Origin of the sequence: Nesterenkonia sandarakina, assembly GCF_014138825.1 — a bacterium.
Classification (GTDB): Bacteria; Actinomycetota; Actinomycetes; order Actinomycetales; family Micrococcaceae; genus Nesterenkonia; species Nesterenkonia sandarakina.
The window spans coordinates 1-112,398 of the sequence record NZ_JACJIH010000001.1; the positions used below are offsets into that span (position 1 = coordinate 1).

The 112,398-nt window shown below is 67.7% G+C and carries 108 protein-coding genes and 2 tRNA genes; 68 read left to right on the plus strand and 42 right to left on the minus strand.

The window, feature by feature from the left end:
* Positions 1–741 precede the first annotated feature (741 nt).
* From HNR24_RS00005 to HNR24_RS14335, 9 genes are all read right to left on the minus strand, one after another.
* Positions 742–1,557 (minus strand): phage major capsid protein, encoded by an 816-nt coding sequence (locus HNR24_RS00005; protein ID WP_182494628.1) that lies wholly within the window; start codon positions 1,555–1,557, stop codon positions 742–744.
* A gap of 186 nt (positions 1,558–1,743) precedes the next feature.
* A complete protein-coding gene (locus tag HNR24_RS00010) occupies positions 1,744–2,313 on the minus strand; it encodes an RAD23 family protein (RefSeq protein ID WP_182494629.1) in 570 nt (189 codons plus the stop codon).
* 167 nt (positions 2,314–2,480) lie between these two features.
* Complete coding sequence (locus HNR24_RS00015) at positions 2,481–2,762, minus strand: hypothetical protein (RefSeq protein WP_182494630.1); 282 nt, start codon at positions 2,760–2,762, stop codon at positions 2,481–2,483.
* The gene (locus HNR24_RS00020) at positions 2,755–3,117 is read right to left on the minus strand and encodes a hypothetical protein (protein WP_182494631.1); all 363 of its coding nucleotides are present in this window, start codon (positions 3,115–3,117) and stop codon (positions 2,755–2,757) included. Before HNR24_RS00020 ends, HNR24_RS00015 begins: the two co-directional genes overlap by 8 nt.
* The gene (locus tag HNR24_RS00025) at positions 3,117–3,674 is read right to left on the minus strand and encodes a hypothetical protein (protein ID WP_182494632.1); all 558 of its coding nucleotides are present in this window, start codon (positions 3,672–3,674) and stop codon (positions 3,117–3,119) included. Before HNR24_RS00025 ends, HNR24_RS00020 begins: the two co-directional genes overlap by 1 nt.
* 451 nt (positions 3,675–4,125) lie before the next feature.
* On the minus strand, positions 4,126–4,872 hold the full coding sequence (locus tag HNR24_RS00030) for a hypothetical protein (RefSeq protein ID WP_182494633.1): 747 nt from the start codon (positions 4,870–4,872) through the stop codon (positions 4,126–4,128).
* 219 nt (positions 4,873–5,091) lie between these two features.
* Entirely contained in the window at positions 5,092–5,556 is a 465-nt protein-coding gene (locus HNR24_RS00035) for a hypothetical protein (RefSeq protein ID WP_182494634.1), read from the minus strand.
* Positions 5,556–5,870: a hypothetical protein gene (locus tag HNR24_RS00040; RefSeq protein WP_182494635.1), complete on the minus strand. Its 315-nt coding sequence runs from the start codon at positions 5,868–5,870 to the stop codon at positions 5,556–5,558. Before HNR24_RS00040 ends, HNR24_RS00035 begins: the two co-directional genes overlap by 1 nt.
* 402 nt (positions 5,871–6,272) lie before the next feature.
* Positions 6,273–6,485, minus strand: coding sequence for a helix-turn-helix transcriptional regulator (locus HNR24_RS14335; protein ID WP_375139257.1), 213 nt, complete (start codon positions 6,483–6,485; stop codon positions 6,273–6,275).
* A 120-nt stretch (positions 6,486–6,605) separates the two neighbouring features.
* Here HNR24_RS14335 and HNR24_RS00045 point away from each other — a divergent pair, with 120 nt between their 5' ends.
* The gene (locus HNR24_RS00045) at positions 6,606–7,193 is read left to right on the plus strand and encodes a hypothetical protein (RefSeq protein ID WP_182494636.1); all 588 of its coding nucleotides are present in this window, start codon (positions 6,606–6,608) and stop codon (positions 7,191–7,193) included.
* Positions 7,174–8,391 carry a tyrosine-type recombinase/integrase gene (locus tag HNR24_RS14190; RefSeq protein ID WP_182494637.1) on the plus strand — a complete coding sequence of 406 codons (1,218 nt, stop codon included), beginning with the start codon at positions 7,174–7,176 and terminating at the stop codon, positions 8,389–8,391. Before HNR24_RS00045 ends, HNR24_RS14190 begins: the two co-directional genes overlap by 20 nt.
* A gap of 13 nt (positions 8,392–8,404) precedes the next feature.
* On the opposite strand, the gene HNR24_RS00055 is transcribed toward HNR24_RS14190, so the two are convergent.
* From HNR24_RS00055 to tmk, 5 genes are all read right to left on the minus strand, one after another.
* A tRNA-Thr gene (locus HNR24_RS00055) sits at positions 8,405–8,480 on the minus strand.
* Between the two features lie 66 nt (positions 8,481–8,546).
* The gene (locus tag HNR24_RS00060; RefSeq protein ID WP_058887382.1) at positions 8,547–9,581 is read right to left on the minus strand and encodes a universal stress protein; all 1,035 of its coding nucleotides are present in this window, start codon (positions 9,579–9,581) and stop codon (positions 8,547–8,549) included.
* Between the two features lie 119 nt (positions 9,582–9,700).
* Positions 9,701–11,242: an alpha/beta hydrolase gene (locus tag HNR24_RS00065; protein WP_182494638.1), complete on the minus strand. Its 1,542-nt coding sequence runs from the start codon at positions 11,240–11,242 to the stop codon at positions 9,701–9,703.
* A gap of 31 nt (positions 11,243–11,273) precedes the next feature.
* Positions 11,274–12,431, minus strand: a complete 1,158-nt coding sequence (locus HNR24_RS00070; RefSeq protein WP_182494639.1) for a DNA polymerase III subunit delta' — start codon at positions 12,429–12,431, stop codon at positions 11,274–11,276.
* A complete protein-coding gene (gene tmk / locus HNR24_RS00075) occupies positions 12,428–13,081 on the minus strand; it encodes a dTMP kinase (RefSeq protein WP_058887379.1) in 654 nt (217 codons plus the stop codon). Before tmk ends, HNR24_RS00070 begins: the two co-directional genes overlap by 4 nt.
* Before the next feature lie 104 nt (positions 13,082–13,185).
* On the opposite strand from tmk, the gene HNR24_RS00080 reads away from it, so the two are divergent.
* The 3 genes from HNR24_RS00080 (at position 13,186) to HNR24_RS00090 (ending at position 15,663) form a co-directional block, all read left to right on the plus strand.
* Positions 13,186–14,505: a trans-sulfuration enzyme family protein gene (locus tag HNR24_RS00080; RefSeq protein WP_310735353.1), complete on the plus strand. Its 1,320-nt coding sequence runs from the start codon at positions 13,186–13,188 to the stop codon at positions 14,503–14,505.
* A 9-nt stretch (positions 14,506–14,514) separates the two neighbouring features.
* Positions 14,515–14,826 carry a DUF2516 family protein gene (locus HNR24_RS00085; RefSeq protein ID WP_058887377.1) on the plus strand — a complete coding sequence of 104 codons (312 nt, stop codon included), beginning with the start codon at positions 14,515–14,517 and terminating at the stop codon, positions 14,824–14,826.
* Between the two features lie 90 nt (positions 14,827–14,916).
* Positions 14,917–15,663, plus strand: coding sequence for a phosphoglyceromutase (locus HNR24_RS00090; protein WP_179440762.1), 747 nt, complete (start codon positions 14,917–14,919; stop codon positions 15,661–15,663).
* A gap of 156 nt (positions 15,664–15,819) precedes the next feature.
* On the opposite strand, the gene phoU is transcribed toward HNR24_RS00090, so the two are convergent.
* Complete coding sequence (phoU, locus tag HNR24_RS00095; protein WP_058887375.1) at positions 15,820–16,476, minus strand: phosphate signaling complex protein PhoU; 657 nt, start codon at positions 16,474–16,476, stop codon at positions 15,820–15,822.
* A 170-nt stretch (positions 16,477–16,646) separates the two neighbouring features.
* Here phoU and HNR24_RS00100 point away from each other — a divergent pair, with 170 nt between their 5' ends.
* From HNR24_RS00100 to HNR24_RS00155, 12 genes are all read left to right on the plus strand, one after another.
* Positions 16,647–17,933, plus strand: a complete 1,287-nt coding sequence (locus HNR24_RS00100) for an ATP-binding protein (protein ID WP_179440760.1) — start codon at positions 16,647–16,649, stop codon at positions 17,931–17,933.
* Entirely contained in the window at positions 17,905–18,585 is a 681-nt protein-coding gene (locus tag HNR24_RS00105; RefSeq protein ID WP_179440759.1) for a response regulator, read from the plus strand. Before HNR24_RS00100 ends, HNR24_RS00105 begins: the two co-directional genes overlap by 29 nt.
* 58 nt (positions 18,586–18,643) lie before the next feature.
* A complete protein-coding gene (gene purH / locus HNR24_RS00110) occupies positions 18,644–20,335 on the plus strand; it encodes a bifunctional phosphoribosylaminoimidazolecarboxamide formyltransferase/IMP cyclohydrolase (protein WP_182494640.1) in 1,692 nt (563 codons plus the stop codon).
* A gap of 227 nt (positions 20,336–20,562) precedes the next feature.
* Positions 20,563–21,897: a magnesium transporter gene (mgtE, locus tag HNR24_RS00115; protein WP_182494641.1), complete on the plus strand. Its 1,335-nt coding sequence runs from the start codon at positions 20,563–20,565 to the stop codon at positions 21,895–21,897.
* 97 nt (positions 21,898–21,994) lie between these two features.
* Positions 21,995–24,220 carry an NADP-dependent isocitrate dehydrogenase gene (locus HNR24_RS00120; protein WP_182494642.1) on the plus strand — a complete coding sequence of 742 codons (2,226 nt, stop codon included), beginning with the start codon at positions 21,995–21,997 and terminating at the stop codon, positions 24,218–24,220.
* Positions 24,221–24,337: 117 nt separating this feature from the next.
* Positions 24,338–25,255 carry an NAD(P)-dependent oxidoreductase gene (locus HNR24_RS00125; RefSeq protein WP_182494643.1) on the plus strand — a complete coding sequence of 306 codons (918 nt, stop codon included), beginning with the start codon at positions 24,338–24,340 and terminating at the stop codon, positions 25,253–25,255.
* A gap of 55 nt (positions 25,256–25,310) precedes the next feature.
* Positions 25,311–25,841 carry a gamma carbonic anhydrase family protein gene (locus tag HNR24_RS00130; protein ID WP_182494644.1) on the plus strand — a complete coding sequence of 177 codons (531 nt, stop codon included), beginning with the start codon at positions 25,311–25,313 and terminating at the stop codon, positions 25,839–25,841.
* A gap of 80 nt (positions 25,842–25,921) precedes the next feature.
* Positions 25,922–26,887 (plus strand): TIGR03885 family FMN-dependent LLM class oxidoreductase, encoded by a 966-nt coding sequence (locus tag HNR24_RS00135; protein WP_182494645.1) that lies wholly within the window; start codon positions 25,922–25,924, stop codon positions 26,885–26,887.
* Complete coding sequence (locus HNR24_RS00140; protein WP_182494646.1) at positions 26,887–28,578, plus strand: alpha-amylase family protein; 1,692 nt, start codon at positions 26,887–26,889, stop codon at positions 28,576–28,578. The genes HNR24_RS00135 and HNR24_RS00140 overlap by 1 nt, the downstream gene beginning before the upstream one ends.
* 175 nt (positions 28,579–28,753) lie before the next feature.
* Positions 28,754–29,566, plus strand: coding sequence for a hypothetical protein (locus HNR24_RS00145; protein ID WP_182494647.1), 813 nt, complete (start codon positions 28,754–28,756; stop codon positions 29,564–29,566).
* A gap of 92 nt (positions 29,567–29,658) precedes the next feature.
* Positions 29,659–30,591, plus strand: a complete 933-nt coding sequence (locus HNR24_RS00150; RefSeq protein ID WP_182494648.1) for a hypothetical protein — start codon at positions 29,659–29,661, stop codon at positions 30,589–30,591.
* A 272-nt stretch (positions 30,592–30,863) separates the two neighbouring features.
* Entirely contained in the window at positions 30,864–31,106 is a 243-nt protein-coding gene (locus tag HNR24_RS00155) for a hypothetical protein (protein WP_182494649.1), read from the plus strand.
* A gap of 130 nt (positions 31,107–31,236) precedes the next feature.
* On the opposite strand, the gene HNR24_RS00160 is transcribed toward HNR24_RS00155, so the two are convergent.
* Complete coding sequence (locus HNR24_RS00160) at positions 31,237–31,692, minus strand: Fur family transcriptional regulator (RefSeq protein ID WP_179440748.1); 456 nt, start codon at positions 31,690–31,692, stop codon at positions 31,237–31,239.
* 173 nt (positions 31,693–31,865) lie between these two features.
* Here HNR24_RS00160 and glyA point away from each other — a divergent pair, with 173 nt between their 5' ends.
* From glyA to HNR24_RS00180, 4 genes are all read left to right on the plus strand, one after another.
* Positions 31,866–33,143: a serine hydroxymethyltransferase gene (gene glyA / locus HNR24_RS00165; protein ID WP_179440747.1), complete on the plus strand. Its 1,278-nt coding sequence runs from the start codon at positions 31,866–31,868 to the stop codon at positions 33,141–33,143.
* A gap of 8 nt (positions 33,144–33,151) precedes the next feature.
* Positions 33,152–34,084 carry a bifunctional methylenetetrahydrofolate dehydrogenase/methenyltetrahydrofolate cyclohydrolase gene (locus HNR24_RS00170; protein ID WP_179440746.1) on the plus strand — a complete coding sequence of 311 codons (933 nt, stop codon included), beginning with the start codon at positions 33,152–33,154 and terminating at the stop codon, positions 34,082–34,084.
* 28 nt (positions 34,085–34,112) lie between these two features.
* Positions 34,113–35,135, plus strand: a complete 1,023-nt coding sequence (locus tag HNR24_RS00175; RefSeq protein WP_182494650.1) for an LLM class flavin-dependent oxidoreductase — start codon at positions 34,113–34,115, stop codon at positions 35,133–35,135.
* A gap of 275 nt (positions 35,136–35,410) precedes the next feature.
* Entirely contained in the window at positions 35,411–36,091 is a 681-nt protein-coding gene (locus tag HNR24_RS00180) for a PadR family transcriptional regulator (RefSeq protein ID WP_182494651.1), read from the plus strand.
* Here HNR24_RS00180 and HNR24_RS00185 read toward each other — a convergent pair.
* From HNR24_RS00185 to HNR24_RS00195, 3 genes are all read right to left on the minus strand, one after another.
* Positions 36,088–36,369, minus strand: coding sequence for an AMP-binding enzyme (locus HNR24_RS00185; protein WP_310735354.1), 282 nt, complete (start codon positions 36,367–36,369; stop codon positions 36,088–36,090). The genes HNR24_RS00180 and HNR24_RS00185 overlap by 4 nt on opposite strands.
* A gap of 109 nt (positions 36,370–36,478) precedes the next feature.
* On the minus strand, positions 36,479–38,302 hold the full coding sequence (locus HNR24_RS00190) for an ABC transporter permease (protein WP_259392376.1): 1,824 nt from the start codon (positions 38,300–38,302) through the stop codon (positions 36,479–36,481).
* Entirely contained in the window at positions 38,292–39,272 is a 981-nt protein-coding gene (locus tag HNR24_RS00195) for an ABC transporter ATP-binding protein (RefSeq protein ID WP_182494652.1), read from the minus strand. The genes HNR24_RS00190 and HNR24_RS00195 overlap by 11 nt, the downstream gene beginning before the upstream one ends.
* A gap of 205 nt (positions 39,273–39,477) precedes the next feature.
* Here HNR24_RS00195 and HNR24_RS00200 point away from each other — a divergent pair, with 205 nt between their 5' ends.
* The 4 genes from HNR24_RS00200 to HNR24_RS00215 all read left to right on the plus strand — a co-directional run bounded on the left by HNR24_RS00200 (position 39,478) and on the right by HNR24_RS00215 (position 43,923).
* Entirely contained in the window at positions 39,478–40,185 is a 708-nt protein-coding gene (locus HNR24_RS00200) for an ABC transporter ATP-binding protein (RefSeq protein ID WP_058887358.1), read from the plus strand.
* The gene (locus tag HNR24_RS00205) at positions 40,182–41,477 is read left to right on the plus strand and encodes an ABC transporter permease (protein ID WP_182494653.1); all 1,296 of its coding nucleotides are present in this window, start codon (positions 40,182–40,184) and stop codon (positions 41,475–41,477) included. Before HNR24_RS00200 ends, HNR24_RS00205 begins: the two co-directional genes overlap by 4 nt.
* A 58-nt stretch (positions 41,478–41,535) precedes the next feature.
* Positions 41,536–42,204, plus strand: a complete 669-nt coding sequence (locus HNR24_RS00210; RefSeq protein ID WP_182494654.1) for a single stranded DNA-binding domain-containing protein — start codon at positions 41,536–41,538, stop codon at positions 42,202–42,204.
* 150 nt (positions 42,205–42,354) lie between these two features.
* Positions 42,355–43,923: an MFS transporter gene (locus HNR24_RS00215; RefSeq protein ID WP_182494655.1), complete on the plus strand. Its 1,569-nt coding sequence runs from the start codon at positions 42,355–42,357 to the stop codon at positions 43,921–43,923.
* Between the two features lie 115 nt (positions 43,924–44,038).
* Here HNR24_RS00215 and HNR24_RS00220 read toward each other — a convergent pair whose 3' ends face one another.
* Positions 44,039–44,380, minus strand: a complete 342-nt coding sequence (locus HNR24_RS00220; RefSeq protein WP_182494656.1) for a hypothetical protein — start codon at positions 44,378–44,380, stop codon at positions 44,039–44,041.
* A gap of 162 nt (positions 44,381–44,542) precedes the next feature.
* Here HNR24_RS00220 and HNR24_RS00225 point away from each other — a divergent pair, with 162 nt between their 5' ends.
* From HNR24_RS00225 to HNR24_RS00240, 4 genes are all read left to right on the plus strand, one after another.
* Positions 44,543–45,178, plus strand: a complete 636-nt coding sequence (locus tag HNR24_RS00225) for a hypothetical protein (RefSeq protein WP_182494657.1) — start codon at positions 44,543–44,545, stop codon at positions 45,176–45,178.
* Positions 45,179–45,282: 104 nt separating this feature from the next.
* Positions 45,283–46,119, plus strand: coding sequence for an exodeoxyribonuclease III (locus HNR24_RS00230; RefSeq protein ID WP_182496035.1), 837 nt, complete (start codon positions 45,283–45,285; stop codon positions 46,117–46,119).
* Positions 46,120–46,229: 110 nt separating this feature from the next.
* Positions 46,230–47,237 (plus strand): tryptophan--tRNA ligase, encoded by a 1,008-nt coding sequence (gene trpS / locus HNR24_RS00235; RefSeq protein WP_310735355.1) that lies wholly within the window; start codon positions 46,230–46,232, stop codon positions 47,235–47,237.
* An 18-nt stretch (positions 47,238–47,255) separates the two neighbouring features.
* Complete coding sequence (locus tag HNR24_RS00240) at positions 47,256–48,359, plus strand: YihY/virulence factor BrkB family protein (protein ID WP_182494658.1); 1,104 nt, start codon at positions 47,256–47,258, stop codon at positions 48,357–48,359.
* Between the two features lie 64 nt (positions 48,360–48,423).
* Here HNR24_RS00240 and HNR24_RS00245 read toward each other — a convergent pair whose 3' ends face one another.
* The 5 genes from HNR24_RS00245 to sdhC form a co-directional block, all read right to left on the minus strand.
* Complete coding sequence (locus tag HNR24_RS00245; protein WP_058887351.1) at positions 48,424–49,425, minus strand: hypothetical protein; 1,002 nt, start codon at positions 49,423–49,425, stop codon at positions 48,424–48,426.
* A gap of 100 nt (positions 49,426–49,525) precedes the next feature.
* Positions 49,526–50,314, minus strand: a complete 789-nt coding sequence (locus HNR24_RS00250; RefSeq protein ID WP_058887350.1) for a succinate dehydrogenase iron-sulfur subunit — start codon at positions 50,312–50,314, stop codon at positions 49,526–49,528.
* Positions 50,314–52,101: a succinate dehydrogenase flavoprotein subunit gene (sdhA, locus tag HNR24_RS00255; protein WP_058887349.1), complete on the minus strand. Its 1,788-nt coding sequence runs from the start codon at positions 52,099–52,101 to the stop codon at positions 50,314–50,316. Before sdhA ends, HNR24_RS00250 begins: the two co-directional genes overlap by 1 nt.
* A gap of 79 nt (positions 52,102–52,180) precedes the next feature.
* Positions 52,181–52,687: a succinate dehydrogenase hydrophobic membrane anchor subunit gene (locus tag HNR24_RS00260; protein WP_058887348.1), complete on the minus strand. Its 507-nt coding sequence runs from the start codon at positions 52,685–52,687 to the stop codon at positions 52,181–52,183.
* 2 nt (positions 52,688–52,689) lie between these two features.
* Complete coding sequence (gene sdhC / locus HNR24_RS00265) at positions 52,690–53,076, minus strand: succinate dehydrogenase, cytochrome b556 subunit (RefSeq protein WP_083504545.1); 387 nt, start codon at positions 53,074–53,076, stop codon at positions 52,690–52,692.
* A 428-nt stretch (positions 53,077–53,504) separates the two neighbouring features.
* Between sdhC and HNR24_RS00270 the strand changes: the two genes are divergently transcribed.
* From HNR24_RS00270 to HNR24_RS00330, 14 genes are all read left to right on the plus strand, one after another.
* A complete protein-coding gene (locus tag HNR24_RS00270; protein WP_058887346.1) occupies positions 53,505–54,635 on the plus strand; it encodes a mannose-1-phosphate guanylyltransferase in 1,131 nt (376 codons plus the stop codon).
* Positions 54,636–54,654: 19 nt separating this feature from the next.
* Complete coding sequence (locus HNR24_RS00275; RefSeq protein ID WP_182496037.1) at positions 54,655–55,872, plus strand: amidohydrolase; 1,218 nt, start codon at positions 54,655–54,657, stop codon at positions 55,870–55,872.
* A gap of 66 nt (positions 55,873–55,938) precedes the next feature.
* Positions 55,939–56,403, plus strand: coding sequence for a cytidine deaminase (locus HNR24_RS00280; RefSeq protein WP_182494659.1), 465 nt, complete (start codon positions 55,939–55,941; stop codon positions 56,401–56,403).
* On the plus strand, positions 56,400–57,743 hold the full coding sequence (locus tag HNR24_RS00285; RefSeq protein ID WP_182494660.1) for a thymidine phosphorylase: 1,344 nt from the start codon (positions 56,400–56,402) through the stop codon (positions 57,741–57,743). The genes HNR24_RS00280 and HNR24_RS00285 overlap by 4 nt, the downstream gene beginning before the upstream one ends.
* A 10-nt stretch (positions 57,744–57,753) precedes the next feature.
* Positions 57,754–58,542, plus strand: a complete 789-nt coding sequence (locus tag HNR24_RS00290; protein ID WP_058887343.1) for a DedA family protein — start codon at positions 57,754–57,756, stop codon at positions 58,540–58,542.
* Between the two features lie 61 nt (positions 58,543–58,603).
* Positions 58,604–59,755, plus strand: a complete 1,152-nt coding sequence (locus HNR24_RS00295) for an adenosine deaminase (RefSeq protein ID WP_058887342.1) — start codon at positions 58,604–58,606, stop codon at positions 59,753–59,755.
* Positions 59,756–59,775: 20 nt separating this feature from the next.
* Positions 59,776–60,528 (plus strand): MazG nucleotide pyrophosphohydrolase domain-containing protein, encoded by a 753-nt coding sequence (locus HNR24_RS00300; protein WP_058887341.1) that lies wholly within the window; start codon positions 59,776–59,778, stop codon positions 60,526–60,528.
* A 121-nt stretch (positions 60,529–60,649) separates the two neighbouring features.
* Entirely contained in the window at positions 60,650–61,930 is a 1,281-nt protein-coding gene (gene eno / locus HNR24_RS00305) for a phosphopyruvate hydratase (protein WP_182494661.1), read from the plus strand.
* A gap of 237 nt (positions 61,931–62,167) precedes the next feature.
* On the plus strand, positions 62,168–62,737 hold the full coding sequence (locus tag HNR24_RS14195; RefSeq protein ID WP_310735356.1) for an FtsB family cell division protein: 570 nt from the start codon (positions 62,168–62,170) through the stop codon (positions 62,735–62,737).
* A gap of 58 nt (positions 62,738–62,795) precedes the next feature.
* Positions 62,796–63,446: a DUF501 domain-containing protein gene (locus tag HNR24_RS00310; RefSeq protein ID WP_058887338.1), complete on the plus strand. Its 651-nt coding sequence runs from the start codon at positions 62,796–62,798 to the stop codon at positions 63,444–63,446.
* A 75-nt stretch (positions 63,447–63,521) separates the two neighbouring features.
* The gene (locus HNR24_RS00315) at positions 63,522–64,541 is read left to right on the plus strand and encodes a Ppx/GppA phosphatase family protein (protein ID WP_083504543.1); all 1,020 of its coding nucleotides are present in this window, start codon (positions 63,522–63,524) and stop codon (positions 64,539–64,541) included.
* Positions 64,538–65,995, plus strand: coding sequence for a S8 family peptidase (locus HNR24_RS00320; RefSeq protein WP_058887337.1), 1,458 nt, complete (start codon positions 64,538–64,540; stop codon positions 65,993–65,995). Before HNR24_RS00315 ends, HNR24_RS00320 begins: the two co-directional genes overlap by 4 nt.
* Before the next feature lie 74 nt (positions 65,996–66,069).
* The gene (locus HNR24_RS00325; RefSeq protein WP_058887336.1) at positions 66,070–67,461 is read left to right on the plus strand and encodes an NAD(P)/FAD-dependent oxidoreductase; all 1,392 of its coding nucleotides are present in this window, start codon (positions 66,070–66,072) and stop codon (positions 67,459–67,461) included.
* 59 nt (positions 67,462–67,520) lie between these two features.
* Positions 67,521–67,594: transfer RNA gene (locus HNR24_RS00330), tRNA-Leu, on the plus strand.
* A 119-nt stretch (positions 67,595–67,713) separates the two neighbouring features.
* Here HNR24_RS00330 and HNR24_RS00335 read toward each other — a convergent pair.
* Positions 67,714–68,736 (minus strand): LacI family DNA-binding transcriptional regulator, encoded by a 1,023-nt coding sequence (locus HNR24_RS00335; RefSeq protein ID WP_182494662.1) that lies wholly within the window; start codon positions 68,734–68,736, stop codon positions 67,714–67,716.
* Positions 68,737–68,927: 191 nt separating this feature from the next.
* Here HNR24_RS00335 and HNR24_RS00340 point away from each other — a divergent pair, with 191 nt between their 5' ends.
* From HNR24_RS00340 to HNR24_RS00350, 3 genes are read left to right on the plus strand one after another with little or no spacing between them, the layout of a single operon-like run.
* Positions 68,928–70,058 carry a Gfo/Idh/MocA family protein gene (locus HNR24_RS00340; RefSeq protein ID WP_182494663.1) on the plus strand — a complete coding sequence of 377 codons (1,131 nt, stop codon included), beginning with the start codon at positions 68,928–68,930 and terminating at the stop codon, positions 70,056–70,058.
* Positions 70,059–70,062: 4 nt separating this feature from the next.
* Entirely contained in the window at positions 70,063–71,046 is a 984-nt protein-coding gene (locus tag HNR24_RS00345) for a DUF6807 domain-containing protein (protein ID WP_182494664.1), read from the plus strand.
* A complete protein-coding gene (locus HNR24_RS00350; RefSeq protein WP_182494665.1) occupies positions 71,046–71,873 on the plus strand; it encodes a cupin domain-containing protein in 828 nt (275 codons plus the stop codon). Before HNR24_RS00345 ends, HNR24_RS00350 begins: the two co-directional genes overlap by 1 nt.
* 49 nt (positions 71,874–71,922) lie before the next feature.
* On the opposite strand, the gene HNR24_RS00355 is transcribed toward HNR24_RS00350, so the two are convergent.
* Complete coding sequence (locus HNR24_RS00355) at positions 71,923–72,531, minus strand: energy-coupling factor transporter transmembrane component T family protein (RefSeq protein WP_182494666.1); 609 nt, start codon at positions 72,529–72,531, stop codon at positions 71,923–71,925.
* On the minus strand, positions 72,528–73,154 hold the full coding sequence (locus HNR24_RS00360; RefSeq protein ID WP_310735357.1) for a biotin transporter BioY: 627 nt from the start codon (positions 73,152–73,154) through the stop codon (positions 72,528–72,530). The genes HNR24_RS00355 and HNR24_RS00360 overlap by 4 nt, the downstream gene beginning before the upstream one ends.
* A gap of 191 nt (positions 73,155–73,345) precedes the next feature.
* Here HNR24_RS00360 and HNR24_RS00365 point away from each other — a divergent pair, with 191 nt between their 5' ends.
* The 3 genes from HNR24_RS00365 (at position 73,346) to ilvA (ending at position 77,175) form a co-directional block, all read left to right on the plus strand.
* Positions 73,346–74,260 (plus strand): Bax inhibitor-1/YccA family protein, encoded by a 915-nt coding sequence (locus HNR24_RS00365; RefSeq protein ID WP_179440711.1) that lies wholly within the window; start codon positions 73,346–73,348, stop codon positions 74,258–74,260.
* Positions 74,261–74,407: 147 nt separating this feature from the next.
* Positions 74,408–75,898: an AI-2E family transporter gene (locus tag HNR24_RS00370; RefSeq protein WP_182494667.1), complete on the plus strand. Its 1,491-nt coding sequence runs from the start codon at positions 74,408–74,410 to the stop codon at positions 75,896–75,898.
* Positions 75,895–77,175, plus strand: coding sequence for a threonine ammonia-lyase (ilvA, locus tag HNR24_RS00375; RefSeq protein ID WP_179440709.1), 1,281 nt, complete (start codon positions 75,895–75,897; stop codon positions 77,173–77,175). Before HNR24_RS00370 ends, ilvA begins: the two co-directional genes overlap by 4 nt.
* Before the next feature lie 174 nt (positions 77,176–77,349).
* Here the strand turns inward: ilvA and greA are convergent, their stop codons facing one another.
* The 3 genes from greA to HNR24_RS00390 form a co-directional block, all read right to left on the minus strand.
* Complete coding sequence (gene greA / locus HNR24_RS00380) at positions 77,350–77,850, minus strand: transcription elongation factor GreA (RefSeq protein WP_058887329.1); 501 nt, start codon at positions 77,848–77,850, stop codon at positions 77,350–77,352.
* A 144-nt stretch (positions 77,851–77,994) separates the two neighbouring features.
* Positions 77,995–78,852, minus strand: coding sequence for a molybdate ABC transporter substrate-binding protein (locus HNR24_RS00385; protein WP_182494668.1), 858 nt, complete (start codon positions 78,850–78,852; stop codon positions 77,995–77,997).
* 69 nt (positions 78,853–78,921) lie between these two features.
* Entirely contained in the window at positions 78,922–79,359 is a 438-nt protein-coding gene (locus HNR24_RS00390; protein ID WP_083504540.1) for a DUF4307 domain-containing protein, read from the minus strand.
* Positions 79,360–79,564: 205 nt separating this feature from the next.
* Between HNR24_RS00390 and mca the strand changes: the two genes are divergently transcribed.
* The 4 genes from mca to HNR24_RS00410 all read left to right on the plus strand — a co-directional run bounded on the left by mca (position 79,565) and on the right by HNR24_RS00410 (position 85,867).
* Positions 79,565–80,497: a mycothiol conjugate amidase Mca gene (mca, locus tag HNR24_RS00395; protein ID WP_179442788.1), complete on the plus strand. Its 933-nt coding sequence runs from the start codon at positions 79,565–79,567 to the stop codon at positions 80,495–80,497.
* A gap of 118 nt (positions 80,498–80,615) precedes the next feature.
* A complete protein-coding gene (locus HNR24_RS00400) occupies positions 80,616–80,993 on the plus strand; it encodes a hypothetical protein (protein WP_058887327.1) in 378 nt (125 codons plus the stop codon).
* Positions 80,994–81,116: 123 nt separating this feature from the next.
* Positions 81,117–83,375 (plus strand): S9 family peptidase, encoded by a 2,259-nt coding sequence (locus HNR24_RS00405; RefSeq protein WP_182494669.1) that lies wholly within the window; start codon positions 81,117–81,119, stop codon positions 83,373–83,375.
* Positions 83,376–83,533: 158 nt separating this feature from the next.
* Positions 83,534–85,867 carry a thioredoxin domain-containing protein gene (locus HNR24_RS00410; protein WP_182494670.1) on the plus strand — a complete coding sequence of 778 codons (2,334 nt, stop codon included), beginning with the start codon at positions 83,534–83,536 and terminating at the stop codon, positions 85,865–85,867.
* A 4-nt stretch (positions 85,868–85,871) separates the two neighbouring features.
* On the opposite strand, the gene trhA is transcribed toward HNR24_RS00410, so the two are convergent.
* The gene (gene trhA, locus HNR24_RS00415) at positions 85,872–86,483 is read right to left on the minus strand and encodes a PAQR family membrane homeostasis protein TrhA (protein ID WP_259392468.1); all 612 of its coding nucleotides are present in this window, start codon (positions 86,481–86,483) and stop codon (positions 85,872–85,874) included.
* Between the two features lie 231 nt (positions 86,484–86,714).
* Here trhA and HNR24_RS00420 point away from each other — a divergent pair, with 231 nt between their 5' ends.
* Together HNR24_RS00420 and phoH2 are read left to right on the plus strand one after the other, a co-directional pair.
* On the plus strand, positions 86,715–87,497 hold the full coding sequence (locus tag HNR24_RS00420; RefSeq protein WP_179440703.1) for an isoprenyl transferase: 783 nt from the start codon (positions 86,715–86,717) through the stop codon (positions 87,495–87,497).
* A gap of 377 nt (positions 87,498–87,874) precedes the next feature.
* The gene (gene phoH2, locus HNR24_RS00425) at positions 87,875–89,173 is read left to right on the plus strand and encodes an RNA 5'-3' helicase PhoH2 (RefSeq protein ID WP_375139283.1); all 1,299 of its coding nucleotides are present in this window, start codon (positions 87,875–87,877) and stop codon (positions 89,171–89,173) included.
* A gap of 70 nt (positions 89,174–89,243) precedes the next feature.
* On the opposite strand, the gene HNR24_RS00430 is transcribed toward phoH2, so the two are convergent.
* Positions 89,244–89,954 carry a rhomboid family intramembrane serine protease gene (locus HNR24_RS00430; protein ID WP_182494672.1) on the minus strand — a complete coding sequence of 237 codons (711 nt, stop codon included), beginning with the start codon at positions 89,952–89,954 and terminating at the stop codon, positions 89,244–89,246.
* Between the two features lie 145 nt (positions 89,955–90,099).
* Between HNR24_RS00430 and HNR24_RS00435 the strand changes: the two genes are divergently transcribed.
* Positions 90,100–90,771: a MarR family winged helix-turn-helix transcriptional regulator gene (locus HNR24_RS00435; protein ID WP_182494673.1), complete on the plus strand. Its 672-nt coding sequence runs from the start codon at positions 90,100–90,102 to the stop codon at positions 90,769–90,771.
* 48 nt (positions 90,772–90,819) lie between these two features.
* Positions 90,820–92,241 (plus strand): class II fumarate hydratase, encoded by a 1,422-nt coding sequence (locus tag HNR24_RS00440; RefSeq protein WP_182494674.1) that lies wholly within the window; start codon positions 90,820–90,822, stop codon positions 92,239–92,241.
* A gap of 81 nt (positions 92,242–92,322) precedes the next feature.
* Here the strand turns inward: HNR24_RS00440 and HNR24_RS00445 are convergent, their stop codons facing one another.
* The 4 genes from HNR24_RS00445 to HNR24_RS00460 all read right to left on the minus strand — a co-directional run bounded on the left by HNR24_RS00445 (position 92,323) and on the right by HNR24_RS00460 (position 94,721).
* Positions 92,323–92,847, minus strand: a complete 525-nt coding sequence (locus HNR24_RS00445) for an NUDIX hydrolase (RefSeq protein WP_058887321.1) — start codon at positions 92,845–92,847, stop codon at positions 92,323–92,325.
* 4 nt (positions 92,848–92,851) lie between these two features.
* A complete protein-coding gene (locus HNR24_RS00450; RefSeq protein WP_058887320.1) occupies positions 92,852–93,385 on the minus strand; it encodes a prepilin peptidase in 534 nt (177 codons plus the stop codon).
* An 86-nt stretch (positions 93,386–93,471) separates the two neighbouring features.
* Positions 93,472–94,101 carry a carbonic anhydrase gene (locus tag HNR24_RS00455; protein ID WP_058887319.1) on the minus strand — a complete coding sequence of 210 codons (630 nt, stop codon included), beginning with the start codon at positions 94,099–94,101 and terminating at the stop codon, positions 93,472–93,474.
* On the minus strand, positions 94,098–94,721 hold the full coding sequence (locus HNR24_RS00460; protein ID WP_058887318.1) for a DUF4245 domain-containing protein: 624 nt from the start codon (positions 94,719–94,721) through the stop codon (positions 94,098–94,100). The genes HNR24_RS00455 and HNR24_RS00460 overlap by 4 nt, the downstream gene beginning before the upstream one ends.
* A 134-nt stretch (positions 94,722–94,855) precedes the next feature.
* Between HNR24_RS00460 and glpX the strand changes: the two genes are divergently transcribed.
* A complete protein-coding gene (gene glpX / locus HNR24_RS00465) occupies positions 94,856–95,920 on the plus strand; it encodes a class II fructose-bisphosphatase (RefSeq protein WP_058887317.1) in 1,065 nt (354 codons plus the stop codon).
* A 59-nt stretch (positions 95,921–95,979) separates the two neighbouring features.
* A complete protein-coding gene (locus HNR24_RS00470; RefSeq protein WP_058887316.1) occupies positions 95,980–96,279 on the plus strand; it encodes a putative quinol monooxygenase in 300 nt (99 codons plus the stop codon).
* Positions 96,280–96,342: 63 nt separating this feature from the next.
* Here HNR24_RS00470 and HNR24_RS00475 read toward each other — a convergent pair whose 3' ends face one another.
* From HNR24_RS00475 to HNR24_RS13870, 3 genes are all read right to left on the minus strand, one after another.
* Positions 96,343–96,609 (minus strand): hypothetical protein, encoded by a 267-nt coding sequence (locus tag HNR24_RS00475; RefSeq protein WP_058887315.1) that lies wholly within the window; start codon positions 96,607–96,609, stop codon positions 96,343–96,345.
* 2 nt (positions 96,610–96,611) lie between these two features.
* Positions 96,612–97,460 carry a S8 family serine peptidase gene (locus HNR24_RS00480; RefSeq protein ID WP_259392377.1) on the minus strand — a complete coding sequence of 283 codons (849 nt, stop codon included), beginning with the start codon at positions 97,458–97,460 and terminating at the stop codon, positions 96,612–96,614.
* A gap of 120 nt (positions 97,461–97,580) precedes the next feature.
* Positions 97,581–97,799 carry a hypothetical protein gene (locus HNR24_RS13870; RefSeq protein ID WP_259392378.1) on the minus strand — a complete coding sequence of 73 codons (219 nt, stop codon included), beginning with the start codon at positions 97,797–97,799 and terminating at the stop codon, positions 97,581–97,583.
* A 276-nt stretch (positions 97,800–98,075) separates the two neighbouring features.
* Here HNR24_RS13870 and HNR24_RS00485 point away from each other — a divergent pair, with 276 nt between their 5' ends.
* From HNR24_RS00485 to HNR24_RS00505, 5 genes are all read left to right on the plus strand, one after another.
* Positions 98,076–99,272 (plus strand): 5-(carboxyamino)imidazole ribonucleotide synthase, encoded by a 1,197-nt coding sequence (locus tag HNR24_RS00485; RefSeq protein ID WP_058887689.1) that lies wholly within the window; start codon positions 98,076–98,078, stop codon positions 99,270–99,272.
* Positions 99,273–99,358: 86 nt separating this feature from the next.
* Positions 99,359–99,865: a 5-(carboxyamino)imidazole ribonucleotide mutase gene (gene purE / locus HNR24_RS00490; RefSeq protein WP_058887688.1), complete on the plus strand. Its 507-nt coding sequence runs from the start codon at positions 99,359–99,361 to the stop codon at positions 99,863–99,865.
* A complete protein-coding gene (locus HNR24_RS00495) occupies positions 99,862–101,499 on the plus strand; it encodes an LCP family protein (protein WP_182494676.1) in 1,638 nt (545 codons plus the stop codon). Before purE ends, HNR24_RS00495 begins: the two co-directional genes overlap by 4 nt.
* A gap of 19 nt (positions 101,500–101,518) precedes the next feature.
* Entirely contained in the window at positions 101,519–102,943 is a 1,425-nt protein-coding gene (manA, locus tag HNR24_RS00500; protein WP_182494677.1) for a mannose-6-phosphate isomerase, class I, read from the plus strand.
* Positions 102,940–103,452 carry a GtrA family protein gene (locus HNR24_RS00505; RefSeq protein WP_083504536.1) on the plus strand — a complete coding sequence of 171 codons (513 nt, stop codon included), beginning with the start codon at positions 102,940–102,942 and terminating at the stop codon, positions 103,450–103,452. Before manA ends, HNR24_RS00505 begins: the two co-directional genes overlap by 4 nt.
* A 39-nt stretch (positions 103,453–103,491) precedes the next feature.
* Here HNR24_RS00505 and HNR24_RS00510 read toward each other — a convergent pair whose 3' ends face one another.
* Entirely contained in the window at positions 103,492–104,334 is an 843-nt protein-coding gene (locus tag HNR24_RS00510) for a TIGR03089 family protein (protein ID WP_182494678.1), read from the minus strand.
* A gap of 178 nt (positions 104,335–104,512) precedes the next feature.
* Here HNR24_RS00510 and HNR24_RS00515 point away from each other — a divergent pair, with 178 nt between their 5' ends.
* The 4 genes from HNR24_RS00515 to HNR24_RS13875 all read left to right on the plus strand — a co-directional run bounded on the left by HNR24_RS00515 (position 104,513) and on the right by HNR24_RS13875 (position 111,728).
* Positions 104,513–105,127, plus strand: coding sequence for a WhiB family transcriptional regulator (locus tag HNR24_RS00515; protein ID WP_182494679.1), 615 nt, complete (start codon positions 104,513–104,515; stop codon positions 105,125–105,127).
* A gap of 56 nt (positions 105,128–105,183) precedes the next feature.
* A complete protein-coding gene (locus HNR24_RS00520; RefSeq protein WP_182494680.1) occupies positions 105,184–108,840 on the plus strand; it encodes a glycosyltransferase family 2 protein in 3,657 nt (1,218 codons plus the stop codon).
* Positions 108,837–111,122 (plus strand): DUF5719 family protein, encoded by a 2,286-nt coding sequence (locus tag HNR24_RS00525; RefSeq protein ID WP_182494681.1) that lies wholly within the window; start codon positions 108,837–108,839, stop codon positions 111,120–111,122. The genes HNR24_RS00520 and HNR24_RS00525 overlap by 4 nt, the downstream gene beginning before the upstream one ends.
* 426 nt (positions 111,123–111,548) lie before the next feature.
* Positions 111,549–111,728, plus strand: coding sequence for an alpha/beta fold hydrolase (locus tag HNR24_RS13875; RefSeq protein ID WP_259392379.1), 180 nt, complete (start codon positions 111,549–111,551; stop codon positions 111,726–111,728).
* 24 nt (positions 111,729–111,752) lie between these two features.
* On the opposite strand, the gene HNR24_RS00535 is transcribed toward HNR24_RS13875, so the two are convergent.
* Positions 111,753–112,352, minus strand: coding sequence for a dihydrofolate reductase family protein (locus tag HNR24_RS00535; protein ID WP_182494682.1), 600 nt, complete (start codon positions 112,350–112,352; stop codon positions 111,753–111,755).
* Positions 112,353–112,398 lie beyond the last annotated feature (46 nt).

Genomic DNA, 112,398 nt, shown 5'->3' on the forward strand with positions numbered 1-112,398 from the left:
GTTGGTAGGTATTGGTTATGGAGGGCTCCAACCGGTGCTACTGCGGACTGACTGCGGACGCATCGATCTTGTCTGCCGCCTCCCTCAGCTTCTGTGCCATGAGCACCCTTTGGCCGTCTGAGAACTTCTCGAAGTGCGGGAGTTAGGCGCCAACTGCAGGGTGAACATGCTCATCACACTTGCGCCAAGCCGATGTGCGTCAACCCTGAACATGTTGTTCCTGCAACCGCAGCAACCAACATCGCCGAAATGAAAGCGCGAAACAGCTACATCGCGCGCATAGAAGAGCTAGAGAACGCGCTCCGTGAGCTATCACCGAGGCATCCAAAACTTGGAATGCTCGCAATCTACTGAATGACGCGGCCCTCGCCCCGCAAACAATCTGAAACACGGGGGTACGGTGCCCCCGGGGCACCCCCTCTGGAGTTCGCTCCCAATGGCACTGCGAAATACCTCCCCGCGTTTTTTCCACAGGCCATCCTCAAGGAGGTGCCGTCGTGCCGAAAGCCAAGTTTGACTCTTATGGGCCTGACGATGCTCCGCCTGCGCCGAAACAGCCAATCCGTTCTATAGCACCCCCTCTGTGGCGATGGTAGACCGGCTGATAGACCTCGTGTGTGTGAATCGTCCTATACCTGTGGGAGGCCGCGTGTGGGGCCCCCGGGGGTGGGTAGGGGTGTTCGCGGACACGGGAAGGCCCGCACCTGAACGTGTCAGATGCGGGCCGCTCCACTGCGCTTGTCAGGCTGCGCTGATGGTGACCTTGACCAGGCGATCCGGATAAGGGAACCCGAAGTCGATCCGTGCGGTTGCTCGCACCGCCACACGATCCGAACTGAAGTAGACATCGGTCGAAGATGTCACTGTGACGTCTTCACGCAGGACCACATGGACTGCGCCTCGGTCGATGATCCACAGTTCCCCTTCGGTTGCGTGCCGCGTCTGGATCACTGGCAGTGATGCGACGGTGCTGACATCTGCGACCAGTGCCCGGTTGGACCCGTCTGCGTCTTTAAGTTGGGCCAGCTTCAGCGCGTCGTTGGGGTGAGACAGGATGACCGATGCTGAGCCTCCTGCGATGCCGATGGTGGCCTTCGCCTCCAGGAGAGCATCGAGGTTACTCAGGTCGGTGCTGAGTTCGGGGGTGGTGAGGCTGGAGAGGCCCTGCGGTGCTGGGGCTGCCAGTGCTCCCAGGAAGGCGGCGTCCATCTGGTGGATTAGCGCCCGGGAGAGGGAGGTGCCGATGATGGTGGCCGCGTCTGGGGAGGAGTCCTCTGCGAGTTCGCGGGAGACCGGGATCAGTCCGGCGACCTTGCGGGGAGTGACTTCGAGTTCATCGAGGGCCACATCGGAGGGCAGGATCTCTTCACCCTCGTTGGTCCAGGAGGCGATGGCGTCTTCGACCACGATGGGAATCCGGAACGATGTCCCTGCGGTGGTGTGAGTGGTGGAGACCACGGAGTTAGTCGCGATGGCCTGTTCGAGCAGCGGGGTCAGGATGAGCCCAGCCTGGTCGGTCGGCGCGATCTGGTGGAGAGACGTAGTTGTTGCAGTCATTGGAAGGCCCTTTCAGCGGGGTTAGAAAAACACATGAGCTTGGGTGTGTTCTCTCCGAAGCGGCTCTGCCGTCCTTCGGTGCCCCGCCGGGGCTAGTGAGACGTTTTCCCGGGAGGGTGAAAGTTGACGCCTGGTCCGCTTTCACCCTCCCGTGGAAGATGCTCCAATTATATCATTTGATTGTGTTTAGTTTCCGCTGCTGATGATGCTGTCCCACCCGGTAGTGAAGGACCGTTCTCCTCCTGTGCCTGCGGTGGGGACGACGCCGCGAGTAGCGTGGTCTGTCCAATCGACTCGACCTGTCCTGTGGTATGAGGAGGTGAGTTTGTTGAGGGTGTGGTCGGGGGCGAGTCCGAGCGTTTCGTGTGTGGCCTGAACCGCTTGCAGGAGTCGGCTGTCATCGAACTGGCCGGTCTCGTCGTAGACGCTTGTGAGGTCCACTCCGGCGGCTTTGAGTGCCTTTACCCCGACTCCGAGGTGTTTCAGCTTCTCTTCCACGATGTGGGTGGTGATGCTTTCAAGTCGTTGCGCTGTTGCGTCTCGTTCTGCCTCGGCTTCGCGCAGCCGCACCCGGTATTTCGCGGCCTCACGATTCTCCGGGCTCGGCTCCTTCTGGGTCGGGTCCTCGGCGGGCTGGTTCGGTGTCGCCTGGACCGGTGCCGTGGAGGACTGCTCGGTGGTGGAGTCCGCCGTCGTGGGTGAAGCGGATGAGGAATCGGTCGCCTGGTGAGGCTGGCTGGTGGTATCCGTGGTCATGGATGATCTCTTTCTCTGTGTCTGTTGCTTCGCGGATGCCGTTGAACCGGCGGTAGTCCGCGTCGATGGTCGCTGATTCGGGTGTGTGCCGGGTGCAGGAGAGCCGGTGTTGATGTGTCAGGCCACGTATCCAGACGCCTCCGCATGTGGTGCAGGGTCCGGGGTTTTCACTCACGGGCCTCAGCCTCCTGCTGTAGCTCCAGGCGGGTCGCTTCAAGCTCGGCGGACATCTGATCGAGCGCCGTCTCCGGTGGGAGTTTCCCGTCGTCTAGGAGCGAGGTGACCCAACTCAGGAAATACTCGGACACCACCAGCGGGTGATTGTCCTCAGAGTCCATGAGCCCAATCGCTTCGGACTGGTGCCCGGTCGCGTAGAGCCGGACGGCGCTGGTGACGTTCCGTGCGGTCGTGAGGATCTGGTCACCCGTGGGGATCTGGTGCTTAGTCATTGGTCGCTCCTTCGAGTTCGGTGACGCGGGCCTGAGCTGCTTCGGCCTTCAGTCGGAGTTTCTTGCAGTTCGAGTTCAGCTCAGAGATCTTGGCCGCGTGCTCCAGGTTGGCGGCTCGGAGTTCGGCGCGATTTTGACGCGCACGCGCACGCCACATCATCACCTCAGCCAACAGTGTTTCGGCGGACCGCGGTTTCTTCTGCGGTGGTTTCGGCTTGCCGTTGAAGTACTCGACTTCAGATTCATAGAGGTTGCTCATGGTGTGCTTCTTTCGTTCGTAGATCATGTGATCAGCGTCAGTAGGGATATCTGAGGGCAACGGCCCTTCAGGTGTGCCGTTCGCTGAGGTGGTCATCAGGAGCCTTCCGAGATCAGGAGCATCACAGTTGCCGCGATGCCCAGCGCGCAGCCGTTCTGGTCTTGCCAGTGCTCTACGTGCGGCAGATGAGGTTTCACCAGGCGCTCACGTAGGAGCTTGATGTGCGGGTTCTGGTGCCGGTCGGTGCCGTTCGCCGGGTGCGCCACCCGTCGGATCGCGTCGATGATTGCCGGGTCCTGGAAGGCGGACCTGGGAATCACCGCGTCACCCACCGCGAGAGTCACGCGGATATTAGGACCCTCGGTCGCGATTGCCAGTACCGGTTCAGGGATCGGCTTCTTGAACCTGCCGAACAGGTGCCCAGGCAGCTCCTCCAGACTCCGCACCGGCACATCTGGGTAACGGGTGTGCAGCCTGCCGGTGTCCAGCCAGTCCGGGACGTAGACCTCCAGGAGTGTGATCTCCCCGGCCCTAAACGTGCGGATCGGGTCGCCGTGGTGCTTCTTCGCCTTCACCGTCCGGCCACGGGCCTCGACCTTGCAGACCGCCACCGACTCCACCCCGATAGGTTCCTCAGCGTGGAGACCGATCACGTCCCAATTCAGCCGTAGATATTTCTCCCAGTAGTCATCGAGGACGCCCAGGTCCCCGACCACCCGGTAGCCGCACTCACAAGACTCATGCGGTGGCATGTGCCCCGGCAACAACTGCGGGAGCCGCACCAGAGACACCGGCTCACGGTGGCACCGGTCCGCCCGAGCCGTCGCATCAGAATCGAAATTCCAGAGTTTGCGACCATCAGTCCACTCACCGCGCCACCCGACCAGAGATTCATCGTCGGCGCTCATGCGGCCACCTCCCACGTCGCCGCACGCATCGACCAGCACTCAGGGCAGGGACACGACACCTCAGAAGCGCCTCGATGCGGACGAGAAGCGCCCATCATCTGTATGGCGACCGGTGCCAGAGCTTCGAACGATCCACCGGGAGCCAAGCTCGCGATGTAGCTGCAAGCACACGGGGCCAGTGAGCAAGATTCACACATCATCCAGCCCTCCTCTCCCGAAGCTGCCGTTGCATGTTCGACACGAAATCCCCCGCGCTACCGAACCCGTCAGGAGTCACCGGCGGATCATCCGGCCACACATCCGAGTAGCTAGCAGGGGTCGGAGATCCACGATGAATCGGGGTCGATGTAATTTCACCGGTCTGGAGATCTACTTCTTCTTCAGAATCAGGAAGCTCTTTCCCCGTCCCGGCCCGTCCCGTCCCGACAACACCGGTGACGTCACCATGACTGTCACTTGTGGTGGAGTGCCTGAGTGTGGAGAGTTGCCCCGAATCATGGGGAATCTCCTCACTCTCGTCACCGGTGACGTCACCTTTAGGGGCAGTGGCCCACTTGCAATCCTTCGGCCTGTCACCCTGACCGGATTCACAGAGTGCGTGGTCCCCGTCGCGGTGTGCTCGGCTCCGTCGTTGATCCTCGCGTTTACGTTCGGTCTCTCGGGCCTTCGCCTCAGAGATGACATGCTCTGCGGCGCGGACCACCCGTACTTTGCTGCCGTGATCGGCGACTAGTCCGACTTCCACGAGTTTGCGGATAGCCCCGAGAGTGTCGGGGAGATCGGAGCACCGTTCAGCTTTTGAGCGACTGATGATGCCGTCCCTTGCATCGAGTCGGGAGCACAGTTGGATGAGCGCGATGTAGTGCCACCTCGCGTGGATGTCCTGACCGATTGCCTCCTCGATCTTCTCTGACCAGAGATCATCCAGCTTTGTCCAAGACATCGCTGCCCCCTTCGTCTCCAACGGGCTCCAGTCGGCACAGGATCATCCGCGCCTCCAGGCCTCTCTGCTGCGCCCTCGTCACTGCGTTCTGAGCGGCTACCAGGCTGAGGTGCACCCTGCGCCGATACCGTGGTGTCCCCGCAGCAGTGACGATCTCCGTGAAGACGACAAGCGCCTTCAGTGGCTTAGTGGCGATCTGATCAATTAGCCGCTCCTCGATCACTGGGCATCACCTCGCGTCGGCTGCAGTTCATGCGTGGCGATGCCGAAATCGGTCGCCCTGCTGAGGTCAGCCATCGCCGTCTTGAGGATTGCGATCTCCTGGGAGACAGCATCGGATGGGTCAAGCACGGCGTAGATAGCGGCCGCCCAATAACCTGGGAACTTCGCCGTCTTCCGCTTGTAGACCCAACCGCCTTGTTTGTGCAGGTCGTCTTCAATGCAATCAACGGCGGTTTTGACAAGCACCCTGACTCCCGCCTCCTCGGTGTCCCCGCGAGACCGGAACTGCACTATGCCGTCGGTCCTGACGAACACGTATCCGAGGTGCTGGAGCATCCGGCCCGTGTTCTGATCCCGGATGTAGGTTGTCTCACCCCTGGGCCGCTCCTGCCGGATTCCCAGACTCTTGAAGAAGTCGAGGTCTGAAAGCTGCGCGTTGTTGTTGTGGGCGAAGTAGCGCATCACTGCTCACCGGCCTGTCCGTCTTCGATCTCTGCGGAGATCTCATCGGCGGTGGTGAACAGCCAGTCCGCCATGCTCCTCATCGCGTCGAGGGTCATAAGGATGTGGGCCTGTTCCCCGTCGCTGTCGAGGAGACTGAGCCGCGCTTCTGTCCGAACTGCCCAGCCGTCACTGTTGAGCTTGTCGGCCCGGTAGATGGTCGCCACGGGCTGCATAGCGCCATGCCCGAGGGGGAACTCCAGGGTGCCCCGGGAGAAGAAGTCGTGGGAGTCCAGAACTAGGTCGGCGGACTTGAACGGTGTAGTGTCTCGCATTATTGATGCTCCTTCGTGGGCGTCTTCTAGGAGAGCGGCCCGGTTCTGTTTGGCGACTGTCACCGGGTCGTTCTTTTTCGTCTGCGTAAGGTCAGTCACGGCCGGCCTCCTGCATGTTGCGGAAAGCCTCAGCCGGCGTCGGGTCGCGGAACTCATGCACCCGACCTCCAGCAATACGGCTGAGGTACGCCTCTGCGTCCTCTGGGCTGAGATGTGGCTGCTTATGAAGCCGGGTAGCGAGACGAGAGATCTTCGATGTGGAGAGCGCCTGCTCGTGCTCCGTGGCCCATCGAGATACCTGTCGTTTTCGTTCCGTGAGAGTTATTTCGGGCATGCTTGTTGGTCCTGTTCTCTGCGCTAGTGCCGAAGCTCTAGTCGGTTCCGTGGGGTCCTGCTGCGGGGTCAGGCGCTTATCTGCTCGTCTGCCTGCATCCGTTCAGAGATCCATTCGAGGACGCTCTCCCGCGAGTACCTGATCGCACGCGGGGTGAGGGCGAAGCTCCTGGGCCCCCCGTGTCCGCGGTGCCTGAAGTACTTGAGTGATCCTTCAGGGATTCCCGTGAGTTCTGAGACCTGCTTAGTGGTCATCAGTGGGGGAAGATTTTCTGCTTCCATGATTCGCCGTCCTGTCTTGATGAGCGCTATGACTTGGTTGGTTTGGCCGAACAATACAAGACTAGCACGTATGGCGGCTGATATTGTAGTGATTGGCAAAACCGACCAAGAAAGAGGCAAGTGGCTATGGCAAGCAGCGGCGAAGCCCCGTTATCGTTCTACGAATGCGCACCTGACCTCTGGTATCCAGAGCGAATCAATCTTGACAACTTGATAACCGAGGATGATCCCGACCAGAGATTCGGCGTATCGCTTCTCATGTCACCGCTCGAAGGTAAGTACGCGGTGCGTAAGTTCTCCGTCAGTTACTCGGACGACACTTCGAACCTCGTGCCGGTTCCACGGGGCCTGACAAGTGCCGACCTTCGGACGCTCTCGATCAACGCGCTTGTATCGCAGGTCGTGGAGCACGCAGATTTTTCACGCGCCCGACTGTCCGAAACTCAACATGAACTACATGAGCTCCCGTATAACCCCGAACACCTCGATTCAAATCTGGCTGAGGTGGCGCGCATCTATGCGCGTGAGCAGATGGCGGGGCGGCGGCCCGCAAAAGGTGTCGTCTCAACGATGGGTGTTCCAACATCGACGGCGGGGTACTGGATACGACGGGCAAAAGATCGCGGATACCTGCGAGCAGTGCTGGAAACGCCCCGAGAGGTCGAGAGATACGTCCAGGAGTTTCGCGGTGAGTCCGCAGAGACGTAATCCACGGCTCGGGGTCGAGGACCGCTGGCACAGGGCAGACAAGTCTCGTTCAGCGAGTTACGGCAAGGGCAAGCGGTGGCGCGCTCGCTGGGTCGAACCGTCGGGAGCTGAGAAGGCCAAGGCATTCGACCGAAAGACCGACGCCGAGCAGTATCTGAAGAACGTCACTGCCTCGATGGTGAGCGGCCAGTACGTGGCACCAGAAGGGGGCAACGTTCTCACGCGGGAGATCCTGCATCGGTTCCTCAGTGGGCTCGACGTCAAGCACAGCACTCTCCTTGGCTACAGGTCCGCCATAGACGCTCAAATCATGCCCCGGTGGGGAGATGTGCCCCTGAAGGCGATTGCGACCTCAGACATCAAGGGGTGGCTTGTGGCGATGCAGCGTGGGAATCCCGATGCACGATTGAAGCGGGAACGCGACGGGCTCTCCTCGGGGTCGGCGCGGAAAACTGGTCAGGTCTTCAGCATGGCGCTCGATGTCGCCGTTCATGACCGGCTCATTGCCCGGAATCCGATGGAGAACGTCAAACTGCCAAGGCAGGGCCAGCCGCGCCAGGGGATGAGCCTCACCCGCGACCAGTTGCACGGGCTTGCCGAGGCCATGACGACGAATGACCGTGTGCTGACTCTGGTGCTCGGATATACCGGGCTGCGCTGGGGTGAAGCCATCGGGCTCACGGTCAAGTCGGTGGACTATGAGCGGCGGCGCATTCATGTGCGGCGGACCTACAGTGAAGCCGGGGGATCAATCCGCGAGGAGACTCCCAAGAGTCATGAGGCGCGCTGGGTGCCCTTCCCGCCGTTCCTCAGCGCCGAACTCCACAAGGTGACCAACGGGAAGGCACAGGGCGCGGACATCTTCACCACGGCGCAGGGGAGGCCTATACATGGGACCAATTGGATTCACCGGGTCTACCGGCCAGCGTTGACCAGGGCAGGAATCCCAGACGCACAGGATCGAGTGATCCATGATCTCCGGCACACCTATGCCAGTCTCGCGATCAGGGCCGGGGCGAACGTGAAGCAGCTCCAGAAGGCGATGGGTCACGCTGATGCGACGATCACGCTCAATCAGTATGCGGATCTGTTCGAGGACGATTACGCCGATCTGGGGGAGCGTCTTGAACCTCCTGCGGACTCACTGCGGACTGCGGGGCCGAGAAATAACGAAACCCCCGGCCAGAAAACGATCTGACCAGGGGTTTCAGTGGAGCCGCCTGCCGGAATCGAACCGGCGACCTATTCATTACGAGTGAATCGCTCTACCGACTGAGCTAAGGCGGCGTGGCGCCGCAGTGAGGCGCACGAGGGACTACTTTACTGGTGCGCCTCACCGCGGTCAAAGCTCGCTCAGTCGTGCGCGGGGACCACCATCACCGGTGCGCTCGCGTGGTGCAGCAGCTCCCGGGAGACCGAGCCCAGCAGTGCGCTGCGCACCCCGCCGTGGCCCCGGGTGCCCACCACGGTCAGCTGGACCCGCCCGCCCATGGACTGGAGCACGTTGACCGGGAAGCCCTCCTCCACCGAGCCGGTGACCGAGAGCTCCGGGAACTGGGCCTGGACCCATCCGACCTCCACGTCGAGGTCCTTGTTCAGGTCATCCACCCTGGTCTGCACCATGGCCTGTTCCCTGGCCGCCAGCTCCGGGTACCACATTGCCGCCGTCGTCAAGGGGGGCAGCGCCATCACCAGCTGCAGCCGGGTGCCGTGGCTGATCGCGGTTCGGGCGGCCTCCACCGCGGCCTTGCGGGAATGCGGGGACCCATCAATGCCGACCACCACGGGCCGGGTGTCAGCGGTGCTGATCGCCTCCGCACCGTCACCCACGCTGGACTCCTCGGTGTGCGGGACCACCACGGTGGGGGAGTGCGCGTGGGAGGGCAGCGCCGCGGCCACCGAGCCAAGGATCCGTCCGGTGAACCCGCCGCGACCGCGGCTTCCCACCACGCACAGCTCGGCCGACCCTGACAGGTTGACCATCACCCCGGCGGCGTCGCCGTGCTCCAGCCGGTAGGTGACCTCTCCGGCATGTCCTGCGAGCTGTTCCCGGGCCAGGTTCAGGGTCCGCTCCGTCGCCTGCCGTGCCAGGGTCTGACCCCCGGCATCCGGGAAGCTCTCCAGGTATCCGCTGACCGCAGGCGGGATGGTGAAGGAGCTCATCACCGTCAGCGGCAGAGCGCGGAAGTGCGCCTCACGCGCGGCCCAGCGCAGCGCCGAGGTGGCATTGGCCGAACCGTCGAATCCGACAAGGACCCCCAGCGGTCGTGGGGCGCGTTGCTGTTCACCGGCTGCGGTGGGCTCTGGGGCGAGGCTGTTGTGGGCGTCGTGGGTGTGGCTGGACTCCGAGGAGGTCGCAGCGGGGGTGGCAGGGGACTCAATGTTCATGGCAGCGTCCTAACGCAGATCAGCTGAATGATGCCGATGAGTCAGAGAGGCCGAGCGGACGTCGTCGTCACCGGTGATCTGAGTCTACCTGTGTATTTCTACAAGATGTAGAAGAAAGTTCAGCAATCGGTGCAGCCCTCGGTGAGCTCCCCGTCGAGCAGGTATCCGTCCACCGCCTCGTCCACACAGCTGTTGCCCGACCGGTACGCCAGGTGTCCCTCACCCTCCCGGATGATCAGCGAGGACTGTGGCACCTCTTGGTGCATGTTCTCAGCCCATTCCACCGGGGTGGCCGGGTCACCGGTGGTCCCGATCATCAGCAGCTTCTCGACCTCGGCGAGGTCCGGCTCCCAGGGCTCTGAGACGTTCTCGGCGGGCCATTCCTCGCAGACCACGGCGCGGTGCCCCAGGTAGGGGCCGAAGGTGGGGGCCTGCTCGGAGACCTCCTCGAACTCGGCGTCGATCTGGTCCTGGTCCTGCGGCATCGGGTAGTCCAGGCACATCACGGCCGTGAAGGCGAAGTTGTTGATCCAGTCATAGCTGCCATCGGGAGTGCGCCCGGCCTGGAGGTCCGCGAAGTACTGGAACGCGCTGAGGTCCTGCTGCTGCAGCGCCATGCTCAGCGCCTCGGAGAGCACCGGCCAGGCCTCGCGGCTGTACATCGGGGTGATGAAACCGCTGACCAGAGTGGAGACGTTGATGGTCCGTCCGTCTGCGCCCTTCGCCGGGCTCTCCTGGACCCCGGCGAAGAGGTCCTGCACGCTGGCGGTGACCTCCTCCACGGTGTCACCAGCCGGGCAGGTCTCCTGCTCGGTGCACCACTGGGCGTAGTTCTCCAGTGCCTCCTCGAAGCCGCGGGCCTGTCCCAGGTTCAGCTCATGGGCATCGATGGAGACATCGAGCATCCCGTCCAGCACGAAGCGTCCGACTCGTGGGCCGTAGTGCTCGGCATAGGTCATCCCCAGCTTCGTCCCGTAGGAGAACCCCAGGTAGTTCAACTCGTCCTGCCCCAGCGCGGCCCGGATCACGTCCATGTCGCGGACCGCAGAGAGCGTGTCCACATGGCCGAGCAGCCCCCCACTCTCGGACTCGCAGGCCTCAGCCAGCTCCGAGGCCGAGTCGCGGGCCTCCGCGTAGGCGGCTTCGGTGTCGAGCTGCTCGTCGGTGACCTGCTCGCGGTACTCGTCCATCTCGGCGTCGTCCAAGCAGGTCACCGGCGCGGACCGATGCACCCCGCGCGGATCGAAGCCGATCACGTTGAAGCCTTCCAGCAGCTCTTGGCTGAACGCGGCCGAGGCCGTCTCTGCCACGGTGTCGTAGCCGGAGGACCCGGGCCCACCCGGATTGGTGAGCAGGTACTCGGCGTCCTCACCGCCGGAATCGGAACTGATGATCTGGATCTGCAGATCCTCCCCGGAGCCGGGCTCCGCCCAGTCCATCGGCACCGTGACCTCGGCACACCGCATGGTCGCCTCGCAGACGCTCCAGTCCAGCTCCTGCTCGTAGTACTCGGTGTAGCCCGCAGGCTCACCGGGCAGCGCCTCGGCAGGCACCGAGGTCGGGGTGATGGGCTGCTCCGCCTCGGCCTCCTCGGCGCCGGGCTCTCCGCCAGAGCTCACGCAGCTTGAGAGCAGCAGCGCGGAGACGGCGGTGAGACTCACCAGGCGGATTCTGCGGGACAGGGTGAGGCGCTCAGGCACGGGACCTCCCGGGTAGGAACTGCATCATCAGGGCCTCCATGGCCAGCAATGGGGGGACGTTCTGGGTGATCCGGGTGCGGGCGGCATTGATCGCATCCAGCCCCGCCAGGGTCTGCTCGGCGCTGAGGGACTGCGCATAGCGCTGCAGCTCCTCGCGCAGATGCTCGTTGATCAGCTCGACGCCGGTGCCCAGCTTCAGGCTCAGCACGTCACGGAAGACGGCGGTCAGGTCGATCAGCGCCCGGTCCAGGGAGTCCGCCACGGCGCGCTTGGCCCGTCGGGTGTTCTCCTCCTCGAGCTTCTTGAACTGGCTGCGAAGCTTGGGCGGGATCTTCTCCTCGGCCTCCAGGCCGAGCGACCGGCGCAATGAGGCCTGCTCCGACTCCAGCCGGGCCTGCGCGGTGCTCGCCGCATCCGCCTGGGTCATCTCCACCAGGGACCCGGCAGCCTTGATCGCGGCCGAGGAGGAGGTCAGTCGCAGCGGCAGGGTCACCACCTGCTCCCGACGACGCCGCGCCTCCGGGTCCCGGGCCAGCCGTCGGGCGACCCCGATGTGGTTCTGTGAGACCCGCGCGGCGAACTGCGCCTGCTGCTCATTGAGCCCGTCGCGGCTGGTCAGCAGCTGGGCCACCGCCTCGGTGGGCGGGATCCGCAGGCTCACCAGCCGGCAGCGGGAGCGGATGGTCACCAGCACATCCGCCGGGCTCGGGGCGCAGAGCACCCAGAGCGTATGCGGGGGAGGCTCCTCGATGGCCTTGAGCAGCACGTTGGTGGCGCGCTCAGTCATCCGGTCCGCGTCTTCGACCACGATCACCCGCCAGCGCGCGCCCTGCGGCTTCTCCTGCGCGGTGGTGATCAGCTCCCGGACGTCGTCGATCTTGTAGGTCACGTTCTCCGTGGAGACCAGCTTCACCGAGGGGTGGCTCTCCGCGGCCACCAGTCGGCAGGACCGGCACTCTCCGCAGCCCCGGGCCGCCGGTTCCTCCTGCTCACAGTTCAGCGCGGCGGCGAAGGCGCGGGCAGCGTTGGACCGCCCCGAGCCGGGGGGACCGGTGAAGAGCCAGGCGTGGGCCGGGGTGCCGGAGCCCGCGGCTCGACGCAGCTGTTCCACGACCCCGTCCTGCCCGACCAGCTCGGTGTAGACGCTCATGGGTTCGACAGCTCCTGACCCAGCATCTCCTGGACCCGCTCCCGGATCGCGGCGTGGAGCGCCTGGGCCGAGGCGGCGGCGTCGAGCACCAGATATCGCTGGGGCGCAGCAGCGGCGCGGTCGAGGAAGGCGTGCCGCAGCCGGTCATGGAAGGCGTCCTCGGCGGATTCGATCCGATCCGAGAGGCCGTCGCGACCCTCCCGGCGTGCCCGTGCGGCGGATGGGTCGATGTCCAGCACCACGGTCAGATCGGGCTGAAGCCCGCCCGTGGCGAAGGCGTTGATCTCAGCCACAGCCTGGGCACCGAGCTCCCGGCCCACACCCTGATACGCCACCGAGGAGTCCACGTAACGGTCACAGAGCACAAACCGGCCGGCCTGCAGCGCAGGCTCGATCCGCTGGACCACATGGGCGGCGCGCGAGGCGGCGAAGAGCAGCGCCTCGGTGCGGGGGTCCACCTCGCCCTGATCGTGCTCGAGCACCAGAGAGCGGATGCGCTCGCCGATCACAGTGCCGCCGGGCTCGCGGGTGCGCTCATAAGGCACCGCCAGCTCCTGGAACCAGGACTCGAGCAGGTCCAGCTGCGTGGTCTTGCCGGCGCCGTCGCCGCCTTCGAAGGCGAGGAATCCTCCGCGTCTGAGATGGGTCACGGACCCAGCCTACCCAGCCGGACGGACACGGACCTGACGCCGCGAATCTGAGTCTGGGCGGCCGGCCACCGGGCTCGCGCCGCGCGCTGCGGTACCGTAACGGTGTGAACCAGCGCGAACGCACCTTTGTGGTCAATGCGGGCCGCGGCGCCCACGGTCCGAACCAGCCCGTGAACATGCCGGTGGACTTCACCTCGACCTACTCCTACCGGCCCGGCGTGCACTCAGCGCTGGACTACGCCCGCGAGGGCATGCCGTCCTGGGAGCCGTTGGAGGCGCTGCTGGCCCAGCTCGAGGCCGGGACCCGCACCAGCTCCGCCTCGCAGGGGCTGCTCACCACGGCGCAGGAGCATCCAGTCCCGGTGCTGCCGGGCCTGCTGTTCTCCTCCGGCATGGCCGCCATCTCTGCGGTGGTCCATCTGCTGGCCCCGGGCAGCCACCTGGTCATGCCCCGACACAGCTATATGGGCTTCTCCGCGCTGGCCCAGCAGATGGCCGATCAGGGTCTGCTCACGCTGCACCGGGTGGACATCGCCGACACCGAGCAGGTCACCACCACGCTGCACGACGTCGCCACGCTGGCCAGCGCCCAGGACGCCGCGGTGATGCTCTGGATCGAGTCCCCGACCAACCCGATGCTGGAGGTCGCGGACCTCCCGACGCTGCTGGCGACCGCGAAGAAGCGCGGTGTGCTCACCGCGGTGGACAACACCTTCGCGACCCCGCTGCGGCAGCGTCCGCTGCAACACGGTGCCGACGTGGTGGTCCACTCGGTGACCAAGTTCCTCTCCGGACACTCAGACCTGATCATGGGCGCCGCGATCACCGCAGACCCCGAGATCCACTCGCGGCTGCATCAGCACCGCACCCTGCATGGCGCCATCCCGGGACCGATGGAGGTCTTCCTGGCCCTGCGCGGGGTGCGCACCCTCGCGGTGCGCCTGGACGCCTCGGAAGCCAGCGCCGCCGAGCTGGCCCGCCGGCTCGAAGAGCTCAGCCAGGACGCCGGACTGCCGCTGCGCAGAGTCAACTACCCGGGCCTGCCGGGACACCCGCAGCATGCGCGCGCCGCCGCCCAGCTCGGCGGGTTCGGCGCGATCCTGACCATCGAGGTCGACGCCGACCAGCCCGGTGCCCCAGGAGGGTCCGGTGCCTCGGCCGCGACAGGGCAGCGGACCGAGGCCGAAGTGGCCGACGCCGTGCTCGGCGCGCTGCGGCTCTGGACCCCGGCCACCAGCCTGGGCGGCGTGGAGTCCCTGGCCGAGCGCCGTCGTCGTCATCCCGGGGAGCCCGCCTCGGTCCCCGACGGTCTGATCCGGCTCTCGGTGGGGATCGAGGACGTGGAGGACCTCTTCGCGGACCTGCTCAACGCGCTGCGCACCGCCGCGGTCGCAGACCCGCAGGATGCGGACCCCATCCGATAACATCGAGGTATGCAGTCACCCCTCTCTGACCTCTGGATCTTCGTCCTGCAGACCGAAGCCTGGATGCACCTGGCCTTCGCCCTGGTCTGCCTCGGGCTCGCCGTGGTCGCACTGGCCAAGTGCATCCCCAAGAACGCGCAGCGCTTCGACGTCGCGTTCAAGCGGACCAAGGGCTTCTGGCTGGGTATGACCGGCGGCGCCGTCGTCCTGGCGCTGCTCGGCGCCTTCGGGGCCGGCCCGTTCGGCCTGATCTTCCCGGTGGCTGCGGCCTGCATGGCGATGGTCTACCTGACCGACGTCAACCCCGAAGTCTCCAACTGACCCGGTGGCCGGGTGCCTCCGCCCCGGGCCTGACCGACCGAACGCGCTGCATCGATGTGCACGTCCGACTCCGAAAGTGAGACACACTCCATGGCCTATGACCTGATCCTGCTCCGCCACGGGCAGAGCGACTGGAACGAGAAGAACCTCTTCACCGGATGGGTGGACGTCCCGCTGACCGCGCTGGGCCGCGAGGAGGCTGCGCGCGGCGGTGAGCTGCTCAAGGAGCACCAGCTGCTCCCCGACGTGGTGCACACCTCGCTGCTGCAGCGTGCGATCACCACCTCCCACCTGGCGCTGGAGACCGCAGACCGGCTCTGGATCCCGGTGAAGCGCGACTGGCGGCTCAACGAGCGCCACTACGGTGCGCTGCAGGGCAAGGACAAGGCCGAGACCCTGGCGCAGTATGGCGAGGACCAGTTCATGATGTGGCGCCGCTCCTACGACACCCCGCCGCCGGAGATCGCCGCCGACGACGAGTTCTCCCAGATCGGGGACCCGCGCTACGCGGACCTCGGTGACGCCGCGCCGCGCACCGAATGCCTCAAGGACGTCGTGGACCGGATGCTGCCCTACTGGGAGTCCGCGGTGGTCCCGGACCTGCGCGAGAACAAGACCGTGCTGCTGGCCGCGCACGGCAACTCGCTGCGCGCCCTGGTGAAGTACCTCGACGGGATCTCCGACGCGGACATCGCCGGGCTGAACATCCCCACCGGGATCCCGCTGCACTACCAGCTCGATGAGGACCTCAAGCCGATGAACCCGGGCGGGACCTACCTGGACCCGGAGGCCGCCAAGGACGCGATCCAGGCTGTCGCGAACCAGGGCAAGAAGTAGGGCTCAAGCCAAGGCTCAACCAGCCGCGGCTCGAGCAGCCGTCGCAGACATCGCTGGGGCGCAGACGGGTGGAATCCTCGCAGAGAATGCGATCTTTCCGCCTGTCTGCGCCCCAGCGATGTGCGTTGACCGAAGCGGGTCACCCGAAGCAGTGACTCAGGAGAGCTCGCGGGAGTCCCAGGAGCCGGTGACCAGGTAGTCGACCTTGTTCGCCACGGCCACCGCGTGATCGCCGTAGCGTTCGAAGAACCGGCTGACCAGGGAGGAGTCCACGCTGGTGGCAGGGCTCTGCTGCCAGTCCTCGGCGGCCACGATGGTGAACACCGAGGCATGCAGATCGTTGAGCTGCTCGTTGAGCGCATGGATCTCCGCCACCAGGTGCAGCTCGCGGGTCTCCAGCAGGGTGATCAGTCGGGAGGAGATCTGCGTGGTGAGCTTGGCCATCTTCTCGAAGACCGGGTGCAGCGCATCCGGGGCCACCCGGTCCGGGTAGCGCATCCGCGCCAGCTGCGCGATGTGCCGCGCGAGGTCGCCCATGCGCTCCAACGAGGTGCTCATCCGCAGCGCGCCCACGATCATGCGCAGGTCAGAGGCCACCGGGCCCTGCAGCGCGAGCAGCTCGATGGCCTTCTCGTCGAGCTCCACCTGCAGCCGGTCGATCTGCGCATCGGCGGCGATGACCTCCTCCGCGAGCTGGAGGTCGGTGGTGTCGAAGGCGGTATAGGCCTTCTCCATCGCCGTATGGACCAAAGAGGTGATCTGGATCAGCTGCTCACCAAGATTGATGAGGTCTGCCTGAAAAAGCTTTCGCACGTGTTCGCGTTCCTTTCCCGCCGTGGAGTATCCCGACGTTGAATCCTCGCTGGCGCAGATGAACATCAGCGAAGTCAGCAGTCAACGTGAAGGTGAACGCTGGTTGAACCCTGGGCGCCGCCGGGGCCATGTGGTGCCGGGCACCGGGAGGCGGGCCTAAGCTGTAGCTCGTGGATCCCCTGCTCATCGCCGCACTCTCCGGCGTCGTCGGCCTGGCACTGGGCGTGGTCGGCATGTATGCCTTCCGTGTCAGTGAGGCCCAGCGCGGCGCCGGCATCGACGTGGACGAACCCTCGATGCCCGCCGGCGCCACCGAGGTGCTGGCCTCCCTGGGGCTGGCCTACATCGTGGTGGACACCGTGGACGGGGTGGTGCGCGCGAACCCCGCCGCCTACGCCTTCGGCCTGGTGCGCGGGCATACCGTGGTGCACCAGCAGCTGCTGGCCCTCACCGCCCGGGTCCGAGGCGACGGGGTGATCATCGATCAGGAGCACGAGCTCGCCCGCGGCCTGCAGGGGGAGACCTCCCTGGTGGTGCATCTGCGCGTGGCCCCGCTGGGGGACGAGTACATCCTGGTCCTCGCCGATGACCGCACCGAGTTCTCCCGCATCGAGGCGGTGCGCAACGATTTCGTCGCCAACGTCTCCCACGAGCTGAAGACCCCGGTCGGGGCGATCTCGCTGCTGGCCGAGACCATCGAGGACGCAGCCGACGACGACGTCGCCGTCCGCCGCTTCACCCAGCGCCTGCACAAGGAGTCCCGCAGGCTCGCGGCGCTGGTCCAGGACATCATCGAGCTCTCCCGGGTGCAGGGCAAGAACGTGGTGCACGCCGGGCGTCCGGTGGACCTCGAAGACGTGATCGCCGACGCCGCAGACCGCTCCCGGCTGCCGGCGGAGGCGAAGAACATCGAGCTCAAGATCGGGGGCGCGCTGCCGCACCGGGTCCACGGCGACGCCGACCAGCTGGCGATGGCGTTCCGGAACCTGATCGACAACGCGGTGCGCTACTCTCCAGAGTCCACCCGGGTCGGCATCGGGCTCTCCAGCCGGGACGGGATCGCTCAGGTCACCATCACCGACCAGGGGATCGGGATCGCCAAGGAGAACCAGGAGCGGATCTTCGAACGCTTCTACCGGGTCGACGCCGCGCGCTCCCGGCAGACCGGCGGCACCGGCCTGGGGCTGAGCATCGTGAAACACGTGATCACCAACCACGGCGGCGAGGTCGCGCTGTGGTCGCAGCAGGGCAGGGGCTCCACGTTCACGGTGCGCCTGCCCGAGCTCGACGAGAGCCTGGACACCTTTGAAGGGCTCGGCCGCGGCATGCCCGCGCTGACCCGCGCCGAGCAGGCCGTCACAGAGGACACCGCACCGCACCATCAGGCAGAGGATCCGGCCACACCAGGGCCGGCGAAGGAGGAGACGCGTGACCAGAATTCTGCTCGTCGAGGATGAGCCGTCATTCTCAGAGGCACTGTCCTACACCTTGGAGAAGGAGGGCTACGACGTCGTCGTCGCGGAGAACGGGCTCGACGCCGTCGAGATCTTCACTCGAGAGGGGGCCGACCTGGTCCTGCTCGATCTGATGCTCCCAGGCCAGTCCGGCACCGAGGTGTGCCGGCAGATCCGGCTGCAGTCGAATGTTCCCGTGATCATGCTCACGGCGAAGGACTCCGAGATCGACAAGGTGGTGGGGCTGGAGCTCGGCGCCGATGACTATGTCACCAAGCCCTATTCCTCCCGGGAGCTGCTCGCCCGGGTCCGGGCGGTGCTGCGCCGCCGGGTGGAGACCGAGGTCGATGACGGCTCCCTGGTCACCGCCGGGCCGGTCAGCATGGACATCGAACGCCACACCGTGGAGGTTGCGGGCGCGCCGCTGAGCCTGCCGCTGAAGGAGTTCGAGCTTCTGGAGATGCTGCTGCGCAACGCCGGACGGGTGCTCACCCGTGGCCAGCTGATCGATCGGGTCTGGGGCTCGGACTACGTCGGGGACACCAAGACCCTCGACGTCCACGTCAAGCGGCTGCGCGCGAAGATCGAGCCGGACCCCTCACGGCCGGAGTTCCTGATCACGGTCCGCGGGCTGGGCTACAAGTTTGAGTCCTGAACCGGGTCGGTAGACTGACCCAGGTCCCTGAAGCGTCGTCCCCACCCCAGGAGTGTGCATGAGCCCCGTCAGCGATTCCGCAGCCCAGAACCCCACCGCGGCTGCACCGTCGGGCAGCTCCGGCGCCCAGGCCCGGCAGCCGATCCGGCGCGCCCTGATCTCGGTCTATGACAAGACCGGGCTGGAGGACCTCGCCGCCGGTCTGCACGCCGCCGGGGTCGAGATCGTCTCCACCGGCTCCACCGCCCAGCGCATCGCCGCCGCCGGGGTGCCGGTGGTGGAGGTCTCGGAGGTGACCGGCTTCGCGGAGTGCCTGGATGGTCGGGTCAAGACGCTGCACCCCCGGGTGCACGCCGGAATCCTGGCCGACCGCCGCCGCGAGGACCACCGGGCCCAGCTCGAAGAGCTGGAGATCGAGCCCTTCGACCTGGTCGTGGTGAACCTCTACCCCTTCGCCGACACGGTGGCCTCCGGTGCCGCCGAGGATCAGATCGTGGAGCAGATCGACATCGGCGGACCCTCGATGGTCCGCGCGGCCGCCAAGAACCACGCCTCCGTGGCCGTGGTGGTGGACCCGCTGCGCTACCACGACATCATCACCGCCGCCGAGGCCGGAGGCTTCACGCTCAGCGCCCGGCAGCGCCTGGCCGCGCTGGCCTTCGCGCACACCGCCGCCTACGACACCGCCGTGGCGCGCTGGACCTCCCAGCAGTTCGACGACGACTTCGACGCCGCCTCCGTGCCGGCCTCGCCGCTGAGCCGCACCGAGAAGAAGCTGAACTTCCCGCCCTACGCCGGACTCGCGCTGCAGCGCCTGGACACTCTGCGCTACGGGGAGAACTCGCATCAGCCCGCCGCGCTCTACGCGGACTCCAGCGCCCGCCCCGGCCTGGCCCAGGCCGAGACCCTGCACGGGAAGGCGATGAGCTACAACAACTACGTCGACGCCGACGCCGCCGTGCGCACCGCCTTCGACTTCGCCCAGCCCGCCGTGGCGATCATCAAGCACGCCAACCCCTGCGGCGTCGCCGTGGGCGCCACCGTGGCGCAGGCCCACCGCACCGCCCACGCCTGTGACCCGCTCTCGGCCTTCGGCGGGGTCATCGCCGCGAACCGCACCATCACCGCTGAGATGGCGCGGACCGTGGCGGAGATCTTCACCGAGGTCGTCGTCGCCCCGGCCTTCGAGGAGGAGGCGCTGGCGATCCTGACCAAGAAGAAGAACATCCGGCTGCTGCGTCTGCCCGAGGGGCACCGGCGCGACCGGGTGGAGTACAAGCAGATCTCCGGGGGCATGCTGCTGCAGGCCTCCGACGCCGTGGACGCCGAGGGGGACACCACCTCCGGCTGGAAGCTGGTCTCCGGCGAGGCCGCCGACGAGGCGATGCTGGCAGATCTGGACTTCGCCTGGCGCGCCATCCGCTCGGTGAAGTCCAACGCGATCCTGCTGGCGAAGCACCAGGCCACGGTGGGGATCGGCATGGGCCAGGTGAACCGGCTGGACTCCTGCCGGCTCGCCGTGCAGCGGGCGAACACGCTCGCCGGTGACGGTGTGGAGCGGGCCCGCGGGTCCGTCGCGGCCTCCGACGCGTTCTTCCCCTTCGCCGACGGGCTGCAGAGCCTGATCGCCGCGGGAGTGCGCGCCGTCGTCCAGCCGGGAGGATCCCAGCGCGACGAGGAGGTCATCTCCGCGGCCCGGGACGCCGGCCTGACCATGTACCTCACCGGAACCCGCCACTTCTTCCATTGATCGTTCGCGGCGCCGCGGGATAGGGGAGACCGCGACGGCGCAGGCCGTGCCCCGGCCCGGAAATCAGGGTCAGGTGACCGGCCGCCACGGCGGAGACCTCGTGACGAAGCGCCCGCCGCGTGCCCTGATCGTGTGTGACGACTGAGACTCCCCACTGAGTGTCCTGACTGTTCTCGCGGCACACCTGCCGCTATGCCCGCCCGGTGCCCTTGAAAGGGGTGGAACCCGTGAACGAACTGCTCGACGAGCTCGAAGACATGATCCGGGAGGAGCGGCTCACGGAGCTGCGCCGCGCCTTCGATGACCTCAACGTCGGGGACATCGTCGACTTCCTGGAACGCCTCGGGGTGAAGGACCGGGCGGTGGCCTTCCGGCTGCTCTCCAAGGGTGTGGCCGTGGAGGCCTTCGACCTGCTGGACCAGGCGCTGCAGAGCGAGATCGTCGACGGCCTCAAGGACGCCGAGGTGGCCCACTACTTCGAGTCACTGGACCCCGATGACCGGGTCCGGCTCATGGATGAGATGCCCGCCTCGGTGGCTCGTCGGATGCTGCGTCACCTGGACCCGCGCGAGCGCAGCCTGACCAACATCGTGCTGGGCTACCCCAACGGCACCATCGGGCGCCAGATGAGCCCGGAGTTCGTCGCGATCCCGGAGCACTTCAGCGTCGCCCAGGCCCTGGAGAAGGTCAGCAAGGCCGGCGACGACGCGGAGACGCTCTACACCCTCCCGGTGGTCGATCACGGTCGGCTGCTCAAGGGTGTGGTCTCGCTGCGCGACCTGGTCAGCAGCCCCGGGGAGGCGCTCGTGGTGGACCTGATGCGTGAGGCCGACTCGGTGGACGCCGACCACGACGCCGAGGACGCCGCCCGCATGTGCGCGGACCGCAAGCACCTGGCCGTGCCGGTGACCGACTCCGAACACCGGGTGGTCGGGATCTTCACCGTCGACGACGCGCTGGACATCCTGGAGCGCGCCGAATCCGAGGACGCCGCCCGCCACGGCGGCGCCGAGCCGCTGAACCGGCCCTACCTCTCGACTCCGGTGCTGCAGATCATGCGCTCCCGCGTGGTGTGGCTGCTGGTGCTGGCCCTGGGCGCCGCACTGACCGTGCAGGTGCTCGACGTCTTCGAGGGGACCATCGAATCCATGGTGGTGCTCAGCCTGTTCGTCCCGCTGCTGATCGGCACCGGCGGCAACACCGGAAACCAGGCCGCGACCACGGTCGTGCGCGCGCTGGCGCTGGGCGATGTGGGCACCCGCGACGTGTTCAAGGTGCTCTGGCGCGAGGTTCGCGTGGGCATGACGCTCGGCGCCACGATCGGCGTGCTGGGCTTCCTGGTCGCCGGCCTGTTCTACGGCTGGGACATCGGCACCGTGATCGGACTGACCTTGTTCTCCATCTGCACCCTCGCCGCCTCGGCGGGCGGACTGATGCCGCTGCTGGGGAAGAAGCTCGGTGCGGACCCGGCGGTCTTCGCCAACCCGTTCATCTCCACCTTCGTCGACGCCACCGGACTCATCGTGTACTTCATGATCGCCCGCACCGTGCTGGGGATCTGAGCCCCGGAGCCGAGCCCCGGGTCAACAGGGCCAGCAGGCCCATCTGGGGTAGATTTGTGATCAGGGAAACAACATATAACCGAACTTGAGGAGATCCATGCCGACGGCAAAGATCATCTATACCAATACCGACGAAGCGCCGATGCTGGCCACCTTCTCCCTGAAGCCCATCGTGGAGGGCTTCGCCGCCCCCGCCGGGGTTGAGGTCGAGACCCGCGACATCTCCCTCGCCGGCCGCATCATCTCGCAGTTCCCGCACTACCTGCGTGAGGACCAGCGGGAGAGCGACGCGCTCGCCGAGCTCGGAGATCTGGCGAAGACGCCAGAGGCCAACATCGTGAAGCTGCCGAACATCTCCGCCTCGATCCCACAGCTCAAGGCCGCCATCGCGGAGCTGCAGTCCGCCGGCTACGCGCTCCCGGACTACCCGGAGTCCCCCTCCACCGATGAGGAGCGCGACGTGCGCGCCCGCTACGGCAAGGTCCTGGGCTCCGCGGTGAACCCGGTGCTGCGCGAGGGCAACTCCGACCGCCGCGCGCCGGCCTCGGTGAAGAACTACGTGCGCGCCAACCCGCACTCCATGGGTGCCTGGAGCGCCGACTCCAAGACCAACGTGGCCACCATGGACTCCGGCGACTTCGCCTCCAACGAGCAGTCCGTGGTGCTCGACACCGAGGACACGCTGAAGATCACCCACGTCTCCAGCGACGGCTCCACCAGCGTGCTGAAGGAATCCCTGCCGGTCAAGGCCGGGGAGGTCGTGGACGCCACCGTGATGCGAGCCGCCGAGCTCGACGCCTTCCTCGCCGCCCAGGTGGCCCGCGCCAAGGAGGAGGACGTCCTCTTCTCGGCTCACCTGAAGGCCACCATGATGAAGGTCTCGGACCCGATCATCTTCGGGCAAATCGTCCGGGCGTTCCTGCCCAGCCTGTTCCAGAAGCACGGCAAGACCCTCGCCGAGGCAGGGCTCTCCGCCAATGACGGACTGGCCTCGATCCTCGCCGGAGCCGAGAAGCTGGGCGAAGCCGGGGCGGGCATCAAGGAGGAGATCAGCAAGGGCCTGGCCGAAGGTCCCCGGATGTCGATGGTCGATGACTCCAAGGGCATCACCAACCTGCATGTCCCCTCCGACGTCATCGTGGACGCCTCCATGCCCGCCATGATCCGCAACGGCGGCAAGGCCTGGGGCCCCAGCGGGGAGACCGACGACACCCTCGCAGTCATCCCGGACTCCTCCTACGCCGGGGTCTACCAGGCGGTCATCGAGGACTGCCGCGCCCACGGCGCCTTCGACCCCACGACCATCGGCACCGTGCCCAACATCGGTCTCATGGCGCAGAAGGCCGAGGAGTACGGCTCCCACGACAAGACCTTCGAGATCGAGGCCGCAGGCACCGTGCAGGTGACCAACGCCGCCGGTGACGTGCTGCTCGAGCATGAGGTCTCCGCGGGCGACATCTGGCGCGCCTGCCAGACCAAGGACGCTCCCATCCAGGACTGGGTGAAGCTGGCCGTGACCCGCGCCCGCGAGTTCGACACCCCTGCGGTGTTCTGGCTCGATGAGAAGCGCGCCCACGATCGCACCATGATCGAGAAGGTCAACCACGCCCTGGCAGAGCTGGACACCTCAGGACTCGAGATCGAGATCCTGGACCCGGTCTCGGCCACGAAGTACACCGTGGAGCGCCTGCGCCGCGGCGAGGACACCATCTCGGTGACCGGCAACGTGCTGCGTGACTACCTCACCGACCTGTTCCCGATCCTGGAGCTGGGCACCTCCGCGAAGATGCTCTCCATCGTGCCGCTGATGGCAGGCGGCGGGCTCTTCGAGACCGGCGCCGGCGGCTCCGCTCCCAAGCACGTCCAGCAGCTGGCCGAGCAGAACTACCTTCGCTGGGACTCCCTGGGCGAGTTCTTCGCCCTGGTGCCCTCACTGGAGAAGTACGCCGATCAGGCTCAGGCCCCCAAGGCCAAGGTGCTCGCCTCCGCGCTGGACCGCGCCACCGCGACCTTCCTGATGGAGAACCGCTCCCCGGGACGCAAGCTGGGCAGCATCGACAACCGCGGCTCACACTTCTACCTGGCCATGTACTGGGCCCAGGAGCTGGCCGCGCAGAGCGAGGACACCGAGCTGGCCCAGCGCTTCGCTCCGGTGGCCGAGGAGCTGACCTCCAAGGAGGAGCAGATCCTGGGTGAGCTCAACGGGGTCCAGGGCGAGCCGGTGGATCTGGGCGGCTACTACCGTCCCGATGAGGCCAAGGCCTTCGCCGCGATGCGCCCCTCGGCGACGCTGAACAGCATCGTCGACGGCCTCAAGGCCTGACCCCCCTGAGCGTTTTACCTCCCCTTACGTGTTCTACCGGGCCCACGGCAGGCCCGGTAGAACACATAAGCCCAGGTAATGCGGGGGGCGGGGGAGTGGGCGTGGCAGGATGAATCCATGACTCGACGACTTCACATCATGCCCGAAGCTGCCCCGGAGCTCGCCGCCGGGCTCCGCGAGCAGGGCGCCGAGCTGGTCGGCGCGGATGAGCAGCCCGAGGGCGTCATCGTCACCGGCATGTTCAAGAAGCTCAACCTCACCGAGGTGCTCGAGGCCAACCCGCAGGTGCGCTGGGTGCAGCTGCCCAGCGCCGGGATCGAGCTCTACTCCGAGATCCTGCAGCGGTTCCCCGACCTGACCTGGACCTCGGCGAAGGGCGCCTACGCCAAGCCGGTGGGGGAACATGCGCTGGCGCTGACCCTGGCCGCGCTGCGCGGGCTGAAGAGCCGTGCCCTGGCCACCAGCTGGGGCACCGAGGGTGGGATCTCGCTGAACGGGCTGCGCTGCGTCGTCGTCGGCGGAGGCGGGGTCGCGGCAGAGATCGTCCGGCTCTATAAGGCCTTCGACACCCACGTCACCGTGGTCCGTCGCACCTCAGAACCGGTGGAGCACGCCGATGTCACCGTGGCCTTCGAAGGTCTTGACCAGGCGCTGCAGGGTGCCCACGTGATCGCCCTGGCCGCCGCAGCGACGCCGACCACCCGACACCTGCTCAACGCCGAACGGCTGGGACTGCTCGCCGACGGCGCCGTGGTGGCCAACGTCGGCCGCGGCAGCCTGGTGGACCAGGCGGCACTCGCGCAGGCGCTGAGCTCGGGCACCCTGCGCGGCGCCGGGCTGGACGTCACCGAACCCGAGCCGCTCCCGGAGACCGACCCGCTCTGGAGCCTGGAGAACTGCCTGATCACCCCGCACACCGCGGACACCACCGAGATGGTGGTCCCGCTGCTGCACGAGCGGATCCTCGCGAACCATCGACGCTTCAGCGCCGGTGAACCGATGCTGGGCCTGGTGGACCCCGCTCAGGGATACTGAACCCCGCAGCCTCCCCGCACGCCCCGATACCCTCCGGATCCCAGGAGTCACCCACATGGCACATGTGCTCACCGTCAACGGACACACGCCCCAGATCGGGGAGCGCGTGTTCCTGGCTCCCTCCGCCGCGATCACCGGCGAGGTCACCATGGCGGCTGACTCCTCCGCCTTCTACGGCGTCTCGGTCCGCGGCGACTCGGCCCCGATCGTCGTGGGCGAAGGCACCAACCTGCAGGACAACGCGGTGCTGCACGCCGACCCGGGCCACCCCTGCACCCTCGGGGCCGGGATCTCGGTGGGGCACGCCGCGGTGGTCCACGGCTGCACCGTGGGTGACGGCTCGCTGATCGGCATGAGCGCGACCATCATGAACGGCGCCGTGATCGGCGAGCAGAGCCTGATCGCCGCCGGCGCCGTGGTGCTCGAAGGCACGCAGGTCCCGCCGCGCTCCCTGGTCGCCGGGGTCCCCGCGAAGGTTCGACGCGAGCTCACCGCCGAGGAGATCGCCGGACTGCGCAGCAACGCCGAGGTCTACCTGGGGCATAAGGACGCGCACCGCGTCGCGCAGAGCGACGACGCCAGGTAACAGTTCTCCCACGTCCAGGCGATCACCAGGGCACTCTCAGTAGCCTCGAGAGAAGCACACCAGACGAGAGGCACTCGCATATGACCATCTACGGGTTCCACGCATCACAGGAACAGATCGCCCCCTCCCAGCTGCTGCGCGACGTCCAGCACGCCGAGACGGTCGGCTTCCAGGCGGCCATGAGCTCGGACCACTTCATGCCCTGGTCCCACCGGCAGGGCCACTCGGGCTTCACCCTCTCCTGGTTGGGCGCCGCGCTGGCCACCACAGAGTTCCCCATCGGATCGGTGATCGCCCCCGGTCAGCGCTACCACCCGGCCATCGTCGCCCAGGCCACGGCCACCCTCGGAGAGATGTTCCCCGGCCGCTACTGGGCAGCCCTGGGCGCCGGCCAGGCGATGAACGAGCATGTCACCGGAGAGCTCTGGATGGACAAGGAGACCCGACGCCGCCGACTCGCGGAGTGCGCCGACATCATCTCCCGGCTGCACCGCGGAGAACGGATCATCAGCCACCGCGGGTTCGTCAGCGTGGACGACGCCTACCTCTATGACCGTCCCACCGAGCCCATCCCGCTCTACGCCACCTGCATCACCCCCGAGGCCGCGCGCCTCGCCGCCACCTGGGCCCACGGCATGATCACGCTGAACCAGCCCGACGACGTCCAGAACGAGGTGCTCAGCGCCTACCGCGAGGCCGGAGGCGAGGGCCCCGCGATGCTGCAGGTCCACCTCAGCTGGGCGGAGACCCGGGAACGGGCCGAGGCCATCGCCCACGACCAGTGGCGCACCAACACCTTCGGCGCCCCGCTGGACCAGGATCTGCCCACCCCCGAGCACTTCGACTCTGCCGCCGCCGAGGTCAGCCTCGAGACCGTGGCGAAAGCGGTCTGGATCTCCGCGGAGCCCGGCCAGCTGAGGGATTGGATCGCTGCCGCCGCTGAACCGGGCTTCGACCAGGTGTACCTGCACCACGTGGGTCAGGAACAGCAGGACTGGCTCGACCTCGCCGGCAAGGCGATCCTCCCCGAACTGAAGGGCGCCTGATGCGCATCACCGACACCGCAGACCTCTGGTACAAGAACGCCGTCATCTACTGCGTGGACCTCGAGACCTACCTGGATTCCGACGGCGACGGTATCGGTGACCTCCCAGGCCTCACCCAGCGCATCGACTACCTCGCCGACATCGGCGTCAGCTGCCTGTGGCTGATGCCCTTCTATCCCTCTCCGAGGCGCGACAACGGCTACGACATCTCCGACATGTTCGGCGTGGACCCGCGCTATGGCGATCACGGTGACTTCGTCGAGCTGGTCCGGGTGGCCCACGACCGCGGGATCCGCGTGATCGTGGACCTGGTCATTAACCACACCTCGGACCAGCACCCCTGGTTCCGAAAGTCACGGGCGTCGAAGGAGAACCCCTATCGGGACTTCTACGTCTGGCGCAGCGACACTCCGCCGGACACCTCCGAGGAGGCCATGTTCCCCGGCCAGGAAGATGGGATCTGGACCTATGACGAGAAGACCGAGGAGTGGTACCTGCATCACTTCTTACACACCCAGCCCGACCTGAACACCGCCAATCCGCAGGTCCGCGAGGCGATCACCAAGACCATGGGGTTCTGGCTCCAGCTCGGCGTCGACGGCTTCCGGGTCGACGCGGTCCCGTTCGCGATCAATCAGACCACACTGAGCGGCGCGGATGAGCACGAGTTCCTGGAACCCCACGACTACCTGCGCACGCTGCGCGCCTTCCTGCAGCGACGGTCCACTGGCACGAGCTCCGCCATGATCCTGGGTGAGGTGAACCTCCCACACGAGGAACAGCTGGCGTTCTTCGGTGGGGAGGACGGTGACGAGCTCACCATGCAGTTCGACTTCACTGTGAACCAAAAGGCCTTCCTGTCCTTCGCCCGCGAAGATGCCAGGCCGCTCGCCGAGGCGCTCTCGGAGCGCCCGCAGAACCTCTCCACCGAGACCCAGTACGCGAACTTTCTGCGCAACCACGACGAACTCACTTTGGACCTGCTCAGCGCTGAGCAGCGTGACGAGGTCCTGGACACCTTCGGCCCGGAGCAGGACATGCGCTTCGCCGGACGTGGACTGCGCCGACGCCTGCCAGCCATGTTCGACGGAGACCCACGGCGGATCAAGATGGCCTACTCGTTGCTGTTCGCACTCCCGGGCACCCCGGTGCTCTTCTACGGCGAGGAGATCGGCATGGGGGAGAACCTCGAGGTCCCCGGTCGCGAGGCGGTTCGGACACCGATGCAGTGGAGTCGGGACAAGAACGGCGGCTTCTCCTCCGCCAAGCCCTCGAAGCTGGCACGCAAGGTCGTGGAAGGCCCCTTCGGCCCGGAACATGTCAACGCCGCCCAAGCCCGCAGGGACCCCGACTCGCTGCTGCACCACATCGGCCGGTTGGCGCGACGCTACCGCGACTGCCCGGAACTGGGATGGGGCGAGCTGAGGATCCTGGAACAGCCGCACCAGGAGGTGCTCGCGCATCGAATGACCAGCGGGGATCAGTCCATGGTGCTGCTGCACAACCTCTCACCAAAGTCCCTCACGGTGCCGCTCACGCTGGACGAGCAGGACCAGGGCAGCGAGCTCATCGACCTGCTCCAAGATGGTGCCTGTGGGATCGATGCCCAGCAGCGCACCGAGGTCACCTTGGAGGGGTACGGCTACCGCTGGCTGCGCGTGAAGCGCCCGGGTGATCCCCGGCTGCTCTGAGATACCGCCCGGCGCCGAGGCAGGTCCGGTCTGTCGCCCGCCGGCTCTGCGACATCCGACCGCTGAGATCGCCGCAGTCAGGCGCCCGTGAGGCGCTACGCTGAAGACCTCTACCCGCGCGGGACGTTCACACCGTTCACCGGTGCGCGCCGTGACACCCCCTATAGGAGACCCCATGAAGCGTTCGGCTCTGGCTGGCAGCGGTCTGGCCGCCGTCGTCCTGCTCACGAGCTGCGGCGGCAACCCCTTCGAGGACGGGGCTGCGGAGGCCGAGCCTGAGGTTCCGAGCTTCGGGGAGATCCAGGACCGCATGTGGGACGCCATGCTGACCGCCGAGACTGTGAGCATCGAAGGTGAGATCGAGGCCTCCGAGGCCGACGTCGACCAGATGTTCCAAGAGATCGAGGAGACCGACACCGGGGATCTGCTGATCATCGGCGCCGTGGACGGCAGCGACTCCGAGATGACCTTCACCGCCGGGGACGTCAGCTTCACCCAGCGCGCCATCGACGGCGCAGAGTACTTCCGCGGCGAGGATTTCGCCTCGCTGCTGATGAGCGAGCTGGACGATGAGATCGCGGCCCTGATCGAGGAGGATTTCCTCGTCTCCGTGGTGGCCGAGCAGTGGGTCCAGTTCAACACCGACGGCGCCGAGGCGGTCTTCTCCGCTGAGGATTTCATCAGCACCTGGCGACGCGAGCTCGATGACACGGAGATCGCCGCGCTCGAAGGCACCGCGGCGACCCGAGACGGCACCGAGGTCTACGTCTACTCCGCCGCGGAGGGCTCCACTGAGTTCGTGGTGGCGGCGACCGGCGCCCCCTATCTCTTGGAGATGCGCGACGAAGAGTCCAGCTACCGATTCAGCGCCTGGAATGAGGCGCAGCGTCCCGAGGCGCCGGAAAACGTGATGACCCTGGATGAGATCTTCGACGCGATCGCCGCCGAGCAGGGCTGGTCCACGGGGGACGCTGACACGGGAGCCTGAGCCGCAGAAAGACCAACACAACGGGGGGTTGTGCAGAAACGGGGGACCTGGACACCACAGCCGGGTCCCCGACACATCCGAAGGGAAAGACCATGAGCAACACTACGCAGAGTCCCTCCTGGGGCGTCACCCGGACCCTGGGCACCACGGCGGCACTGGGCATCGCGGCCCTGGCCCTGATCGGCTGCGGCGCGGCAGACGAGGACCCCCGGGTCGAGGAGAATCCGCAGGAGGACCTGGATCCCTCAGGAGCCGAGGACCAGGGCGTGTCCTCGGATGAGATCGCAGAGAACGAGGACGATCAGCAGGCCGCGGACATCGCGGAGATCGAAGAAGAGATCTGGGCTGCCTCCATGGAGGGTGAGAGCGTCAGCATCACCATGACCGCAGGCCTGGACCGGGGCCACGAGCTCTTCGGCTACGCCCCAGACTTCTACGAGGGCGAGGGAGAGAGCTTCGAGCTCGCGGTCAGCGGAGAGCTCGAGGGCGACGCGACCACCAGGCTGGACTACACACCCGAGTTCGAAGTGCGCAGCTTCGGCGACGAGGTCTATCAGTCCCTGAAGGCCTTCGTCTTCGACTACCAGGCACAGGTCCCCCCAGAGGTCGAGCCCGAGGTAGACGCTGCGCAGCTGGACACCGCCCTGCGAGCAGAGGGCGAATGGGTCGACGTCAGCACTGCCGAGCCAGCGGTGCCGCGCACCCCGGCCGCCGTCCTGGAGATGCTGCGCGCGGAGATCACCGAGACCCTGGAGGTGGACTCGCTGGCGGAGCTCGACCTGGACTCCACCGTGGACACCCGAGAGGGCCAGAACGTCTGGGTCTATTCTAATGAGGACATGGAGATCGCCGTGCTGGCAGATTCCGACTCACCTGCGCTGGTCGGCCTGGTCCTGCCCGGTGAGACCGAGGACCTGGAGGCCACGCTCTCAGACTGGGACGAGGCCGAGACCCCCGAGCAGCCCGAGGAGGACACCGTCATCAACGATGAACAGCTCCAGGAGATCCTCAACGACCTGGTCTGACCTGAGGGCCTGCTGCTCGGCGCTGACACCAACTCTCGGGAGATTCCCAGGATTCGCTCAGAAAACGCGTTCCAGGACAACATCAGCTCCATAGCCCGTCCGAGTTCACCGTGAATTCCGCACCGAGGCCCGCCTCGGCTTTTCCCGAGGCCTGCGATCTGTGCAGGATGGAATCAGGTCACCAACGGGACCCCACACGGTCACTCAACGATGACAGACCGCGGAAAGACCGCGCAGCATCTCTCGATGCGAATGACGGAGGTAAACGAATTATGGCTACCACCGAAACCAGCAAGCTTCGCACCCTCGCCGGCGTGGTCGGCGTCGGCTCCCTGGCCCTGTTCGGCGCCACCGCCTGCGACGATGGCGGCACCGAGGATCCGGCAGTCGAGGATCCGGCAGTCGAGGATCCGGCCACCGAGGAAGACACCATGGAAGAGTCCCCCATGGAGGACGAGACCATGGAGGAGTCCCCGATGGAGGACGAGACCATGGATGAAGACGAAGACATGTGATCGTCGTCTTTTCTCGAGAGAGCCCCTGCGGAGAGCGTCAGCTCCCCGCAGGGGCTCTCTTCGTCGTGCAGGTCTACCCACCTAAGGGAGCGTTACCGGACGCCTGTGGGGATCACGCTTGGGAAAGGCCTCAGGCCTCGGCGGCGCCGGAGCCCACGAGATCTTCGGAGGCTGCGGCACACTCGCGGCAGATGCCCCGGAAGACGACGTCGGCGACCTGGATCTGCATTCCCAGACTGGCCGGGGCCTGCAGGCACGGGGCTTCCCCATGGACGCATTCCACATCTTCGATCCGACCGCATCGGGTGCAGATCGCGTGATGGTGGTTGTCATGCGTGCGGGTCTCGTAGCAGGCCGGGGATCCTGGGGGATCGAATCTGCGCAGGAGCTCGCGGGCGGTGAGATCATGCAGCACCGTGTAGACCGACTGCACGGTGATCTCAGGCAGCTGTTCCTTCACGGCACTATGGATGGCATCGGCAGGCTTATGTGGCTGCGCCGCGACCACCTCAAGGACGGCGAGACGCTGGCGGGTGACGCGGAGTCCGCGTTCGCGCAGCCGGTCTGGCCAGTCGGAGGTGATCATGACTCCAGTGTGCCGCACTTATGAGTCATTCACAATAAAACCCGATACGTGTCACATACAGCCACATCCCTGTCCTGACGGGGTGGTCCCGCTCTCTTCGGCGTGCGCGCCGGAACTGGACGATAGACTGACTCACGCTGCCCCGTCTTCATCCGCAAGGAGAGCTTCAGTCCATGAGCACACCGGATATCAACAACGCCCCGTTGGCCGAGGTCGATCCAGAGATCGCGCAGGCGATCTCGGATGAGCTGGGACGCCAGCGCGACACCCTCGAGATGATCGCCAGTGAGAACTTCGTCCCCCGCGCAGTCCTGCAGGCCCAGGGCTCAGTGCTCACGAACAAGTACGCCGAGGGCTACCCGGGGCGGCGCTACTACGGCGGCTGCGAGTTCGTCGACGTCGCGGAGAACCTCGCGATCGAACGCGCCAAGGCGCTCTTCGGCGCAGAGCACGCCAACGTCCAGCCCCACGCCGGCGCGCAGGCCAACGTTGCGGTGATGACCGCCTTCCTGAAGCCCGGCGATAAGCTCATGGGCCTCTCCCTGGCCCACGGCGGTCACCTGACCCACGGCATGAAGCTGAACTTCTCTGGGAAGTTCTACGAGATCGCCGCCTACGAGGTCGACGCCGAGACCGGTGTGATCGACATGGACAAGGTCCGCGAGCAGGCCATCGCCGAGCAGCCCGACATGATCGTGGCCGGCTGGTCGGCCTACCCCCGGCAGCTCGACTTCGCCCGCTTCCGCGAGATCGCCGACGAGGTCGGCGCGATCCTCTGGGTGGACATGGCGCACTTCGCCGGCCTGGTCGCCGCCGGACTGCACCCGAACCCGGTGCCCTATGCCGACGTCGTCACCACCACGGTGCACAAGACCCTCGCTGGTCCGCGCTCGGGCATCATCCTGACCAAGGAAGAGCACAAGAAGAAAATCAACTCCGCGGTCTTCCCCGGTCAGCAGGGCGGCCCGCTGATGCACGCCATCGCGGCCAAGGCCATCGCGTTCAAGATCGCCGGCTCTGAGGAGTTCGCCGAGCGGCAGAAGCGCACCATCGAAGGTGCCCAGATCCTGGCCAAGCGGCTGATCGCTGCGGATGTCACCGAGCACGGCGTCTCGGTGCTCACCGGCGGCACCGACGTGCATCTGGTGCTGGTGGACCTGCGCGGCTCCGAGCTGGACGGCAAGCAGGCCGAGGACCGGCTCCACGAGGTCGGCATCACCGTGAACCGCAACGCGGTGCCCAACGATCCGCGCCCGCCGATGACCACCTCCGGGCTGCGCATCGGCACCCCCGCCCTGGCCACCCGCGGCTTCGCCGAGAAGGAGTTCAGCGAGGTCGCCGACATCATCGCCGAGGCGCTCAAGCCAGACGCGGACCTGCACGGGCTGAAGTCCCGCGTCAGCGCGCTGACCAAGGCCTTCCCGCTCTATGAGGGCCTCGAGGAGTGGTGAACCCAGGTATGACGCAGACCCCCGCTGCCCCCCAGAACGACGACGCCGGCGCCCCGGCCGGTGCCCGGGTCCTCGATGGCAAGGCCACCGCGAAGGCGCTGAAGGCAGACCTCGCCGACCGCGTCGCCGCGCTCAAGGCCCGCGGCATCACCCCCGGCCTGGGCACCGTGCTGGTCGGCGCAGACCCCGGAAGCCAGTCCTATGTGGCAGGCAAGCACCGGGACTGCGCCGAGGTGGGGATCACCTCGATCCAGGTGGAGCTCCCGGCCGAAACCACCCAGGAGCAGCTGCTCACCGAGATCGAGAAGCTCAACAACGATCCCGCCTGCACGGGCTACATCGTGCAGCTGCCGCTGCCCAAGCACCTGGACACGCAGAAGGTCCTGGAGGCGATCTCCCCGGAGAAGGACGCCGACGGGCTGCACCCGATGAACCTGGGCCGGCTGGTCGCCAACGTCAATGACGAGATCAGCACCCCGCTTCCCTGCACGCCCAAGGGCTGTGTGGACCTCTTGGACCACTACGGGCTGGATCTGCGCGGCAAGCACGTGGTCGTCGTCGGACGCGGGGTCACCATCGGTCGGCCGATCGGGCTGCTGCTGACCCGGCGCGAGATCAACGCGACCGTCACCCTGTGCCACACCGGGACCAAGGACCTCCCCGCGCATCTGGGGAGCGCCGACGTCGTCGTCGCCGCCGCCGGGGTCAAGCACATGATCGACCCGGCGGACCTGAAGCCCGGTGTGATCGCCCTGGATGTGGGAGTCACCCGGGAGGTGAACCCGGAGACCGGCAAGGCCAAGATCTACGGGGACTTCGCTCCTGGCATCGAGGCGGTGGCCTCCTGGTATTCGCCGAACCCCGGAGGCGTGGGGCCGATGACCCGGGCCGAGCTGCTGGCCAACGTGGTGCTCACCGCGGAGCGCGCGCTCTCGGAATAGTCCCGGCGGAGGGGGTGTTATTTCAAATGTGAAAAAACTCGGATTCCTCTCCTTCGGACACTGGACGCCCTCACCTCATTCGCAGACCCGTTCTGCCTCTGACGTGCTGCTGCAGTCCATCGACCTCGCTGTCGCGGCCGAAGAGCTCGGCGTCGACGGAGCCTACTACCGGGTGCACCACTTCGCCCGACAGCTGGCCTCGCCGTTCCCGCTGCTCGCCGCCGTCGGGGCCAAGACCTCGCGGATCGAGATCGGCACCGGCGTGATCGACATGCGCTACGAGAACCCGCTCTACTTCGCTGAGGACGCCGGAGCGGCAGATCTCATCGCCGAAGGCAGGCTGCAGCTCGGGATCTCCCGGGGCTCGCCAGAGCAGGCCGTGGAGGGCTGGCGGCACTTCGGCTACCAGCCAGCCGAGGGGGAGTCCGACGCTGACATGGGGCGCCGGCACACCGAGGTGGCGCTGCAGGTGCTCTCCGGGCAGGGCTTCGCCGAGCCCAGCCCGCGCCCGATGTTCGCCAACCCGCTCGGGCTGCTGCGCCTGGAGCCGCACTCCGAGGGTCTGCGTCAGCGGATCTGGTGGGGCGCGGGCTCCGACGCCACCGCGCGCTGGGCTGCCTCGCGCGGGATGAACCTGATGAGCTCCACGCTGAAGGACGACGAGACCGGCGAGGCCTTCCACATCCAGCAGGCCAAGCAGATCCAGGCCTTCCGCGAGGAATGGGCCAAGCATGACCACGGCTTCGAACCGAGGGTCTCGGTCTCCCGCTCGATCCTGCCGATCGTCTCGGACCAGGATCGGGCCTACTTCCTGGGTCAGCGCGACTCCCAGGACCAGATCGGGATGATCGACGAGAAGACCCGGGCCATCTTCGGCCGCAGCTTCACCGCCGAGCCGGACGTGCTGGTGGAGGAGCTCGCCAAGGACGAAGCCGTCCAGGCCGCGGACACGGTGCTGGTCACCGTGCCCAACCAGCTGGGAGTGGACTACAACGCCCACATCCTCGAATCCCTGATGGAACACGTGGCCAAGCCGCTGGGCTGGAAATAACCCACCCACCCACCCACCCTCTTTCGTTGAGGGGCGGATTCTGCGACCACTAGGGGCCTTCTCGCCCATGAGATACCCGCAGAATCCGCCCCTCAACGCTGGGGGGGGGAGGGGTCAGGGGAAGTCGAGGGTCAGCGAGGGTCGGGCGTGGGCTGGCGGACCCGCGGCGCCCGCGAGAATAGCTATCTCTATAGTTGTACGTGTTCCGGGTCACGAGGTAGCTCTGGATATAGTGGAGAGCAAGCTTCTGTACCGTCTTGAAAGGTCCCCACGCCTTGAGCCTGCGCTACGCCATCCTGGGGATCCTCACCGCGGCTCCGCTGACTGGATATGAGACCGCCAAGCGGTTCGAGGGGTCCGTGGGGCACGTCTGGCATGCCCCGGACTCGCAGATCTACCCCGAACTGCGCCGGATGGAGTCCGAGGCGCTGGTGGAGGGACGCCAGGAGCGCTGGGGCCCCAAGGGCACCAAGACCCGCTACTACATCACCGCGGCCGGCGAGACGGAGTTCCGCGAGTGGATGGCCACCCCGCTGAAATATGCCCCCTGGCGCGATGTGGCCCATATGCAGGCCGCGTACTTCGAATGGGCAGACCGGGCGAGCGTGCGCATGCACCTGCAGCAGCACGCGGCGCACTACACCGAGCAGATCGCGCAGTGGTGCAGCCAGGTCCAGGCGATCGAGTCCCATGAGCACCCGATGATCGCCGCCCGACTTCAGCGCTACCCTCCCGAGCAGCACGAGCGGATCGTCGCCTTCAAGGCCTTCGCCTATGACGGGCTGATCGGCCAGGCCCAGGCCGAGGTGGACTGGGCGCACCGAGGCCTGGAGCTGTTAGAGGCGCTCGACGCCGCGACGGAGCCGGGGGAGACTCTCGAGCCGACAGGCCCCGATGAGACCCCCGCGTCAGCACCCGATGAGAACCCCGAGGCCGGCTCCTCGACCACCGCTTAGGCGGACTGTCGGCGCAGGTCAGGCTTGCGGATCTTGCCCGAGGCGGTGCGCGGCACGGACTGCACGAAGACCACTGACTTTGGGACCTTATCGCGGGCAAGCTTGAAGTCCAGGTGACGCAGTACCTGATCCTGGGGGAGCTCATGACCCTCGCGCACCACGATCACCGCGCGCGGGACCTCGCCCCAGCGGGCATCCTCGACTCCGATGACGGCGACGGCGGCCGCGGCCTCGAGCGCGGCGATCTGCTGCTCCACCTGCGCCGGGTAGATGTTCACGACTCTCATAGGCGTCGAGCACCCGCAGTGGACAGCTACGGCTCCTTGTGCAAGGTTACGCGGATCACCACCGACACGCACCCACCCACAACGCAGCACGAAGGGAGGGTCAGCGGAGGAAGAGCTTCTTCATCCGGTGCGTGGTCAACGCCAGGCCGGCCACGATCATCACCAGGTAGTAGCCGATGTGCACCAGGGTCAGGCCGCTGAAGTCCCAGAAGGCGATATCGCGCATCAGCTCCACCGCGTGCCAGAGCGGCAGCGCCTGGATGAACGCCTGCACTCCCGCGGGGTAGACGCTGATCGGGAAGAGCGTGGCCGAGAACAGGAACATCGGCATCAGCACCATCATCATCCAGTCCATCTGCTGGAACCGGGTCATGAAGGAGGTCACCGCCATCCCGATCGAGGCGAAGCCCAGTGCGACGAAGAGCGCGGTGCACCACATCAGCACCGCTGCCAGCGGATCCACCAGGCCGCTGACCATCAGCACGCCCAGAAAGCCCAGCGCGTAGAGTCCGCCGCGGAAGAACGCCAGGCAGATCTCGCCCACCGCCACGTCCACCGGGCCCAGCGATGTCGACATCATGGTGCGGTAGAGCTTGGTGATCTTGAGCTTGAAGAACACGTTCCAGGTGGAGTCGAAGATCGCGCCGTTCATCGCGGAGACCGCCAGCAGCGCCGGGGCGATGAATGCCGCGTAGCTGATGGTCCCGCCGCCGCTGAGTCCCACCGCTTCGGCGTCGACCCCGGCGATCATCGGGGAGATGCCCAGGCCGAAGGAGGCCAGGAACAGCACCGGTTCCAGCAACCCGGAGAGGAAGATGACGCCACGGTTGTTTCGGATCGCGGTGAGTCCTCGCCCGAACACCGCGCGGATGTTCCCGGAGTAGTAGTTCGCGCCGAACCCGCGGCGGAACGAGATCCGGGGCAGCTCGGCGCGTGCCGGCGTGCTGGCTGTCCCGGTGTCGACCGATCGGTCGACGTCGGCCGCGTCCTTCACCGCCAGCCGGTCCTGGCGTCTGGCATCAGCCTTGGCGCCCGGAGTCCGGCCGCGCCACTCTTCCAGACCCAGCCGGCGGGTGAAGATCCGCACCGTGGCGAGCCAGGCGGCGACGGTGATGCCCAGGAGGTAGAGCACATGGATCAGGATCAGCCAGGCCGGGGTGGGCTGGCCGAAGGCGAGCACCCGGCCCAGCTCATTGGCGTGCCAGATGGGGGAGAACCAGCCCAGGACCTGCAGGAATGCCGGAAGGTTGGTCAGTGGGTAGAAGGTGCCGGAGAAGAGGAAGAGCGGCATGATGACGAAGCGCTGGATCAGGGACATCTGCCCCTTCTCATCGCGCAGCGTGGAGACATACGCCATGATCGGCAGCCCGATCGCGAGCCCGCCGAGCATTGCGCTGGCGATCATCAGCACTCCCAGCGGGGAGCTGATCGCCCCGAAGAGGTATAGCACCAGGGTGAAGATCGCGGCGTGGATGCCGAAGCGCACGCTGACCGCCAGGATGTGACCAGAGGCGATCTGGCCCGGGCTCAGCGGGGAGGCCTGGGCGCCGTAATAGAGCCGCCGCCACTTGAACCCCTCCATCACCGGGAAGGTGAACTCGATGCCGGCGGCCATGGCGACGGTGGAGGCCAGGATCGCGGGTGCGATGTACATCAGGTAGCTGCTGGCCCCGTATTCCGCGAAGTCCCCGCCCTCGCCCACCAGCATGCCCAGACCGAGCCCCATGGCCAGGATGTACATGATCGGCTGGCTCACCGAGGAGAAGAGGATCACGGTGCCATAGGCCCGCATGCTGCGCAGCGTCCGCTCGGCCTGGTGCAGCGCACCGAAGCGCCGTGCCCGCCCGGCCATGGTGTGCTTGTCCGCGGCGGGACCGACGGGGTCCTTCAGCTCGGGATCCCGGGTCAGGTGATCAGTCGACAAGGGTCCTCCCGGTCAGTCGCAGGAAGACGTCCTCCAGGGAGGACCGGCGGACCAGCGAGGTCATCGGACGCAGTCCGGATGCGTGGATGCGCTCCAGCGCAGACTCGGCCGAGCCGGCGTAGACCAATAGCCGGTCCGGGAGCACCTCTACGTGGCTGAAGCCGAGGTCCCCGGCTGCGGCGCCATGGGAGCTCGCGTCGACGGAGGAGAGCAGCGTGGTCAGCTGCTGAGCCTGTTGCTGGTTGCGGTCCATGCCGAAGCGCAGCTCGAGCACCTCGCGGGTGGAGTGGTCTCGGATCAGTCCGGCGGGGGAGCCCTCCGCCATGATGCGGCCTTCATCCACCACGATCAGGCGCTCGCAGAGCTGCTCCGCCTCATCCATATGGTGGGTGGTGAGCACCAGCGTGGTCCCGGACTCCCGGAGTCGGAACAGCCGGTCCCAGAGGATGTGCCGGGCCTGCGGGTCCAGGCCGGTGGTGGGCTCATCCAGGAGCAGGATCTCGGGCTCGTTGACCAGCGCGCGGGCGATGGTGAGCCGGCGCTTCATACCACCGGAGAGGTCCTCCACCCGTGCGGTCGTCTTGTGGCTGAGCTGGGCGAACTCCAGAAGCTCCTCGGTCTTGGCGTTGAGCCAGCGGCGCGGCAGACCGAAGTAGCGCCCGTACATGATGATGTTCTCCCGGACGCTGAGCTCCTCATCCAGGTTGTCCTGCTGCGGGATCACCCCCAGCCGCGCCCGGACCTCGGGTCCGTTCTGCTCCGGATCCAGTCCGGCCACAGACATCGTGCCGGCACTGCGCGAGGCCACCGCGGCGATCATCCGCATGGTCGTGGACTTCCCGGCGCCATTGGGTCCGAGCAGGCCGAAGGACTCACCTCGGTTCACCGTGAAGTCGATGCCGTCCACGGCGGTGAAATCACCGTAGCGTTTGGTCAGACCTGTGGCGCGGATCGCATGTTCAACGGGCATGGGTTGCAGTGTACTCGGGGTGATGATCCCTGGTGAGAGCCGTATGGGCCTGATCTTGGGGGTCTGGCCAGGCTGAGGCTCATCCTTTGGGCCGATGTGCCCGGCGCTCTCATCCGGGAGAATGAACGGGTAGTAGAAACTTCGTGCCGCCGAGCACCTCAGCAGCCCACCGAGCACGATGTCACCGCAGGATGAAAGGTATGCAATGTCCACCCCTGTTCTCGAGACCGAGAACCTGGTCAAGGTCTATGGCAAGGGCGCAACTCGTTTTGATGCGCTCAAAGGCCTGACCTTTGAGATCCATGAGGGCGAGTCCGTCGCCATCGTAGGTAAATCAGGTTCCGGCAAGTCCACCCTCATGCACCTCTTGGCGCTGCTCGACGAGCCGACCTCCGGCGTCGTCGCCCTGGGAGGCGAGCCGGTCACCGCGCTGAAGCCCAAGAAGGTCTCCCAGCTGCGCAACGCCACCTTCGGGTTCGTCTTCCAGCAGTTCTTCCTGAACCCGAACCAGACGGTGCTGGAGAACATCACCTTGCCGCTGAAGATCGCCGGGGTGGGCAAGTCAGAGCGCAACCGCCGCGGGATGGAGGTCCTGGAACAGCTGGATATGGCCGATAAGGCCAAGAACAAGGCGACCAACCTCTCCGGCGGACAGAAGCAGCGCGCCTGCATCGCCCGCGCCCTGGTCAACCGGCCCACCGTGCTCTTCGCCGATGAGCCCACCGGGAACCTGGACACCGCCACCTCAGAGATCGTCGAGGACATCCTCTTCGGTCTGCACCGGGACCACGGCATCACCCTGGTCGTGGTCACCCACGACGAGGACCTGGCCGGGAAGTGTCAGCGTCGCCTGATGATGCAGGACGGCGAGATCCACGCCGAGGAGCACGGCGCGACGGGGGTGCACGCATGAGATCAGTCGACGTCGCACGCACCGCGCTGGGCAACACCTTCCGCTCCAAGCTGCGCACCGCCCTGACGGTGGTCGCCATCGTGATCGGCTCCTTCACGCTGACCCTGACCTCGGGGCTCGGCGCTGGAGTCAACAAGTACGTGGACAATGTGGTCGCCGGTTTCGGCGGGTCCTCGCAGATGTTCGTCATGAGCACCGGGGCCTCCGATGCCGAGCCCACCGACGGTCCGGCCGAGTATGACCCGGAGGCCGCAGCCAGCACGGGCGGCATGTTCGGGCCGGGCTCCGGCGGAGGTGTGCTCACCGACTCGGACATCGAGACGATCGAGCAGATCGAGAACGTCTCGGCGGTGGACCCCATGGTCTTCGTCTCGCCGGACTACCTCGAGACCCCCGACGGGTCCCAGTACGACATGGACCTCGACGTCCCGGCCAACGCGCTGGGGCTCGAGCTCGAGGCCGGGGAGGCCCCCGGTGAAGACGGGATGGAGCTCAGCATCCCGTCAGACTGGTTGAGCATCTTCGACACCGAGGACGCTGAAGAGGTCCTCGGCGAGACTGTGAGCATCGGGATCAGCGATGTCACCGGTCAGCAGTCCACCGTGGAGGCCGAGATCGTCGGCGTCTCCGAGGAGGCGCTCTCCGGGATCGGCGCGACCCCGATGCCCTCCCGGGAGCTGAACCAGGAGCTCAACGACCTCTCCATGGAGGGCTACCAGGGCCAGGCGGAGAACGCCTACGCCATGGCCGTGCTCGACGTCGATGACATCGAGGCCAACGAGCAGGGCGTCAAGGACGCGCTGCTCGAGGAGGACCTGCTGGGTCTGACCGTGGAGGATCAGATCGGGGCCGTCCAGGGCGTGATCGACGCCGTCGCCTGGGTGCTCTCCGGCTTCGGACTGATCGCGCTGCTCGCGGCCAGCTTCGGCATCGTGAACACGCTGCTGATGTCGGTCCAGGAACGCACCCGAGAGATCGGCCTGATGAAGGCGCTGGGCATGTCCAGCGGCAAGGTCTTCGGGCTCTTCTCCATGGAAGCCGTGGTCATCGGGATCCTGGGATCGGTCATCGGCGTGGTGCTCGGACTCGGTGCCGGCCTGGCCGGCAACGCCTGGCTCACCGGAGAAGGCGGTCCCCTCGGGGCCGTGGCCGGACTGACGCTCTTCGCCGTGGATCCGCTGGCGATCCTGGGGATCACCGCACTGATCGTGTTCATCGCGTTCCTGGCCGGCACGCTGCCGGCAGCACGAGCCGCGAAGAAAGACCCGATCGAGGCGCTTCGCTACGAGTGAGCGCGGTCCGCGGGGCCTAGAGTGATTCGTGAACACAACCAATGAACAAGGAGTCGACATGAGCAACCCTCCCTACGGAGACCAGCCCGGCGTCCCCGGCGGCCAGCCGGGCGGTGACTACCCCGCGCAGCAGGGTGGCTACCCGGCGCAGCAGGGTGGTTACCCCTCCCAGCAGGGTGGCTACCCGGCGCAGCAGCCCGGTGGCCAGGGGGCACCCGCCTCGAAGTACGGCACCGACCCCTACGCACCGGGCAGCTACGGCGGACCGGTCGCGGAGCCCAAGAAGTACAGCCTGCTCAAGACGATGACCCTGGTCTCATTGGCGATCTACGTGCTCAGCTCGCTCCCGGGTCTCTTCCTGAGTGACGATCTGCTCCGGCAGGACATGATCACCACCGCCGAGCAGCAGGGCATGGCCGGCCAGGAGGCGGCTGACTTCGCCGACATGATGGTGGGTCTGACCACCGGACTGGTCTGGGTGATGATCATCATCGGCGTCGGGCTCTACCTGCTGGTCTTCTTCGGACTGAAGAAGAACAAGAACTGGGCACGCGTGACCGGCATCGTGTTCGCGATCATCGGCGTCGTCTTCACGCTTTTCGGCGTGATCGGCGCGGACCCGCTGAGCCTGGTGCTGGTGCTGGCTCATGTGGCGGTCGCCATCTACTGGCTGGTGCTGGCCTTCAGCTCCGAGGTCAAGACCTACCTGGCGCAGTTCCGCCGGTAGTCTCTTCTCCTGCTCGACGGGGACGCTCCTTCACGGGGGCGTCCCCGTTCTGCGTCGTGTCCGGTGCACCGAGTCGTGACCGCTGCACCGAGCGGTCCGGGAGGAGTTACATGAAGATCCGCAAGGCGCTCGCGGGGATAGGCTGAGCTGGTGAACCAGACCTCTGCCACGGGCAGCTCGCGCCGGATGATGACGGCGATGTTCCTGCCGCTCTTCGCCTCGCTGCTGAGCATCAGCATCGTCAATGTCGCACTGCCAGCGATCGAGGAGAGCCTCGGTGCCGCGTCGGCGGATCTGCAGTGGGTGCTCTCCGGCTACGCGCTGGCCTTCGGCATGGCACTGGTCCCGGCCGGCCGTGCAGGAGACATCTGGGGCCGACGTGGCCTGTTCATGTTCGGCGTGCTGCTCTTCGGTCTGGCCTCCCTCGGCGCCGCTCTGGCGATGACCCCGCTGGTGATCAACATCGCACGCGTCTTCATGGGGTTCGCCGCGGGCATCCTCACCCCGCAGGTCATCGGGATGATCCAGCGCCTGTTCAGCGGTCCCGCGCGGGGGCGGGCCTACGGGATGATGGGCACCGTCATCGGGGTCGCAGTCGCGGCAGGGCCGGCGCTGGGCGGGTTGATCATCGACACCACCGGTTCAGACCTCGGCTGGCGGATGACCTTCCTGATCAATGTTCCGGTCACCATCATCGCGCTGATCTCGATCGTCGCGTGGCTGCCCAAGACCCTCGACGACGCCGAGCCCCCGGCTGCCACCGAGATGCCGACTCCCGCCGCCGAGCCCAAACCCGCAGCGGAGCGCGAAGCCGCTGCGGAGTCGGGGCCCACCGCGCCGCGCGGGACAGCCGAACCGGCCGAGCCGAGGGCTGCTACGCGCGGCATCGCCCGGCTCGATCCGCTCGGAGTGGTGCTGCTCAGCGTCGCAGTGCTGCTGCTGATGCTGCCCTTCATCCAGTTCCGCGGCCTGCTCGGCGGACTCTTCGGCGCCGCCGGAGTGGGGGTGCTGGTGCTGTGGGCACTCTGGGAGCGACGGCTGGGCCGGCGCGACGCCGATGCCCCGATGGTCAACCTGGCTCTGTTCACCCTGCCCAGCTATACGTTGAACTCCCTGGTGCTGGGCCTGTACTTCGCGGGGATGCCAGCGACCTGGGCGGTGGTGGCGATCTACGTCCAGCAGGGTCGCGGGGAGGGCGCGCTGATCGCCGGGCTGGTGACGCTGCCCAGCGCCGTGATGGTGATGCTGCTCTCGGCACGGGTGGGCCGGGCGGTGGAGCTCAAGGGGCCCCGGATGCTGGTCAGCGGAACCCTGGCCGGCGTCGTCGCGATGCTCTTCCTGGCCGGAGCGGCGGCGCTCATGGGCACCGGCTACGGCTCGCTCTGGCTGATCGGCGCCGCTCTGGGCGTCGTCGGTCTCTCCCAGGCGCTGATCATCCCCAGCGCACAGACGCTGTCCATGCGGGAGGTCCCGGAGCCCATGGCCGGCGCCGCCGGCGGGGTGGCGCAGACCGCTCAGCGGGTGTTCACCGCGATCGGCATCGCGGTGGTCACCGGGATCTACTTCTCGGTCAGCGCGGACGCCGGACATCAGAGTGCCATCGTGACCAGCTCGCTGGTGATCGCGGCGCTGATGCTCACCTCGGTGGCGGCCGCGCTCTTCGCCGCCCGTCAGGCGCGGCAGGCAGCCCATGACCAGCAGGGGGCCCAGGGCCAGTGAGAAATGCAGGATCAGCGGGAGGTTCAGGATAAGCAGGCAGCCCAGGACCAGCAGACCGCGTAGGACGAGGTCAGCGCTGGCCCAGTGGGGCTGGTGAAGCGCCGACTGGTCCGGCTCAGCGCAGCCGCGTGACCGGGCGCAGGTCCTTGGCCTTCACATAGGCCGGGGCCCCGGCGAAGATCTCCGCGCGCTCATCGGATTCCTCCCAGGCCTGCTCCGCCTGGGCGAACTCCTCGCGATCGCCGGGGCGGCTGACGAACCAGGTCAGCTCGTCCTTGCCGTCTGAGAGCCAGATCGATTCCACGGTGAACCCGCGCTCCTCACGCGCCGGGATGACCTGCTTGGTGAGGAAGCTGACGAACTCCTCGGCCAGCGCCGGGTCCAGGGCGTAGCGGCGCATATACGTGGTCCGCTCGGCGGGATCTGCGGGGCGAGGGGTCTCGGGTTGGGTGACCATCGGGTCCTCCTGGATCGTCGGGACAGTTCTGGACGAGGTCCACGGCCATCATAGGAGACCAACAGGCAGTTCCGAGCAGGCTGCCGCGGGGGAACAGCCGCGTGGCAGTCCGGCGGGGGAGTCGATTCGCCATCAAGCCGTGATCGCAGGGATAATCGCCCCATGAGCTCTCAGCAGTCACTGCCCACGGGTGGCGCATCTGGCGCGCAGGAAACCCTGAAGAACTTCGGCCGCCGGACCTCAGGCATCAGCTTCGCGGTGATGATCACTGTGCTCCTGGTGGCCCTGATCTTCGCCGCCAACCAGAACGACGTGATCGGCTGGGTCATCGCCGTCATCGCCGGAGGCTGGCTGCTGCTGGCCACCGTGCTGGTGGTCTCGGTGCGTTCCGGGGCCAAGAAGTTGGGCCAGACGCTGGACTCGGCGCGCGCCGACGCGGCCTCCCGCCGAGCCGACACCCTGGGCGGCGCCACCGTGGTCGATGAGGACACCCACGGAAGGAACCTGAAGCTGGATCATTCCTTCAAGATCGTCGAGGTCCAGAAGCGGGTCATCGCTCAGGAGCTCGCCAAGGGCGAAGAGGCAGACCTTGCCATGGTGGATCGCGCCCTGGACACCATCGAGATGACCGCAGGCAACGGCCGGGACATGCTCGCAGAGCACGTCGGGCGCGGAGCAGGCGACTCGACGCAGGAGCGCCAGGACACCCCCGACAGCCGTCGCCGAGACCAGGACAGCCGCGCGAAGACCCGGAACAACGACGACGACCAGCCCATCACGGGCGAGATCGTGCCCTGAGAGGACCCCAGGTGACCCCGAACAGCACAGCCACGCCCAAGACCGCCCCGGCGTCCAGCGCCGCCCCCACCGAGGCAGCAGACTTCGGCGAACACCCGCACCGGATCCGTGACGCCAAATCGGGCCAGCAGACCCGGATCGCCTCGGTCAACGTCAATGGGATCCGCGCCGCGCACCGCAAAGGCATGGGTGAATGGCTCGCGGACCGCGAGATCGACATCCTGGCGCTCCAAGAGGTGCGTGCCAATGAGGAGATCCTGACCAAGCTGGTCGGTGAGATGACCGCCCCCGAGACCTGGCATGTGCATGAGTATGAGGCGGCCGACAAGGGCCGGGCCGGCGTCGCGATCATCTCCAGGAAGCCGCCCATCGCCACCCGCCGCGGCATCGGCGAGGGCCACCCCGAGGATGACGGCCGCTGGATCGAAGCCGACTATGAGCTCGGCGACGGCTCCACGCTGACCGTGGTCAGCGTTTACGTGCACTCCGGGGAAGTGGGCTCGCCCAAGCAGGAGCACAAGATGCGATTCCTGCAGTACATGACCGAGTACCTGCCGCAGCTCGCGCGGCGCACCGATCATCTGCTGGTCATGGGTGACCTCAACGTGGGCCACCGCGAGCTCGACATCAAGAACTGGAAGGGCAACGTGAAGAACTCCGGGTTCCTCCCGGAGGAGCGGGCATACTTTGATGCCTACTTCGGCGAGCTCGGCTTCCGCGACGTCGCACGAGACCTGGCCGGAGAGATTGATGGCCCCTACACCTGGTGGTCCTATCGGGGGAAGGCCTTCGACAACGACACCGGATGGCGGATCGACTATCACATGGCCACCCCGGCCCTGGCCGAGCTGGCGGGCAACCTCAAGGTAGACCGGGCACAGGACTACTCGCTGCGCTGGTCCGATCACGCCCCGCTGGTCGTGGACTACCAGCTGCCCTGAGCGGCCCCCCGAAGGACACCGCCCCTAGAGGGCACCGGCTCCCGAAGGACACCGGCCCGACCTCCGGCGGACCCGCCCCCGCCTGACCCCGACAACACGAAGGAACCGCCGTGACTGAGCGCGTACTCTCCGGGATGCAGCCCTCCGCTGACTCCCTGCACCTGGGCAACTACCTGGGAGCGCTGGTCAACTGGGTGAAGATGCAGGAGCGCTATGACGCCTTCTTCTTCATCCCGGACATGCATGCGATCACCGTGCACCAGGACCCCGCTGAGCTGCGCACCCGGGTGCGCCGGACCGCGGCCCAGTACCTGGCCGGGGGCCTCGACGTCGAGCGCTCCACGGTGTTCGTGCAGTCCCACGTGCCCGAACATGCGCAGCTGGGCTGGATCATGACCTGCCTGACCGGGATGGGGGAGGCCGCCCGGATGACCCAGTTCAAGGACAAGTCCGCCAAGCAGGGCGCCGATGCGGCCGGGGTCGGGCTCTTCACCTACCCGATGCTGCAGGCCGCTGACATCCTGCTCTACCAGCCGCACGGGGTCCCGGTGGGTCAGGACCAGAAGCAGCACGTGGAGCTCTCACGCAACCTCGCCCAACGGTTCAACCACCGCTACGGGGAGACCTTCCGGGTGCCCCAGCCGCTGATCCCCGAGGCCGGGGCGCGGATCTATGACCTGCAGAACCCCACGGCGAAGATGTCGAAGTCCGCGGCCTCGCCCGCCGGGCTGCTGAACCTGATGGACACCGATAAGCAGATCGCGAAGAAGATCAAGTCCGCCGTGACCGACGACGGCGCCGAGATCCGCTTCGACCAGGCCGAGAAGCCGGGTGTCTCGAACCTGCTGAGCATCTACTCCGCGCTCACCGACCGCTCGGTCGCTGAGATCGTCGAGGAGTACCAGGGTCGGATGTACGGGCACCTGAAGGTGGAGCTGGCCGAGGTCGTGGTGGCCAAGCTCGGTCCGATCCGCGATCGCACCGAGGAGCTGCTGGAAGACCCGGCCCAGCTCGATGCGCTGCTGGCCACCGGAGCCGCCAAGGCGCGGGCCGTGGCGGGGGAGACCCTCGCCGAGGTCTACGACAAGGTCGGATTCCTTCCGGCGAGCGGGCGCTGAGCAGAGGGTGAGCCTGCGGTGAACGAGGACCCCTCCAGACTGCGACCACGCACCGGCGGTCACGGGCTGATCGCCGGGCACGCGCGTGCCGCGGCGAAGGCGATGAATGACCGCGAGGAAGTCTCCGGCATGGTCAACCCGCTGGACCTCGAGGGGCTGCGTCGCCGCGAGGTCCGGGCACGCCAGGCCTGGGGCCATGCCCGGCGGGAGGGTCGCAGCGGGGCCGCCATGTTCGGGCTGACCTTGTTCTGGGGCCTCACCCGACTCGACACCACCCGCGGCATGCGGATATTCAACCTCTTCCTGTTCCACTACGGCACGGTGATGGCCGCCGGCGCGGCCTACATGATGTTCTTCTCCGTCTCGGCTGCGCTCGTGGCTGGGTTCTCCGTGGCAGGACTGGTCATCGGTGGTGATCAACAGCTGCAGGACACGATCGTGGACCTCACCAATGACGCGCTGCCCGGGGTGATCGGCGAGGACGGACTGGCGACCCAGGCGCAGCTCTTCGACACCGAGGGCTTCGGGCTCACCCTGGTGGTCTCGCTGCTGGTCGCCGCGGTGGCCTCGCTGAGCTGGATCAACGGGCTGCGCGCGGGTATCCGCAGCATCTTCGACCGGCCGCTGATGGATGAGAACGTGTTCGTGGTGAAGTCACGGGATCTGGCTGTGATGCTGCTGCTGGCCGTGATGCTGCTCGCCGCCACCGCCACCAGCCTGCTCTCAGAATCTGTCCTGGTGTTCAGCGAAGACCTGCTGGGATGGAACCTCAATGTGCTGCAAGGACTGGTCGGCACGTTGATCACCCTCGCCGTGCCGCTGATCCTGGACGTGCTGGTGGCGATCCTGATCTTCCGGGTGGCCTCGCGGGTGGTGATGCCGGTCTCGGTGCTGTGGCGTGCGGCGCTGATCGCCGCCGTCGGCTCATCGCTGCTGCGCCACCTCTCGACGTTCCTGCTCAGCGGCGTGGAGGACGGAAACCTGATCGTGTCTTCCTTCGCCACGGTGCTGGGCTTCTTCGTCTACTTCTTCCTGCTCAGCCTGATCTACCTGCTCTGCGCCTCCTGGGCAGCCCTGGCCACCGACGACCGCAGCCGAGCGCTCCGCCCGCGCAGCCGCTGAACTGCCGCACGGCCCGAGCTGCCGCACGGCCTCAGTTGCCGCACGGCCCGAGGTGCGTGGGGTCTCAGCTGCGTGCGGTGCGCGGGAAGAGCGAGTCGACCACATGTCGGGCCGCATCGCGGGGCTGGCCCGACCAGGGGAAATGGTGCATCGAGACCATCGGGCTGGCGTTGATCTCCAGGATCGAGGGCTCGTGCAGGTCCGCCTCGCCGCGCGGGAGCAGCACGTCGAAGCCGACGATCTTCAGCCCGGGCAGGGCCCGGGCCGCACGCTCGACCAGCTCCTGCTCCGGCGCGCGCAGCTCATCGGTCGCGTCCACCGCGTCCCCGCCTGTATGCAGGTTGGAGGTGCTCCGGAGATAGATGCGTTCACCGGCCGTCGGGATTGAATCCGGGGCCAGAGAGTGCCTGGCGAGATACTCGCGGGAGTCGCCGTCGAGGACCAGGTCCTTGTGGATGGGGCCGCGGTCCCGATTCTTCGCGGTGACCAGCTGCGCGATGCTGCTGACACCGTCTCCCAGGACGCTCGCGGGCCGGCGTCGTGTGGCCGCCACCAGGCGACCTTCCACGACCAGGCATCGATGCTCCACCCCGGTGTAGAACTCCTCCACCAGCACCTGGCTGCTCTTCGCGGCCACCTTCTCGAAGGCGGCGTGGAACTCCGCCTCGGTCTGCAGCCCGGCGTGGACGTTCTGGCCCTGCCTGCCGTTGTGCGGCTTGATCACGCTTCTGCTGAAGGGAGCAGCCCAGGCCCAGGCGCGCTCGACCTCGGTCACGGCGAAGACGGCGTTCTCCGGGGCGCTGATCTTCAGGTCGCGGAAGAGCCGGCTGGCCACATCCTTATAGGAGGCGATCTTCTTGACCAGGTCGCTGTTGTGGTTGGTGCTCCCGCCGCTCCAGGTGCGCATGCGTCCCTGGTGCTCCAGGACCATCCTGCGGCTGCTGGTGGACTTGCGGACCGTGATGCCACGCTCCAGCGCCTCTGCGGCGACCACGATGTTCGTGAAGTTGGTCGGACCCACACCCACCTCGATCAGATGCTGGGCGGCCTCATCGTGACGTTGCATGACAACACCTCATCGTAGGGGAGCGGGATGCACCAAGAGGTGGGGCGCCGGGTGCGAGTGCTGCTCGCGCCCGACGCCCCACCTCAGAAGGCACAGTGGATCACATGCTGCGGGTCAGCACCGCACGCTTGACCTCTTGGATGGCCTTGGTGACCTCGATGCCGCGCGGGCACGCGTCGGTGCAGTTGAAGGTGGTGCGGCAGCGCCACACGCCCTCTTTGTCGTTGAGGACCTCCAGGCGCATGTCGCCGGCGTCGTCGCGGGAGTCGAAGATGAACCGGTGCGCGTTGACGATCGCCGCCGGGCCGAAGTACTGCCCGTCGGTCCAGAAGACCGGGCAGGAGGAGGTGCAGGCGGCGCACAGGATGCACTTGGTGGTGTCATCGAAGCGTTCCCGCTCCTCCGGGGACTGGATCCGCTCGCCGGTCGGGGCGGGGGAGTTGTTGACCATGAAGGGCATGATCTCGCGGTAGGACTGGAAGAAAGGTTCCATGTCCACGATCAGGTCCTTCTCCACGGGCAGACCCTTGATCGGCTCGACCAGGACCGGCTTGGAGAGGTCCAGATCCTTGAGCAGGACCTTGCAGGCCAGGCGGTTGCGACCGTTGATGCGCATCGCGTCCGAGCCGCAGACGCCGTGGGCGCAGGAGCGGCGGAAGGTCAGCGAGCCGTCGATCTCCCACTTGACCTTGTGCAACGCGTCGAGCACACGGTCGGTGCCGTACATGGTGACCGTCCACTCATCCCAGCGTGCCTCGTCGGAGAACTCCGGGTCATAGCGGCGCACCTGGATGGTCACGTCGAAGCTGGGGACCTCGCCTCCGCCCCCGCTCTCCTTCATGTCGATCTTGGAGGCGGGCTCTGCGGCTTCTTTGGTGGGAGTGCTCATCAGTACTTACGCTCCATCGGCTCGTAACGGGTGAAGACGACCGGCTTGGTGTCGGCGCGGATGCCGTTCGTGCCATCGGTCGAGGACTCGGGGTCTAGGTACATCATCGAGTGGAGCATGAAGTTCTCATCATCACGCTCCGGGAAGTCCTCGCGGTAGTGTCCGCCGCGGGACTCCTTGCGGTGCAGGGCTGCCACGGTCATGACCTCGGCCATGTCCAGCAGGAAGCCGAGTTCCACAGCCTCGAGCAGGTCCAGGTTGAAGCGCTTGCCCTTGTCCTGGATCTGCACGTTCTTATAGCGCTTGCGCAGGTCAGCAATGACCGCAAGGGCTTCCTTGATGGTCTCCTCGGAGCGGAACACCTGCATGTTCGCGTCCATGGTCTCCTGCAGCTCGGCGCGCAGCGTCGCGGTGCGCTCTCCACCGGTGGAGGCGCGCATCGCGTTGAGCTGGTTCTCGGTGAAGGCCGTCGGGTTCTCCGGGATGTCCACGAACTCAGCGGTGGCCGCGTACTCGGCGGCGGCCAGGCCGGCGCGCTTGCCGAAGACGTTGATGTCCAGCAGCGAGTTGGTGCCCAGGCGGTTGGATCCGTGGACCGAGACGCAGGCGACCTCGCCGGCGGCGAAGAGGCCGGGGACGATGGTGTCGTTGTCCTGAAGCACCTCGGACTTCACCGTGGTGGGCACCCCGCCCATGGCGTAGTGGCAGGTCGGGAAGACCGGCACCGGCTCGGTGTAGGGCTCCACACCGAGGTAGGTGCGGGCGAACTCGGTGATGTCCGGGAGCTTGGCGTCGATGTGCGCCGGCTCCAGGTGGGTCAGGTCCAGCAGCACGTAGTCCTTGTTCGGACCCGCACCCCGGCCTTCGCGCACCTCGTTGGCCATGGACCGGGCCACGATGTCACGTGGGGCGAGGTCCTTGATGGTGGGGGCGTAGCGCTCCATGAAGCGCTCTCCCTCGGAGTTTCGCAGGATCCCGCCTTCGCCGCGTGCGGCCTCGGAGAGCAGGATCCCCAGCCCGGCCAGGCCGGTGGGGTGGAACTGCACGAACTCCATGTCCTCCAGCGGGATGCCGGCACGGTAGGCCAGAGCCATGCCGTCGGCGGTCAGCGTGTGCGCATTGGAGGTGGTCTTGAAGATCTTGCCCAGACCACCGGTGGCGAAGACCACCGATTTGGCCTGGAAGACGTGAATCTCACCGTTGGCCAGGTCGTAGGAGACGACGCCGGCTGTCTTCTTCTGCATGTAGGTGGTGCCGTCTTCACGGGTCACCTCTTCGTCCACGGTGAGCAGATCCAGCACGTAATACTCGTTGTAGAACTCGACGTTGTGCTTCACGCAGTTCTGGTACAGCGTCTGCAGGATCATGTGCCCGGTGCGGTCCGCGGCATAGCAGGCGCGACGCACGGCGGCCTTGCCGTGATCGCGGGTGTGCCCGCCGAAGCGCCGCTGGTCGATCTTGCCCTCGGGGGTGCGGTTGAAGGGCAGGCCCATCTTCTCCAGGTCCAGCACGGCGTCGATGGCTTCTTTGGCCATGACCTCGGCGGCATCCTGGTCCACCAGGTAGTCGCCACCCTTGACGGTGTCAAAGGTGTGCCACTCCCAGTTGTCCTCCTCGACGTTGGCCAGCGCGGCACACATGCCGCCCTGCGCCGCGCCGGTGTGGGACCGGGTGGGGTAGAGCTTGGTCAGCACGGCGGTATGGGCACGCTGCCCGGATTCGATGGCTGCGCGCATTCCGGCGCCACCGGCGCCGACGATGACGACGTCGTACTTGTGAACCTGCATCAGCTTGTGGCTCTCTTTTCTTGGTGTTCGAAAGGCATGTGAACGCGCACGGATGCGCACCGGGCGGACCCGGTGCGCATCAGACGTTCTGGCAGAAGGAGGGGGAGGACTCGAGCAGCTGGCCAGCGTTGTCGAGCAGGCAGGGCTCGAAGGTGAAGATGACCATGGTGCCCAGGACGATGATGACGATCACCGAGAGGTAGAGGATGGACTTGAGCCACACTCGGGTGGAGTCCTTCTCTGCGTAGTCGTTGATGATCGTGCGCATCCCGTTGCCGCCGTGCAGCATCGCCAGCCAGAGCATGGTGAGGTCCCAGAACTGCCAGACCGGATTGGCCCACTTGCCGGCGACGAAGCCGAAGTCGATCTGGTGGATGCCCTCGCCGACCAGGAGATTCACTGCCAGGTGGACGAAGATCAGGACCACCAGGGCGGCGCCGGAGACGCGCATGAAGACCCAGGCGGCCATCTCGAAGCTGCTGGACTTCGAGGAGCCGCGGCGCAGGTACTTCGGGTCGATGCGACCGGAGCGCGGGGCTTCGATGCCCTGCGCGGGCAGCAGTGCGTCAGATTTCGTGGTGGTCATTCTCAGAACCCTCCCCAGCCGTCAAGGAACAGCATCAAGTGGCGGACGGTGAAGCCGATCATCGTGATGACCCAGAGGCCCATCACGGCCCACAGCATCTGACGGTGGTAGCGGGTGCCCTGGGACCAGAAGTCCACCAGGATGATCCGCAGGCCGTTGAACGCGTGGAAGACGATCGCGCCGACCAGGCCGATCTCACCGACGATCATGATCGGGTTCTTATACGCGCCGATCACCGCGTCGTAGGCCTCCGGAGAGACTCGCACCAGAGAGGTGTCGAGCACATGGACCAGGAGGAAGAAGAAGATCCCCACGCCTGTGATCCGGTGTCCCACCCAGGACCACATGCCTTCCCGGCCTCTGTAGAGGGTGCCCTTAGTCTGCGTCACCTGTCATTACCTCCCTGCATCGTTGCATGGCGTTCCGCGCCGCACAGTCACGTACGTGTTTTTCTTCGCTGCGGCGGTGCGGAATGCGTGACGCCGATGCGAGTCTGTTCTCAGCTACCAGACTAGAGCACCGCAACCGTCGATGCGGCTCGTGGTGCCTTTCAGGAGGCTTTGTTGCGCCGCTCAGCCTAGACCTGATGCAGGCTTGTTGGCGAAATGGCGGCGAGAGCCAAATGACTTCTACAACGTGTAGAAAAACCGCAATATGAAGACTCAATTCCGCACCGCGCGGCCCGGGACCCGCCGAGGGGGCGTGCAGCGCCTGAAGACGCACCTGCGCGGCGTCCTGGCCGGCCCGGCGCTCCTCGCCTGCAGGGTCCGCTGCGCGGCGGAGCGGGCTGCAGGACGGATGGGACTACCCTGGTGAGGTGACTTCACAGGAATCTTTGGACAAGTTCTATACCGTGATCCCCGCAGGCGGGGTGGGGACGCGGCTCTGGCCGCTCTCCCGGGCCAGCGCGCCGAAGTTCCTCCACGACCTCACCGGGTCCGGCACCACGCTGATCCGCAGCACCTACGAGCGGCTCGCCCCGCTGACCGGCCCTCGCGTGATGGTGGTCACCGGGGAGTCGCACCGGGAGGCCGTTCGGGTGCAGATCCCCGAGCTCGACGAGAACGACCTCGTGCTCGAGTCCGAGCCGAAGGACTCTGCGGCCGCGATCGGCCTGGCGGCAGCGATCCTGCACCGCCGGGACCCCGAGATCATCATGGGCTCCTTCGCCGCCGACCAGGTCATCGCGCCGGTGGAGATCTTCCAGCAGGCGGTGCGGGAGGCCGTCGCGACTGCGGCCACGGGCCGGATCGTCACCATCGGGATCACTCCCACGCACCCCTCCACAGGCTTCGGCTACATCCGCAAGGGCGCGACGCTTGAGGTCGACGGCGCACCGATCGAGGGGGCGCCGCACGCCAGGGACGTCGCGGAGTTCGTCGAGAAGCCGGGCCAGGAGCTCGCTGAGAAGTACGTCGACTCGGGGGAGTACCTCTGGAACGCCGGCATGTTCGTCGCCCCGGTGGCGCTGCTGCTGGATCATCTCGCCCGCGCCGAGCCCGCGCTCTACGCCGGGCTCACTGAGATCGCCGCCGCGTGGGGGACGCCTGAGCAGGCCGCAGTCACCGCACGGGTCTGGCCGGAGCTTCCGAAGATCGCGATCGACTATGCCGTCGCCGAGCCGGCCGCTGCGGCCGGGGACGTCGCGGTGATTCCCGGGAACTTCACCTGGGACGACGTCGGGGACTTCGCGGCGATCGCGCGGCTGAACCCGGCGCGGGAACAGGAGTCCATGACGGTGCTCGGAGAGAAGGCCCGGGTCTACTCGGACCAGTCCTCCGGAGTGGTGGTCTCCGACACCCAGCGGGTGGTGGCCCTGATCGGGGTGGAGAACATCGTGGTGGTGGACACCCCCGACGCGCTGCTGGTGACCACCACCGACCACGCACAGTCGGTGAAGCAGGCCGTGGAGGCGCTGCGGGCGCAGGGAGAATCCGATGTCCTCTGAGCCCACGCCCCACACGGTGATGCTCAAGGCCGCCCACGCCTCGGCCTCCGAGGTGGTCGACGCGCTGGAAGCGTCCCTGATCGAGGTGCGCCGAGACCTCCACTCCCACCCCGAGCTCTCGTGGAAGGAAGAACGCACCACCGAGCGACTCGCCGCACAGCTGCACGCAGCGGGCCTTCAGCCCGAGCTGATGCCCGAGACCACCGGGCTCTACGTGGACATCGGCACCGGGGAGTTCGCCGCAGGGTTCCGCGGGGACATCGATGCGCTGCCGGTGGCTGAGCTGACGGAGCTGCCCTTCGCCTCCACCCACCCCGGCGTCGCCCACGCCTGCGGCCACGACATCCACACCACCATCGCTCTCGGCGTGGCGCTGAGCCTGCAGCGGCTGCATCAGGACCGGATCGAGGGCGGCGAGCCGGACGGGCTGGGCGCGAAGGTGCGCGTCATCTTCCAGCCCGCTGAGGAGACCATGCCCGGAGGTGCCCTGGAGATGGTCCAACAGGGCGTCCTGAAGCCGCTGCCCAGGATCTTCGCGCTGCACTGCGACCCGCGCATCGAGGTGGGTATGATCGGGACACGGATCGGGGCCATCACCTCGGCGGCCGATGTGGTCCGGATCAACGTCACCGGGCGCGGTGGACACACCTCCCGCCCGCACCTGACCGAGGACATGGTCTCCGCGCTGGCGCACATCGCCTCCGCCGTTCCCGCGGTGCTCTCCCGCCGCGTCGACGTGCGCTCCGCGGTCTCACTCGTGTGGGGTCAGATCGAGGCTGGCAGCGCGCACAACGCGATCCCCTCCAGCGGCACGCTGGTGGGCACGATGCGGATCCTCGACGCCGACGCCTGGCGCGACGCCGGGAAGCTTCTGGACGAGATCGTCGAACAGGTCGCCGCCCCCTGGGGGGTCGACGTGGAGCTCGAACACATCCGCGGCGTGCCCCCGGTGATCAACAGCGAACGGGAGACCACCTTGCTGGAGCATGCCGGACGCGAGGTGCTCGGCTCGGAGGGCCTGGAACTGGCTCCCCAGTCCATGGGTGGAGAAGACTTCGCCTGGATGACCCAGGAGCTCCCCGGGGCCATGTTCCGGCTCGGGACCAAGACCCCCGGAGGCACTGACTTCGATCTGCACCGCGGAGACTACGTCCCGGACGAGCGCTGCATCGGCTACGGCACCAAGATCATGGTCACCACGGCGCTCAGCACCATCAACGAGCTTCGCCGCGGCTAGCCGAATCTGCTCCGCACCTGCAACATCGGCGCCCGGGTCCTCGCACGGCCTCGTAGGATGAGCCCTATGACTCAGGACGATGACTTTCTGACCGGACGGATCGCCCGCATCCCGGTTCCGGACCACGACGCCGACTGGGAGCGCCTCACCACCCAGGCCAGGATCGCGATGACCCGCGCCTATGTGCCCTACTCCGACTACCCGGTCGGGGCAGCCGCGCTGTTGGAGGACGGATCGGTGATCTCCGGCTGCAATGTGGAGAACGCCTCCTACGGGCTCACCCTCTGCGCCGAATGCACCATGATCGGTGCGCTGCAGATGGCAGGCGGAGGCAAGATCGTGGCGTTCACCTGCGTGAACCGACAGGGCGAGTACATCACCCCCTGTGGTCGCTGCCGCCAGCTGCTGCTGGAGTTCTCCGCCGAGACCATGCACGTGCGCACCGCGCAGGGCGCCACCACGCTGGACGCGCTGCTGCCGCAGTCCTTCGGCCCCCGCGACCTTGAGATCAACAACATGGAGACCCGATGACAGCTGCCACCTATGACCGTTCCGCCCATGACGCCGTCGAGCTGATCCGGCTCAAGCGAGACCACGGCCGGCTCTCCCAGGAGCAGATCCGATGGATGATCGCCGCCTACACCGACGGCTACGTCGGGGACGAGCAGATGTCGGCGCTGGCGATGGCGATCCTGCTCAACGGGATGACCCGGGAGGAGATCGGGCACTGGACCGCCGCGATGATCGCCTCCGGAGAGCGGATGGACTTCTCCTCCCTGCGCACGCCCGAGGGCGGACGCAGGCTCACCGCGGACAAGCACTCCACCGGGGGTGTCGGAGACAAGATCACCCTTCCGCTGGCGCCGCTGGTGGCTAGCTTCGGCGTGCCCGTCCCGCAGCTCTCCGGGCGCGGGCTGGGACACACCGGCGGCACCCTGGACAAGCTTGAGGCCATCGCCGGCTGGCAGGCGGACCTGAGCAACGACGCGCTGCTGCGTCAGCTCGACGAGGTCAACGCCGTGATCTGTGCGGCTGGCCCCGGCCTGGCCCCGGCCGACAAGAAGCTCTACGCGCTGCGTGACGTCACCGGCACCGTGGAGGCCATCCCGCTGATCGCCTCCTCGATCATGTCCAAGAAGATCGCCGAGGGAACCGACGCTCTGATCCTCGACGTGAAGGCGGGGTCCGGCGCCTTCATGAAGTCCCGGGCCGACGCCGTCGAACTGGCGCGCACCATGGTCGCCCTGGGCACCGACGCCGGGGTGAAGACCACCGCGCTGCTCACCGATATGGACACCCCGCTCGGACTGACCGCTGGCAACGCCATCGAGGTCGAAGAGTCCGTCGAGGTGCTCGCCGGCGGCGGACCGGCCGACGTGGTTGAACTCACCGTCGCGCTGGCGCAGGAGATGCTCACCGCGGTGGGGATCACCGGGGCAGACCCGGCGGAGAACCTGCGCAACGGACGCGCCATGGACTCCTGGCGCCAGATGATCGCCGCGCAGAGCGGCAATCCCGACGCGGCGCTGCCGCAGGCGGCGCACAGCCACACGATCAACGCCGGGGTCTCCGGCACCATGACCCGGATGGACGCCATGTCCGTGGGTCTCGCGGCCTGGCGGCTCGGAGCCGGCAGGGCGCGCAAGCAGGACGCCGTGCAGGCCGGAGCCGGGGTGCGCATGCACGCCAAGCCCGGGGACCGGATCACCGAAGGTCAGCCGCTGTTCACCCTGCTCACCGATGACGAGCACCGGATCGCCAGGGCGCAGCAGGCGCTCGAGGGTGCCGTGGACGTCGACGCCGAGGGCGGCCCGCACCAGACCCCCGAGCTGGTCTTTGATCGCATCAGTGCCTCGGATCTGACCGACTGAGGCCGCCCGGATGAGTCCTGGGCAGATCCTCGACGCCATCAATCAGACCATCCTGGAGGCCGCCTCCGGATGGTGGACCCTGGTGGGACTCTTCGTGCTGTGCGTGGTCGACGGGTTCTTCCCCGTCGTGCCCTCCGACTCGCTGGTGGTCGGACTGGGATCGCTCTCCGGGGAGCCCGGCACTCCGTTCCTGCTCTGGGTGATCCTGGTCGCGGCCTCCGGGGCGCTGCTCGGAGACTTCATCGCCTACCGGATCGGGCGCGCGATCGGGCCGATGCGCTTCGGATGGATGCGCCGCCCCACCCCGCAGCGCACGCTGATCTGGGCCCGCCACGAGCTCGACAAGCGCGGGGTGCTGCTGATCTTCGTCGGCCGGTTCATCCCTGGAGCCCGGGTGGCGATCAACTTCGTCGCCGGCACCACCGGGTTCTCGCTGCGCCGATTCCTGGTGATCGACGCCATCGCCTCGCTGGTCTGGGCCTCCTACTCGGTGGGAATCGGTGCGATCAGCGCGAACATCTTCGACTCGGTGCTGGTCGCGATGACGGTCTCGATCACCGGGGCGGTGCTGCTGGGCTGGATCTTCGACCGGATCTTCCGACTCCTCACGCGCTGGCTCGATCGCAAGGGCGTGCACCTGGACCCGGAGGGCTACTTCGACACCGCCGCGCTGCCGGTGGAGCCCCCGCTGCGGCTGCACCGCGACCGCGGGGATCACGATGAGGACCACGACCACCCGCGCGGCCACGGCCACCGGCGGGATCACGAAAACCCTCCGGAGGACGGCCTGCCCCGCTGAGACGCGCGCCGGGTCGTGGTCTCGGGCGACTTCAGCTCCGGTCCTCGATAGACTCATCACCATGACTTCCACTGCTGCAGATCTCCGTTCCGCCGCCGCCAAGCTCGAAGAGCAGCTGCGCAACCTGCCCAAGGTCTCGCTGCACGATCACCTGGACGGGTCCCTCCGACCGGGCACGCTGATCGAGCTGGCCGCCGAGATCGGCCACGAGCTTCCCTCCCAGGACTCCGAGGAGCTCGCGGTGCACTTCCGCGAGAACGCGAACTCGGGATCCCTGGAGAAGTACCTGGAGACCTTCGCGCACACCACCGCGGTGATGCAGACCGCGCAGAACCTGCGCCGCGTCGCCAAGGAGTACGTCGAGGACCTGGCAGCCGACGGTGTGATCTACTCCGAGGTCCGCTGGGCCCCGGAGCAGCATCAGGAGCAGGGCCTGAGCCTGGACGAGGCCGTGGAGGCGGTCCAGGAGGGACTCAACCAGGGCATGGAGACCGTGGCCGATCAGGACGGCGTGATCGTCGTCGGCCAGCTGGTCTCCGCGATGCGTCAGTCCGACCGCGCCGATGAGATCGTCGAGGTCGCCCTGCGCCACCGCGACAAGGGCGTCGTCGGCTTCGACATCGCCGGCCCCGAGGCCGGCTTCCCGCCCAGCCGCTTCGCCGATGCCTTCACCCGACTGGCCACCGAGATGCTGCCCGTCACGGTCCACGCCGGGGAAGGAGACGGCATCGAGTCGGTCCGCGATGCGCTGGTCTCCGGCCGGGCTCAGCGCCTGGGCCACGGGGTGCGTGTCGCCGAGGACATCAGCGTGATCGAGAGCGACGCCGACTCCGAGGCGGGAGAAGAGGTCTTCCAGGTGGAGCTGGGTCCCGTGGCCCGCTGGGTCCGGGACCGCCAGATCCACCTCGAGGTCAGCCCCACCTCCAACGTGCAGACCGGCGCGATCGCCGGCTTCGCCGAAGGGGACGCCGCTGAGCTCAGCGACCACCCCTTCGACATGCTCTACCAGCTGGGCTTCAACGTCGGGGTCAACACCGACAACCGGCTGGTCTCCGGGGTCACCCTCTCCGGGGAGCTCGCGCTGATCGCCAGCACCTTCGACTACGGCCTCGGCGAGCTCGCCGACTTCCAGATCAACGCCCTGGAATCCTCCTTCCTCGGGCACGAGGAGCGCGAGGCCCTGGCCGGCATGATCCTCGAAGCCTGGCAGTGACCCTGCCCGAGGCACACCCGATGAGCCCAGGCCGCTCCGAGACCGGTCCCCAGGACCAGGTGGCGAAGCTGCGCTGGGTCATCGCTCAGCTTCGCGAGCACTGCCCCTGGACCTCACAGCTGACCCACGGGGACCTCACCGAGTACCTCGTGGAGGAGGCCTACGAGGTGCTCGAAGAGATCGAGGCCGGCAGCCTGGATGAGGGGCTGCGCAAGGAGATGGGGGACCTGCTCTTCCAGATCGCGCTGCACGCCCGGCTGGCCGAGGAGCGCGGCAGCTTCGACCTCGACGGGGTGGCTGAAGCCATCACGGCGAAGCTGGTGCGCCGCAGCCCGCACGTCTTCACCGCCGATGGGCGCCTCTCGGTGGACGCGCACGCGACCATCGAAAAGGTGGAGGCAGCCTGGACCCAGATCAAGGCTCAGGAGAAGGCTTCGGCGTCGCACGCAGAAGGCGAGAACCCCGGCTCGGAGAGCGCCGCGCCTGCAGACCCGGAGCCGGCAGAGGCCAGAGCCGACGACGGCGGCACCCACCTCTCCGGCGTCGTCGGGTCGCTTCCGGCGCACCTGCCGGCGCTGGCCAAGGCGGCCAAGGTGATCGACCGGCTGGGCAGGGAGCGCAGTGAACATCTGCCCAACACTGGCTCGACCACGGTGGCGGCGGCTGACGAGGAGGAGCTCGGTGAACTACTGTTTGCTGTGGTGCGCACCGCACGGGCTGCGGGTCAGGACCCGGAGCGGGCGCTGCGCAGCCACCTGAACCGCATGACCTGATCCAGGATCTGCAGAACGAGAAGATCCGCCAGCTCGCGAAGAAGAACGCACCGGCGCAAAGGCGCGCTCGGCACCCCCGAAGAGTTTCCCACCGAATGAACAACAAGGAGCCGAGAAGAATATGTCTCTGATCGTCAGTGTGTACGGCCGCGAAATCCTCGACTCGCGAGGCAACCCGACCGTCGAGGTCGATGTCCTCCTCGAGGACGGCAGCTTCGGCCAGGCCGCAGTCCCCTCCGGCGCCTCCACCGGCGCCTTCGAAGCCGTTGAGCGTCGTGACGGTGACAAGGACCGCTACCTCGGCAAGGGCGTGCTCGGGGCCGTGGGCGCCGTCAACGACGTCATCGCCGCCGCCCTGGAGGGACAGGACGCCACCGAGCAGCGCGTCATCGACCAGATCCTGCTCGACCTCGACGGCACCGAGAACAAGGCCTCCCTGGGCGCCAACGCGATCCTCGGGGCCTCCCTGGCCGTGGCCAAGGCCGCGGCCGGCGCCTCGGATCTGCCGCTGTACAAGTACCTCGGCGGTCCCAACGCACACCTGCTGCCCGTGCCGATGATGAACATCCTCAACGGCGGCTCCCACGCGGACTCCAACGTGGACATCCAGGAGTTCATGATCGCCCCGATCGGCGCGGCGACCTTCTCCGAGGCGCTTCGCTCCGGCGTGGAGGTCTACCACGCGCTCAAGGCGCTGCTCAAGGAGAAGGGCCTGGCCACCGGGCTCGGCGACGAGGGCGGCTTCGCGCCGAGCCTCGCCTCCAACCGGGAGGCCCTGGACCTGATCACCGAGGCCATCCAGCGCGCCGGCTACACCCCGGGCAAGGACATCGCCCTGGCACTGGACGTGGCGGCCACCGAGTTCTACTCCGACGGCGTCTACACCTTCGAAGGTGAGTCCAAGACCCCCGAGCAGATGAGCGCCTACTACGGCGAGCTCGTCGACGCCTACCCGCTGGTCTCCATCGAGGACCCGCTGGACGAGGACGACTGGGCCGGCTGGAAGACGCTGACCGAGCAGATCGGGGACAAGGTGCAGCTGGTCGGTGATGACCTCTTCGTCACCAACCCGGATCGCCTCGCCAAGGGCATCGCCGCAGACACCGCCAACTCGCTGCTGGTCAAGGTCAACCAGATCGGCTCGCTCACCGAGACCCTGGACGCGGTCTCCCTGGCTCAGCGCAGCCGCTACACCACGATGATCTCGCACCGCTCCGGCGAGACCGAGGACACCACCATCGCGGACATCGCGGTGGCGACCAACGCCGGACAGATCAAGACCGGCGCGCCGGCCCGGTCCGAGCGGGTGGCCAAGTACAACCAGCTGCTGCGCATCGAGGAGGAGCTCGGCGACGCCGCACGCTACGCGGGCGCATCCTCCTTCCCGCGCTTCAAGGCGTAGCGTGCCGGGCTTCCAGTGTTCAGCGAGGCTGAGCACTGGAAGTTCGAGCACTGAGCACTGGAAGTCCGAGCACTGAGCACACGGGGCGTCAGGGGCGGTGTCGTGGTTTCGACCGACGACTCACCAGCTGGCGCCCCGTCGTGTTCGCGTGTCAGATCCGAACCCGGGCCGCAGTTTCGATATCCTTGGAAGCCACGCCGACTTCCCCCTCTTCCCCCTCCTAGGCGGTGACATCTCGTGCCGAACAGACGTGCCTCTTCAGCGCAGACCAAAGCGCGCGCGGCCCAGGCGCGCCGTCTGGCCGAACGCGAGCAGGTCTCGGGAGAGATCCGCACCCCCGCAGACATCACGGCCCGGCGCAAGAAGCGCAGCTCCGGCGCCTCCGGGTCGACGAAGACCCCGGTCAGTGCCGCTACCGTGGTTCCGGAGCGGACCTTCCCCGGCAGGATGATCGTGCTGAGCATCGTGGTCCTGGTGGTCATCTCTTTCCTGGTGCCCACCGTGAACAGCTTCTTCCAGCAGCGCTCGGAGATGAACGAGTTGCAGACGCAGATCGCCGCGGAGCAGGAGGAACAGGCGCAGCTGCAGTCGGAACTGGTGCGATGGGATGATCCAGACTTCGTGCGCCAGCAGGCCCGGGAGCGCATCAACCTGGTCATGCCGGGGGAGCGCCGCTATCAGGTCATGGGTGAGTCCGAGCCGAGCCCTGAGCAGGCCCCGGAGCTGGACTCCGAAGAAGTGCGTCACGATCTGCCCTGGGCCGAGGCGCTCTGGGATTCCCTGGTCCGCTCCGCCGCCGAGGACTGAGCCAGGGAGGCCCCGGACTGAGCCGGGGAGGCCCGGCGGTGCAGTAAACTCGGCTCCCGTGAACTCGACTACTCCGCAACCCAAAGACCTGGACACCCTGAGCCTGCAGCTGAGCCGGCCGGTGCGCGACGTCGTCGAGATTCCTGCCCGCTGCACCTGCGGGAACCCCCTGGTGGCAGCCACGGCTCCGCGGCTGAGCAACGGGATCCCCTTCCCGACCACCTTCTACCTCACCCACCCGGCCGCCACCGCAGCCGTTTCCCGCCTGGAGGCCGCCGGAGTCATGGCCGAGATGACCCAGCGGCTCAACGCCGACTCGGAGCTGGCCCAGGCCTACCGCGGCGCTCACGAGAACTACCTCACCGAGCGGGAACGGATCCGCGGCCTCGCGGGGCTGGACCCGGTATGGGAGATCGAAGGCATCAGCGCCGGGGGAATGCCGGAACGGGTCAAGTGCCTCCACGTGCTCGTCGGGCACTCGCTGGCGGTCGGGCCGGGGATCAACCCGCTCGGGGATGAGGCGCTGGAGCTCATCGCCGATCAGTTCACGCCTGACACCTGTGTCTGCGCCACGTCCTGGGACCACGAGGCCGCCGTCCCGCAGCGCGATCTCAGCCGACACGTGCGCCGGGGGAACCAGGGCTTCGCCCGAGGGGAGAAGTCCGCCGCGCCGCACCCCGCCTCGCAGCCGAGCGAAGAGACGGCATAGAGTGCTGGGAAGGACCCCGTATCGACGGTCACACCGTCGATCGCACACCAGAACCGGCGAGGAGAAGGACACCCCATGAGAGTTGCTGCCATCGACTGCGGAACCAACTCCATCCGACTGCTGATCGCCGATGTCCACGACAACGGCCGCGTCTCCGATGTGGTCCGGCAGATGACCGTGGTGCGCCTCGGCGAGGGTGTGGATGAGACCGGAGAGTTCTCAGACGATGCGCTGACCCGCACCTTCGCCGCCGTCGACAACTACGGCGCGTTGATTCGTCGGCACCACGTGGACGCCGTGCGGTTCGTCGCCACCTCCGCCTCCAGGGACGTGGCGAATCGAGACCGATTCATCGACGGGGTCCGGCATCGGCTCGGTGTGGAGCCCGAGGTGATCCGCGGCAGCGAGGAGGCCGGACTCTCCTTCGCCGGGGCCGCCTCGGTGCTGGACTGGGACGCCGAGCGCAAGATCCTGGTCGTGGACCTGGGCGGGGGATCCACGGAGTTCGTGCTGGGCACCTCCGCCGGGGTCGAGCACGCCATCTCCACCGACATGGGCTGCGTGCGCTTCACCGAGCGACACATGCGCACCGACCCGCCTACGGAGACCGAGACCTCGATGGCCAGCTTCGAGACGCTCTCCTTCCTCGAGAACGTCTCCGAGGTGATGCCGCTGCACGAGACCGAGGTGGTCATCGGGGTGGCCGGCACCGTCACCACGGTGGCCGCGCATGCACTGAGCCTGGAAGACTATGAGCCGGATCTGATCCACGGGGCACGGATCGACCTCGACACCTTGCATCAGTCGGTGGATCAGCTGGTGCACTCCACCCGGGACGTGCGAGCCCACATGCCGATCATGCATCCCGGCAGGGTCGACGTCATCGGTGCCGGCGCGCTGATCTGGGGCACCATCCTGGACTACCTGAACAAGGTCACCGACGGGCGGGTCACCTCCGCGGTCGCCTCCGAACACGACATCCTTGACGGCATCGCGATGTCCCTGGCGCACTCGAAGGGGGTCTCGCCAGCCCCGAGCCCCACGCACATCCAGGCCGTCCCAGACGCACCGTCAGGTGCGGAGCAGCAGAGATGACAGCAGCCGCACGCCCGCTCGGAGCCGCACTGGCCGCCGGCCTCGCGGTCAGCGCGGTGCTCCTCTCCGCCCCGGCGGCGCACGCGGATCAGTGGCGAGACCAGCAGTACTGGCTCGAGGACTACGGCATCACCGAGGCCTGGGAGACCACCCGCGGGGAAGGCATGACGATCGCTGTCATCGACACCGGCGTGGACTCGGGCCACCCCACCCTCTCCGGTGCGGTCGTGGGCGGGACCGATGTCTCCGGTGCCGGCGACGGCGGGGCCCCGGTGGACCAGATCGCCACCGAACACGGCACGCTCGTGGCATCACTGGCCGCCGGGCGCGGCACCTCGGCAGAGGCCGAAGAGGTGGCCGCCCTGGTGGAGGAGGACGTCGAGGACCTCGATGAGCAGGAGTGGGAAGACTGGTGGGAGGACTTCGAGTCCGCGCTGGAGGAGATCTACGGCGAGGACTGGCAGGATGAGGTCGACGCCGACGCCCTCGATGAGTTTCAGGAGACCCGGTCTGCCCCCCGCGAGCTCACCCAGGCGGAGAACCCCGACGACGGGGTCGTGGGGGTCGCCCCTGAGGCCTCCATCCTCTCGGTCTCGCTGCTGCTGCAGGATCCCAACCCCTACGGCGGCGGCACTGAGGAACAGATCGCCGAGGCGGTGACCTGGTCCGTGGACAACGGCGCGGACATCATCAACATGTCCCTGGGTTCAGGCTTCCAGGAATGGCCTGAGTCGTGGGATGAGGCGTTCCTCTACGCAGAGCAGAACGACGTGCTCGTCGTCGCGGCCTCGGGCAACCGCGCCTCGGGGCATCTCTCCGTGGGTGCCCCGGCGACCATCCCGGGAGTGATTGCCGTGGCGGGGGTGGATGAGTCCCGCCGGATCAGCGCGGACTCCTCCTCGCAGGGCATCGCGGTCGGGATCGCCGCCGCCTCAGAGCCGCTGGTCGGCGCGCTGCCGGGGGACGACTACATGCAGTGGAACGGCACCTCCGGAGCCTCGCCCATCGTCGCAGGCGCCGCCGCGCTGGTCTGGGCCGCAAACCCCGAGCTCAGCGCCCAGGAGGTGAAGCACCGGGTGCTCTCCACCGCAGATTCCGAAGGCGCAGAGGGAGTCGACCCCGAGTACGGGCACGGAGTGCTCAACGTCGCCGATGCGGTCGCGGGTGATGTTCCCGCCTTCGACGCCTCGCAGTATCCGACGCTTCAGGAATGGGTGCGAGTCCACCGCCGGGGCGAGGTCGAGGACACCGAGACCAATGAGATTCCCGAGGACTCCGGGGTAGTGGCCGGACCCGAGGGAGAGCCGCGCGCCATGCCCCAGCCCGAGGCGACCAGCACAGCCCAGGACTGGGCCGGGCCGGTGGCCGTCAGCGCGGCCGCACTGCTGGTGCTCGCCGTGCTCTGCATGGCCGCCATCCACTACCGGCTGCTCCACCGCCACCAGGACCGCTGAAGTCCCCGACCCAACCCCGCCCAGGGGCTCAGACGTTGACCACTCACAATCGAGCTACGTATAGGATGATGCATATGGCTATCCCACAGACGCTTTCCGCGAAACCCCGTGTTCTCATCGTCGGCGGCGGCTATGTCGGTCTGACCACCGCGCAGCTGCTTCAGAAGAAGGTGAAGGCCGCCGGCGGGATCGTGACCGTCGTCGACCCGATGCCCTACATGACCTACCAGCCCTTCCTTCCCGAGGTCGTGGGCGGCCACATCGAGGCGCGCCACGCGGTCGTCTCGCATCGCCGTCACCTCAAGGACTCCGAGATCATCACCGGCAAGGTCACCGCCGTGGACCACGACGGCCGGACCGCCACGGTGGAGCTCTCCCAGGGTGAGACCGTGGAGCTTCCGTACCAGGACATCATCATGTCTGCCGGTGCCACCACCAAGACCTTCCCGATCGAGGGCCTCGCCGAGCACGGCATCGGCCTGAAGACCATCGAAGAGGCGCTGACTCTGCGCAACCACGTCCTGGAGCGCATCGAGGCCGCCTCGGTGATGACGGATGAGAAAGCCAAGTCCCGCGCCCTGACCTTCACCGTGGTCGGCGGCGGATTCGCCGGCATCGAGACCGTGGCCGAGATGGAAGACATCATCCGGGCCGCCGTGGGGGCCAACCCGCGCATCAGCCAGACCGATGTCCGCATCCTGATGGTCGAGGCCATGGGTCGGGTCATGCCCGAGGTCACCGAGGACCAGGCCGTCGGCGTCGTCGAGCACCTGCGCGGCCGCGGCATCGAGGTGCTGCTGAACACCTCGCTGGGCTCCGTCGTGGACGGCGAGATGCGCCTGGTCAACATGAAGGACAAGTCCGAGGCTGACCGCTTCGAGTCCGACACCCTGGTGTGGACCGCAGGGGTGGCCGCCAACGTGGTGGCCAAGAACTCCGGCTTCCCGGTGGATCAGCGCGGCCGCGTCACCGGCACGGCCACGCTGCAGATCGCAGATGAAGACGGCAAGGTGCTGCAGAACGCCTGGACCGCCGGCGACATCTCCGCGATCCCGGACCTCAGCGGCGGCGGACTGCCCGACGGCACCTGCGTGCCGAACGCGCAGCACGCCTCCCGGCAGGCCAAGGTGCTGGCGAAGAACCTGCTGGCGGCCAGCTACGGCCAGGGCCAGCTCAGCGAGTACAAGCACGACTCCCTCGGCGCAGTCGCCGGTCTGGGCATGTTCCAGGGCGTGGGCAACCCGCTGAAGGTCAAGATCAACGGATTCCCCGCCTGGATGGCTCACCGCGGCTACCACGCACTGGCCATCCCCACCGTGGAGCGCAAGATCCGCGTGATCGGCGGCTGGGTCAACGAACTGGTGCTGGGCCGGGACTACACCCCGGTGCGCGACCTGGAGAACCCCTACGGCCAGTTCCAGGAGGCTGCCGGCGGCGTGAAGAAGAAGGAAGCCGCCAAGGGCTGAACGTGAGGATCTCGCAAGACTGAACAAGAAGGCGGGCTGTCCATGACAGCCCGCCTTCTGCCCCTATAGCCCAATCGGCAGAGGCAACCGACTTAAAATCGGTCCAGTGTGGGTTCGAGTCCCACTGGGGGCACCTGATGGCTGGCATTGAAGACGGTTCGGTGCCCCAGTGCTGTGAACGTTCACTCAATGAGTTCCGGGCCACCCCGGGGGCCGCTCCCGACACGGCTTGCGGCGCCGCGGCTGGCGGGGTCAGTGTCTGTGAAGCTCTGGAGCAGGGCCCGTGGACTCGCGCAGGATCAACCGGCTCGCCGGGATCTGCGGCTGCGGCGCGGGCTCGTTGCGCACCAGGGCGATCAACCGCTGCATCGCGGAGCGTCCCTGGGAGGCCCGGTCGACGGTCACGGTGGACAGCGACGGGATGGCATACCGTGCGGTGGCCAGATCATCCCAGCCGGTGACGCTCAGGCGCCGGGGCACCTGCCACCCCCGGTCATGGGCCGCCCGCACCGCCCCGAGGGCGAGGTAGTCATTGGCGGCGATCACGGCAGTGACCCCAGAGTCCTCCTCCAGTCCGCTGATCGCCGAGTAGCCGGATTCGGTGGTCCAATCGCCGCCTCGCACCCCATGGGACTCCAGCCCAAGGACCTCGATGCTGCGCAGGTACTCCTCGCGCCGGGCGCGCGCGGAGGACCATTCCTGCGGCCCCTGGATGTGCAGAAAGCGTCGATGCCCCATGTAAGCCAGGGTCTGCATGATCTCCCGCAGCACCGAGGCGTCCGCCAGCGGCCCGATCCCGCGCAGCTTGTCATCGTACTGATCTAGGATCGCCAGCGCCGTCGTCGAGGAGGTGCGTGCCTGTTCCGCCATGCCGGGCAGTGAGCCCAGAGACAGCACGCCCTCCAGTCGTCCGGAGTCCAGGAGTTCCTGGGCGCGTCGGGCGCGGTCCGTCGCGGGACCCTCGATCACGGAGATCTCCATGAAATAGCCGCTGCCTCGGGCCACCTCCGCGGCGGCCGCGAGGGTGGGTGTCGGCATGGCGGTGACTGGTGAGGGCAGGATCGCCGCCAGGATTCCGGTCTCACGGGTGCGCATCGAGCGCGCGATCATGTTCGGGCGGTAGTTCAGCTCCTTGATGGCCGCCTCGACCCGCTCCACCGTGGCTGGCTTGAACGGGCCCCGGTTGTGCAGGAACCGGGAGACCGTCTGGTGGGAGACCCCCGCCAGGGCAGCCACTTCGTGCAGAGTGGCCGCGCGCGGGGGTGGGCTGGGCATGGGGTGCTCCTGGGCTGGATCGGAACCGGATGTGGACTGTTGCGATGATCCTCGCACACCGGGTGATCGATGCGTCCGAGGGAATGTGTTGACAGTCACACTACAGAGTCAATAACCTCAGGTGGGACGATCAGAGTGATCGTTCACATTCGGGCGTCACCAGCCCATCGCCCCGTCACCGAGGAGATCGCATGTCAGAGGCCGCACACTCACCGACCGGTCCGGATCGCAAGATCCGAGCCGGGCTCATCGGCGCGGGCGGGATCGCCACCATCGCCCATCTGCCCACGCTGAAGGCTCACCAGGACCGGGTGGAGGTCGTCGGCATCGCCGATCTGGATCCTGATCGGGTGGGTCAGGTCGCCGACGAGTGGGGGATCGCGGGACGCTACCGCTCCGCGCAGGAGCTGCTCGACGCAGAGTCCCCTGACCTGCTGATCATCTGCACCCCGCCCTCGGCGCATAAGGACGCGGCCATCCAGGGCCTGCGGGCCGGCGCCTGGGTCTGGTGTGAGAAGCCACCGGTGCTGACCCTGGCTGAATACGACGCAGTCGCCGCCGAGGAGGCCGAGGGCGGCCCCTACGCCTCCTACGTCTACCAGCACCGCTTCGGCTCCGGGGCGAAGACGCTGAAGAAGCAGGTCGCCGAGGCCACTCTGGGCCGACCACTGGTCGCGCTGTGCAACACCCTCTGGTATCGGCCCCACGCCTACTACGACGTGCCCTGGCGCGGGAAATGGGCCACCGAGGGCGGCGGCCCGGCGATGGGCCACGGGATCCACCAGATCGACCTGCTCCTGGAGGTGTTGGGGGAGTGGACCGAGATCACCGCGGTGGCTGAGAAGCTTGACCGGGATGTGGAGACCGAGGACTTCTCCTCCGCCATCGTGCGCTTCGCCAACGGCGCCATCGCCACCGTGGTGACTTCCGTGCTCTCCCCTCGGGAGGTCTCCTACCTGCGCTTCGACTTCCAGGACGCCACCGTGGAGGTCGAACACCTCTACGGCTACGACAACAGCTCCTGGAGGTGGACCCCGGCGCCTCATGCAGCCGAGGACCTGGCGACCGTGGACTCCTGGTCTCCCCAGGAGAACGTGCCCTCCTCGCACCGGCAGCAGCTGGCTGAGCTCCTCGACGCCATGGAAGCCAAGGAACGGCCGCGCGCCTCAGGAGAGGAAGGCCGCCGCACCCTGGAGTTCATCGCGGCGCTGTATCAGTCCGCGGAGACCGGGAAGAGCGTGAAACGCTCCGAGCTGCGCAACGAGGGCACCTACTACACCGCCATGCACGACGAGTCCCACACCTATGGAAAGCAGGGCTGATCCGATGACCACCGAGCAGACCACCACGACTGCGGCAGAGGCCGCCGCCGGGACTCACGCGGGCGCCGAGGCCGCCCAGTTCGAGGTCACCCCCGGGGAGAAGGAGATCGTGGTCACCGCCGCGGGCACCGAGATCCTGCGCTACGTCACGCACCCTGACTCCCCGCAGGAGGAGGCCCCCAAGCCCTACCTGTATCCGCTGCGCTTCCTCGACGGCGGTGAGGCCTCCGTCCGTCGCCCCTGGGACCACCGCTGGCACACCGGGCTGCAGTTCACCTGGTCCCATGTGGCAGACCAGAACTTCTGGGGCGGACCCACCTTCGCCGCCGAGGACGGCTATAAGATGCGCGGCAATCTGGGGCGCATGGACCATAAGGGATTCAGTGCCACTCCCAGCGGAGGCGACGAGGTCGTCTTCGACGAGACCCTGGAATGGATCACCTCCCGCGAGGAGCACTGGATCGATGAGCACCGGGTCCAGCGCGTGCACTCCCTGGACACCGCGCGCGACATCTGGGCCATCGACCTGACCACCGAACTCACCAACGTCTCCGGGGACACGCTGCCGCTGGGCAGCCCGACGACGGCGGGGCGCCCCAATGCCGGGTACACCGGCTGGTTCTGGCGCGGGCCCCGCTCCTGGAGCGGCTGTCAGGTGGTCAACTCGGCCGGGGCTGAGGGTGAGGAGAACACCATGGGCCAGGTGGCCGACTGGGTCGCCTTCTCCTCCGAGCACGATGACCTCGACGGCGGCGGCACCATCATGGCCTTCGCAGGCACCTCCGAATGCGCCGGAACCGCTCTGCCGCCGATCAAGTGGTTCACCCGCAGCTCGATCTTCGCCGTGGCCAGCCAGTCTCCTGCGTTCGACGAAGAGATCCATCTCCCGGCCGGGGCCACCCTGCGGCTGCACCACCGCTTCCTCTTCATCGCCCGGGTGTTGGAGCCCGAGGAGCGGACGCGGATCGGGCAGGAGTTCACGCTCTGATGGGCAGCCAGAATCCAGGCACGGGCGGCCCGGTCCAAGACCAGAGCTCGATCCCTGATCCGGCCCGGGCGGCGCATCGGTCGCTGCCACGGTCGCTGCCTCGTTTTCCCGGCGGAACCTCGCTGAGCCACCTGTGCGTCTATGACTGGGAGACCTCCGACGGGCTGCACGGCGGCTCGCCGCACCTGCACACACTCTCCACCGAGGCCTATGTGGTCACCTCCGGCCGAGGCGAGGTGCACACCATCAGCGCTGCCGGTCCGGCGGTGGACGAGCTCACCGCCGGTTCGCTGCTCTGGTTCACCCCGGGCACCGTGCACCGGCTGGTCAACCACGACCAGCTGCAGATGCAGGTCATCATGTCCAACGCCGGGCTTCCCGAGGCCGGGGACGCGGTGCTGACCTTCCCCGAGGAGATCGTCGCCGATCCGCAGCGCTACCGAGAAGCGGTGACGCTGCCCGCCGAAGGTGACGAAGGCGCCCGTGCCGACGCCGCGCGGGCCCGCAGGGATCTGGCCATCGACGGCTACGAGCAACTGCTGGGCAGGATCCAGGCCGACGGGGCCGAAGCCATGCGGCGTTTCCACGAGCTCGCGGTGGCTCTGGTCCGTCCCCGGGTGGGGGACTGGCAGCAGATCTGGGAGGACAACGTCGAGACCGAGACTCGGCGCACCAAGGCTCAGCTGCAGGCGCTGGGCACAGGCGATGGCAGTCATCTGCAGGAGGCCGCGGTCATCCGTGGGACACCTCGTCCGGAACCTCGGCTCTGGGGCATGTGCGGCCGGCTCCAGACCTGGACCGGACCGGAACCCGAGTCACAGGGCTGAACCGGGCGGATCCTGGCGGGCCTGCAATCTGCCGGGGTGCGGCGGCGGCTCAGCGGACTCCGCGCGCAGCCAGTGCCTCGGCGGTCTCCTCCGCGTGGCGCAGGCTCATCACCAGCAGCGGCAGCACCGTGCCGCGCGGCGTCGGGCGCATTCCACGGGCCCGCTGCGCCTCCCGGATCTCGGCGTAGAAGGACAGGATCACCGGCACCGAACGGATCGTCAGTGACAGGGCCAAGGAGATCCGTTCGGCGCTGAGTCCCAGCCTGCGCAGCAACGGATCCAGCGGTCGCAGGACCCGCTCGAAGCTGGCGAGGATCTCGGACGTCGCCGTGGTCAGCGTGAACAGCGACGCCAGCAGCACGACGGCGAGCACGCGCGCCACGTTGTAGCTGGTCTCCGCCGGAGTCAGGAAGATCAGCTGCGGGACGCTCAGCACCACCACCAGCCACTTCAGCCGCCAGAGCTGGGCGAGCAGCCCTCGAACCCCGATCCCGGCGAGGAGAAACCCCAGCAGGCTCGCGGCCCAGATGACCAGCAGCACGCCGAGGCTCTCCCGGAACATCGAGGCGATGAGTGCGGCCAGGAAGATCCCCAGGAACTTCGCACCCACTGGCAGCCGGTGCAGCAGCGAGGTCCCGGGTCGGTAGAGCGGGATCACCGCCTGCGACGCCGGGCGTGGCTGAACGGGGTCGGGTAGGCGCGAGCCAGCGAATGGGTCAGCGCCACAGCGATCACGGCCTTCAGCACGTCGCCGGGCAGGAATGCCAGGTTGATCAGTGCGGCCTGTTCCAGGCTCAGGCCCATCTGGAACGCCAGCACCGGCAGTCCGCAGGCATAGACCACAACGATCCCGCCGAACGTGACACCAAGGATGGTGCGCCAGAGCCGCAGAGGCCACGACGCCTGAGTGATCAGACCCACCAGGAACGCCCCCGGGATCCAGCCCAGGGCGAAGCCGGCACTGGGTCCGGCGAAGGCCCCGAGCCCGCCAGACCCCTGGGCGAGCAGCGGCAGACCCGCGGCCACGAGCGCGTGCAGGAGCATGACGGCCCCGGCTCCGCGCCACGGGCCCAGCACGGCGCCGGCGAGCATCACCCCGAGCGTCTGCAGGGTGATGGGCACGCCGCCGGCCAGGGGAATGGCGGGGAGCTGTCCCAGCACTGCTATGAGCGCGGCGAACATGGCCATCTGGCTGATCCCACGTACGGCGGCACTGGGTGAGGCGGGCGCGATGGAGGCTGGACGCGTCGGCGCGGAGGCGACCCGAGATCTGTTGAACACCGTTCAAATATAGCCTCTGCGGGTCTGGGTCGTCCGCCGCTGGCAGATTCTCAGGTAATCTCCAGCTCGGGCGGGGACCGGACGGTAGAATACTTCAGGAGACGTCCCTCACCAGATCAGCGGATCACCCGTGTCCGGTGAGGGCGGATGTCGAGATATTCAACCGAGCACCGATAGGAGTGCGGTCACACATGTCCAACCCGATCTTCAACACCGGTGCCTTCCCTGACCAGTTCAACGAGAAGAAGCGCGAACGGCGCCGGTTCTACATGAATGACCAGGGTGTGACCGAGCAGTCGCGCCAGCAGAGCCCCGGGCAGGGCCAGCCCTTCGCCGCTCAGTACGGCATGCCGGGCCAGCAGGCCGGCCGTGCCGGTGCAGACCAGCTCAACCAGCAGTTCAACCTGCCCGACGCCGCCGGCTCCCAGGGCGCGGCGATGACCTACGACGATGTCATCCGCAAGACCGTCACCAGCTTCGCCGTCGTGCTGCTCGGAGCCGCCGGCGCCGTCGCCATCGGTCTGGTGATGCCGGGCGCGGTCATGGCGCTGGCGCTGGTCGCCGCCCTGGCCGGCTTCGGGCTCGGCCTGGTCAACGCCTTCAAGAAGGAGCCCAACCCGGCTCTGATCCTGGCCTACTCGGCCACCCAGGGCTTCTTCCTGGGTGCTTTCACCATGGTCATGGAGATGATGTTCCCGGGCATCGCGGTGCAGGCCGTGCTGGCTACTCTGGCGGTCTTCGGCACCGTGCTGGCGCTGTTCAAGTCCGGCAAGGTCCGCGCCACCCCGAAGCTGAACAAGATGTTCTTCGTGGCGATCATCGGCTACGCGGTCTTCTCGCTGATGAACTTCGGCCTGGTGATGTTCACCGATATTGGAATGTTCGGTCTGCGTGCGGGCTGGATGGGTGTCGCCATCGGCGCCTTCGCCATCCTGCTGGCCACGTACTCCCTAGTCATGGACTTCACCAACATCCAGGAGGGTGTCGAAGCTGGGGTTTCGCAGAAGTACGGCTGGGCCGCCGCCTTCGGGCTCACCGTGTCCCTGGTGTGGCTCTACATCGAGATCCTCCGGGTGATCGCCATCGTCCGATCAATGGCCGAATAGGCTCACCCTTGAACCGAGTTCCTTCTCTGCGCTGAAGAGCGCACGTGATGGACTCCCCGCCGTAGACACCGGGCCCGTCCGATGCGTGAGCGCATCAGGCGGGCCCGTCGTCGTCTTGACGCCCGACCGCCATGGCAGGATGTAGCAATGAACACCGTCGAGAAGCTCGAGCTGATGGAAGATGACGTCCCGCCCAGGATGGCCGAGGAGCAGCGAATCCAGGACGATGTCCCGTGGGGGATCCGGATCGCCGCCGCCTGGTCCTGGCGCGTCCTCATCATCCTGCTCTTCGCGGGTGTGCTGATCTGGCTGCTCAGTCACATCTCGCTGCTGCTGATCCCGCTGCTGGTGGCAGCGCTGCTGGCCACGCTGCTGCGCCCGCTGCACAACCTCTTCGTGAAGTGGAAGTTCCCGCGTGTGGTCGCGGCGATCACCACGCTGCTGGTGCTCATCGGGTTCGTCGCGGGACTGCTCTGGCTGGTCGGCCAGCAGCTGGTGGAGGGCTTTGCCGACATGGCCAGCCAGGTCACCGCGGGCCTCTTCGAGCTGGTCACCCTCGCCGAGGAGACCGCCGCCGGGTTCGGGATCGAGCTCTCCACCGACCAGATCAACCAGGGTCTTGAAGAGGGCCTGACTTATCTGCAGGACAACTCCGAGACGATCCTCGGCGGAGCGATGGCCATCGGCTCCACCGCCGGCAACATCGTCGTGGGCGGGATTCTGGCCCTGTTCACGCTGATCTTCTTCCTCGCCGATGGCCGCAAGATCTGGGACTTCCTGGTGTTCTTCGCGCCCGGCAAGCACCGTCCTGCCATCCATGGCGCGGGTCGCCGAGGCTGGACCGCGCTGGGCTCCTATATGCGGGTCCAGATCTTCGTCGCGGCCGTCGACGCCGTCGGGATCGGGATCGGCGCGGCGCTGCTGGGCGTCCCGCTGGCGCTGCCGGTGGCCGTGCTGGTCTTCCTGGGCTCCTTCATCCCGATCGTGGGCGCCGTGGTCACCGGTGCCGTCGCGGTGATCCTGGCCCTGGTGGCCAACGGCCTGGGCAACGCGCTGCTCATGGTCGGCGTGGTGCTGCTGGTCCAGCAGATCGAGTCCAACATCCTGCAGCCCATCGTGATGGGCAAGGCCGTGCGGCTGCACCCGCTGGCCGTGATCCTCGCCGTCACCGCCGGCACCACTCTGCTGGGCATCGTCGGCGCGCTCTTCGCCGTGCCGGTGCTGGCCTTCGTCACTCGCGCCGCGAGGTACCTGGTGAAGGAGGAGTGGCGCGGCGACCCCGAGGCGAAAGAGATGGAGAAGCTGGAGAAGGAGGAAGCGATCAAGCGCGCTGCGCAGAAGGAGGTCCACGAGGCTGAGGAGCAGGCCTCCCTGGCGAACATCACCCGCCGGCTCAAGGAGACGATCCCCGGACTGGACCCGGAGAAGCGCGGCTTCGGCCGCCGCGGAGACGCCCCCGAGGGGCACCTGACTCGCACCGAGACGGACACCGCGGCCGGGACGCGACCGCACCCCGACGCTGACCATGCGGGTGAGGACCACGGCCAGGCCGGCCCTGCGCGGCACGACTCGCGGCACGACGCCCATCACGACTCGCGGCACGATTCACGGCACGACGACGAGGGCGGGCGAGCATGACGCAGATCCAGCACGACGCGCAGGATCGACCCGGCGCGCAGCTGAGCGTGCAGCTTGAGGACATCGAGGCCGCGCAGAAGCTGCTCGCCGACATCATCGTGCGCACCCCGATGGAGCACTCGCGCGCCCTGGGCCGGATGGTGGATGCCACGGTGCACCTGAAGGCCGAGAATCTGCAGCGCGCCGGGTCCTTCAAGGTGCGTGGGGCCTATGTGCGCATGGCGCGGCTCTCCGAGGAGGAGAAGGCCCGCGGCGTCGTCGCCGCCTCGGCAGGCAACCACGCCCAAGGTGTGGCGCTGGCGGCGAAGAAGCTGGGGATCACCGCGAAGATCTATATGCCGCGCGGCGTCGCCCTGCCCAAGCTCGCCGCCACACGTGACCACGGGGCCGAGGTGATCCTGCACGGCTCCAACGTCGACGAGGCACTGGCCGAGGCGCAGCGGGAGTCTGACGCGACCGGGTCGGTCTTCATTCACCCGTTCAACAACACTGACGTCGTGGCCGGGCAGGGGACCATCGGGCTGGAGATCCTGGAGCAGGAGCCAGACGTGGACACCGTGATCATGGGCATCGGCGGCGGCGGACTTCTCGCCGGCTCGGCGGTCGCGATCAAACAACAGGCTGCCCGGCTGGGTCGTGAGGTCAAGATCATCGGCGTCCAGGCGGAGAACGCGGCCGCGTATCCGCCCTCGCTCGCGGCCGACGCCCTGGTTCCGATCGAGGGGGAACGCACGATTGCCGACGGCATCGCCGTGGGCCGTCCGGGGGAGATCCCCTTCGAGATCATCAAGGACCTGGTCGATGAGGTCGTCACGGTCAGCGAGGATGCGATCGCACGCGCGCTGATCTTCCTGCTGGAACGCTCAAAGATGGTCGTGGAACCGGCCGGTGCGGTGCCGGTCGCGGCGCTGATGGAGGGCAAGCTCGCGGACCTGGGCATCGATTCCAAGAACATCGTCGCGGTGCTCTCCGGGGGCAACATCGACCCGATGCTCATGCTGCGCGTGATCCAGCACGGCCTCTCCGCGGCCGACCGGTTCCTCACGGTGAAGATGATGCTCAAGGACCTGCCCGGGGAGCTCGCGACGATCTCTCAGATCATCGCCGACGCCGACGCGAACGTCACCGGTGTCGACCACAGCCGGATCGGCGGGGCGCTGTCCATGGGGGAGGTCTCCATCGTGATCAACATGGAGACCAAGGGCGCCGAACACTCCGAACGGGTGCTCAACCGGCTCCGCGCCCAGGGCTACGAACCGATGGTTCCGCAACACTGACCCGCAACACTGACCCGGCAGCACTGCCGCGTAGCGAGGCAATGCAGCACTGACCCGCAGCACCGGACTGCAGGACTAACGCCCTGGCGGCATCGGGCTGTGCAGAGACGACGACGGCGGCCCCTCCGTGCTGGAGCGAGCCGCCGTCGTCGTTATGCGCAGTGAGCCTGGCGTTCAGCCGCCGAAGGGCTCGGCGGAGACGATCTCCACCGGGATGTCCTTGCCGTTGGGTGCGGAATAGCTGAGCTTGTCTCCGGGCTTGGCGCCGTTGATGGCCTCACCGATGGGGGAGCGCTCGGAGTACACCTCGAGGTCGGTGTCCCCGGCGATCTCGCGGTTGCCGAAGAGGAACTTCATGGTGTTGCCTGCGATCTTGGCCTCGACGAGCATTCCGGGAACCACGGTGTCTCCGGTGGGGGCCTCGCCGACGTAGGCGTTCTCGAGCAGGTCGCTGAGGTAGCGGATCCGCGCCTCGGCCTTGCCCTGCTCCTCCTTGGCCGCGTGGTAGCCGCCGTTCTCCTTGAGGTCGCCTTCTTCGCGAGCAGACTCGATGCGGTCAACGATCTCCTGGCGACCGGGTCCGCTGAGGTGCTTGAGCTCGCTCTCCAGCCGGTCGTAGGCCTCCTGGGTCAGCCACTGAGCGTTCTCGTCGATCTCGGGGGTGTTCGTTGACACTTTTCATCTCTCCTTATTCATGCAAAGACCCCGCCGTGGGGCGGCATGGTGTTCGGCCTTGGGCCCGGAACATGCCTCGGCGGGGTGTTGATGCGTTCCCCACATGCTAGTGGGGGTGCTCCGGATTCTCAATCAGGACCGTGGCTACTGATCGGGACTGGCCTCGGCTTCCGCGGCCGGGGCGGGAAGGAAACCCGCTCCGCTGAACGCTGAACGTGCGCGCTCTGAAGTGAGGATGCCCATGAACTCGTTCGCGTCGCCGGCGCTGGTGGGCTCGGCCAGCACGGCACCCCAGATCTGGGTGGTGCTCTGGAAGGACTGTGGAATGTCGAAGGTCTGCAGGGCCGCATCCTGGGCCAGCACCTCGGTGACGTAGTCCAGGGCGGCGTCGCTCTCGCCTGCCGTCAGGCTCTGCACCGGGTGGGGCGGCTCCGAGGTGAGTCCCGCAGGGGCGACATCGAACTCATCGACGCCGAGGTCAAGGTCGAAGTCACCGGCGAGGCCGGTGATCGCCTCGGTGCAGGGAGCATCCCCGGCGCAGGTGCTCACCCGCAGATCAGCGGCCCGCGCAGTGAAGTCATCGAAGCCGGTGATCGCCTGCGGGTTCTCCGCCGTGGCCACCAGCACCAGGCGATTGCTCGCCAGAGCACGCGCGTCGCCGTCGATGTCTCCAGCCTGGGTGAACGACTGCATCTGTTCCTGGGAGGCGGTGAGGACCAGGTCGGCGTCGGGATCGGTCTCGATCCTGCGCTGCAGGGCCTCGCTGTCCAGGTACTCGACGTGGGCGGAGACTCCGCTCTGCCGGTCGTGGAGCTCGGCGTTGAGCGCATCCAGTGCCGGAGCGGTGGAGGGTGCGGCGAGCACCTTCACGCTGCGCTGGTCTGCCGTGGAGATCTGGGTGGGGGGACCGCAGGCGCTGAGCACGAAGGCGGCGACGAAGCAGAGCAGCAGCACCAGAGCGATCACGCCGCGCATGCGGTAGAAGAGAGAGTCGGGTTTCATGGGCAGGCCCCCAAAAGGGTGTGGAGCCCGTCTGCTAGAGCTCTTTGTGTGATGCGAAGAGGCAGCTGGCTACTCGATGTCCCAGCAGGAGTCCACCACTCCGGTGACTCCGCGGGACTCGGTCCGCAGCTCGGTGCGGTAGTACTCGCTGCGATCTCCTGGTTCCGACCCTTCGTGAGGGCCGATCGTGATGACCCGGGCGCCGACAACCGCGTAGCTGTTGTCCAGCACGTGGATCATGCACTGCACAGTAACATCTCGGTCCTTCGAGACCTCGAAGTCGACTGTGGCCTCGGTGTCCGAGATGATCGTGTATCCGACGTCGTTGTGCGTGATCTGACCGACCGCGTTGCCCACCGTGAAGTAGACCATCGCGCCGAGCGCGAGGATCAGGGCGCCGATGATCATCCAGCGCTGGGACTTCGGCGAGGCGCTGCGCCTGCGGGCGCCGTACCGTGACTCCAGCTCGGTGGAGGACTCGGCGTCGGTGGTGCTGGACTCAGTCATCAGGACTATTCTAGGTGCTTATGCAGAGTTCACATCGCACCCTCCCGCAGACGTCCTCGACGGATGCCTCCACCCGTTCCTCGGCTGAGCCGAGCTCGCTGGCAGGAGACCACGAGGGCTCACTGGATACGCACACCGATCCCGCACCTCGCGCGACCGAACAGCCCGGCACCGAACAGCGTGGACCGAACAGCACGGCACCGATATGAGCACCGACGTGGTCCATACTCAGGTGACCGGAGCTGCGGCCCGGAGCCTGCCGCCCTCGAGCGGGCTGCGCATGCTGGCAGTGCACGCCCACCCCGATGACGAGTCCTCCAAGGGTGCTGCGATGATGGCGGCCTACGCGGCGGCCGGGGCGGAGGTCATGGTGGCCACGGCCACCGGCGGTGAGCAGGGTGACCTGCTGAATCCCGCGGCCGAAGAGATCCTGCAGACCCACCGAGACCTCCCCGGGGTGCGCCGGATGGAGATGGCCGAGGCTGCCGAGGCGCTGAACATCTCCCACGTCTGGCTGGGCTTCGCCGATTCCGGTCTCCCCGAGGGTGACCCGACCCCGCCGCTGCCGTTCGGCAGCTTCGCGACGTTGCCGCTGGAGCAGGCCGCAGCTCCGTTGGTGCGCCTGGTCCGCCGCTTCCGGCCGCACGTGATCCTCTCCTACGACGAGGTCGGGGGCTACCCGCATCCGGATCACATCATGAGTCACAAGATCACGGTGGAGGCCTACCGTGCCGCCGGGGATCCCACGCAGTATCCGGGCCTGGGGGAGGCCTGGGAGCCGCAGAAGCTGTACTACGACCGCGCCTTCAACCCAGGCAGGTTCGAGGCGATCCATAACGCCCTGATCGAGGCCGGACACGAGTCCCCGTACGAGGATCGACTCCTGCGCTTCCGGGACGGTTCGATCCCATGGATGACCGAGCACAAGGTCACCACGCAGATCCCGGTGGGCACGTTCCTGGAGCACCGTGACCGGGCCCTGCGCGCCCACCGCACCCAGGTGGAGCCCGATGGCTTCTTCTTCGCGACGCCCAACGAGTTCCTGCGCGAGGTGTGGCCCTGGGACGATTATGTGCTGGTGGATTCCCGGGTGGAGACCGAGCTGCCGGAACACGATCTCTTCAGCGGATTGCGCTGAAGACTCGGTTCACCGCCGGATTTCTACAGCGCGTAGACTTGGACCAGCGGTCGCCGTCGGCGGCTGTCGAAGAGGCCCGGTCCGGCAGGACTGACGACGTTCGAAGGCAGAGACACCTGTGGTTCTAATTCCCTCGGTCAACAACCCATGGCCAGGTGGTGGCGGCGGCGGTGACGCGCCCGAGCTCCGTCCTGGGCTGGAAGAGGCCGAGATCACGCCTGGGATCGAGGGCTTCTTGTTCACCGCCCTGGTCGTGGTGCTGCTGATCGTGGTGGTCCGCGACCTGGTCAAGCGGATGCGCCGGATGAAGTACCGGGCGCAGGTGGAGGCGGAGTACGTCGAGGACGAGGCCGAGTTCCCCGGGGAGATCACCGAGGCGGAGATCTCCGCCGCCCAGCAGCGCTCCCGCGACGCCGCCGCCGAGGCCCGCTTCGGCCCGGCCCCCACCACGGCGACCCCGCCGGTGGAGAACGAACCCCAGCCGCCCTCCCACTGAGCCCAACCTCCCTCCTGGTTGCGTTGAGGGGCGGTTTTCGCGAGCAGTTGAGTGGGATCTCGGTGCCAGATACCCGCAGATACAGCCCCTCAACGAGCCGGTGGGGTGTCCTACACTGGCGCCATGGTGAGAACTCTTCCGTACGGCTCCTGGCCCTCAACGATCTCCGCTGAACAGCTCGCCGTCGGTGGCAACCGGCTGGGCTCCCCGCAGTGGGTGGGCGAGCAGCTCTTCTGGAGTGAGGCGCTCGCCGCCGAGGGTGGCCGGCAGACCATCGTTCGGACCCACGCGGATCCGCGCAGCTCTGATATGGCCGACGACGACGGCGCCGCCCGCCCCAGCTCCCCGCTGCCCTCCGGAACGGTGGCAGTGCTGCCGGCACCGTTCAATGCCCGGTCTCGGGTCCATGAATACGGCGGTGCCTCCTGGATCGCGCTGCCCGCGGCTGCTGACTCACCGGCTGCTGACTCACACGCTGCCGACTCACCGGCCGCTGACTCGCACGCTGTTGACTCACAGGCTGCTGACTCCGCCACCGGTGGAGCCCCTGCCGCGTCGCTGCCAGCTGGGGCCCTGCCCGCTGGAGCTCTGCCCGAGGGCGGCGCGGCGCAGGCTCCGGTGGTGCTGTTCGTGAACTTCACCGATCAGCGGGTCTACGCCTTCGTCGAGGGCGGCACCCCGCAGCCGATGAGCCCGGTGGGGCCCGAGGTGAGCTCCGCCGGGGGACCGTCGCTGCGCTGGGCGCAGCCCACTGCGGTCAGGCTCTCCGATGGCGCCACGGAGGTGTGGTGGGTCTGCGAGGAGCACCTCGACGGAGCAGACGTACACGGCGCCCCGCTGATCGAGCGCTACATCGCGGCGCTCCCGCTGGATGGCGCCGCGGCCGAGGATCAGTCGATGGTGCGCAAGGTGACGCCCTCCTCCCGGTTCCTCGCGCACCCGCAGCTCTCACCCGATGGGACCCAGCTGGCCTGGATCTCCTGGGAGCACCCGCAGATGCCCTGGGACGGGACCGAGCTGCGCCTGGGCCGCGTCGCCGGGGGGATCGTGGTCGAGGATTCGGTGCTCGACGGGGGAACCGAGGTCTCGGTGCTGCAGCCGCAGTGGCGCCGAGACGGCGAGCTGCTCTACCTCAGCGACCGCTCCGGCTGGTGGAATCCCTGGACGGTCCAGACTTCAGCGGATCCCTCCGCGGCACCGGCTCCGCGCCAGCTGCTTCAGGATCCGCAAGAGTATGCCGGTCCGCTGTGGCAGCTGGGTGCGAGCTGGCTCAGCCTGATCGACGCCGACCATGCGCTGAGCATCCATGGCACAGCCACGGAGACGCTGGGTGTGCTGGATCTGAACACCGGAGAGGTGACCCCGCTGGAGCTGCCGCACACCAGCATCACCGGGGTCAGCCTGCGCCCGGACGGAGCGCTTGCGCTGCACGGCGCCTCCCGGACCGAGTTCTCCGCGATCAGCGTGGGGCGGCTCAGCGCCTCCGAACCTCAGTGGCGGCTCGACCAGCTCGGCGTCGTCCGGTCCTCCCGCGAGGACGCGCCAGATCCGGGGCTGCTGCCGACCCCGGAGCCGATCACGGTGCCCGGGCCCGGGGGCGAAGAGGTCCACGCGGTGCTCTACCGGCCGCGCCAGACCGGATACGCGGCGCCGGCGGGGGAGCTGCCGCCGTTCATCGCGCAGGTCCACGGCGGACCCACTGGACAGGCCGCCGTCGGGCTCTCGCTGGGCATCGCGTACTACACCTCGCGCGGCATCGGCGTGGTGGACATCAGCTACGGCGGATCCACCGGGTTCGGTCGGGCCTACCGCGACCGGCTCAAGGGCCAGTGGGGCGTGGTGGACGTGGCAGACACCGTCGCGGTGATGGAGCACCTCGTCAACCAGGGCATCGCCGACCCCCAGCGGCTGGGGATCGAGGGCGGGAGCGCCGGAGGATGGACCACCCTGGCGTGCCTGACCCGCACCGAGACCTTCGCGGCAGGCGTCTCCAGCTTCGGCGTGGCAGACCTGGTGGCGCTGGCCGAGGACACCCACGACTTCGAATCTCGCTACCTCGACGGGCTGGTGGGTCCCTATCCGGAGGCTGCTGAGATCTACCGCGAGCGGGCCCCGCTGAACCACGTGGACTCCCTGAGCTGCCCGGTGCTGCTGCTCCAGGGCGACGAGGATCCGATCGTCCCACCCAACCAGGCTGAGATGTTCCGCGACGCCCTGGCCGCGAAGTCCATCCCGCATGCCTACCTGCTCTTCGCCGGGGAGCAGCACGGATTTCGCAAGGCCGAGAACATCACCGCCAGCTTCGAGGCCTCGCTGAGCTTCTACGGCCAGATCTTCGGCTTCGAGCCCGCGGGGATCCCACACCTCGAATTGAGCCGCTGACCCCTCCTCGTCAATCTTGAGCGGCTGATTCTACGAGCAGTTGAGTGGGATCGGACCCCGAGATGCACGCAGATTCCGCCTCTCAACGCGGAGGGGGGTGGCCGGCTGACCCTCGAGGGGCGCTCGACGCTCGCTCGGTGGTGCGCGAGACTGGGCTGATGGGACACCGCCTCGCCGCAAGCTCGTCGCTCTACCTCCGTTCTCACGCGGAGAACCCCGTGGACTGGCACCCCTGGGGAGCCGAGGCGTTCGCCGAGGCGCGCCGCCGGGATGTCCCGGTGTTCGTGTCCATCGGCTACGCGGCCTGCCATTGGTGCCACGTGATGGCGCGGGAGTCCTTCGCGGACCCGGGGCTCGCCGAGAAGCTCAATGAGCGGTTCGTCGCGATCAAGGTGGACCGCGAGGAGCACCCGGATGTGGATGACACCTATATGGCCGCCACCCAGGCGATGACCGGGCAGGGCGGCTGGCCGATGAGCGTGTTCACCCTGCCCGACGCGCGGGTCTTCCACGCCGGGACCTATTTCCCGCCCCGCCGGGTGGGACAGGTCCCCTCCTTCAGCGAGGTCCTCGACGCCGTGCACCAGGCCTGGACCGAGCGCCGGGCGGAGGTGGAGACCTCCGCAGGCCAGATCGCAGCATCGCTGGGTTCCCAGCGGCGGCAGCAGGCAGGACTCGCCACCACGGTCACCACCCAGGACGACGACGCCGCGCCCCGCCACCCCGAGGAGCCGGGCGTCCCAGAGGGGCCTGGTGGCCCCAATGAGCCTGGTGGCCCCAAGGGTGCCGGGCCGCGCTCAGGGACGCCGCGCCCGGCGGGCATGGACTCCGAGGAGCTCGATGGGCTCGTGACCGAGGCGCTGGCGGTGCTCACCGAACAAGAGGACCGAGTCCATGGCGGCTTCGGCTCCGCACCGAAGTTCCCGCCCTCCCCGCTGCTGGGCTTCCTGCTCGAGGAGTCCGCCTGGGATCCGGGCTCCACCGCGGCAGGACTGGCGGTCCGCACGCTGGAGACCCTCGGCCGCTCCGCGCTCTTCGACCAGGTCGAAGGCGGCTTCGCGCGCTACGCCACCGACCTGGCCTGGGCGCTGCCGCACTTTGAGAAGATGCTCTACGACAACGCCCCGCTCATCGGGCACTACGCCCGGCTCAGTGTGCACCCGGCGGCAGATCAGCCCTGCCGAGAGCGCGCCGAGCGGGTGGCCAGGCTCAGCCTGGACTGGCTCCGCGAACGGATGCGGCTGGCAGAGACCGGTCTGCTCGCGTCCTCCTTGGATGCCGACACGGTGGATGCCCAGGGCCACCACGCCGAAGGTGCCACCTACCTGTTCTCCGACGCCGAGCTGCGCGATGCCGCCGCGGCCGTGGGTCTGGGGGAGCAGCACCAGGAGCTGCTGGTGGCGCTGAATCGAGGGGTGCCTGCCGATGAACAGGCGATCACCCGGGGTGCTCCGCTGCACATCGACGAAGACACCCCGCGCACGCTGCACTTCGACGCGCCCCTGAGTCAGGCCCAGCAGCAGCTGTGGCAGCAGCTGGTGCCGGAGCTGCGCCGTCGTCGGGCGCTGCGGGATCAGCCGGCCCGGGATGAGAAGGTCGTCGCCGCCTGGAATGCGCAGGCCATCTCTTCGATGGCGACCGCTGCCGCGCTCTGGGACGATTCCGCGCTTCTGGGGCAGGCCGAGGCGCTCGCGGACCGGCTCTGGCAGGTCCACGTGCAGCAGGAGCCGACCGGAGCATCCGAGGCCGATTCCAGGGGTGCCTCCGGCGCTGCCGGAGGCGCTGCCGAAGGGATGCCCGCTGAGGATGACGCCGGCCGGGCGCGGGTGCGGCGCATCTCCTACGCCGGAGTCCCCGCCTCTGAGCTGGGCGGACTCGCCGATCACGCACACCTCGCCGTGGCCTGCTTCCAGCTGAGCTCCGCCGGGGCGGATCCCGGGTGGATCCGCCGCGGCGCCGCGGTGCTGCGCCAGATCCTGCAGAACTTCGTGCGTGAGCAGGACGGTGGGATCGAGATCCTGGAGAACCCGGACACCGCCGGGCTGCTCGCCACGGCGCAGCAGGGTCCGCTGCTGGCGACTCCGCTGGACGGTCCGGAGCCCAGCAGCGTCGCCGCTTTGGCCCAGGCGCTGCAGATGGCGGAGGCGCTGGAGCTGCTCGACGCCGAGGACCTCAGGCCGGAGCAGATCCTGCAGCACGTCAGACTTGCCGCGGCCAAGGCCCCCACGGTGATCGGGGCTTCCCTGCTGGTCGCCCGGCGGGCGGGTCGCAGGTCCCCAGCCTTCCGCTTCATCGCCGGCACCGCGGAGGACCTCGTGCAGGTGCGCCGGACGGGCGCGCTGCTCGGGGTCCCGGTGGAGCCCGTGGAAAAGGGGTCCCAGCGCCCTGGAGCTGACCTTCAGCTGAGCGTGTGCCTGAACTCCGTGGGCGCGATGGTCTGCCTGCCCCCGGTGAGCTCGGTGGAACAGGCGCTGGACGCGCTGCGCGGCTGAGGGATCAGTCCAGCAGCGCGAACATGATCGCGATGTAGTGGCAGATGAACCCGATCAGGGTGCAGGCGTGGAAGAGCTCATGGAACCCGAACCAGTGCAGCGAGAGGTTCGGGCGCTTCAGCGCGTAGAAGACCGCCCCGACGATGTAGAACAGCCCGCCGACGCAGATCAGCGTGGCCGCGGCGACATCGGCGGCGAAGAAGTCCCCGAGGAACACCACGGCCGCGAGTCCGAGGATGATGTAGACCGGGGTGTAGAGCCAGCGCGGGGCATCGGTCCAGAACACCCGGAACGCGACCCCGCCCAGGGCGCCGATCCAGACCGCGGCGAGAAGGATCACATCGCGGGGCTCGGGAAGCAGCGCCAGGGTCAGCGGGGTGTAGGTGCCGGCGATGATCAGCATGATGTTGGTATGGTCCAGCCGCTTGAGCACCCGCTGTGTGCGCGCCGACCAGGTCCCCAGGTGATAGGTGGCGGAGACTGCGAAGAGCAGCAGTCCGGTGATGACGTAGACCACCGAGGCCGCGCGCAGCGTGCCGGAGGGCGCCAGCGCGATCAGCACGATCCCTGCGATCAGGGCCAGCGGCACCATGCCCGCGTGGAGCCAGCCGCGCATTCGCGGCTTCAGCGGCACCTCGGAGTCGAAGAGCCGCTCAGCGGGGGCGGTCCTGCGGTCGGGAAGCTCGGTCTCATGCTCTTTCGGGGCCACGGCGCCAGTGTAGAGCCACAAATGACTCACCAGTAACATCATGTGTCGCACGCCGCACTCGACGACCTGCCCTCTCCTGGCGGAGATCGCGGTGCCGTCCCTTAGGGTGGGGAATGCGTCAATACCGCAGGAGGTCCCATGGGGCTGCGTTCCCTCGCCTATGCCGTCTATGAACGGCAGATCAGCCGTGCGCTGCCGCAGGATCGGATCCCGCAGCACATCGGTGTCGTGGTGGACGGGAACAGGCGCTGGGCCAAGCTGGCCGGCACTCCCACCGCCGACGGGCACCTGGCTGGTGCGAATAAGATCGTGGAGTTCATCGACTGGTGCGCCGAGCTCGGCGTGCCCACCGTGACCCTCTACATGCTCTCCACAGACAATATGAGCCGCTCCGCCGAGGAGCTGGATCAGCTCATGGAGATCATCGCCGACACCTTGGAGCGGCTCTGTGAGTCCCGCCCCGGAGGACGCCCCGTCCGGGTTCATCCCGTGGGTCAGCCCGAGCTGCTGCCGGCTCCGCTGGCGGAACGTCTGCGCTGCATGGACGCCGAACTGGCACAGACCGACCAGGAGCCCGCGGTCCACGTGAACGTGGCGGTGGGTTACGGCGGGCGCCAGGAGATCGTCGACGCGGTCAAGGAGCTGCTGCGCGACGCCGAGGCGCAGGGTCGCAGCATCAGTGAAGTCGCCGAGGAGCTCACCCCGGGCTCGATCGCAGACTGGCTCTACACCCGCGGTCAGCCGGACCCCGATCTGATCATCCGCACCTCTGGGGAGCAGCGTCTCTCCGGCTTTCTGATGTGGCAGTCCGCGTATTCGGAGTTCTATTTCTGCGAGGCGCTCTGGCCCGACTTCCGCCGGGTGGACTTCATCCGCGCACTGCGCGACTACGCACAGCGGCAACGGCGCTTCGGGAACTGAGCCTCACAGGCGTCCGGGGCCGAAGAGTTTACCGATTCGTCACACGTAGATCACCGAGAACTACTCCCATGTAGTTCTGCACCGGAGTACTCTGAGAAATGTCAGAACACTGACCGGAGAGGCCCGATCACGTATGCCACAGGCATCACGGAGAAGGGGTCGGACCGGCCCCGCAGGGCTGAACCGACCACCCCTGAGAATCACAACGGGGACAGCACAAGGTTCCGCCACGAGCCGCCAGGCGCCTGCCACACGGCCCTGTGGACGGAACCTTCTGTGTTTCCGGATATGGAGAAACCGTGGCCTCCTCGCATCTGACCCCTGCAGCCCCTGACTCCGTCAGGGGTGACGCGCTCGACTCGACCGTCGCCGGCGCGATCGCGCAGAAGTCCTACGTGCTCGACACCTCCGTGCTGCTCTCCGACCCGAAGGCCTTCCTGAGGTTCGCCGAGCATGAGGTGATCCTCCCCGTCGTCGTGATCTCCGAGCTGGAGAAGAAGCGTCACGACGCCGAGCTGGGCTACTTCGCCCGCTCGGCGCTTCGGCTTCTCGATGAGCTCCGGGTGAAGCATGGGGCGCTGAACCGGCCGATCCCGCTCAACGACCTGGGCGGGAAGCTGCTCGTGGAGCTCAACCACATCTCGCTGGAGGTGCTCCCACATGGCTTCCGAGATGCCGACAATGACGCGCGGATCCTCGCGGTGGCCAAGAGCTTCGCCGACGAGGGCCGGGAAGTCACCGTGGTCTCGAAGGACCTGCCTATGCGGGTGAAGGCCTCCGCCATGGGGCTTGCGGCCGATGAGTACCGCAACGAATGGGTCACCGACTCCGGCTGGACCGGCCTGGCCGAGGTCAGCGCCAGCTCTGAGCAGATCAATCAGCTCTACGAGGGCGAGAAGATCGACCTCGAGGACGCCGAGGAGCTGCCGGTGAACACCGGACTGGTGATCTCCTCCGATCGCGGCTCCGCGCTGGGCCGCGTGAAGCAGAACGGCGCCTCACACAAATACGTCCAGGTGGTCCGCGGAGATCGCGAGGTCTTCGGGCTGCATGGCCGCTCCGCCGAGCAGCGCCTGGCCATCGACATGCTGATGGACCCGGAACTGGGCATCGTCTCGATGGGAGGTCGGGCCGGAACGGGGAAGTCCGCGCTGGCCCTCTGCGCCGGGCTCGAAGCCGTGCTGGAGCGTGCTGAGCACAAGAAGATCATCGTCTTCCGTCCGCTCTACGCGGTGGGCGGCCAGGAGCTGGGCTACCTGCCCGGCTCCGAGGCGGAGAAGATGAACCCCTGGGGCCAGGCGGTCTACGACACGCTCGGCGCGCTGGTCTCCGAGAACGCCCTGGATGAAGTGATGCACCGCGGGCTGCTCGAGGTGCTGCCGCTGACCCACATCAGGGGCCGGTCGCTGCACGATGCCTGGGTGATCGTGGATGAGGCGCAGTCCCTGGAGAAGAACGTGCTGCTGACCGTGATGTCGCGGATGGGACAGAACTCCAAGATCGTGCTCACCCACGACGTCGCCCAGCGTGACAACCTCCGGGTGGGCCGGCATGACGGCATCGCCGCCGTGGTGGAGATCCTCAAGGGCAACCCGCTCTTCGGCCACGTGACCCTCACCCGGTCCGAGCGCTCGCGGATCGCCGCCCTGGTCACGGAGCTGCTCGAGGACGCATAGCCCTCGAATCCGCGACGCATGGCCTCACATCGCGAGGGATCGCCCCGTCCGCCCCTGGTGGGCGGGGCGATCAGCCGCGGGCGAGCTTCTTCGCGGCCTTCTCGGCGCGGATGGACCTGGTGAAGATGAATGCGACGATGAGCCCGGCCACGGCCCCCGCCAGGTGACCGGACCAGGACACGCCACCAGGGCTGATCGGTGTCATCCCGATCAGCATGCTCAATCCGTAGAGGAACAGCACCGCCAGGGAGAAGATGACTGCCAGGATCTTGCGGGTGATGAAGCCGTAGGTGACCAGGAACGTGGCAAAGCCATAGACCACGGCGGAGGCGCCGATGTGCAGTCCTCCGCAGTCGAAGCCGGCCGGGGCGTTGCAGATCCACGGGGTGCCCCCGATCCAGAGCAGCACCCCCGAGAGCAGCCAGATCATGGCCGTGATCATCGCGAAGCGCCGAGTCAGCAGCGAGAGCATACCCCCCAGAACCAGCCAGGACATCGAGTTGCTCAGGATGTGCCCGAAGCTGCCGTGCAGCAGCGGCATGAACAGGATCCCGATCAGGCCCTCCGCCTCCCGAGCCTGCAGCCCGAGTGCCCGGTTGAGCCAGTTCCCGGTGAAGACCATCACCAGGTACACCGCCCACATGCCCACCAGCGGCACGACGACGGGCAGGAACGTGCGCCCCGCGGTGGACTTCAGGTCAGTGCCGAGGGAGCCCCACGAATCACCGGATTCGACGCCGCTCGGCTCGCCTGATCCGCGTCGCTGGAATTCTCTGCGCATCACTCCATGCTACGCAGGCGCGAGCTCGAGGGTGTGACACCGGTGGCAGGGTGACCATCGGTGCCCTACCATTGCCTAGAGCAGCTAACACTTAGTCTGCCCAACAGTCGAGATGTGGTGGTCGGCAGGCCATCCAGAGGTGAAGATGTCGAAGGTCGAACCTGGACCCCAGAAAGCCACGGTCAGTGTGCTGGCTCCCGAGGCGGTGCCCCCTTCCCCCGACGCGGCGGACCTGGACGCCCCCGCCCCCAGCGCGCTGACCCCGACACTCCCGGAGCACACTGCACCCCAGGAGCCCGCTGCGCCCGAGGGCCACGCTGCACCTGAAGAAACCGCTGCACCGCCCGCGCGGCCGGGAGGCTACTGGTATCAGGACTCCACTCACGCGCCGAGTTCGGTGGAGGTGCTGAACCTGCTGCGCAGCTACCGGGAGGCCGAGCGCCGGATGCGTTCCCGGACCCGGGATTCGATGAGCATGGGGGAGAGCGACCTGCTCGCGCTGCGCTACATCCTGCGTGCTCAGAGCGCCGGGGAGCTGCTGCGACAGCGCGATCTCGCCCGTGAGCTGGACATCAGCGCCGCCTCGGTCAGCGTGATGGTGGACCGGCTGATCCGCGACGGGCACGTCCGCCGGGTGCCGATCCCCGGTGACCGCCGATCCGTGGCGATCGAGCCCACCATGTCCGGGGACCACGAGGTGCGCCAGACGCTCTCTGCGATGCACACCCGGATGCTCCAGAGCGTGGAGAGCCTCGATGAGGCGGAGCGCGCCGCTGTGGCCAAGTTCCTCCACGGGTTGATCGCCAGCGTCGGCTGAGGCGCGTCACTGGTCAGGCGCCGCGAGATCGGTTATTAGACTGAGGCTATGACCGAGAACACTGCTGAGACCGAATACCGTATCGAGCGCGACACCATGGGCGAGGTGAAGGTGCCGGCACAGGCTCTCTACCGTGCACAGACCCAGCGCGCCGTGGAGAACTTCCCGATCTCGGGACGCACCCTGGAGCGTGCCCACATCGAAGCCCTGGCGCGCGTGAAGAAGGCCGCCGCCCGGGCGAACCAGGAACTCGGGGTGCTCGACGCCGAGCTCGCCGAGGTGATCGTGCACGCCGCTGAGCAGGTCGAGACCGGAGACCTCGATGAGCATTTCCCGATCGATGTGTTCCAGACCGGATCCGGGACCTCCTCGAACATGAACACCAACGAGGTGCTGGCCACCCTGGCCAACCGCTACCTGGCGGAGAAGGGCTCGGACAAGGAAGTCCACCCCAACGATCACGTCAACGCCTCCCAGTCCTCCAACGACGTCTTCCCCACTTCGGTGCACGTGGCCGCCACCTCCGCGCTGGTCAACGACCTGCAGCCGGCACTGGCCTACCTCGCCGAGGCGCTGGAGGCGAAGTCTTCCGAGTTCGCCTCCGTGGTGAAGTCCGGCCGCACCCACCTGATGGACGCCACCCCGGTGACCCTGGGCCAGGAGTTCGGCGGCTATGCCGCACAGGTGCGCTACGGCGTCGAACGCATCGACTCGGCGCTGCCGCGCGTAGCCGAGGTGCCCCTGGGCGGGACCGCCGTGGGCACCGGGATCAACACCCCGGAGGGCTTCGCCGAGAAGGCCATCGCCAGCCTGGCCAAGGACACCGGGCTGCCGCTGACCGAGGCGCGCGACCACTTCGAGGCGCAGGCCAACCGGGACGGGCTGGTGGAGGCCTCCGGACAGCTGCGCAACATCGCGTACTCGCTGATGAAGATCAACAACGACCTGCGCTGGATGGGATCGGGCCCGAACACCGGACTCGGTGAGATCGCGATCCCGGATCTGCAGCCTGGCTCCTCGATCATGCCCGGCAAGGTCAACCCGGTGATCTGCGAATCCGCGATCCAGGTCTGCGCCCAGGTGATCGGCAACGACACCACCGTCGCGCTGTCCTCCACCAACGGCGCCTTCGAGCTCAACGTCGGGATCCCGGTGATGGCCGCGAACCTGCTGGAGTCCATCCGGCTGCTGAAGAACACCAGCTACGTGATGGCGGACAAGATGATCAAGGGCCTGACCGCCAACGAGGAGCGCGCCGCGTTCCTCGCCGCCGCGTCACCCTCGGTGGTCACTCCGCTGAACAAGCACATCGGCTACGAGGCCGCCGCGGAGATCGCCAAGCACGCGGTGAAGAACAAGCTCACGGTGCGCGACGCCGTGATCGAGCTGGGCTACCTCGAGCGCGGCGACCTCACCGAGGCGCAGCTGGATGAGTCCCTGGACCTGATGAGCATGACCCACCCCGGCTGACCCCCACCCTTCCTGGCTGGTTGAGTTCTCCGGTCGCTACGCAGTGACCGGAGAACTCAACCACCCAGGTTTTTTTGTGGATCAGCTGCGGAAGCGGGCCGGGGCTTCGGTGTCCAGGGCCCAGTCGATGACCATCCGTTGATCTTCACTGATCGGCTCCGGCAGTGCGGAGACCGGGAACCAGCCGACCTCCACAGACTCCTCATCATTGACCCGGGCCTGTCCTGAGACCGGCTCCATCTCCAGGACCGTGTCCAGATACCGGCAGGCGTCCCCGTTGGGGTAGCGCACCAGTCCGGTGGCGAAGACCCCCGCCACCCGCACCGGGCGGGCGAGGACGCCGGTCTCCTCCTCGATCTCTCGGACGGCCCCGACCGCTGGATCCTCACCGGGGTCGAGGATCCCTGAGGTCACGGTCCACGCCCCGTTGTCCGCCCGGCGCACCAGCAGCACCTCGGTCTCGGCGGGGGAGCCTTCCCCGATCGTCGCGGCAGCGTGGTTCTGTGCCGAGGGCCGGCGGAGCACCACGCCCCGAGTCGCAGGCACCCAGAGCTCCTTGGTGCCGATGTCTTGACGCAGCTCTTTGATGAAATCAGGGGTGGGCATGTGCTCAGCCTAGCGAGACACCGCCGCTGAAGATCAACGCCACCGCGGTGCCCAGCAGCAGGAACGGCCCGAACGGCACCGCGGTCTTGGCCGTGCCGCGACCGGAGACCAACAGTGCCGCCGCGAGGAGTCCGCCGAGCAGGAAGGACAGGACGACGGCGGCCAGCACGGTGCTCCACCCCAGGAACCCGGTGTAGAGCCCGAGCACCACGGCGAGCTTCACATCCCCCATGCCGAGAGCTGGGGGAGCGAGCAGGCGCACCGTGAGGAAGAATCCGCCCCAGACCAGGGCGGCGGCGAAGGCGCGCACGGCTGCCAGCGGCTCACCGAGGAGCAGGGCGGTGAGCACCAGGAGCACCGCGGTCAGCGCGGTCCACGGGTAGATGATCCGGTTCGGGAGTCGATGTTCGCGCAGATCGATGAAGCTCAGCGCGATGGCGCAGACCGCGAAGACGATCCCACCGATGAGCAGCAACAGGCCTGCAGAGGCGTGCCCCAGAGACCCGGAGCTCAGCAGCTCGGTGATGAACGCGATCACGCCTCCACCCTAGACCTCAGGGCCGGTCCCGGAAATGGCAGGACCGCAATGGGGAGAAGCGGGACCGATGCCGCCGACTCAGCTGGTCAGATCTCGCCGATGCTCGTGACCACGTCGGCGCGCCCCTCGGAGAGCCGGTAGGTGACACCGATGACGGCGGTTCGCCCTTCGGCCACCGCGTCGTGGAGCACCCGGGAGTGATCCACGACCCGGTGCGCGGTCTGTTTCACATGCTCCTCGACGGTCTCATTGACGCTGGTGATCCCGGCGCGCTGAGCGGCCAGCACCGAGGGCGTGATGCGTTCCACGAGGCTGCGCACGAAACCGGTGGGAGTGACTCCAGACTCCGTGGACGCAAGCGCGGCGGAGACTGCCCCGCAGGAGTCGTGTCCGAGGACCACGATCAGCGGGACCTTCAGCTCGGCGACGCTGAACTCCAGGGAGCCCAGCACGGCGTCGTCGGTGACCTGCCCGGCGGTGCGGACCACGAAGACATCGCCCAGGCCGACGTCGAAGATGATCTCTGCGGCCAGACGGGAGTCCGAGCAGCCGAAGATCGTCGCCACCGGGTGCTGGGACTCGGTCAGCGAGGAGCGGCGGGCGGCGTTCTGGTTGGGGTGCTTGGACTCTCCTGAGACGAAGCGGTCATTGCCGGCCTTGAGCAGCTCCCAGACCTCGGCGGGCAGCGGCTGGGCAGGTGCGGTCGATGCGGTCATTCTGTGGAACCTCCGTTGTCTTCCCCTGTTTCTACCTCAGCATCGATCGATTCGGCGACCGATTCGAGGAAGATCTCGAATTCCTCCGCAGTGGCTTCGCCACCCAGCACGATGGCCGTGCCGTCGATCGTGTTCTCCTCGGCCTGAAGGACGTAGTACTTCCGCTCGTCGTTCTCGCGAACCTCGAAGTTCAGCCCTGCCATGGTCTCCTCCCCGGTGGGACCGATCTGCCGGGTCGCGTCGTTGACCCAGGCGGGATTGGGCTCGTCGGTCTGAGCGAAGCTCAGGAAGCTGTGCTCCTGCACGGAGTACCCGACCTCCCAGGCGGTGACCCCGAGCTCGGCCCGGTTCTCCCACCGGGCATAGTTCGCGGTCCAACCCTCGGGCACCTCGGGAACGATGGCGTGGAACTCGGCCACGTCGCTGGTCCATCCGGCGGCCTCTTCCACGTCCACATCCGGGGTGAAGGTCACATCACGCTCCGGGCGGAGCCCCATCACCGCGAACACCGCCAACATCGTGATGGCCACAGTGACCACGACGCCGATCAGGGGTTGGCGCAGCCGCTTCGCCTGGGACTGCGTCAGCTGCGGAGTGGGGGTGTTCTCTGGCTCGGTCACCCCTCTATTGTGTCACCGCCGGCGGACATGCCAGGGCGCGTGACCACGGGCCGTGTCAACGCCGCCGACTATGATGTGCGCAGGGCCGGCGACGAGGCCGGCCAAAAGCCGAGACGACAAGGTGGCCCAAGCCCATGAACGATTCTTCGCAGCACAGCGGCAAACGCTCCGACGACGGGTCCTCCCAGGACTTCTCCCACCTCTCGGCGCGGCTGGCGGTCGGAGACTCCGAGCCGGACCGGCACCTCGCCATGGAACTGGTGCGGGTCACCGAGGCAGCGGCCATCGCCGGAGGCGCCTGGGTGGGCATGGGGGACAAGCTCACCGCCGACGGTGCCGCGGTGGACGCCATGCGCTCCCTGCTGGACACGGTGAACCTCAACGGGATCGTGGTGATCGGCGAGGGTGAGAAGGACGAGGCCCCGATGCTCTACAACGGCGAGCGGGTCGGCAACGGCACCGGGCCCGAGGCCGACGTCGCCGTGGACCCGATCGATGGGACTCGACTGACCGCACTGGGATACAACAACGCGCTGGCGGTCCTCGCCGTCGCCGAGCGCGGCACCATGTTCGATCCCTCCGCGGTCTTCTACATGGACAAGCTGGTCACCGGACCCGAGGCTGCCGACATGGTGGACCTGCGTCTGCCGGTGAAGCAGAACCTGCACCTGATCGCCAAGGCCAAGAACAAGCGGATCAGTCAGCTCAACGTCTGCGTGCTGGACCGCCCGCGCCACTCCAAGCTGGTCGAGGAGATCCGCGAGGCCGGAGCCCGCACCCGCTTCATCATGGACGGCGACGTGGCCGGAGGCATCGCCGCAGCCCGCGAGGGTTCCGGGGTGGACGTGCTCATGGGAGTCGGCGGCACTCCCGAAGGCATCATCACCGCCTGCGCCATCAAGGCTGTCGGAGGCGTCATCCAGGGCCGACTCGCCCCGACCGATGACGATGAGGCGCAGAAGGCGCTCGACGCCGGCCACGACGTCAGCCGGGTCCTGACCACCAACGAGCTGGTCACCGGCGACAACTGCTACTTCGCCGCCACCGGCATCACCGACGGCGACCTGCTGCGCGGCGTCCGGTACCAGGGCGACAAGGTCACCACGCAGTCCATCGTGATGCGCTCGAAGTCCGGAACAGTCCGGATCATCGACGCCGAGCACCAGGCGCGCAAATGGGAGTCCTATACCCGGCAGTGACGCACGGGTTCGCGCCCGGAGGGGCTGACAGGTCCGCGCGGCGCCTCTACTGTGATCCCATGACCTTCGCGAACGTGGGGACCCTGGGAGTTGCGCCGGGCGCGAGAGAGGAAGTCGTCGCGATCTTGACCCGCCATAATGCGGAGCTGGAACGAGCCGGGTGTCTTCTCTACGAGGTAGGCGTCAGTGAGGAGCACCCCGAGACGGTGTTCGTCACCGAGCTTTGGACCTCAGCCGAGGCGCATCGGGAGTCACTCCGGCTCCCTGCGGTCCGGGCCCTCATCGCGGAGGCGATGCCCCTGCTCACGGGCGAGATGGGCGGCTACCAGTTCGATGTGGTCGGGTCCCCGTTGAAGTAGATGCGCTCACGCCCCGGTCCGGTTCCGTCCCACCTCTTCAGGGCGGTTACCTCGTCCGGGCTGCTACTGGACCTCGGCGTCGGGCGGGGCGATGTGGTGCCGCTGGGCACCATCGGCGGAGGCCACGCCTGGCACAGCCGAGAAGCTCGGCGCGGCCCCTGCTGTCTGGGTCTGGACTCCAGGTGAGGTCTGCGTGTGCCCGGTGATCTGGCCCAGACTGCGCAGCACCCGGTCCACCACGAGTCCGGCGGCTTCGAGCTCTGTGACGACAGCGTCGATCCCGTCCAGGTGCTCCTCATCGACGGTGATGACCCACTGCTGTTCCGCCATGCTCACCGGCCTTCCTCAGGTGTGACCACGGCCAGTCCCGCCCCGACATCTTCCACGTCAGCGCCTTCGAGGGGGCGCGCGGTCCGGGTCAGCTCATCCCAGAGGGCCTGGCCGCGCAACCCGGTGGAAGCCGAGAGCAGCGCGGCGACGCCGGAGACATGCGGGGCGGCCATCGAGGTGCCACTGATGCTCCGGTGCAGCTCGGGTCGCGGCCAGGAGGAATAGATGTCGACACCGGGGGCGGCGATGTCGACCGCGCCACCGTCGTGCGGCAGAGAGCGGGCCGAGAAGTCCGCCACGCGCAGCCCCTGGTCAAGTGCGGCCACCGCCATGACGTAGGGGCTGTTCGCCGGCGCTCCGACGAACCCGGGATCTCCGGCAGCGCGCCCGGCATTATTGCCTGCGGCTGCGACCAACAGCGACCCCTGCTCCAGTGCCCGCCGGCCCGCAGTCACATAGGGCGGATGCACCTCGCGCACATCGGCGCCCAGGGACATCGAGATGATCTGGCACCCGTTCGCCAGCGCCCAGTCGATCCCGGCCAGGATCGAGGCGTCCGAGCCGGAGCCGTCCGCGCCGAGCACCTTGCCCGAGAAGATCTCGACCCCGGGGGCCACTCCGAAGCCTCGACCGGACGGTGGCGCCCAGGGGCCACAGGCGGAGCCCAGACAATGTGTGCCATGCCCGTGCACATCCTCGGGGCCCTCCCCGGGGATGAAGGACTCCGCGGTCACGCTGCGCCCGGCGAAGTCCGGATGCCCGACGTCGAAGCCGGTGTCGAGCACCGCGACGCGGACCCCGGCGCCCGTGAGTCCGATCTCCTGGGCACGACCGATCTCGACGGCCTGCAACCCCCAGGTCAGCGCGGCAGTGTCGGAGTGCTCAGCGAGGATGGCTCCGTTCGTGACCGCGCTGGCATCAACCGCGCCGGCATCAACCCTGCTTCGATCCGAAGGGGTCGCGCCGATCGCTTAGTAGGTCAGCTCCCGGCTGTAGCTCATCGGCGCCCGACGCTCCCGGCACCGTCCGCTGAAGGCCTCCAGGTCCCCGGGCTCACCGTCCACCACGCCCACGCCGAGCCGCGGGAAATAGATGTCGGTGGAGAATCCCTGGGCGCTGAGCAGCCCGGGAGCTCCGCGTTCCAGCATCTCGGGATCTGTCGTGTCAAAGGTCACTACGAAACGTTCCATGGCTGTCCCATCTCTGCGCCGCGCCGACAAGTGGGCACCAGGCTAGGGTCGCAACCTGCACATCAGCCGAGTGACCTGGAGATTGTTCCCAGCGGCCGACCGTCCGGCGCAGATCACTCCGACCGGGGGTGTTTCCCTGTGCGAGGGGACAGAACTGATGACGCATAATTGGGGACTGTGACGCGACAGGACAGCAACCCAGCCCCGCCCAACGGCCCCCGCGGCCCGGCCGGCACTCCAAGGATCGGGGTCATCGGCGACGGCCAGCTGGCTCGCATGATGGCTCCCGCCGCCGTCGAGCTGGGCCTGGAGCTGCACCTGCTCGCCGGCTCCGCTGACTCCTCAGCCGCCCAGGTCATCCCGCACACCACGCTGGGCGACTACACCGACCCAGCACAGGTCACCGCCTTCGCCGCCGACGTGGACGTGATCACCTTCGATCACGAACATGTCCCCGCCGAGGTCCTCGCCGCGCTCGCCCGCGACGGCGTCAGCATGCACCCCGGGCCGGACGCGCTGCTCTACGCTCAGGACAAGCTCGCGATGCGACGCGCCGTGGAGCAGTTGGGCCTGCCGAACCCGCGCTGGGCGGAAGTCCGCAGCGTCGCGGAGCTGCGCGCCTTCGGTGAGGAGGCCGGCTGGCCCGTCGTGCTGAAGACCCCGCGCGGCGGCTATGACGGAAAAGGCGTGCGCATGATCGATTCCGCCGATGCGGCGTCCACCGCCCAGGACTGGTTCTCACGCGCGGAAGAATCCGGCGCGGGCCTGCTCGCCGAGGAGAAGGTGCGCTACACCCGCGAGCTCTCCGCGCAGGTGGCCCGCTCCGCGACCGGAGAGACCGTCACCTATCCGGTGGTGGAATCCACGCAGACCGACGGGGTCTGTGACGAAGTGATCGCCCCCGCCCCGCTGACCAGCCAGGACCACGTCGAGGTCGCCGAACGTACTGCTCGCACCATCGCAGAGCAGCTGCAGGTCACCGGGATGCTCGCCGTGGAACTCTTCGAGATCAGCGAGGACGAGGCCGACCCCGAGACCGGCGTCGTCGCCGGGATCTACATCAACGAACTTGCCATGCGCCCGCATAACTCCGGGCACTGGACCATGGACGGCTCCATCACCAGCCAGTTCGAGCAGCACCTGCGCGCGGTCCTGGGGCTTCCTCTCGGGGCGACCGAGGTCAAGGGCGGCGCCGGGGGCTACACCGTGATGAAGAACCTGCTCGGCAGCGCCTCGGGTGCAGAGCGGTCACTGCATGACTCCTTCCCCGCCGCGATGCGTCGCTCCCAGGGCTCGAAGATCCACCTCTACGGCAAGGCCGCGCGGCCAGGTCGCAAGATCGGACATGTGAACATCCTCACCCAGACCCATTCCACGCAGGAGACCTGGGAGGCCCGGCGAGCCCGGCTCCAGCGCGTGCGCCGGGCCGCAGCAGATGTGGCCGAGATCATCGTGGAAGGACCTGCCCAATGAGCCAGCCCGCCGAGAACCCCTCCGCGCCGGATTCGCGCGCGGAGACCCAGCGCGCAGACACCCAGCCCGCCCAGGTCGGCCTGGTCATGGGATCGAACTCCGACTGGCCGGTCATGAAGGCCGCCGCGCAGGCCCTCGACGAGTTCGGGATCACCTTTGAGGCCGACGTCGTCTCCGCCCACCGCATGGCCGAGGAGATGATCAGCTACGGCAAGACCGCGCACCAGCGCGGGATCCGCGTGATCATCGCCGGAGCCGGGGGAGCCGCCCACCTGCCGGGCATGCTGGCCTCGGTCACCCCGCTGCCGGTGATCGGCGTCCCGGTGCCGCTGAAGCACCTCGACGGGATGGATTCCCTGCTGAGCATCGTCCAGATGCCCGCTGGAGTCCCCGTGGCCACCGTCTCGGTCGGCGGCGCCCGCAACGCCGGGCTGCTCGCCGTGCGCACCCTTGCCGCCGGGGACTCCGCGCAGGCCTCCCGACTGCGCGAGCAGCTGCTCGACTTCCAACAGTCGCTGGCACTCGAGGCCCACGCCAAGGGCGCTGCGCTGCGCGAAGAAGCCGCCGAGTTAGGGACATACCGCACACGATGACCGACTCCGCCATCAGCTACCACCGGTTCGACAGCCAGCCGGAGGTGATCCGCAGCCCCCAGCGCGGCACCGAGACCGACCGCACCCGACGCGCCCTGATGCTGCTGGGGATGACCCTGCTCATCCCCGGTTCCGCCCAGATCGCGGCAGGCTCGAAGAAGCTGGGCCGTGCGGCTCTGGCAGTGACGGTGGCCTGCTGGTTCACCGCGCTGCTGCTGGGACTGATGTTCCTCACCATGCGTTCCGTCGTGCTCTCGCTGCTGACCCAGCCGTTCATGCTCTGGCTCAGCGCAGTGGTCCTGGGCGCCCTGGCCATCGGCTGGTGCATCCTCTGGCTGGACACCTTCCGGCTGATCCACTTCACCTCTCTGGCGCCGGGGCTGAAACCGATCGTCGCCGTCGTCCTGGCGGTGCTGATGGCGGTGACCTCCGGGTCCCTGGGCTACGGCGCCAAGCTGGTCAACGAGGGCCGTGCCGCGCTGGACGGAATCTTCGCCTCCGGGCCCGCCATCGACGCCGTGGACGGACGCTATAACTTCCTGCTGATGGGCGCCGACGCCGGGGAGGGACGCGAGGGGCTGCGCCCGGACTCGATCCACGTAGTCAGTGTCAATGAGGACTCCGCCGAGACCATCATCTTCTCGATCCCGCGCAACTTCCAGAACGCCCAGTTCAACGAGGACTCACCGCTGAACGCCGTCTACCCGACCGGCTACGACTGCGGGGATGAATGCATCATCAACTTCCTCTACACCGATGTGATGAACAACCACCAGGATCTCTACCCCGAGGCTGAGGACCCGGGCGCCGAGGCCATGATGGACGCGGTCTCCGGCAGCCTGAACCTCGAGGTCTCCGGCTATGTGATGGTCGATATGGGCGGCTTCGAGAACCTGATCGACGCAATGGGCGGGGTGACCGTGGACTCCGGCGGATGGGTGCCCTACCGCGGCCCGCTTCCCGATGGCAGCTGGGGGGACAACTGGTGGGGCCCAGGGGTCTACACCTTCTCCGGCCAGGAGGCGCTGGCCTATGCCCGCTCCCGGACCTACAGCTCTGACTACAACCGGATCCAGCGCCAGCAGTGCATCCAGCAGGCGATGATGTCCCAGTTCAACCCGCAGACCCTGCTGACCCGTTTCAGTGAGATCATGCAGGCCGGCGGGAACGTGGTGGAGACCAACCTGCCGCAGTCTCAGCTGGGCTCCTTCCTCGACCTCGCGGTGGACGCGCAGGGCCAGACCCCGCAGCGCCTGGTCCTCGGCGCCCCGGACTTCGGCGCCTCCGGAGACCTGTTCTCCACCTACCCGGACTTCGAGCAGATCCAACGTCGGGTGGATGAGCTGATCGCCAACGAGCAGGCCGACGACGCCGGCGGGCTCTTCGGCTCCGCCGGGTTCCTGCCCGCCCAGTCCGGTGCTCTCGGTGTGATGCTCACGACACCTCCGGCCAGCGGACAGGCCGCCGACGCCGTGGAGGAGGACGAACCCTCGATCGACCCCACGCCGCCGCCCACCCAGCCCGACGGCTCCGAACTGACCCGGGAGTACCTGATCGAGGCCCAGATGACCGGTCAGACCGGCTTGCTGGAACAGGCTGCCTCCTCGAACTACCGCTGCGAGCCCGTGAATTAGGGCTGGTAGGGTTCTCCCGATGTTCAAGATGATCAACCCTGTTCGCGACTACGCGTGGGGCTCCACCACCGCGTTCAGCGAGCTCTTCGGCTGGGCCGCCTCAGCGACTCCACGGGCGGAGATCTGGATGGGTGCCCATCCTTCAGATCCCTCCTGTCTGGAGCTGGGTGCAGAGTCCTCCCGGACCATGCCCGCCGCCCAGGCCGCAGAGGCTGACCGAGCAGCAGGCACCATCCAGGCTCCTGATGCGACCCGCCCCCGTGAGGCGCCGCGAGCCTGCGGTGAGGTCATCTCCCTGCCGGACTATCTGCGCGAGGCCGAGGAGCTCCCCGACGGGTTCTCCTTTCTGCTCAAGGTCCTCGCCGCCGACCGTCCGCTCTCGATCCAGTCGCACCCCACCGCGGACCGTGCCCGCCGCGGCTTCGCGGCCGAGGAGGCCGCCGGGATCGCCGCCGATGCCCCGCATCGCAGCTATAAGGATCCCAATGCCAAGCCGGAGCTGATCGTGGCGCTGACCGAGTTCTCGGCGCTCTGCGGCTTCCGGCCCTACCCGCAGGCGTCGAAGGTGCTGACCTCGTTGCGCGCCGCGCTGGCCCTGACCGGAGGTTCGGCGCAGCAGACCCGGCTGCCCGGTGTGCTGGACCGGCTCCAGGGGTTCGTCGAGGCGCAGGACTATCGGGCGGCGCTGGAGCACCTGCTCGGGAGCGGACGCACCGAGGTCGAGGCCGCCGCGCACGAGCTGCACGAACTGCTGCAGTTCTCCACCGGCTCCGCAGAGCACCCGGCTGCGGATCTCGGTGACTCCCTGGACCCCGGCACCCGAGAAATGCTGCTCCAGGTCAGTGCGGCATTCCCCGCGGATCCGGGCATCTTCGTCACGCTGCTGCTGAACCAGGTCCGGCTGCAGCCCGGGGAGTCCATCTACCTCCCGGCGGGGAATCTGCACGCCTATCTGCACGGAGTGGGCGTAGAGCTGATGGGGAACTCCGACAACGTGCTGCGCGGCGGACTCACCAGCAAGCACCTCGACGTGGAGGAGCTGCTGCGGGTCACCGACTGGGAGGTCCTCCCAGTTCCGCACTGTCCGGTGCGACGTTCCGGATCGGCTCCGAGTCGGGCCCGGTACCAAGCGCCCTTCCCAGAGTTTCAGCTCGAGAGCCTCGAGTTCCCGGGGGAGACGGTGCTCGAAGGCGCGGGCTGCGCCATCGTGCTGTGCACCGCCGGAGAGCTCACGCTGGGGGCCCCGTCGGAGCCTGAGATCCCGGTCCAGGATCCTGCAGTCACCGGCTCCGCAGGAACCTCTCGTATGCTGACCCTGAGACCGGGCGAATCCGCCTTCCTGCCGGACCCCACCGGCCACCGGCTGAGCGCGCTCGCTCACGCCCAGGCCTTCGTGGCCCACACCACCTCCGTCAGCCCAGACCAGGAGCATCCACGCCCATGATCACCAAGCTGTGGCGGCGTATCGAAAACCTCTTCCTCACGCTCTGGCGCGAGGTCGCCAAGTTCGGCGCCGTGGGCGGTGTCGCCTTCATCATCGACTCCGCGATCTTCCTCTGGCTGATCAGCGGACCCATGGACGACTCGCAGCTCAAGGCCAAGGTGGTCGCCGGCGTCGTCGCCACGTTGTTCTCCTGGATGGCGAACCGCTACTGGACCTTCCGGCACAAGCGCTCCACCGGCAAGACCCGAGAGCTGATGCTGTTCCTGCTGATGAACGCCATCGGACTGGGCATCCAGACCGGCTGTGTCGGTGTGGCCAAATACCTGCTGGGCATGGATTCGGTGACCGAGGTCTTCATCGCCGGCAACGTGATCGGACTGGTGCTGGCGACCATCTTCCGGTTCTTCGCCTATAAGTACTGGGTCTTCACCACCGATCGCGGCTCCCTCACGGATCTGCCCGCGGACCAGGACCCCGCCGCCGACGCCGCCGAGGTCACCACCCGCTGATCCGGGCTGACGCAGGACTCCCGCACCGGACGCTCAGGGTCAGCGGACCGCCTCATTGCGCAGCATCTGCTCCCACGTCTGCGGCTGCGCGGTCGGATCGCCCGGGAACAGCACCACCGGGCGGCTCTGCGCCCAGGTCTCCAGCATCTGCGGCAGCAGGTCTGGCGCACCCCAGTGGGTGAGTCCCCAGTCCTGCAGGGGCGCCTGCGGCGAGGCTCCGACGACGACGAGCCCGCCGCCTCGCCCAGCTGCCGTGCCGAGCTCTGAGCGTGCCCCCTCCGGCACCGGGACCTCGGACAGCTCACGCGGCGGCAGCGGTGCCGGCAGCTGGTCCGGATGCTGGCGCACCTCCGCGGAGATGTCCAGCGCCCAGGCCGGGAGCCGCTGGCCGGTGGCCTCCTCGAAGGAGGCATCCAGCAGGCCGGGTGAGAGCGCAGCCAGCTCCGCGTCCCCCAGCAGCTGTCCCCAGGTTCCGGATCCCGTCCAGTCGCCGGGACGCTCGGTGACCACCAGTCCTGGCTGCTGTGCTGTGACGGCGGCGGCGAGCCCCTCCTGGTCGCTCTGCGGGGCTCCGGGATCGATCACGGAGATCTTCCAGCCCAGGGCGCCCGCGGCGAGCAGAACGGCTGCGGCCTTCCAGTGCGCGGCGGCGTGGATCAGCACGGCGTCGTCAGCCTCGATCTCGGACTCCTGATCGAAGAGCCCGATCAGCTTCACCGTCCAGTTCTGCAGCACCCGCCCGGAGAGCTCCACGCGCTCCTCGCCCTGACCGGCTCCGTACCAGATCAGCGCCGGCTGCGGACGGGCCTCGAGCAGGTCCAGCAGGGCGGGGAAGGTCTGCGGCGGGCCGGCGGTGGAACCACTGAGTGTGAGCGGGGTCATAAGATCTCTCCTGAGCTCGCCACGCCTCGCGCACAGCGAATCTTCGACGGCGTGTCGGGCGTGATCAAGGGGTTGACGGTCTGGTAGTGGCGACTTAAGTCGCTCACTTGACGGATCATTACTTACGCCAGTGTAATTAGGTGCAGTACACGCAGGATCAATCTCGGGAGGCCCTTTGATGGGGAACGCAGAGCGGCTGGGCGCAGAACGGCCCGGCACCACGGCCATAGCCCGCAGGACGGGACTCGAGGTTCCTGCTGATTGGTTCGTGGACCCTGCTGATCCTCAGGCCGCTGAGCGCCTGGAGCACGGCAAGACCTTAGAGGACCAGGCCACCGCCTTCCTCGCGGCCCATGAGGAGGCCGAACGGCTCGCAGACGAGGGTTCCTCCGCCGCGACGGGCTCCTCGGTCACCGCCCTCAGTGAGGCTCCCTCCCGCCGCACTGAGGCGCCGACCCACGAGGCTCCGAGTCATGAGTCCCTGGAGACCTCAGCACCCCAGACGCGGCCGGCAGAGCCCGGCCGCACCTGGCTGGGTCTGCCCGCGCTGGTCCCCACCGAGGAGATCGAAGGCGAACTCGCCTGGCAGGTGGACGCGCTGTGCGCGCAGACCGATCCGGAAGCCTTCTTCCCTGAGAAGGGCGGCTCCACGCGTGACGCCAAGAAGGTCTGCGGCGCCTGCAACGTGAAGCAGGAATGCCTGGAGTACGCGCTGGGCAACGACGAGCGCTTCGGCATCTGGGGCGGACTCTCCGAGCGCGAACGGCGCAAGCTTCGGAAGAGAGCACTCTGATCAACGGTCCAACAGGACCCCACATCGCCGCCGTCGTCCTGCACGACGGCGGCGATTTGCCGTCCGCTCCAGATCCCGCTGCAGCAGGCACCACACCAGGCGCTCCAGAAGCCGGTTCCGGCGTCCCCGGGAAAGAGCCGGGAAGCGCGGCGCAGCGGACCAGGCAGGCGCTTGCCGCGCAGACCCGGGCGCCGGATCACGTCATCGAACTCGCCGGGCCCGGCTATCGAGGCGTCCAGGACCTCTCCCGCTCAGTGCGCTCGGCACTCTTGGAGGACCGGCGGCAGGCGCGCAGCACCGCGCGCAAGGGACCCGGCGGGACCACGGTCACCCAGCTCTGGCGCAGCCTGGAGCGAGGACTGCCCGACGGCTTCGCGCCGCGTCACCAGTGGCTGTGGATCCTGCCCGCGGGGACCATCCCCACCTCCGACGCGCTTCAGCGCCTCGAAGAGCGCCTCTTCACGGTCAAAGACGAGGAGACACACGCCCAGATCCAGGTCATCGGAGCCAAGCAGCTCGCCGCCGAGACCCCGGAGCGCCTGGTCAATGTGGGTCTCTACAACGCCCGCTCCGCCGAGGTGCTCACCGCCACCGAGCCCAAGGAGCTGGACCAGGGCCAGTACGACGGCCGCGACGCGGTCCCCGCAGTCTCCGGCGAGGGCATGCTGGTCCACGCCTCGCTCTTCGGCGACCTCGGCGGCTTCGATCCGGCGCTCAGCGGAGACTACGCCGCCGCTCAGTTCTGCCGCCGCGCCCGGGAGGTCGGCGCGCACATCGTCGTGGAACCCACCGCCCGGGTGCTCCGCGAGGACCCGCCACGCCGGGATACCGTGCACCGTCTCGGGGGCACGCTGTATCTGCCCGCCGAACAGCGGGTGAGCCAGATCCGCCGACGCCTGGCCACGGTGACCCCGCTGGCGGTTCCGTTCCTGTGGCTGGGCATGTGGATCGCCGCCCTGCTGCGGCTGATCGGACTCACCGTGGTCAAGGCCCCCGACGCCGGCGCCGGTGAGTTCTTCGCCGCCGTGCGTGCCCTGTTCAGCTGGGGTGCAATCGGGCACACGCGTCGCTTCGCCGCACAGGGCCGCAAGGCGGCCCTGGCGCGCCTGCACCGGGACGAGCAGATCCGCTCCACCACCGAGGTCATCCGCGCCGGCAGGCAGTCAGAGGCGCGCATGATGCTCCGCGGCAGCGACCTCCGCGCGCAGCGGCGCTCCGCGATGACCGCAGAGACCGTCTCCGTCCCGCGCACCCGGTTCACCCCGGGGTTCTACGGCGAGCCCGAGGGCACCGCCGAGCGAGAGAACAATGAGGACGCGCTGCTGGAGATCGGCGCCTCCGACGGCGAGTTCGACGAGATGCCATCGCGCCGCTCCGGAGACCGCCTTGGCCTGTTCCTGATGCTGCTGGTCCTGGCCGGAGTCTCCCTCTTGGCCTTCCGCGACCTGCTCTCGGCTGAAGCCATCACCGGCGGGGCCGCGCTCCCGGTGGCCGGTTCGCTGCAGGAGGTATTCGCCCACTCGGTGAGCTTCCTGGCCGCTGACAGCCTCGGCGCGCTCTCCGCCGCAGACCCCTTCAACCTGCTGCTGCTGGCGATCTCCGCCCTGAGCTTCGGCCACGCCTCCGCCGTACTGGTCTGGCTGTTGATCCTGGCGCTGCCGCTGAGCGCACTCAGCGCCTGGTACGCCGCCGGACTCTGGTCCACCAAAGCCTCCCGACGGGTGGTCTCGGCGCTGCTCTGGACCGCGGTGCCGACCCTGCACATCGCCGTGGGGGAGGGGCGCATCGGCGCGGTCCTGGTCCACATCCTGTTCCCGTTGGCCGTGGTGGCCACCGTCCGCGCGGTCGGCCGGGCCGCCGTCGGACTCGGCGTCGCCGGAAGCTGGGAGTACGCCACCGGTGCCGCGCTGCTGCTGATGGTGCTCACCGCCGCCTCCCCGGCGCTGCTGCCTCTGGTGGTGCTCACCGGCATCGTGCTCGCAGTGGTGCTGGGTCGCCGCGGCCGTCCGCTCTGGCTGATCCCGCTGACCTCCCTCGCGGTGGCCGCCCCGATGATCGCCTCCGCCCTGCTGCAGGGGAAGAACCTCGCCGCAGTCCTGGCCCACGAACCCGGCGCGGCGCTGGCCGTCGATGCCGCTCCGCTGTGGCAGCAGCTGCTCGGCTTCTCCCGCGCCTTCGATCCCGCAGCAGGGCTGGCCTCCGCCAGCGCCGCCGGTTCCTGGCTGCCCGCCTACCTGGCCGGGGACTTCTGGAGTCTGCGGATCGCGCTGCTGATCGGTCTGCCGCTGCTGCTGATCGCGCTGCTGGGAATCATCACCGGCGGCCGCACCCGGCCGCTGCCGATCGTGGCCGGCGCCCTGCTGCTTGGAACCCTCGGACTCTCCGCGCTCCTCGGGCTGCTGGCCGCCGGATCCGACGGCACCACGGTGATCACGGGCAACCCCGGACCGGTGGTCTCGGTGATGGTGTTCTGCCTGCTCGCCGCGGGCATGGCCTCCCTGGATCGGTTCCCGCTGGCCTTCCCAAGAGTCGGCGGCACGATCACCCCGGTGATCTCCACGCTTTTGGTGCTCGCCATCGGGGCCTCGCTGGTCCTGTTCTACAGCCCCCGCGTCATGCCCGGCGCACCCCTGACCGGTCAGCCGCTGACGGCCGTGAATGCCGCACCCACGCTCATCGAGGCCGGCGCGCTGCGACAGCTCCCGGCCACCGCGGCAGACCAGGGCACCGGTCCTGCACAGCTGCGCACGCTGGTGCTCTCCGCAGCCGATCCCGGCGTGACCGGCGAACTCGTCTCCGGCGAGGGACGCACGCTGGAGAAGTCCCGCGCCGTGGTCGCCGCCGGTGACCTGCCGCTCTGGGCGCAGCCAGAACTCCTGCCGGACCTGCTCGGAGGCACCCGGGACGACGCCGTCGCGGCGAGTGACACGGCTGGGGCGGGTCCCGAGCCGACCGAGGCGGGGACCGAGTTCTCGGCCGCCGAGCAGCGCCTGGCCTCGCTGATCGCCGCGCTGATCACTCCCGGCGCCGTGCAGACCGAAGAGCTGATGGCCGAGCTGGGTGTGGGCTATGTGCTCATCGACCAGGGTGAGCCCGCAGTGCTCACCGACGCCGTGGACACCGCGGCCGGCCTGGTCTCGGTCGGAGTGACCGATCGTGGTGAGCTCTGGCGTGCCGAGGTCGACGAGGACGCGCTGCTGCCCTCCGGAGAGGGACTCTTCGGCGTTCCCACCAGCTGGGCTCGCATCGTGAACCCCGAGGGTGAGCTCCAGGCGCTGCTGCCCAGCGGGTCCCAGGCACTTGATGTGGATCTGGAGCAGGTCACCGCCGAGGACGGCGCGGGGCTGGGTCTGGATCCGCAGGGCGAGTACCTGGTGGAGCTCTCCACCGAGCAGGCCAGCGGCTGGCGAGCGAGCTGGGACGGTCAGGACCTGGAGGCTGTGCCGGTGACAGCCGACGCGACGGCCCCGGAGGCTGATGCACCCGCCGCCTGGACGCAGCGGTTCCAGCTGCCCGACCAGGCGCTGACCGATCAGGGCGCCGGGCTGCAGGGGCAGCTCAGCGCCGAGCATCGCAGCGCCTATCAGCTGCCGGTGCTGATCACCCTGGGAGCCTTCCTGCTGCTGGTGGTGCTGATCGCCATCCCGCTGCCGCGCGGAAGCCGCATGCTTCCGGTGGCGGACACCGATGAGCTGGAAGGACGCAGGGGATGAGCGGCAAGAAGGTCAGGGTCAAGAAGCTCATCAAGGAGCAGCGCCGGGCACGCAAGCGCGCCATCCGTGACCAGGAGCGCGCCGCCACGCTGAAGGCCAAGCAGGACGCGGCCTCAGCCCGCGCGGAGTTGAAGGCCGAGGAGCAGCGGCAGCGCCAGGAGCGGCAGCAGACGCGCGAGAAGCAGAACCAGGAACGCACCCGGCAGCAGCAGGAGCGCAAGCAGGAGCAGGCACAGGAGCGCGAGCGGCAGCAGGAGCTGGCACAGGAGCGCGAGCGGCAGCAGGAGCAGGCACAGGAGCGCGAGCGCAAGCAGGAGCAGGCACAGGAGCGCGAGCGGCAGCAGGAGCAGGACCGTGATCGCCCCAGTCCCAGTCCCAGTCCCAGGTCAGGTGCGGTGAGAGCGGGTGCTGCCGCGACCTCGGCGGTCGCGGCGTCTTCGACCCCGGCGCAGTCCGCCCGCACCAGGCAGACCCGACGTGAGCGCCGTCGTCGCGCCGGTCGCGCTGGGAATGCCGACCACTCCGACCAGCGTGACACCGGGACCGGTCCCGAGCATGACACCGAGACCGGTCCTGAGCATGAGACCCAGCCTGGTCCTGGGCAGGACGCCGCTGCCGGCTCGGCGGGGAGGCCGCGAGGCGCAGCCAGGGCCCGCACCGCCGCCGTCGTCGTCACCGCCGGAGTGCTCGCCACCATGGCTGGCTCGGTGGCGCTGGACGGGCTCATGGATGGCCGCTCTCACGCCGCCACCTCCGGCGTGGGGGCCTCGGCCGCGCTCGGCGCAGCATCGGTGACCGCCTCGCAGGCCGGGCAGAGCTTCATCTGTCCGCCGCTGCCGGGACAGCCGGATTCACTCACCACCGATGGCCTGGTGGAGTACCGGGACCGAGACTCCTCAGCCTCCTCCCGGTTCTCCGCCGTGCTCTTCGCCACCGACCTCAGCGGCTCATTCTCGGAAGCCTCCTGGGCCCAGCTGAACGAGCAGGGTCGCATCAACGAGACCACCCTGACCGAGGCCTCCGCCGCGGACGAGACCGACTCCGGGGAAGCGGCAGTCGCGGCTGCCCCGCTGAGTCAGCGCGAGGCGGTCTACACCTCCGACGCCGACCTCGCCCGGCCCCCGCTGCTGGAGGCGGCCGCGACCGCTGACGGCAGCGCCCAGGCGGCGGCCGCGCTCTACGAATACCAGGCCGACGCAGGCCCGGTGGCCGGACTCGCGGTCGGAGCGTGCACCGCGCCCGAGCGCAGCCAATGGTTCTTCGGACCCGAGATCGCCGCCGGATCCTCCTCGCTGCTGACCTTGGCCAATCCGTTCGACCGCTCCGCCACGGTGGAGATCTCCAGCGTTGATTCCGACGGCGACCGTGGGACCTCCGGCACCCGATCCATCGTCGTCCCCGGAGAGACGACCCGTTCGGTGAACATCGCCGGGCTGGCCTCGTCCGGTTCGGATCTGGGCGTCCAGGTCCGCTCGGCCGGAGCGCCGGTGACCGCGCAGCTGCAGTCCTCTCGCGCCTCCGGGCTGACCGGCACCGGTGTGGAGTTCCTGCCCGGGATGACCGCGCCGGGAACCGAACATCTGATGCCGGGCGTCCCGATCCCCGATGGCGTCCCTGTCTCGGGCGAGGATGACGATGAGGAGTCCACCGCACCGCCGGAGCTGTGGATCCACGTCCCCGGTGACCAGGGCGCGACCGTGGAGCTGCAGGTCTTCGGGGAGGACGGCCAGCAGGTCATCGAGACCCCCGGCGTCTTCACCGTCAACGGAGGCGAGATCGACGCGGTCAATCTGCGCGGCCTGGAACCCGGGGTGAGCGATATCCGCGTGCGCACCGACGTCCCCGCCTACGTGGGGGTGCGCAGCGAGACCGAGGAGGGCACCGACTTCGGTTGGGCTGCACCCGCGGCGCCGCTGCGGGAGGGGTCCGGAACGCTGCTGCCAGAGCTCGGGGAGACCGAGCTGCACCTCTTCGCCACCGGCGCCTCGGGAAGCATCGCCTACCGGGTGCTCGACGCCGAGGGAGGCTTCGGCGCCGAACAGAGTCTCGATCTCTCGGTCGACGGCGCCGGCGTCATCTCCGCCGAGGACCTGACCGCGGCCGCGCCGGAGGGCAGCCAGGACGGCCCCGTGGTGATCGTCTTCGCCGATCCGCAGCTCGACGGCGAGGGGAGCGTGCACGCGATGATGTCCACCTCCACAGACGACGGACAGTTCAGTCTGACCCCGGTCTCGCCGCTGCGCGGAGCCGAGGAGTACGTGCCGGTGCGGCTGCTGCGCTGAGCCGCTCCGGGGAGCATTGACACCTCTGGCAGCGACTGTGGAGCATTGCCGGCATGAGTGCATCTCCTGCCGCGGCAGCCCCGTCGACCCAGTTCCTCGAGCGCCCCGAAGGCAGGGTCGCCTATGACGTCCAGGGCGCCGGCCCGCTGCTGGTGCTGGTGCCCGGGATGGGGGAGCTGCGGTCCTCGTATGGCTTCCTGACCCCACGGCTGGTGGAGGTCGATCATCCCGAACAGGTCACCGGACTCGTCCTGCTCGGCCCCTTCGGGCAGCAAGCCGGCGGACTTCAAGGAGTACCGCGAGAAGGTCAGCGCCAGCCTCCGCCGCCCCGAGTACGGCAAGGCGTTCTCGCTCACCGCCAGACAGACCGACCACGCCCCGGCCGAGGCCAGGCTGCTCCAGGTCAGCGCTCCCACACTGGTCGTGATGGGCGAGCGCGACCCAGACTTCAAGGACCCCGCAGCGGAGGCACACTGGATCGGGGAGACCCTGCAGGCCGAGGTCGTGTTGGTGCCCGAGGCGGGCCACTATCCGCACTCCCAGCAGCCGGAGATCACCGCGCGCGCGATCCTGGATTTCCTCGACCAGATGGTTCCACGGAGCTGAGGAGCCGTTTCGAGCAGGCCCGGCTCAACGGTGCGGCGTCGGGCGGTACACCAGCTCCTGGATATGCCCGTCGAGGGTTCGACTCTCCAGCAGCTCGAGATCAAGATCGCCTGCGCCTCTCAGGATCGGGCTGGTCCCGGTGTGGCCTGAGATGACCGGAAAGATGGTCACCTGGATGCGGTCGATGAGTCCCGCGGCCAGCAGCGACCAGTTCAGCGACAGGCTCGCCTGGGAGCGCAGCGGCACCGCGGACTCCGCCTTCAACCTCTGCACGATCATCGCCGCGTCCCCGCGCAGGATCCGCGCGTCGGGCCAGCCCAGAGTGCTCTGCAACGTCGAGGACACAACGACTGCTGGTTTCCGCAGAAGGTGCTGGTTCCACGTATCGAGAGCGTTCGGATCGGTCCCTGCTGACATGATCTCCGCGACCTCGCGGAACGTGGTGGCGCCGAAGATCATGAGCTGATCGGGCTCGAGGAGTCCTGCGCGATGCTCCAACAGCTCAGGCCCCTGTCTGCCCCAGTAGCCGCCCCAGTCCGCGCCCTCGGTGAAGGAGCCGAAGCCGTCGAGGGTGCAGAAGACGTCCCAGTCGGCTGACCTGGCAGAAGCTGCCCAGAGGCGCACCAGCGCGCGGATTGACCACCGTAGTCGTGCGTGAAGCCGTGCTCCA

What these genes read in the sequence shown, in the direction of transcription:
- HNR24_RS00005 (WP_182494628.1), bottom strand. Translation starts at nt 1,557, where the DNA reads ATGACTGCAACAACTACGTCTCTCCACCAGATCGCGCCGACCGACCAG.
- HNR24_RS00010 (WP_182494629.1), bottom strand. Translation starts at nt 2,313, where the DNA reads ATGACCACGGATACCACCAGCCAGCCTCACCAGGCGACCGATTCCTCA.
- HNR24_RS00015 (WP_182494630.1), bottom strand. Translation starts at nt 2,762, where the DNA reads ATGACTAAGCACCAGATCCCCACGGGTGACCAGATCCTCACGACCGCA.
- HNR24_RS00020 (WP_182494631.1), bottom strand. Translation starts at nt 3,117, where the DNA reads ATGACCACCTCAGCGAACGGCACACCTGAAGGGCCGTTGCCCTCAGAT.
- HNR24_RS00030 (WP_182494633.1), bottom strand. Translation starts at nt 4,872, where the DNA reads ATGTCTTGGACAAAGCTGGATGATCTCTGGTCAGAGAAGATCGAGGAG.
- HNR24_RS00035 (WP_182494634.1), bottom strand. Translation starts at nt 5,556, where the DNA reads ATGCGCTACTTCGCCCACAACAACAACGCGCAGCTTTCAGACCTCGAC.
- HNR24_RS00040 (WP_182494635.1), bottom strand. Translation starts at nt 5,870, where the DNA reads ATGCGAGACACTACACCGTTCAAGTCCGCCGACCTAGTTCTGGACTCC.
- HNR24_RS14335 (WP_375139257.1), bottom strand. Translation starts at nt 6,485, where the DNA reads ATGGAAGCAGAAAATCTTCCCCCACTGATGACCACTAAGCAGGTCTCA.
- HNR24_RS00060 (WP_058887382.1), bottom strand. Translation starts at nt 9,581, where the DNA reads ATGAACATTGAGTCCCCTGCCACCCCCGCTGCGACCTCCTCGGAGTCC.
- HNR24_RS00070 (WP_182494639.1), bottom strand. Translation starts at nt 12,431, where the DNA reads ATGAGCGTCTACACCGAGCTGGTCGGGCAGGACGGGGTCGTGGAACAG.
- HNR24_RS00085 (WP_058887377.1), top strand. Translation starts at nt 14,515, where the DNA reads ATGCAGTCACCCCTCTCTGACCTCTGGATCTTCGTCCTGCAGACCGAA.
- HNR24_RS00090 (WP_179440762.1), top strand. Translation starts at nt 14,917, where the DNA reads ATGGCCTATGACCTGATCCTGCTCCGCCACGGGCAGAGCGACTGGAAC.
- purH (WP_182494640.1), top strand. Translation starts at nt 18,644, where the DNA reads ATGAGCCCCGTCAGCGATTCCGCAGCCCAGAACCCCACCGCGGCTGCA.
- HNR24_RS00120 (WP_182494642.1), top strand. Translation starts at nt 21,995, where the DNA reads ATGCCGACGGCAAAGATCATCTATACCAATACCGACGAAGCGCCGATG.
- HNR24_RS00125 (WP_182494643.1), top strand. Translation starts at nt 24,338, where the DNA reads ATGACTCGACGACTTCACATCATGCCCGAAGCTGCCCCGGAGCTCGCC.
- HNR24_RS00130 (WP_182494644.1), top strand. Translation starts at nt 25,311, where the DNA reads ATGGCACATGTGCTCACCGTCAACGGACACACGCCCCAGATCGGGGAG.
- HNR24_RS00135 (WP_182494645.1), top strand. Translation starts at nt 25,922, where the DNA reads ATGACCATCTACGGGTTCCACGCATCACAGGAACAGATCGCCCCCTCC.
- HNR24_RS00140 (WP_182494646.1), top strand. Translation starts at nt 26,887, where the DNA reads ATGCGCATCACCGACACCGCAGACCTCTGGTACAAGAACGCCGTCATC.
- HNR24_RS00145 (WP_182494647.1), top strand. Translation starts at nt 28,754, where the DNA reads ATGAAGCGTTCGGCTCTGGCTGGCAGCGGTCTGGCCGCCGTCGTCCTG.
- HNR24_RS00150 (WP_182494648.1), top strand. Translation starts at nt 29,659, where the DNA reads ATGAGCAACACTACGCAGAGTCCCTCCTGGGGCGTCACCCGGACCCTG.
- HNR24_RS00155 (WP_182494649.1), top strand. Translation starts at nt 30,864, where the DNA reads ATGGCTACCACCGAAACCAGCAAGCTTCGCACCCTCGCCGGCGTGGTC.
- HNR24_RS00160 (WP_179440748.1), bottom strand. Translation starts at nt 31,692, where the DNA reads ATGATCACCTCCGACTGGCCAGACCGGCTGCGCGAACGCGGACTCCGC.
- glyA (WP_179440747.1), top strand. Translation starts at nt 31,866, where the DNA reads ATGAGCACACCGGATATCAACAACGCCCCGTTGGCCGAGGTCGATCCA.
- HNR24_RS00170 (WP_179440746.1), top strand. Translation starts at nt 33,152, where the DNA reads ATGACGCAGACCCCCGCTGCCCCCCAGAACGACGACGCCGGCGCCCCG.
- HNR24_RS00195 (WP_182494652.1), bottom strand. Translation starts at nt 39,272, where the DNA reads ATGCCCGTTGAACATGCGATCCGCGCCACAGGTCTGACCAAACGCTAC.
- HNR24_RS00200 (WP_058887358.1), top strand. Translation starts at nt 39,478, where the DNA reads ATGTCCACCCCTGTTCTCGAGACCGAGAACCTGGTCAAGGTCTATGGC.
- HNR24_RS00205 (WP_182494653.1), top strand. Translation starts at nt 40,182, where the DNA reads ATGAGATCAGTCGACGTCGCACGCACCGCGCTGGGCAACACCTTCCGC.
- HNR24_RS00210 (WP_182494654.1), top strand. Translation starts at nt 41,536, where the DNA reads ATGAGCAACCCTCCCTACGGAGACCAGCCCGGCGTCCCCGGCGGCCAG.
- HNR24_RS00220 (WP_182494656.1), bottom strand. Translation starts at nt 44,380, where the DNA reads ATGGTCACCCAACCCGAGACCCCTCGCCCCGCAGATCCCGCCGAGCGG.
- HNR24_RS00225 (WP_182494657.1), top strand. Translation starts at nt 44,543, where the DNA reads ATGAGCTCTCAGCAGTCACTGCCCACGGGTGGCGCATCTGGCGCGCAG.
- HNR24_RS00245 (WP_058887351.1), bottom strand. Translation starts at nt 49,425, where the DNA reads ATGCAACGTCACGATGAGGCCGCCCAGCATCTGATCGAGGTGGGTGTG.
- HNR24_RS00250 (WP_058887350.1), bottom strand. Translation starts at nt 50,314, where the DNA reads ATGAGCACTCCCACCAAAGAAGCCGCAGAGCCCGCCTCCAAGATCGAC.
- sdhA (WP_058887349.1), bottom strand. Translation starts at nt 52,101, where the DNA reads ATGCAGGTTCACAAGTACGACGTCGTCATCGTCGGCGCCGGTGGCGCC.
- HNR24_RS00260 (WP_058887348.1), bottom strand. Translation starts at nt 52,687, where the DNA reads ATGACCACCACGAAATCTGACGCACTGCTGCCCGCGCAGGGCATCGAA.
- HNR24_RS00275 (WP_182496037.1), top strand. Translation starts at nt 54,655, where the DNA reads ATGCTCAAGGCCGCCCACGCCTCGGCCTCCGAGGTGGTCGACGCGCTG.
- HNR24_RS00280 (WP_182494659.1), top strand. Translation starts at nt 55,939, where the DNA reads ATGACTCAGGACGATGACTTTCTGACCGGACGGATCGCCCGCATCCCG.
- HNR24_RS00285 (WP_182494660.1), top strand. Translation starts at nt 56,400, where the DNA reads ATGACAGCTGCCACCTATGACCGTTCCGCCCATGACGCCGTCGAGCTG.
- HNR24_RS00290 (WP_058887343.1), top strand. Translation starts at nt 57,754, where the DNA reads ATGAGTCCTGGGCAGATCCTCGACGCCATCAATCAGACCATCCTGGAG.
- HNR24_RS00295 (WP_058887342.1), top strand. Translation starts at nt 58,604, where the DNA reads ATGACTTCCACTGCTGCAGATCTCCGTTCCGCCGCCGCCAAGCTCGAA.
- HNR24_RS00300 (WP_058887341.1), top strand. Translation starts at nt 59,776, where the DNA reads ATGAGCCCAGGCCGCTCCGAGACCGGTCCCCAGGACCAGGTGGCGAAG.
- eno (WP_182494661.1), top strand. Translation starts at nt 60,650, where the DNA reads ATGTCTCTGATCGTCAGTGTGTACGGCCGCGAAATCCTCGACTCGCGA.
- HNR24_RS00315 (WP_083504543.1), top strand. Translation starts at nt 63,522, where the DNA reads ATGAGAGTTGCTGCCATCGACTGCGGAACCAACTCCATCCGACTGCTG.
- HNR24_RS00320 (WP_058887337.1), top strand. Translation starts at nt 64,538, where the DNA reads ATGACAGCAGCCGCACGCCCGCTCGGAGCCGCACTGGCCGCCGGCCTC.
- HNR24_RS00325 (WP_058887336.1), top strand. Translation starts at nt 66,070, where the DNA reads ATGGCTATCCCACAGACGCTTTCCGCGAAACCCCGTGTTCTCATCGTC.
- HNR24_RS00335 (WP_182494662.1), bottom strand. Translation starts at nt 68,736, where the DNA reads ATGCCCAGCCCACCCCCGCGCGCGGCCACTCTGCACGAAGTGGCTGCC.
- HNR24_RS00340 (WP_182494663.1), top strand. Translation starts at nt 68,928, where the DNA reads ATGTCAGAGGCCGCACACTCACCGACCGGTCCGGATCGCAAGATCCGA.
- HNR24_RS00345 (WP_182494664.1), top strand. Translation starts at nt 70,063, where the DNA reads ATGACCACCGAGCAGACCACCACGACTGCGGCAGAGGCCGCCGCCGGG.
- HNR24_RS00350 (WP_182494665.1), top strand. Translation starts at nt 71,046, where the DNA reads ATGGGCAGCCAGAATCCAGGCACGGGCGGCCCGGTCCAAGACCAGAGC.
- HNR24_RS00365 (WP_179440711.1), top strand. Translation starts at nt 73,346, where the DNA reads ATGTCCAACCCGATCTTCAACACCGGTGCCTTCCCTGACCAGTTCAAC.
- HNR24_RS00370 (WP_182494667.1), top strand. Translation starts at nt 74,408, where the DNA reads ATGAACACCGTCGAGAAGCTCGAGCTGATGGAAGATGACGTCCCGCCC.
- ilvA (WP_179440709.1), top strand. Translation starts at nt 75,895, where the DNA reads ATGACGCAGATCCAGCACGACGCGCAGGATCGACCCGGCGCGCAGCTG.
- HNR24_RS00385 (WP_182494668.1), bottom strand. Translation starts at nt 78,852, where the DNA reads ATGAAACCCGACTCTCTCTTCTACCGCATGCGCGGCGTGATCGCTCTG.
- HNR24_RS00390 (WP_083504540.1), bottom strand. Translation starts at nt 79,359, where the DNA reads ATGACTGAGTCCAGCACCACCGACGCCGAGTCCTCCACCGAGCTGGAG.
- mca (WP_179442788.1), top strand. Translation starts at nt 79,565, where the DNA reads ATGAGCACCGACGTGGTCCATACTCAGGTGACCGGAGCTGCGGCCCGG.
- HNR24_RS00405 (WP_182494669.1), top strand. Translation starts at nt 81,117, where the DNA reads ATGGTGAGAACTCTTCCGTACGGCTCCTGGCCCTCAACGATCTCCGCT.
- HNR24_RS00410 (WP_182494670.1), top strand. Translation starts at nt 83,534, where the DNA reads ATGGGACACCGCCTCGCCGCAAGCTCGTCGCTCTACCTCCGTTCTCAC.
- trhA (WP_259392468.1), bottom strand. Translation starts at nt 86,483, where the DNA reads ATGCGCGGCTGGCTCCACGCGGGCATGGTGCCGCTGGCCCTGATCGCA.
- HNR24_RS00420 (WP_179440703.1), top strand. Translation starts at nt 86,715, where the DNA reads ATGGGGCTGCGTTCCCTCGCCTATGCCGTCTATGAACGGCAGATCAGC.
- HNR24_RS00430 (WP_182494672.1), bottom strand. Translation starts at nt 89,954, where the DNA reads ATGCGCAGAGAATTCCAGCGACGCGGATCAGGCGAGCCGAGCGGCGTC.
- HNR24_RS00435 (WP_182494673.1), top strand. Translation starts at nt 90,100, where the DNA reads ATGTCGAAGGTCGAACCTGGACCCCAGAAAGCCACGGTCAGTGTGCTG.
- HNR24_RS00440 (WP_182494674.1), top strand. Translation starts at nt 90,820, where the DNA reads ATGACCGAGAACACTGCTGAGACCGAATACCGTATCGAGCGCGACACC.
- HNR24_RS00445 (WP_058887321.1), bottom strand. Translation starts at nt 92,847, where the DNA reads ATGCCCACCCCTGATTTCATCAAAGAGCTGCGTCAAGACATCGGCACC.
- HNR24_RS00455 (WP_058887319.1), bottom strand. Translation starts at nt 94,101, where the DNA reads ATGACCGCATCGACCGCACCTGCCCAGCCGCTGCCCGCCGAGGTCTGG.
- glpX (WP_058887317.1), top strand. Translation starts at nt 94,856, where the DNA reads ATGAACGATTCTTCGCAGCACAGCGGCAAACGCTCCGACGACGGGTCC.
- HNR24_RS00470 (WP_058887316.1), top strand. Translation starts at nt 95,980, where the DNA reads ATGACCTTCGCGAACGTGGGGACCCTGGGAGTTGCGCCGGGCGCGAGA.
- HNR24_RS00475 (WP_058887315.1), bottom strand. Translation starts at nt 96,609, where the DNA reads ATGGCGGAACAGCAGTGGGTCATCACCGTCGATGAGGAGCACCTGGAC.
- HNR24_RS13870 (WP_259392378.1), bottom strand. Translation starts at nt 97,799, where the DNA reads ATGGAACGTTTCGTAGTGACCTTTGACACGACAGATCCCGAGATGCTG.
- HNR24_RS00485 (WP_058887689.1), top strand. Translation starts at nt 98,076, where the DNA reads ATGATGGCTCCCGCCGCCGTCGAGCTGGGCCTGGAGCTGCACCTGCTC.
- purE (WP_058887688.1), top strand. Translation starts at nt 99,359, where the DNA reads ATGGGATCGAACTCCGACTGGCCGGTCATGAAGGCCGCCGCGCAGGCC.
- HNR24_RS00495 (WP_182494676.1), top strand. Translation starts at nt 99,862, where the DNA reads ATGACCGACTCCGCCATCAGCTACCACCGGTTCGACAGCCAGCCGGAG.
- manA (WP_182494677.1), top strand. Translation starts at nt 101,519, where the DNA reads ATGTTCAAGATGATCAACCCTGTTCGCGACTACGCGTGGGGCTCCACC.
- HNR24_RS00505 (WP_083504536.1), top strand. Translation starts at nt 102,940, where the DNA reads ATGATCACCAAGCTGTGGCGGCGTATCGAAAACCTCTTCCTCACGCTC.
- HNR24_RS00510 (WP_182494678.1), bottom strand. Translation starts at nt 104,334, where the DNA reads ATGACCCCGCTCACACTCAGTGGTTCCACCGCCGGCCCGCCGCAGACC.
- HNR24_RS00515 (WP_182494679.1), top strand. Translation starts at nt 104,513, where the DNA reads ATGGGGAACGCAGAGCGGCTGGGCGCAGAACGGCCCGGCACCACGGCC.
- HNR24_RS00525 (WP_182494681.1), top strand. Translation starts at nt 108,837, where the DNA reads ATGAGCGGCAAGAAGGTCAGGGTCAAGAAGCTCATCAAGGAGCAGCGC.
- HNR24_RS13875 (WP_259392379.1), top strand. Translation starts at nt 111,549, where the DNA reads ATGGGCGAGCGCGACCCAGACTTCAAGGACCCCGCAGCGGAGGCACAC.